Genomic DNA, 115,343 nt, shown 5'->3' on the forward strand with positions numbered 1-115,343 from the left:
CGCCGATCTGGGCCGGCTGCGCCAGGCGCACCCGGCGCTGCGCGACGGCGTGCAGGTCACCAGGTACGCGGCCGACGGGCCGGGCGTCTTCGCCGCCTCCCGGATCGCCCCGGCCGACCGCACCGAGTACGTGGTGGCTGTGAACAACGCCGACACCGCGCAGACTGTCACGGTGGACACCTGGTCGGCCGGCACCACCTTCACCGGCATCTACGGCGGCTCGGGCGGCGAACAGGCCGGCGACGACGGTGAGCTGACCCTCAGCGTGCCGCCACTGTCGGCGGCGGTGTACCGGGCCGGCAAACCCATCGCGCCGCCGGCCGACAAGCCGACCATCACCATCACCAGCCCGGCTCCGGGCGCGCCGGTCGCCACCCGGGCCGCGGTCACCGCCCGGGTGACAGGTGACCCACTGGCCACCGTCACCGTCGCGGCCCGGGTGGCCGGCGGCCGGTGGACGCTGCTGGGCAGCGCCGACCACGGCCCGTACACCGTGCAGCACGACCTGACCGGCCTGGCCGGCGGCACCCCTGTCGAGTACAAGGCGGTGGTCAGCGACGGCCGGGGCCGTACCGCCACCGCCCGGTCCACAGCAGTCGTGGGCACCCCGGCGCAGGGCAGCTCCCGGGAGTGGGCTGTCGTGCACTACCAGCGCCCCGCCGGGGGGTACGACGACTGGGGGCTGTACGCCTGGGGGGACATCGACACGGCGTACGTCACCGAGTGGCCGCAGGGGCAACCGTTCGCCGGGGAGGACTCCTACGGCCGGTTCGCCTGGGTGAAACTCAAGCCGGGCGCGACGTCGGTGAACTTCCTGGTTGTCGACAAGGCTGGTACGAAGGACGTCGCCCAGGACCGCAGCATCGACGTCACCCGGACCGGCGAGATCTGGCTCAAGCAGGGCGACCCGGCGATCTACCCGAGCCGGCAGGCGGCCGCCGGCGAGCCGGACCCACCGGTCGAGGAGGGCACCGCCGTGCTGCACTATCGGCGGGCCGACGGCAACTACGACGGCTGGGGCCTGCACGTGTGGGACGGCGCGGCCAACCCGACCGAGTGGTCCGCGCCGCTGAAGCCCACCAGGACTGACGCGTTCGGGGCGGTGTTCCGGGTGCCGCTGGCGGCCGGCGCCACCGGCCTGAACTACATCATCCACCAGGGCGACACCAAGGACCTGCCCGACGACCAGCGGCTCGACTTCGCCAGCGCCGGCCGGGAGGTGTGGCTGCTCGCCGCCACACCGGGCCGTCTGCTGCCGTCGACGGCCACCACCGCCAGCGGGGACACCGACATCAGCAAGCAGAAGGCGCACTGGATCGACAGGTCCACAGTTGCGTGGCAGACACCCCCGACGGACGGCAGGACGTACGCGCTGGTCGCCGCGCCCGCCGGCGGGGTCGGCGTGGTCGACGGGGAGCTGACCGGGACGTACACCACGTTGCCGCTGCGGGCGCAGCGCAACGGGCTCACCGAGGCCCAACGCGACAGGTTCCCGCACCTGTGGTCGTACCGTAGCTTCGCCCTGGACGAGGCCGACCTGGCCAAGGTCCCGGCGGCGCTGCGGGGGCAGTTGCTGGTCACCGAGCGCGACGCCGAGGGTGCGCTGCTCGCCGCGACCGGCGTGCAGATCCCCGGCGTGCTCGACGACGTGTACTCCCGGGCGGCCGACGCCACCCTCGGGCCCACGTTCGTGGGCCGGACGCCGAGCCTCGCGCTGTGGGCGCCGACCGCCCGGAGCGTGCGCCTGCACCTGTTCGACTCGCCCACCGCCGCCCCGAAGGCGGTGCCGATGCGCCGCGACGACCGCACCGGCGTCTGGTCGGTGCGCGGTGACCACACCTGGACCGGGAAGTTCTACAGGTACGAGGTGCGGGCCTGGCAGCCGGCGGCGCAGAAGGTGGTCACCGCATCGGTCACCGATCCGTACTCGGTGGCCCTCGCCGCGGACTCCACACACAGCCAGCTCGTCGACCTGAACGACGCGGCGCTGGCCCCGACGGGCTGGCGCACGGTGCGCAAACCGGCACCGGTGCCGCCCGCGAAGGCGCAGATCACCGAGCTGTCCGTGCGGGACTTCTCCATCGCCGACGACACCGTGCCGGCCGAGCGGCGGGGGACGTTCCTCGCGTTCACCGATCCGGGAACCGCCGGGATGACCCACCTGCGGGCACTCGGCGACGCCGGGGTCACCCACCTGCACCTACTGCCGGCGTTCGACTTCGCGACGATCCCCGAGAAGCGGGCCGACCAGCGCCAGCCGGCCTGCGACCTGGCGGCGCTGCCGCCAGACTCGGCCGAGCAGCAGAAGTGCGTGGCGGCGGTCGCCGAAACCGACGGCTACAACTGGGGGTACGACCCGCTGCACTACACAGTGCCGGAGGGCGGCTACGCCGTCGACCCGGTCGGCGCGGCGCGGACCACCGAGTTCCGGCGGATGGTCGCCGGGGTGAACGACGCCGGGCTGCGGGTGGTCATGGACGTGGTCTACAACCACACGTCGGCTGCCGGCACCGACCCGAAGTCGGTGCTCGACCAGATCGTGCCCGGCTACTACCACCGGCTGCTGGAGGACGGCACTGTGGCCGACTCCACCTGCTGCGCCAACACCGCTCCCGAGCACGCCATGATGGGCAAGCTGGTGGTCGACTCGCTGGTCACCTGGGCCCGGCAGTACAAGGTGGACGGCTTCCGCTTCGACCTGATGGGTCACCACCCGAAGGCGAACATCCTGGCCGTCCGCGCGGCACTGGACCGGTTGACCGTCGCCCGCGACGGCGTGGACGGCCGGTCGATCCTGCTCTACGGCGAGGGCTGGAACTTCGGCGAGGTCGCCAACGACGCCCGTTTCGTCCAGGCCACCCAGGCCAACATGGCCGGCACCGGCATCGGCACCTTCAACGACCGGCTGCGCGACGCCGTACGCGGTGGCGGACCGTTCGACGCCAACCCGCGGGTGCAGGGTTTCGCCTCCGGGCTCTACACCGACCCGAACGGCGACGCGGTCAACGGGTCACCGGCCGAGCAGAAGGCCCGGCTGCTGCACGCCCACGACCTGATCAAGGTGGGGCTCACCGGCAACCTGCGCGGCTACCGGTTCACCGACACCGCCGGACGGCAGGTCACCGGGGAGCAGGTGGACTACAACGGCTCCCCGGCCGGCTACACCGCCGCGCCCGGGGAGGCCGTCACCTACGCCGACGCGCACGACAACGAGATCCTGTACGACGCGTTGGCGTACAAACTGCCGCAGGCCACCACGGCGGCCGACCGCTCCCGGATGCAGGTGCTGGCGCTGGGCACTGTGGTGCTGGGACAGGGCACCGGATTCGTCACCGCCGGCACCGAACGGCTGCGGTCGAAGTCGCTGGACCGCAACTCGTACAACTCCGGTGACTGGTTCAACCAGATCCGCTGGGGTTGTGAACAGGGCAACGGGTTCGGCGCCGGTCTGCCGCCCGCGCCCGACAACGAGGACAAGTGGTCGTACGCGAAGCCGCTGCTGGCCGACCCGGCGCTGGTGCCGGACTGCGCGGCGATCAACACGACCGACGCCCGGTACGCCGAGTTGCTGCGCGTCCGGGCGTCGTCGCCGGTGTTCGGGCTGGCCACCGCCGAGCAGGTGCAGCGGAGGGTGGCGTTCCCGCTGTCCGGAGCGCAGGAGACGCCCGGCGTGCTGACCATGACACTGGACGCCAGTGGACTGGGCGGGCCGTGGAAGTCGCTGACCGTCGTCTTCAACGGCACCCCGTCGGCGGCCGAGCAGACGCTGACCGGACTGCGCGGAGCGGACGTGGCACTGCACCCGGTGCTTGTCGACTCGGCCGATCCGGTGCTGCGTACCGCCTCGTTCGACAGGGCGGCCGGCACGTTCACCGTACCGGCGCGCAGCGTGGCGGTCTTCGTGCAGAAGTGACGTGAACCGGCCCCCTTCCGCGTCTCGCGGAAGGGGGCCGGCCCGTTGTGCTGGCGCTACGTGATCGATCAGGCGAAGCAGTTGTCGATCGTGCCGCCCGGGATGGCCAGGCAGTTGGTCGGACGGTTCGCGGTGATGGCGGACTTGTCGTCCAGGTTCACGTCTCCGAAGAAGCTGAAGACGCCGCCCGGCTCGAAGGTGGAGAAGTTGTGGGCGACCTTCGTCTTCGACAGGTTGACCTCGCCGAAGATGTTGAAGATGCCGCCGCCGACTCCGATCGGGCCCACGGCCCGGTTGCCGACAACCTCGCTGTCGCGCAGCGTGGTGACGCTGCCGGCGTTGAAGAGCCCGCCGCCGAAGAAGCCGGCGGTGTTGTCCTTGATGCTGCTCTTCTCGAAGGTGGCCACGCTGTCGAAGGCGATGGCCACACCGCCACCGACACCGGCGGTGCTGTTCTTCTCGACAGTGACGTTGTGCAGGTTCAGCTGGCTGTCTGCCGCAGCGAGACCGCCACCGGCGAGAACCGCGGTGTTCGAGACGAACTTGGTCTCGTACGCCGTGGTGTTGCCCTCGATGTCGAGGTAGCCGCCACCGAAGCCGAGCGTCTCGTTGTCGGTGATCTCGGCCTTCTTCAGCTCGACCGTTCCGCCGTCGACGTCCTCGGTGAAGATCTCCGCGGCACCGTTGGAGATACCGCCACCACCGATGACGGCGGTGTTGTCCTTGATCTTCGACTCCTCGACCTTGAGCAGCCCGGCGTTGAAGACGCCGCCACCGAAGAAGAAGGCGGTGTTACGGGTGACCGTGCTGTGCCAGATCTTCGTGGTGCCGAAGTTGGCCACACCACCACCGTTGCCGCCCGACTGGTTCAGGACGACCTCGGACTCCAGGATCTCGGCGGTGCCACCCGGCTGAACCAGGATTCCGGCGCCGTCGTTCTCCTCCGGCTGCTCGACGAGCGGCGTGACGACGCCCGGCGTGGCCTTCGGGGTGACCTTCGGCGCGGCCTTCAGGCCCGCCTTCGGGTTGGCCTGCCGCGCGGTGAGCGCCTGGGCCAACGGGGTGCCCGCCTTCACCTGCGCGGCGAGCGCCTCGGAGTCCGAGTAGGCCGCCCAGACAGCGGCCGGCTCGACGCCGTTCTCCAGTTCGAGGGTCTGGCCGCCCTTGATGGTCAGGCCCTTGATGGTGAGGTGACCACCGGCGCCGACGTTGAGGATGCGGAAGTAGTCCGCGGTGGCTTCCCGAGAGATCGTGGTGTGCTCGCCCTTGAGCGTGATCCGCTCGGTGATGATCGGCAGGCCGTTGCCCTGGTAGTCGTTGCGGGTCAGGTTGTAGGTGCAGCCCTTGGCCAGCTCCAGCACACCGCCGTGCTTGTTGTTGGCGAACACGATCGCCTGAATCAGCTTGTCGGTGTCGCAGGGCACCTCCTTCCCGCGCTCGTGGTCCTTGTCCCGGTCCTTGTCCTTGTCCTTGTCCCGGTCCTTGTTCTTGTCCTCGTCCTTGTCCCAGTCGCGCGCCTCGTCACCCCGCTGGTCACCGTCCTTGCTGACCTGCGCGGTGTTCCAGTTCAAGCCGACCGCACCGGCGCTGCCCGCGACGCCAACCGCCGCGAGACTGATCACGCCCGTCAAACCGGCCACGCCACTGGCGAGCCAGAGCTTGCGGCGGCTCTTGGCCGTCGCCCGCCCGGAGGCTTCGTTGTTCGTTAGGTAGTTGGACATCGGAGCTCTCTGCCCTCTCCTCGTACCAGACAGGGTCGCCGCCGTCAGACGGGTGTCCCCTGCTACAAATCGGTTGTAGCTCCCAAAACCACCGTATGAGAAGGTTCCTCGCCTCGCGGGCTTATCCGAGAGAAGCCCACATTCGGTTCATGTTGCCCCCAGCGGGGCCTGGACCGACACACCGCCGCCCAAGCCGGCCTGCACGCGCCTGACCTGCCCAAATTGGTACGCCCCTCCGAGCCGACACGGCTCGAAGGGGCGCGCCCTCTATGTGGTTCAGCCACCCGTTCCGGTCAGAAGCACCCGGGAACGTTCAGGCAGTTGGTAGGGCGGTTGGCGGACACCACGGACTCGTCGTCCAGCCGCACGAAGCTGAAGAGGCCGTTGGAGATCCCGCCGGGCGGCAACGTGGCGAAGTTGTGCGTCACCTTCGTCCGGTGGAGGCTGATCTCGCCACCATCGGTGTTGTAGATGCCACCGCCGCTGCCGAACGGGCCGACGGCCCGGTTGCCCGTCACCTCGCTCTCGCGCAGCGTGGTGACGCTGTCCTCGTTGTAGAGGCCGGCACCGAAGAAGCCTGCGGTGTTGTCAGTGATCCTGCTGTTCTCGATCGTCGCGACGCTGTCGGAGGTCACGGCCACGCCGCCACCCACGCCAGCGGTGCTGTTCTTGACCACCGTGGCGTCCTTGAGGGTGAGCTGGCTGTCGGCCACCGCGATGCCACCACCGGCGAGGAGCGCGGTGTTGTCACTGACCGTCGTCTGGTGCAGCGTCGTGGTGCCCTCGACATCCAGGACGCCGCCGCCGAAGCCGAGCGTCTCGTTGTCGGTGATCTCGCTCTTGTAGACCCAGACCGAGCCGCCGTTGACGTCCTCGGTGAAGATGTCGGCAGCGCCGTTGGAGATGCCACCGCCGCCGATGATCCCGGTGTTGTCCTTGATCTTCGACTCGTCGACCTGGAGTACGCCGGCGTTGAAGACGCCACCGCCGAAGAAGAAGGCGGTGTTGTGCGCGACGGTCGTCTTGCTGAGCCTGGTGCTGCCGAAGTTGGCTAGCCCGCCACCGTTGCCGCCGGACTGGTTGTAGAGCAACTCGCTGTCCAGGATCTCCGCGCGACCACCGGGCTGCACCAGCACCCCGGCGCCGTCGGTGAACCCAGGCTGCTCCACCAGCGGCGCCACCGCCGTACCGGCACCCACCGGCTTCGCCGCCGCGGCTACCGGCTTGGCAGTGGTGGCCTTGGTTGCTGCCGTTACGGGCTTGGCCGGCGCTGCTTTCGCAGCCGGCTTGCCGGCAGCCTTGGCTGGCGCTGCCGTGGCCTTGACAGGCGCTGCCTTCGCTGCCGGCTTGGCGGCGGTTGCTGCCGACTTTGCTGCCGCTGCCGCTGCTGGCTTGGCGCTGGGCGCGGCAGTGGTAGCCGACTTGGCGGCGGGCGCCGCCGCGGCCGGCGGCTGGGCCGCGGTCGAGCGGACCTGGGCCGAGTACGGCGCCCAGACCGTCGCCGGGTCGGCGGTCATCGGGGACTGAAGGGTCTGGCCACCCCTGATGCTCAGGCCCTTGAGAGTGAGGTGCCCGCCAGCGCCGACGTTGAGGATGCGGAAGTAGTCGGCAGTGGCCTCGCGGCCGATGGTGGTGTGCTCACCCTTGAGGGTGATGTGCTCGGTGATCACCGGCAGGCCGTTGCCGTCCTGGTTGCGAGTCAGGGTGTAGGTGCAGCCCCTGGCCAGCTCCAGCACGCCGCCGTCCTCGTTGTTGGCGAACGTGATCGCCTGGATCAGCTTGTCGGAGTCGCACGGGACCTGCTTGGTGCGGTCCTTCTCGTCGTGCTCGCCGTCCTTGCCGTCCTCGCGGTCCTTGCCATTCTTGCCGGACCGGTCGTCGAAGCCGCTCCAGTCGTCGCCGCTCCACTCGTCGTCCTGACCGCCGTCGTCCTTGGCGCCGCCCTTGTCCGCGCCGCCGTCGTCGCTGACGCTCTGCCGGTTCGTCGACGGCTGCGCGTCCGACACCTGGTCGGCCTTTGGCTTGTCGTCCCGAGCGGCGACGCCGCCGAGGGCCGCCAGGCCGACCACGCCGGTCAGCCCGGCCACACCGGCGACCCAGAGCGCCCGCCTTCGCCGTGTTGGCGGAGCTGTCGAGGCCCCGCCGTCGGTACTCGTTACGTCGTTGGACATCAGAGCCTTCCGCCCTTTCCTGCTACCAGACGGGATCGCACCGCCCGAGGCGCCACGACCAGCTACAAATGGGTTGTAGCCTCTGATCCCCACCGTATGAGAACGATCTTCGCGATGCCGACTTATCTGAGATAACCACGCATTAGACGCATCTCAGGTGACGGCGGGCGACCGGTGCCGGGCTGTCAGAAAGGGCCCGAGCAGCACAAACACCGACGAACGGGGTCGCTGGGCAGGCCGAATGCCGCCGCCCGGTCACCGTCGCTGCGGCCGTCGGGGTGTGCGGATGCCGAACGTTGTTCGCCGTCGGGCGTGATCCACTCGGTTTTGCTGATAACGCGGTATCCGAGCGACAGGGATGCCGCGACTTCAAGGAACCCGAGTGGATCACGGCTGGGGCCCCTGGTTGCGAGCCCTGGGGGAGGGCCAGGTCACCCTAGGCCGGAGAGGGCTAGGCCCCAGATGGCCGGGCCGGAGAGGGAGGGACCGGGCGTGGGGGCGGCGCATCTCCCGCTGTCGCGGAAACGGGCCGTCGGGGTGTGCGGCTACCGCACATCACTCACCCCAGGGACGTGATCCACTCGGTTTCGCTGATAACGCGGCATCCGAGCGACATGGATGGCACGACTTCACGGAAACCGAGTGGATCACGGGCGGGGCTTAACCGGCCCGGCCGGGCGGGCCAGGCGCAGGCGGGTCAGCTGGGCAGGCGGGGGCCGGCTTCGCGCTGCTCGGCCAGCCAGGTCTCCACCTCGTCGGAGGTGCGGGGCAGGCCGGCTGACAGGTTGACCGCGCCGGTCGCGGTGACCAGCACGTCGTCCTCGATCCGGATGCCCACACCGCGCAGCTCGGCGGGGACCAGTTCGTCCTCCGGCTGGAAGTACAGGCCGGGCTCGACGGTGAGCACGTAGCCCTCGCCCAGGGCGCCGTCGCGGTACGTCTCCTTGCGGGCGTTCGAGCAGTCGTGCACGTCGATGCCGAGCATGTGGCCGAAGCCGTGCAGCGTCCACCGCCGGTAGACCGTCGACTTCTCGTCCATCGCCTCGTCCACGCTCACCGGCAGCAGACCCAGCTCGGACAGGCCCTCGGCGAGCACCCGCATGCAGGTCAGGTGGACGTCCTTGAACTTCACCCCGGGGCGGATGGCCTCGATGCCGGCCTGCTGCGAGGCGTACACGATGTCGTAGACCTGGCGCTGCAGCGCGGTGAACCGGCCGCTCACCGGCAGGACCCGGGTGACGTCGGCGGTGTAGAGGTTGCGGCCCTCGACACCCATGTCCATCAGCAGCAGGTCACCCGGTCGGGTGGCGCCGTGGTTGTGCACCCAGTGCAGGATCGTGGCGTGTTCGCCGGCACCGACGATCGAGCTGTACCCGACGTCGTTGCCGTCGTGGCGGGCCCGCAGCGCGAAGACGCCCTCCAGGAGCCGTTCGGAGACCGCCCGGTCGGCCGGCAGGATCCGGGCCACGTCCTCGAAGCCGCGCACTGTGGCGTCGATCGCGTCCTGGAGTTGGCCGATCTCCCACTCGTCCTTGACCAGCTTCATCTCCGAGATGGCGATCGCCAGCTCCCGGTCCCGGGCGGGCTGGCCCTCGGCGCGCGGCCCGTCGTACTGGCGGACGGCCGCGTCCACCTGGGCGTCGAAACCGCGCAACACCCGGGTACGCCCCGGAGCCAGGTCGGCGAGCGTCGCGTCCAGGCCGGTCAGGTCGGCGGTGGGCAGGCCCAGCTCGGTCGACTTCTCGCCGAGGGTGTGCCGCCGGCCCACCCACAGCTCGCCGTTGCGGCTGCGGAAGAACTCGTCGGTCTCCCGGGAGGACCGGGGCCGCATGTACAGCATCGCGTCGTGCCCCGAGCCGTTCGGGCGCAGCACCAGCACGCTGTCGGCGTCGTGGTCGCCGGTCAGGTAGGCGAAGTCGCTGCCCGGCCGGAACGGGTAGTCGGTGTCGTTGGCCCGGACCTTCTCGGTGCCGGTGGGGATCACCAGCGTCTCGCCGGGGAAGGCCGCCGAGAGGGCGGCCCGTCGCTTGGCGTAGTTGGGCGTCTCCGGGCGGGGCGTCACGGGGAGCGCCGTGTCGCGCCAGCCCTGCCGCATGAAGGACAGGAACGCCTCCGGGAAGTCCGGATCGTGCGATTCCGTACCGTCCGTCGGCGTACCGTCGGTGCGTCCCTCGGTCATTGCGCCGCTCCCTCCGCTTCGTTGCTGGTCCCGACGGTACCGCGCGCCCGGTTGGCGGTAACGCCCCCTGGGAGTCGGGCGGATCGACGGACGGCTGCAAGGGCCGACAGGGCGCGTGGAAAGATGGCCACCATGTGCGGACTTCTGGCCTTCTTCAGCGCGAACGGCAACGCCGCCGCCCATCGCGACCACATCGCCGGAGCGTTGGAATGCCTGCACCACCGCGGCCCCGACGAGACCGGGGTCGAGGTGGTCGGCGACGCCTCCGGCCGGTACGCGGACGGCGTGTTCGCCCACAAGCGGCTGGCCATCATCGACGTCGCGTCGAGCCACGAGCCACTGCCCTACGCGAACGGCCGTTACCTGCTGACCTTCAACGGCGAGATCTACAACTACATCGAGCTGCGCGAGGAGTTGATCAGGAACTTCGGCGCCCAGTTCGCCACCGCCGGTGACGGTGAGGTGATCGTCGCCGGCTACCACTTCTGGGGTGAGCAGGTGCTCACCCGGCTGCGGGGCATGTTCGCCTTCGTCATCTGGGACCGGCAGGAGCGCCGGGCTTTCGGTGCCCGCGACTACTTCGGCATCAAGCCGATGCACTACCTGGAGACCGCCGACGGCCTCTACCTGGCCTCGGAGAAGAAGGCGCTGCTGCCGTTCGCGCACAGCAACTACCAGGGCGACGCGGGCGTCGACACGGCCAACCTGAGTCACTACCTGACCCTGCAGTACGTTCCCGAGCCCGGCACCCTGCACAAGGGCATCAGCCGGATCGGCTCGGGGGAGTACCTGAACTGGACGCCGGGTGGCCGGATCGACGTACGCCGGTGGTACCGGCCGGTGTTCCGGCCGGCGCCTGTCGACGACGAGCAGAAGCTCTACCACGAGATCCGCGAGACGCTGCGGGAGAGCGTGCGCATGCACATGCGCTCCGACGTGCCGGTCGGCTCGTTCCTGTCCAGTGGCATCGACTCCACGGCGGTGGTGGCGCTGGCGCGGGAATTCAACCCGAACATCCTCACCTTCACCGTCGGTTACGACGTGCCGGGTTACTCGGAGATCGACGTCGCCCAGGAGTCGGCCCGGCACCTCGACGTCACGACGATCCCCACCAAGATCGGTCCGCAGGACATGATCGACGCGCTGCCGAAGATCGTCTGGCACCTGGACGACCCGGTGGCCGACCCGGCGCTGGTGCCGCTCTACTTCGTTGCCAAGAAGGCCGCCGAGCACGTCACCGTGGTGCTCTCCGGTGAGGGCGCGGACGAGTTCTTCGGCGGTTACACGATCTACCGGGAGCCGCTGTCGCTGGGCACCGTCAACGGCCTGCCCGGCGGTGTGCAGAAGGGGCTGCGCGCGGTCTCCAAGGCGATCCCGCAGGGGGTCAAGGGCAAGAGCTTCCTGGAGCGCGGCACCACCCCGATCGAGGAGCGTTACTACGGCAACGCCCGGATGTTCACCGAGGAGGAGAAGCAGCACCTGATGCGCCGCTACGACCCCTCGGTGCGTTACACGGATGTCACCGCCCCGATCTACGCCGAGTGCACGGAGCTCGACGACGTCACCAAGATGCAGTACGTCGACCTCTACACCTGGCTGCGCGGCGACATCCTGGTCAAGGCCGACCGGATCTCGATGTCGCACTCGCTGGAGGTGCGGGTGCCGTTCCTCGACCGTGAGGTCTTCGATGTCGCGGCGAAGATCCCGGTCGACCTGAAGCTGCCGCCGCGCTCCGACGCCACCAAGTACGCGATGCGTCAGGCGTTGCAGGGTGTCGTGCCGCCGGCCATCGTCAACCGCAAGAAGCTGGGCTTCCCGACCCCCACCCGGGTCTGGCTGCGCGGCGAGATGTACGAGTGGGCCCGGCACGTGCTCAGCACCTCGGGTGCGGGCGACCTGCTCGACCTGTCGTACGCGCTGCGGCTGCTCGACGAGCACAAGCGGGAGGAGGCCGACCACTCCCGCAAGGTGTGGACGGTGCTGATCTTCTGCATCTGGCACGCGATCTTCGTGGCCAAGACCCTCGACCCGGGTATCCAGCGCAACCAGTCGGCACTGCTCACGAAGCCGGTCGTCGGCTCCATGGTCCGCTGACCCTGCCCCACCCTGTTGATCAAGAGGTTTGCGTCATCCGGAGCGGTTCCGGTGACGCAAACCTCTTGATCATTTCAGTGTGGTGGTGGTTAGCGGCGGGCGCAGGTGACTGTGGGGAGCCCGTTGGTTCCTGTGGAACTCGCCAGGAAGCCGAACGTCGTGGTGCCATTCGGTGCGACGGTGCCGTTGTAACCGACGTTCGTCGCCGTCACCGTCGAGCCGGACGACGACTGTGTGGCGCCCCAGATCTGACTGATCGCCTGCCCGTTGGGCCAGGTCCAGCTCGCTGTCCAACCGGAGAACGGCGAACTGCCGTGATTCATGATCGTGACCTCGCCCTGGAAACCGCCCTGCCAGGTGCTGGACACCTTGTAGGTGGCCATGCAGTCACCGCCGGACGGCGGCGGGGTGGTCGGGTCGGTCGGCGGATCCGTCGGGTCGGTCGGCGGATCGGTCGGGTCGGTCGGCGGGTCGGTGGGGTCGGTCGGCGTACCACCCGGACCCACGCCGGTGACCTGGCCGCTGCCGCCGTCGAAGGTCACGTCGGAGCAGCCGAAGAAGTTCTCCTGCGAGTCCGAGCGGACCCAGCGGGAGTAGATGATGTGCCGGCCACTCTTGCCCGACGGCAGGTTGCCGCTGAAGTAGTAGTGGCCGTCGTTGCTGCCGACCGACCCGCGCTGCGGCGGGTTGGTCACCGTGAGGAACGGCTCCTCCAGGTCACTCCAGGCCAGGGCCCGGGTCGGGCTCCAGCTGTTCTTCGTCACGTAGAAGTAGAACGTGCCCGGGTGGTGCGCCCAGTTGCTGTACTTGAAGTCCAACCGCGCCCCGGCGGTCAGGTGGGTCAACGGCCAGTCGGTGCGCGGCAGGTCGTAGCCGCGGAAACCGGTTGCGCCGCCGCTGCACAGTTGCCCGTCCGGGATGAAGCCGGTGGTCCGGCCGCCAGCGTCGGAACGCAGCACGCTGAACCAGTTGTACAGCGAGTTCGCCCCGCTCTGCGCCACGGCGGCGGAACACGCGGGGTTGTTCGGCTTGATCTCACCGGTCTGGCTGCGGCCGTCCTGCCAGCACAGGTAGGTGCGGCTGCCCGGCGTCATCGCCGCGCCGTGCGCGGCGGCCGGCTGCGGATTGGCCGCCAGGGCGACAGCGCCCAGCGCGAGGGTCACGGCCGCAGTGAGCAATGTGGCCATACGGGAACGGTTCACGGGTTCTCCTGACTCGCGAGGGGCGCTGGCTGAGCCGCCCCGCCGCAATCGGGTGGGATGTGGCGTGATCGCCCCGCTGTCGTGAGCGGTGCGACGATCACGGCGACGTGCCCCGGCGGAAACAGCCAGCGGACGTGCGCCGTCGACGGTCCAGTCCTGGACCGGTGCCCTCGCGTCTAACCAACCCGGCAACCGGCGGCGCCGCAGCCCTCGCACCGCCCGGTACGCGTCATCCCACCACGCCCCACGGGCCGAGCGCAATAGGCATTGCTCGATGCACGAGAAGACCCGCCGGTCGCCGCTGGACGCCATATCCTGCCTACGGGGAGCGGGAACGGAGAGGCGGCAGCCGGTGCCGGACGTGTTCGACGAGGTGCACCGCCGCTGCCGCGACGGCGAGTCGGTCGCGCTGGCCACAGTCGTGGCGACCTGGCACTCCGCCCCGCAGCCGCCCGGCGCCGCAATGGTGGTCGCGACCGACGGCACGGTCATCGGCAGCGTCTCCGGCGGCTGCGTCGAGGCGGATCTCTACGAACGGGCCCGTCCTGTGCTCGACACCGGCCAACCCGAGCTGCACCGCTACGGGATCAGCGACGACGACGCGTACACCGTGGGCCTGACGTGCGGCGGCATCCTCGACGTGTTCGTGGAGCGCGTCGACGCGAGCGCCCTGCCGGCACTGGACGCGGTCGCCGCCGCCCGCCGCGGCGGCCACCCGGCGGCAATCGTCACCTGCGTATCCGCCGACGCCAGCGACCCAACCTCCGGCGCCGGTGTTCCGCCGGATGCCGGGCCGAGCGACCCGGCTCGGCGGCTTGGCCGGCGGCTGGTGCTGACCGGTGAGCGGTCCATCGGTTCGCTCGGCGACGACCGGCTCGACGACGCCGCCCGCGACGACGCCCTCGGGCTGCTCGCCGCCGGGCGCAGCGGGATGCTCCGGTACGGGTACCACGGGCAGCGCCGCGGTGGCGGGCTCAGCCTCTTCGTGACCGCGTACGCAACCCCACCCCGGATGATCGTCTTCGGGGCTATCGACTTCGCCGCCGCGGTGGCCCGGATCGGCGCGTTCCTCGGCTACCGGGTCACCGTCTGCGACGCCCGGCCGGTCTTCGCCACCGCGCAGCGCTTTCCCGAGGCGGACGAGGTGGTGGCGCAGTGGCCGCACCGCTACCTGCGTACGGAGTTGGCGGCGGGTCGGCTCGACGAGCGGACGGTGGTGTGCGTGCTCACCCACGATCCGAAGTTCGACGTGCCGCTGCTGGAGTTGGCGCTGCGCCACCGGTTGGCGTTCGTCGGCGCGATGGGCTCACGGCGCACCCACGACGAGCGACACAAGCTGCTGAGCGAGGCGGGGCTCAGCCCGGACCAGCTCGCCCGGCTCGCCTCCCCGATCGGGTTGGATCTCGGTGGTCGTACCCCGGAGGAGACCGCGGTGAGTGTGGCCGCGCAGATCGTCGCGGCCCGGTGGGGTGGTACCGGCGGCCCCCTCGCGGCGCTCGACGGGCCGATCCACCGACCGGGGTAGCGCGCGCGGCAGTGCGTGGCCTTCGGCGTCCATCGGGCCGCGCGTTGTGCCAGCCTGGTGCCACGGCGATCGGCTCGGCGAGCAGCGGTCGGTGGCGACGACGAGAGGATCGGCATGGGATACGCGGTGGTGCTCGGCGAAGCGCTCGTCGACCTGCTCGACGGCGAGCTCGACGGGGAGCGGGTCTATCGGCAGGCCATCGGCGGCGGGCCGCTCAACGTCGCCGTCGGGGTGGCCCGACTCGGTGGCGCGGCGCAGTTCGTCGGCTCGCTCGGTGACGACGCGCTGGGCGGCCGGATCCGCGCGTTCCTCACCGCAGCCGACGTCGGGGTGGCCGGTGCGATCACGGCGCCGGCGCCGACCACGCTCGCGGTGGTCACGTACACCGGGCCGGAGCCGGACTTCCGTTTCTACGGCGAGCCGCCCTCCTACGGACTGCTCGGCCCCGACGATCTGGACCTGGCGCTGCTGGAGGGTGCCGACGTGCTCTACTGCGGCTCGATCGTGCTGCTCCAACCCGACACGCTGGCCGCCGCCCGACGTGCCTGGTCGCTCGCCGCCGGCCTGCGGGTCTTCGACCCGAACGTGCGCGCCCGGCTACTGAACGGACCGGCCGCGCTGGAGGGGCTGCGCGAGGTGGTGGCCGAGTTCGCCGCCAGCGCCAACCTGGTCAAGCTGAGCGCCGCCGACGCGGTGCTGCTCTATCCCGGTGAGCCGGTCGAGGGGGTGGCGGCGTACCTGCGTGAGCTGGGGGCCGGCACGGTGGTGGTGACGATCGGCGCGGCCGGGGCGGTGCTGGCCGCCGCCGAGGCCGACCCGGTCCGGGTGCCGGCGCCCAAGGTCAACGCGATCGACGCCACCGGCGCGGGTGACTCGGTGATGGCCGCGTTGATCGCCGACCTGCTCCTCGACGGCGAGCCGGAGGGCCCGTCGGGCTGGGCCGACCGGGTGGCCTTCGCCCTGCGGGTAGCCGGCCTGGTCTGCGAATCCCCGGGCGGCGCCACCGCCATGCCCACCCGCGCCGCCGTGCAGAACCGCTTCAACACCTGAGCCCGGCCGACCCGCGCCGATCTTGCACTTTCGGTCGTCGGTTGGTCCGCTTTGCTCATTTTTGGCCCCGCAGAAAGTGCAAGATCGCGGCAGGAGCGAGGGGTTGACCTCGGGGATTTGTGAGCGTTAACATCGACGACGCACGATGGAAACGTGGGCGTCGTCGGGGAGGCTCTGATGCGTGTGGCTCTGGTACCTGTGGCGTTCCGCCGCGTCGCGGCCCTGCTGGTGATGCTTCTCGTGGCTGCCGGGATAGTCGTCGCCGACCCGCCGGAGCGGGCGCTCGCGTGGGACAACGGGGTGGCCGACACCCCGCCGATGGGGTGGAACAGCTACGACTCGTTCAACTGGAGCGTCACCGAGGCCGACGTCCGGGCCAACGCCGACTACATGGGCACCAACCTGCGGCAGTTCGGCTGGGAGTACGTGGTGATCGACTGGGCCTGGTACTACCCCGGTCGGCACAACAACAGCCCCAACCAGGACGCGAACCTGCAACCCCGGCTCCGGATGGACGCCAACGGGCGGCTGCTGCCGGACACCAGCCGGTTCCCGTCCGCCGCCGGTGACAACGGGTTCAAGCCCCTCGCTGACTACGTCCACGGGCAGGGGCTGAAGTTCGGCGTCCACCTGATGCGTGGCATTCCCCGCCAGGCGGTCGCCGACAACGTCCCGATCCTCGGCACCACCTGCCGCGCCAACCAGATCAACAACACCACCACCGCGAACTGGCTCAACCTGATGTGGGGCCTGAACATGTCCAACCCCTGCGCGCAGACCTACCTGGACTCGATGTTCCAGCTGCTGGCCTCCTGGGGGGTCGACTACGTGAAGGTGGACGACATCGCCGCCCCGACGTACCGGCAGTCGGAGATCGAGGGGTACCGAACGGCCATCCAGCGGAGCGGCCGTCCGATGGTGCTGAGCCTTTCACCCGGCCCGACCTCGGTGGCCAACGGCGCACACGTCCAGGCCAACGCGCACATGTGGCGGATCGTCAACGACCTGTGGGACAACTGGTCGTCAGTGGACGCGCTCTTCGACCAACTGCGCAACTGGACCCCGTACCGCACCACCGGCGCCTGGCCCGACGCCGACATGATTCCGATCGGCCGGCTCTCCAAGTACGGGCCGGTCGGGTCGCCGCGCTACTCCAACCTGACCTCCGACGAGCAGCGGACCCTGATGTCACTCTGGGCGATCAACCGGGCGCCGCTGATGTGGGGCGGCAACCTGGTCGAGAACCGCGCCGCGGAGCTGGCCCTGATGACCAACGCCGCCGTCATCGGGGTCAACCAGAACAGCGCGAACAACCGTCAGCTCTACGGTGGCAGCCAGCAGGTGTGGGCCGCCGACGTGCCGGGCAGCAACGATCGGTACGTCGCACTGTTCAACCGCAACAGCAGCGCGGCGCAGGTGTCGGTGAACCTCGCCGACCTCGGGATCGGGGCGGCGGCCGTGACCGACCTGTGGTCCGGCGCGGCCCTCGGCACGGTGACCGGCACCCTCACCCGGTCGCTCCCCGCCCACGGGTCCGGGCTGTACCGGCTGGCCCCGGACACCACAGTGCCGGTGCCGACCACGTACACCCTCGCCGCGCGGCACAGCGGCAAGCTGCTGGACGTCTACAACAACGCCACCACCGACGGCGCCGAGATGGTGCAGTGGGCCGCGAACGGTCAGCCCAACCAGCGCTGGCGGTTCCAGGACGCGGGTGGGGGTTACCAGACGGTGGTCAGCGTGCACAGCGGCAAGTGCCTCGACGTCAGCGGCGGCGCGACCGCCACCGCCGACGGTGCCCGCGTGATCCAGTGGAGCTGCAACGGCGGCACCAACCAGCAGTGGCGCGTACAGGACCTCGGCACCGGGTACGTGCAGCTCGTCGCCCGGCACAGCGGCAAGTGCCTCGAGGTGCTCAACGCCGCCACCACCGACGGTGCCCGTCTCGCCCAGTGGACGTGCGGCACCGGCACCCACCAGCAGTGGCGGCGCACCCAGGCGTAGCCGCGCCGGTGGTGGGAGGGGCTAGAGGTCGCCGTTCAGTTGGTCGTAGGCGCGGTGGGCGGCGACCAGGGCGGGTCGGGCGCCGAAGGGCGCCTCGGCGGCCACCCGCTCCGGCGGGGCGCTGCCGGTGTGCCCGGCCCGGATCAGCCAGGCCAGCTTCGCCAGCTCCGCGTGCTGGGCCCGGACGAAGTCGACGTCCACCGGGTCGCCGTGGCCCGGGATGACCACCGTGCGCGCGGTGGTCAGACGCAGCAGGTCCGCGACCGCGTCCGGCCACTGCAAGGGGTACGAGTCCTCGAAGGCGGGCGGGCCGCTCTGCTCCACCAGGTCCCCGGCGACCAACACGTCGGCGTCCGGCACGTGCACCACCAGGTCGGCCTCGGTGTGCCCCCGCCCGGGGTGTCGCAGCAGCACCCGTCGACCGCCCAGGTCGAGGACCGTTTCGACGTGCACGATGTGCGTCGGGGCGAGCAGCGGGGTGTCGGCCAGCTCGGCGGCGAGCGCCGGGTGCTCCGTGCGCAACTCCTCGTACGCCTCCCGGCGCAGCCGCTCCGGCTCCTCGCGCAGGGCGGCGGCGGCCAGTTCGTGCGCGTACACCGGACGGGGTGGGTCGCCGGCCAGGACGGCGTTGCCGAAGCAGTGGTCGTAGTGGTGGTGGGTGTTCACGAGCGTCAACGGACGGTCGGTGACCGCCCGGACGGCCGCGGCCAGCTCGGTGGCCTGAGCGGCCGACGAGAGCGTGTCCACCAGTAGCGCCTCGTCGTCGCCGACGACAAGTGTGACGTTGACCCGCAGCAGCGGCTCGGCCAGCACGTGCACCCGGTCGGCGACCTCGACGAAGCCGGCGTTCACGACACCCGCCCGGCCCGCTCGACGAAGCGTCCCCGGTCGACCAGGATGCGGTCCACCCGGCCCCGGGCCACCGTCTGGTCGCCGTCGCTGACCGTGACCTCGAACGACAGCCGTCGACCGTCGACCGTCGCCAGCAGCGCCTGCGCGCGGACCGTCCGGCCGACCACTGTCGGCGCCAGGTGCTCCAACTCGACCCGGGTGCCCACTGTCGTCGAACCGGGCGGCATCCCGGTCGCCGTCGCCGCGACGGTGGCCGCCTCGGCCAGCGCCAGCACCCGCGGAGTGCCCAGCACCGGTACGTCCCCGGAACCGACCGCCTGGGCGGTGTCCGCGTCGGTGACCGTCAACTCGACCTGGGCGGTCAGACCCGGCGCGAAGGCCGGCTCGGGCTGCTCCTGCATGGTCGTCAGCCTAGGGGCTTGCTGGACGCGTCGAGCACGCGCCCGACGATCCGGGCGCACCCGGCCCCGACGGCCAACGGGTGGTCCCCGTCGGTCGATGCCGTCCCCGTCGTTAACCTTGACCCCGATGGCCGTCGTGACTGACCCCCAGCCCCCCGCCCGGACCGACCCGCCCGCGTCCCCGGACGGGGGTCGTCGGCGCGTCGTCGCCATGACCGTCTGGGCGGTCGCCTTCGTCGGCGCGTGGCTGGGCATCGGGCTGCCCACCGACCCGGCGTACGCCTTCGTCTGGATCTGGCTCGCGACCATCGCCTGGAACAGCGAACGGCCCTGGCGCAGTCACCTGCGCTTCGCCCGGGACTGGGTGCCGGTGGTGCTGCTCTTCGTGGTGTACAACCTCTCGCGCGGGTTCGCCGACAACGGGGCCACGCCGCACGCCATGGAGCTGATCGTCGCCGACCGGTTCATGTTCGGCTGGGCCACCGGCGGTGAGGTGCCCACCGTCTGGTTGCAGCAGCACCTCTACCGCCCGCAGGTGCACTGGTGGGACGTCGCGGCGAGCTGGGTGTACTTCTCGCACTTCGTGGTGGCGCTGACCGCCGCCGCGGTGCTCTGGCTGCGCGACCGGCACCGCTGGGCGGCGTACATGCGGCGCTGGGGTTTCCTCTGCGCGGCCGGTCTGGTCACCTACTTCATCTACCCGGCCGCCCCGCCCTGGTGGGCGGCGCAGAACGGCCTGCTCACCGAGGTCGCCCGGATCTCCACCCGGGGTTGGAAGGCGTTCGGCATGCACGGCGCCGGCAACGTCCTCAACGCCGGCCAGATCGCCTCCAACCCGGTCGCCGCGATGCCGTCGCTGCACACCGCGTGGGCGCTGTTCGTGGTGCTGTTCTTCCTGACCGCCACCCGTCGTCGCTGGTGGCCACTGCTGCTCGCGTACCCGCTGGCGATGACCTTCACCCTGGTCTACTCCGGCGAGCACTACGTGATCGACGTGCTGGTCGGCTGGGCGTACGTGGGGCTGACCTTCCTGGTGGTCGGTCTGGCCGAGCGCGGCTGGGCGGCCTGGCGAGCCCGCCACCCAAGCACCAAGACGCAACGCCCCACCAACCCCACCACCGACCCCACACCCGGCCACCCCGAGCCCCCAACAGCACGGGAACCAGACACCACCACCCCGCACCCCCCAATCCCCGCCGACCACTAACCCGGCCCCACCCCCAGTCCGGCCCAGCCCGGCCGGGCCCGCCCGGCCCAGCGGTGATCATGAAGTTATTGCCCCGACACGCCGCGCGGGAGGGCAATAACTTCATGATCAACGCGGGAGGGCTGGGGGCGGGAGGCCGGGGAGGGGTGGGGCGGGGCGGGGTGGGAGCCGGTTAGGGTTGGGTTCGGGCGTTTTGGGCTCTTGTGGTCAGGTCGGCTGCCAGGGCCCAGGCCTCGGCCAGGTCGCGGTCCTGGGCGGTGGCGCCGGAGCCGCCCGCGGTGTCCACGTGCACGGTGGCCAACCCCAGACGGCGCTGGATGGGCCCCTGGACCACGCGCACGCTCTGGATCCGGGCGTACGGCACGATCACCAACTGCCGGGTGAGCCGGCCGGACCGGGTGGCGAACACCCGCTCGAACAGCCCCGCGCCGAACGCGGCACGGCCCAGGGGATGCAGCCAACGGGTTCGGCGCGGCGGCGGGCTCAGCGTGAGCGCGTCGAGGCGTACCCCTGGGAGCACCTCGGCGACGATCATCGTCGCCGTCGGTAGGTCGCCGACCGGCAGCAGCCGGTCGGGCCGGTTGCGGTCGTCGGCCTCCGCTACGGAGTAACCGGCCACCTCCAGTCGCAGCCGCAGCCAGCCCTTCATCCGCCACAGCAACGGCCAGGTGGCCCGCACGGTCTGCACCCGTTCCAGCGGCACTGTCTGCGCCCGAGTCTCCAGCAGGCCGTTGTGTACGCGCAGCGTGCCGCCGTCGCGGGCCAGCCGGAAGTTCCAGTCGTCGAGGACCCGGCGGATCGGTTGCAGCAGCACACCCGCCATCGCGGTCAGGGTGCTCGCCACCGCGACGAACGACCACGACCCGGCGGTGAGGAACTGCACCACAACGAAGGCCACACCGAGCGGGAGCAGGAACGCCTGCGGGGTGAGCAGTTGGCTGATCAGCAGGTTCTGGTTGCGTACCGCGTGCAGTGGCCGGCCCGGCACGGCCGCCGGCGGCGCCGTCGCACCCGGGGCCACCGGGGCCGCCGCGTCGCCGGGTGCGGGCAACTGCGCCACCCGCCCGGCCAGCGCCAGCAGACGCTCGCGCAGCACTGCCGCGTCGGCCACCCCGAGGTACGCCAGCGGCGCCTCGGTCTTGCCTCCGCCGACCACCTCCAGGCGCAGCTCGGCCAGGCCGGTGAGCTGGGCGAGCAGGGGTCGGACCACCTCCACGGCCTGCAACCGTTCCAACGGGATGGCCCGGGTACGCCGCCAGAGCAGCCCTTCGTACACCCGTAGTTCCCGGCCCACGACGTGGTAGCCGGTGTTGTACCAGCTGATCACCGACAGCACTGTCGCGCCGAGCGCCAGCACCGCCACCATTGCGGCGAACCAGCCGAAGCCCACCCGGGACAGCGTCGACCAGGACAGCCCGGCGATCACCACGACCAGGGACTTGGCGCCGTGCAGCACCGGGCTGAGCGGATGCAGTCGCTGCCGGGGTTCGGCCTCGCCGCCGACCGGTGGTGCCGCCCACGGCGCGGGCGCTCCCGGCGGCACCGGCCCGGACGGCACCGGCCCAGGCGGCACCGCGCCGGTAGGTGGCGTGCCGGCGGGCAGCACCGGACCCGGTGGTGTCGGGCCGGTGGGTGGCACGGTGCTCGGCTCGGCGGGCCCGTCGCTCATCGGAGCGGCCCTCGACGCGGTCGACGGCTGCCCGCGCGGGCGCTCACAGGGTCGCTTTTCGTTCGCGACTGCGGGGCTCGCAACCCCGGCTCACTCCTCGCGCTCACAGGGTCGCTTTTCGTTCGCGACTGCGGGACTCGCAACCCCGGCTCACTCCTCGCGCTCACAGGGTCGCTTTTCGTTCGCGACTGCGGGGCTCGCAACCCCGGCTCACTCCTCGCGCTCACAGGCCCTCCACCCGGTCCTCGCCGAGCGCGGTGAGTCGATCGCGCAGCCGGGACGCCTCCGCCGGACGCAGCCCGGGCACCCGGGCGTCGCTCGCCGCCGCGGCGGTGTGCAACTGCACGGTGGCCAGGTCGAAGGCGCGCTCCAACGGCCCGGCGCTCACGTCGACGAACTGCATCCGCGAGTACGGCACGATGGAGAGCCGGCGGACCAGCAGCCCGTGGCGGACCAGCAGGTCGTTCTCCCGCTCGGCGTATCCCCAGGCTCGGACCGCGCGGACGATCGCGAAGGCCCGCCACGCGCCGAGCACCAGTACGACGGCGACGGCGAGCCCGAACAGCCAGTGGCCGCTGAACGCCCAGCCGACCGCTGTCACCGCCAGCCCGATGGCGACCACGATCGCCAGCCGGATCAGCTCCACCCAGATCAGGTCGGTGGAGATCGGCTGCCAGGTGACCGTGTCCGGCCAGGGTTCCAGCGGGCCCCGACCACCCGGCGCGGCCGTCAACAAGGCGCCGGCGTCGGACCCCCCAGGGCCGGGGTCGGGCGGTAGGAGGCCGGGGGCCGGCAGGTCGGGTGCGCGCTGGTCGGCGGCGGGTGCCGGCCGGTGACCGGGCGGCAGCGCGCCCGGTGGCAGCGGCGCGGGCGTGGAGACGTCCGGCGCGGCGGGCTCCGGGCCGAGCGTGCCGGGGGCTGGGAACGCCCCGGGTGGCGGCTCGACGCCGGGTGGTGGGGTGGCCGGGGTGGGCGGCCAGGACGGGGAGGTGGGGCCGGGGGAAGCCGGAGGGTCGCCGCTCACAGGTCGAGCGTAGGCGATCCGGGCACCGGAGTGACGGCACGCAGGAAGCCTCGAGCGTCCAGGAAGTCACCGAGGCTGCCCCGGTGCTCGGCGCAGGCCAACCAGGTCTTGCGCCGATCGGCGTCGTGCAGGCGGGGATTGTTCCACTCCAGCACCCAGACGGCGGCAGACCGGCAGCCCCGGGCCGAACAGACCAGGGCCTCGTCGGCTAGAGAGTCGGCGGGAGAGGGGATGCTCATCCCGGCCAGTCTAGGGCGGCGGGACGGAGAGTTTGAGCGCCGGGCGACCACGGGGGGAGCCGCCCGGCGACGGGGTGAATCGTACACGCGGCGGGCGGGTCCGTGCACTCCCGTGATGCGCGATTCGGCTGCTGGGGACGGCGCGGTCAAAATCGGCTTCTCCCCACCTCGACACTCAGCAAGGCGTGCGAGTCTTGATACCGCACGAGCCGCGACCGACAAACGCTGTGGAGGACCGGTGGCCCAGCCGACCATGCCCGACGCCCCGACGCCGAACGGAGCGGCACCTGCGCCGGTGACCACACCCGCGCAGGACGCCACCCTGCTGGAGAAGGGCCTGTTCGAGATCAAACGCGTGATCGTCGGGCAGGACCGAATGGTGGAGCGGATGTTCGTCGCGCTGCTCGCCCGCGGTCACTGCCTGATCGAGGGCGTGCCCGGGGTGGCCAAGACGCTGGCGGTGGAGACCCTCGCCAAGGTCGTCGGCGGGTCCTTCGCCCGGGTGCAGTTCACCCCGGATCTGGTGCCGGCCGACATCATGGGCACCCGGATCTACCGGCAGTCGAGCGAGAAGTTCGACGTCGAGCTGGGCCCGGTGTTCGTCAACTTCCTGCTCGCCGACGAGATCAACCGGGCGCCGGCGAAGGTGCAGTCCGCGCTGCTGGAGGTGATGAGCGAGCGGCAGGTGTCGATCGGCGGGGAGAGTCACCGGGTGCCCGACCCGTTCCTGGTGATGGCCACCCAGAACCCGATCGAGCAGGAGGGCGTCTACCCGCTGCCGGAGGCGCAGCGGGACCGGTTCCTCATGAAGATCGTGGTGGGCTACCCGACCGACGCGGAGGAACGGGAGATCGTCTACCGGATGGGCGTGGCCGCGCCCGAGCCGACCGCGGTGTTCGACACCCCGGAGCTGATCGCCCTGCAACGCAAGGCGGACCAGGTCTTCGTCCACAACGCCCTGGTCGACTACGCGGTCCGGTTGGTGCTGGCCACCCGCGCCCCGGCCGAGCACGGCATGCCCGACGTCGCGCAACTGATCCAGTACGGGGCCAGCCCGCGCGCCTCGCTGGGTCTGGTCCGGGCGACCCGCGCCCTGGCGCTGCTGCGCGGGCGTGACTACGCGCTGCCGCAGGACGTGCAGGACATCGCCCCGGACATCCTGCGGCACCGGTTGGTGCTCAGCTACGACGCGCTCGCCGACGACGTACCCGCCGACCACATCGTGCAGCGGGTGATGTCGACGATCCCGCTCCCGGCGGTCGCGCCCCGGCAGCAGGCCACCCCGCCGTCGATCGCGCCGCCGCCGGGCGCTGGCTGGCCCGGGCAGCGCCCGTGACCTCACCCACCCCTCGTCCGGCCCCCCTCGGCGACCGTAGCGAGGCCGTGCTGTCCCGGCTTCAGTTGCTCGTCACCCGCAAGCTCGACGGTCTGCTCCAGGGCGACTACGCCGGCCTGTTGCCCGGACCGGGCAGTGAGGCGGGCGAGTCCCGGGAGTACCGCCCCGGTGACGACGTGCGCCGGATGGACTGGCCGGTCACGGCACGGACCACCACACCGCACGTGCGGCGTACGGTCGCCGACCGGGAGCTGGAGACCTGGCTCGCGCTGGACCTGTCCGCCAGCCTGGACTTCGGTACCGGGCAGTGGCTCAAGCGGGAGGTGGTGGTGGCCGCCGCGGCCGCCATCACCCACCTGACCGTGCGCGGAGGTAACCGGATCGGCGCCGTGATCGGCACCGGCGGCGGGGTGTCCGCGCCGGCCCGACGCTGGCGCGGCGCAGCACCGCCGGCCGGGCCCGGGGTGCTCACCCGACTGCCGGCCCGCTCCGGTCGCAAGGAGGCACAGGGCCTGCTGCGTGCCGTCGCCGGCACCGCCATCCAGCCCGGCCGAGGTGATCTGGGCGCCCTGATCGAGATGCTCAACCGTCCGCCCCGCCGTCGCGGGGTGGCAGTGGTGGTCTCGGACTTCCTCGCGCCGGCCGAGCAGTGGGCGCGGCCGATGCGCAAGCTGCGCGTCCGCCACGACGTGCTGGCGATCGAGGTGGTCGACCCGCGCGAGCTGGAGCTGCCCGACGTGGGTGTGTTGCCGGTGGTCGACCCGGAGAGCGGCGAACTGCACGAGGTGCAGACTGCCGACCCGCGGCTGCGGCAGCGCTACGCGGACGCCGCCACCGCCCAACGGGCCACGATCGCCGCCGCCCTGCGCGGCGCCGGCGCGGCCCACCTGCGTCTGCGTACGGACCGAGACTGGCTGCTGGACATGGTGCGATTCGTGGCCGCGCAGCGGCACGCGCGTACCCGGGGGACGACACGATGATCCGTTTTCTGCAACCGTGGTGGCTGCTGGCTGTGCTGCCGGTGTTCGCCCTCGCCGCGTTCTACGTGTGGCGGCAGCTGCACCGCCGGGCGTACGCGATGCGGTTCACCAATGTGGACCTGCTGCGGACGGTGGCGCCGAAGGGCCTGGGCTGGCGTCGGCACGTCCCGGCGACCGCGTTCCTGCTCTGCCTGCTGGTGCTGGCCACCGCGCTGGCCCGGCCCGCGGTGGACACCAGGGAGCCGTTGGAGCGGGCCACAGTGATGCTCGCCATCGACGTGTCGCTGTCGATGCAGGCCGACGACGTGGCGCCGAACCGGTTGGAGGCGGCCCAGGAGGCGGCCAAGCAGTTCGTCAGTGAGCTGCCGGAGAGCTACAACCTGGGCCTGGTGTCGTTCGCCAAGGCGGCCAACGTGCTGGTGCCGCCGGGCAAGGACCGGGACGCGGTGACCAGCGCCATCGACGGGCTGGTGCTGGCCGAGGCGACAGCGACCGGCGAGGCGGTGTTCACCTGCCTGGAGGCGATCCGGTCGGTGCCGGCCGACGGCGCGGCGGGCATTCCGCCGGCACGGATCGTGCTGCTCTCCGACGGTTTCCGGACCTCCGGTCGGGCGGTGGAGGAGGCGGCGGCGGCCGCGCAGGCCGCCAACGTTCCGGTCTCCACCATCGCCTTCGGCACCGACACCGGCCAGGTCGACATCGGCGGGCAGTTGCAGCGGGTGCCGGTGGACCGGTCGGCCCTCGCCGAGCTGGCCGAGACCACCGAGGGGTACTTCTACGAGGCGGCCTCGGTGAGCGAGCTGAAGCAGGTCTATCAGGACATGGGCAGCTCGATCGGGTTCCGCACCGAGCCGCGTGAGGTGACCCAGTGGTACGCCGGGGTGGCGTTGCTGCTGGCGCTCTGCGCGGGCGCGTTCAGTCTGCTCTGGTCGTCCCGGATGCTGTGAACGCGTCCCGGATGCTGTGAACCGCTGCGCCGGCGGCGGTCAGTGGCCGCCGCCGGCGAGCACGAAGACGATTGCCACCCAGACGGCGGCGAGGGTGAAGCCCAGCGGGGCGACGTAGCGGCTCATGGACGGCTCCGGGTGGCGGCTGGACGGTCCGCGTGCGGGGGCGGACCGCAGGGGGTGGGGACGCGCACACGAAGTCGTGACCGGGCGGCTCCCGGCGACCGCCCGGGATCGGGCGGCGCGGCACACTCACCTCGGCAGGTGCCGAGGTGGTGGGGAGCGGAGCGGGGTCAGCTCACCAGACTGAGTCGTGGCTCAGCGGGGCTGACCATCGGCCCGGCCACGACTGGGAGGATCGCTATCTCGCACAGCGATCACCTCCTGCAAGTCGGGCGGGCCGGAACGTCGATGATCGTACACCTGCGGTGTCGACGGAACGCACTCGGCCGACCGGTCGGCGACCCCTCCACCGCCCGGTTGGAGTCGCGCGACAGGCCGGCCCGTCCGGACGATCGTGACCAGCACCGCGGCGAGTAGCGGCAGCCAGCAGAGGCGTGCCAGCACCCATCCGGGACCGTCCGGGGTGGTGTGCAACCCGGGCAGGGTCAGCCCGCTGTGGGCGGTGAGCGCGGTCACCGCAACAAGTACCGGCTGGTGCCACAGGTAGATCCGGACCGCGGACCGGTTCACAGCGGTCACCGCCCGGTCCGGCAGCGGCCGGGTCAGCAGCCGGTGCAGCGCCGGCCGCGCCAACAGCCCCAGCCCGACCTGGGTGACCGCCAGCGCCACGATCAGCAGCGACGGCGGGTTCAGGTTGGACACCCCGGCCCCGGGCACGCCGACCGCGCTCACCGGGTAGCCCAGCGCCAGCAGCGCCGCCAGCGCGACCGCCCCACCGGCCGCCAACGCGCCACCCGCCCGCCGGCCGTCCAGTCGTCCGTCGGCGTGCGCCACCCCCAGCAGGTACGGCACCGCCCAGGCCGCCAGCACGGTGACCGGGGGTAGGTCGGTGCCGGCCGGCAGCAGCCGGACGGCAAGGTCGGCCACGGCGACCACGGCCACCGCCGGTGTCCCGCACCGTGCCACCCCCCACCGGCGTACGGCGGCGCGCAGCGGGCCGGTCACCGCGACGAGGATCACCAGCGGGAGCAGGAACCACAGCGGGCTGACGGCGAGCCGCAGCGCGACGGCGAGCGTGTCGTCCGAGGTGCCGACGACTGTGGCGGCGAGCAGTACGGCGGCCCCCACTCCGAGCAGCGCCACCATGGGCAGCAGCAGCCGACGCAGCCGACCGGCCAGCCAACCGCCGGCACCGCCGCGGTAGCGGGCCAGCGACCGGGTCGAGCCGAACCCGGCGGAGAAGAAGAACAACCCGAGCGTCTGCAACACCCAGGTCACCGGGGCCAGGTCGGGCAGGGCGGTCAGCGGACTGGCCTGGTGCAGCCCACCGTCGCCGTTCAGTACCAATCCGGTGACCAGCCAGTGCCCCAGCACCACCCCGCCGATGGCGTACGCCCGCAGCGCGTCGACCGCGCGGTCCCGGTTCACCGGACGTCCCCGATCCGGCCGGCGTCGACGCTGCCCAGCACGACAGCCGCCACCGCGACCAGCGCGGCGCTGCCCGGCGCGAGGTAGCCGTCGTGCCCCGCCACCCCACCCACCGGCAGGGGGCGGGCGCCGAACGCCGGGTCGCCGGGTCGCCGGCCGAAGCCCAGGCCGGGCAGCCGCACCGGGGGCACCCGACGGATCCAGTCGGTCGGCGCCTCGGCGGCCCAGAACCGCCGCCCGCCGGTCAAATCGTCGGCGCGCTGTACTCCAGCGCCGACGCCGCCGAGGCTGACCACGTCGGTGACCTGGGCCGGGGCCTCCGCCGCCGCCAGTGCCACCACCAGCGCCCCGTAGCTGTGCCCGACGAGCGTGATCGTCGCCGCCGGACGCCGCCCGGCCAGCTCCCGCAGCAGGGTGACAAGCCCGGCCGCGCCGCGCCGGGCGCTGACACCACCGGCGGCGGTCAACACCCCGTCGGGCGGGTCGTAGCCGAGCCAGGCCAGCACCGCGACCCGCGCCGCCGGGTCGGACGCCCGCAGCTCCCGGTAGAGCTGCCCGGCCTGCACCGCCGGCGCCCGCCGGGCCACCCCGCCCAACCCCCTGTCGAAGTCGGCGAGCGTGCTGCCGACGCCCGGCACCAGCACCGCGATCCGGTCCGCGTCGGCAAGGTCGCCGAGCACCTCGACCGCGCGACCGTCACCGCGCTCGTCGAACAGCAGGAACCGGCGTCCGTCGGCCGCCCAGTCCGCGTACGGGGGGCCGGCCGCGCGCATCGCCGCCGCCGTCACCGGGTACGCCTCGACGAACCCCGCCGCCGTGGCCGGCTCGGGTCGGGTCGGCAGGACCAGGTTCACGCCGAGCAGCGCGGCCATCGCCACCCGGCTGGCACCTCGTCGTCGCATCACGTTCTCCCTCCGGAATGTCGTCCGGAGGGAGAGTGCGCCCAGGGGCGGGGCTCGGTCGTCGTCCCGCAGAGCCGTTTCCGGGCTGGCTCCACGGAGCTACTCGCCGGCGGCCACCAGACCCGTCTCGTACGCCAGCACCACGGCCTGGGCCCGGTCACGCAGACCCAGCTTGGCCAGGATCCGCCCGACGTGCGTCTTCACTGTCTGCTCGGCCACCACCAGGTCGCCCGCGATCTCCGCGTTGTTGCGGCCCCGGGCGATCAACCGCAGCACCTCGGTCTCGCGTGGAGTGAGCCCGGCCAGGTCGGTGGGGCGCGGGCGGCGGCGGTCCGGACGGGCCGCGAACTCGGCGATCAGCCGGCGGGTGACGGCCGGGGCGAGTAGCGCATCCCCGGCCGCCACCACACGCACCGCCTGCACCAGATCGGCCGCCGGGGCGTCCTTGAGCAGGAACCCGCTCGCCCCGGCGCGCAGCGCCTCGTACACGTAGTCGTCCAGGTCGAAGGTGGTGAGGATGAGCACCCGGGGTCGCTGCGCCGACCGGTCGCCGAGCAGCTTGCGGGTGGCCTCCAGCCCGTCCATGACCGGCATCCGCACGTCCATCAGCACCACGTCCGGGTCGAGGTGGCGGGCGGCGGCCAGGGCCTGCGCCCCGTCGGCGGCGTCTCCCACCACCAGCAGATCCGGTTGGGCGGCGAGCAGGGCGCCGAAGCCCTGCCGGACCATCGCCTGGTCGTCGGCGATCAGCACCCGGATCATCGGACCCCGCCCTCCGCGTCGTACGGCAACTCGGCCGCCACCGCGTAACCCCCGTCGGGCAGCGGCCCGGCGGTGAACGTACCGCCCAGCGAGGTGGCCCGCTCCCGCATGCCGGTCAGCCCGTGCCCGGAGCCGCCGTCGGCGGTCGGTCGGACGTCGGCCGGGGAGTTTTCGACGCGTACCCGTAGACCGGACGGACCGGCGCGGACGGTGACCCGCACCGCGGCGCCGGCCGCGTGGCGGGCCGCGTTGGCCAGGCTCTCCTGCACGATGCGGTACGCGGCCAGCCCGACCGGCGCGGGCACCCGGCCGTCGTCCATCGGCTCGTCGTCCACTGTCACCGGCAGCCCGGCTCGGCGTGCCGCGTCCACCATTGCGCCCAGGTCGGCCAGGTCCGGCTGCGGCGTGGTCTGCGGCCCGGTCGTCTCGCTGCGCAGCACCCCCAACAGCCGCCGCATGTCGGTCAGCGCGTCGCGGGCCGACGCGGCGATGGCGACGAACTCCGCGGCTGCCGGGGCCGGCACGTCCGTCAGCCGGTACGGGGCGGTCTCCGCCTGCACCGCGATCAGCGACATGTGGTGGGCCACCACGTCGTGCAGCTCCCGGGCGATGCGTGTGCGTTCTTCCAGCACCGCGCGGCGTTCCTGCTCCCGCTCGCTCAGTTCGGCCTGCGCCGCGAGGGCGTGCCGGGACAGCCGGTTGCGGCGGATCAGGTCGCCGACGATCGCCAGCGCGCCGAGCAGCAGCAGGACCGGAACCCGGTTGTCGGGGTGGACGAGGGTGAGCACCGGCACCGTGCTGATCGTCACCACCCAGGCCAGCACCGGCCGGTCGACCCGTGCGACGACCACCGCCAGCACCGCGATCGACCCGAGCGCCAGCGGCGGGGTCCACGGCCAGGCCTGGTCGGCTGGCGCGTTGAACGTGCAGATCAGCAGGGCCAGTACCGTCAGTCGCCAGGCCAGCAGCGGACGCCGGGGCAGCGCCAGCAGCGGCGCCACCGTCATCGCCGCGAAGAGCATCGCGATCGGTGTCGGCAGCCCCCATTCGCTCTCCACGGTCAGGGTGATCAGGAAGAGACCCAGCGCGGCGAGCAGGCCGACCGGAGCGGCGTAGCGGGCCGGCCCGGGCCAACGGGCCAGCAGCGCCCGGTCGGGCCGGGCGTCCGGGCCCAGCAGGGTCTGTCGCAGGGCCCGCAGGGCCACGGCGATCGGTTGCCGGTTCACCACCCGGAGGCTACGGGCCGACCCCGCCACGAGGCGTGCCACCAGGGGTTGATCCCGGTGTCGTACCCCAGTGTGATGCGAGTCCCGTTAGCGCTTACTTGCGGGTAACGCCTAGGCTCCGACGCGTCCGTGCTGACCATTCGCAAGGGGGAACCGTGGCCCGTACCGTGCTGGTGACCGGGGGCAACCGGGGGATCGGCCTGGCCATCGCGCAGGCCTTCGCCAAGCAGGGCGACCGGGTGGCGGTCACCCATCGCAGCGGCGAGGCACCCGACGGGCTGTTCGGCGTACGCGCCGACGTCACCGACGCCGCCTCGATCGACGCCGCGTTCACCGCCGTCGAGGCCGAGCTGGGACCGGTCGAGGTGCTGGTCGCCAACGCCGGCATGACCGCCGACACGCTGCTGCTGCGCATGTCCGAGGAGCAGTTCACCGATGTGGTGGACACCAACCTCACCGGCGCGTTCCGGGTCGCGAAGCGGGCCTCCGGCAAGATGCTGCGCGCCAAGTGGGGCCGCATGATCTTCATCTCCTCGGTGGTCGGCCTGGCCGGCGGCGCCGGCCAGGTCAACTACGCCGCCAGCAAGGCCGGCCTCGTCGGCGTCGCCCGCTCGATCACCCGGGAGCTGGGCAGCCGCAACATCACCGCGAACGTGGTGGCGCCCGGCTTCATCGACACGGACATGACCGCCGGTCTCTCCGGCGACCGCAAGGCGGAGATCGTCAAGTCCATCCCGGCCGGCCGGATGGCCAGCCCGGACGAGGTCGCCGCCGTGGTCACCTGGCTGGCCTCCGACAGCGCCGGGTACGTCTCCGGCGCCGTCATCCCGGTCGACGGCGGCCTCGGCATGGGCCACTAACCCTTTTGACTACGGAGGAAATCTGCGATGTCCGGACTGCTCGCCGGTAAGCGGCTGCTCGTCACCGGTGTCATCACCGACGCCTCGATCGCCTTCTCGGTGGCGAAGCTCGCCCAGGAGAACGGCGCGCAGGTCGTGCTCACCGGCTACGGCCGGCTCTCCCTGGTCGAGCGGATCGCCAAGCGGCTGCCCGAGCCGGCGCCGGTCATCGAGGTGGACGTCACCAACACCGAGCACCTGGCCGGCCTCGCCGACCGGGTACGCGAGCACGTCGACGGCCTCGACGGTGTCGTGCACTCGATCGGCTTCGCCCCGCAGAGCTGCCTGGGCGGCGGCTTCCTCGACGCGCCCTGGGAGGACGTGGCGACCGCCCTGCACGTCTCCACCTTCTCGTACAAGTCGCTGGCCATGGCGGCGCTGCCGCTGATGTCGCCCGGCGGCGCGGTGGTCGGCCTGACCTTCGACGCGACGAAGGCGTGGCCGGTCTACGACTGGATGGGCGTGGCCAAGGCCGGCCTGGAGTCCACGTCCCGCTACCTGGCGATGCACCTGGGCAAGCAGGGCATCCGCAGCAACCTGGTCGCCGCCGGGCCGCTGCGCACCATCGCCGCGAAGTCGATCCCCGGCTTCGACCAGTTCGAAACTGCCTGGGCCGAGCGTGCCCCGCTGGGCTGGAGCCTCACCGACCAGGAGCCCGCCGCGCGGGCCTGCCTGGCGCTGCTCTCCGACTGGTTCCCGGCCACCACCGGCGAGATCGTCCACGTCGACGGCGGCTACCACGCCATCGGTTCCTGACGCTGCACCGCGACGCCTCCCTGGTCGCCGTTCGCGTGATCCACGCGTCCGGACCAGGGGGCGTCGCCGGGACGTCCCGGCCGAGGGGCAAGAATGACAGCATGTCGTACGACGCGGTGGTGCTGGTGTCCTTCGGCGGGCCCGAACGGCCCGAGGACGTGATGCCGTTCCTGCAGAACGTGACCCGAGGCCGGGGTGTGCCGCCCGAGCGGTTGGTCGAGGTCGCCGAGCACTACCAGCACTTCGGTGGAGTGTCCCCGATCAACCAGCAGTGCCGGGACCTGCTGGCCGCCGTCCGCGCCGACTTCGCCGCGCACGGTGTCGACCTGCCCGTCTACTGGGGCAACCGCAACTGGGACCCGATGCTCGCCGACACCGTGACCCAGATGCGCGACGACGGGGTCACCCGGGCGTTGGCCTTCGTCACCAGCGCGTACGGCGGCTACTCGTCCTGCCGGCAGTACCAGGAGGACATCGCCGCCGCCCGTGCCGCCGTCGGTTCGGACGCCCCGGTGATCGAGAAGCTGCGCCAGTTCTGGGACCACCCCGGTTTCGTCGAGCCGCACGTCGACGCGGTCCGGGCGGCCCTGGACCAGCTCGACCAGGCGAAGCGGGACACCACCCGGCTGGTCTTCACCGCCCACTCCATCCCCAGCTCGATGGCGGCCAACGCCGGCCCGCACGGCGGCCGGTACGAGGCGCAGCTGCACGAGACCGCCCGGCTCGTCGCCGCGGCCGCCGCACCCGACCTGGCGTACGACCTGGTCTGGCAGAGCCGCTCCGGCCCGCCGCAGGTGCCGTGGCTGGAACCGGACATCAACGACCACCTGGCCACCCTCGCGCAGGGCGGCACCACAGGTGTGGTGGTCAGCCCGATCGGGTTCGTCTCCGACCACCTGGAGGTCGTGTGGGACCTGGACACCGAAGCGTTGGAGACGGCGAAGCAGCTCGGCCTGGACTTCGTCCGGGCCGGCACGCCGGGCACCGACCCCCGCTTCGTGACCATGGTGCGTGAGCTGGTCACCGAGCGGACCGACCCGGACGGCGCGCAGCTGCGCCGTTGCCTGGGTGAGCTGCCCAGGTGGGACACCTGCCCGACCGTCTGTTGCGTGCCGACCCGTCGCCCCTGACCTCTGAGGATCATCATGCATGACCGCAAGCCCGTGCAGAGTTGGCTGACCGACATGGACGGCGTGCTGGTGCACGAGGGCCAGCCGGTGCCCGGCGCGCCCGAGTTCATCAACCGGCTGCGCTCCTCCGGCAAGCCGTTCCTGGTGCTGACCAACAACTCGATCTACACCCCGCGCGACCTGACGGCTCGACTCAGCCGGATGGGGCTGGACGTGCCGGAGGAGTCGATCTGGTCCTCCGCCCTGGCCACCGGCCAGTTCCTCGCCGACCAGCGGCCGGGTGGCACCGCGTACGTCATCGGTGAGGCCGGGCTGACCACGGCGCTGCACGCCGTCGGCTACGTGCTGACCGACTTCGCGCCCGACTACGTGGTGCTCGGGGAAACCCGCACCTACAGCTTCGAGGCGATCACCAAGGCCGTCCGCCTGATCAACGACGGTGCCCGGTTCATCTGCACCAACCCTGACGTGACCGGCCCGTCCGTGGAGGGCGCGCTACCCGCCGCCGGCTCGGTCGCCGCCATGATCTCCAAGGCGACCGGGGTCGAGCCGTACTTCGTCGGCAAGCCCAACCCGATGATGATGCGCTCGGCGCTCAACACCATCAACGCGCACTCGGAGAGCACCGCGATGATCGGCGACCGGATGGACACCGACATCCTGTGCGGCCTGGAGGCTGGGCTGGAGACCATCCTGGTGCTCACCGGGATCAGCAGCCGCACCGAGGCGGAGCGTTACCCGTACCGCCCCTCCCGGATCATCAACTCGGTCGCGGACCTGCTCGACGAGATCTGACCAGGCCCGGTGGCGGGGCGGTCTGGTCAGGGGCGCAGGGGGGCGTTGCAGGCGGCCACCAGGGCCTGACGGCAGGCTGCGGTGAGCGGTCGCAGCGCCGCGTCCCGTTGCTGCGCCTCGTGGTTGTTGATCGCGCCGCCCGGGGCGGCGTGCCCGGCCAACGCGAGCACCCGGTCGAGCACCGCGGCCCGGGCGAAGAGCCGGCGGGATCGCGGGTCGAAGCCCGGTGGCAGATCGGTGGTGCCGTCCGGGCGACGCAGCGCGGCCAACGCGCCGGCCAGCTCGGGCCGCCACTGGGCCACGTCGAGGCGGGTCAGCACGGCTGTCGTCTCGGCCAGCGCGGCGGCCAACTCGGCCTCCGCCTCGGCGGCGCCAGGCAATGAGAGTGACGCGGCGGCGGCGTTGGCCGGCAGCGGGTAGACCCGCCAGAGCACCGTCTCGAAACAGTCCCCGGAGCCGGAGGTGTGCAGGCGCACCTGGGGAATCAACCCGAGCCCGCCGGCGACCACCGCCTCGCCCGTGACCAGCGCCGCACCGGCGAAGTCGCCGGGGCCCGGCAGACCCCTCGGGTCACCCGGCGCGGGCAGCACCAGGCGGATCTCGTCCGGGGACAGCTTGGCCAGGGTGGGCAGCGCGGCGCCCAGCGGGACGTCGGTCCAGGTGCCGGGGGCGTCCGCCACGAGGTGCTCCTCGTCGCCGGCGATGGCGTCGGCGACCTCGTCGTACGGCACCAAGCCGGCGCGCCACGCGCGCACCCAGGCAACGAACCGGCTGGACCGGCGCGGCGCGAGTGTGGCCGCGCCCGTTGCGGGGGTGGACATGCCGAAAGGGTACGTGGTCACGACCGGCCCTGTCTCGGCTGCCGCTCCGGTCGCCCGGCCTGCCCCCAACTGCCCTGTTCGCCCAAATCCCCGCCCCCTGGCACGGCTGTGCGGTCGGCGGTCCGAGCACGGGGCGGTGTGTCGGAGGTGGGGTGGGCGGCGGCCGGGGTTAGCGTGATCGACATGGCGGGGCGATACGGCGAGGACGTGTTGGCGGGCGACTGGCGGCGGCGCAAGGTCACCCCCGAGGTGGACGCCGAAGCGGATCTCGTGGTCGAGGACGCCGACTCCGGGTTCTGCGGAGCGGTGGTGGGCTTCGAGGCCGGCGCTGTGGTGTTGGAGGACCGGCACGGTAAACGGCGCAACTTCCCGCTGCTGCCGGCGGCGTTCCTGCTCGACGGCCTCCCGGTGACGCTGCGCCGACCGACCCGCGCGTCGGTGCCGGCGGCCCGCCGGCGGACCGCCTCCGGCTCGGTCGCCGTGGACAACGTCCGGGCCCAGGTGGCGAAGGCCAGCCGAATCTGGGTGGAGGGCATCCACGACGCCGCGCTGGTCGAGCGGATCTGGGGCGACGACCTACGGATCGAGGGCGTGGTGGTCGAGCCGTTGGACGGCATCGACGCTCTCGACGCCGAGGTACGCGACTTCGGCCCCGGCCCGACCCGACGACTCGGAGTGCTCGTCGACCACCTGGTGCCGGGCAGCAAGGAGAGCCGGATCGTCGCCCGCGTGAACTCGCCGCACGTGTTGGTGACCGGGCACCCCTACGTGGACGTGTGGCAGGCGGTCAAGCCGTCGGCGTTGGGCATCGCGGCCTGGCCGGTGGTGCCGCCGGGGCGGCCGTGGAAGGAGGGGGTCTGCGCGGCCCTCGGGGTGGCCGAGCCGGCCGACATGTGGCGGCACATCCTGTCCCGGGTGAACAGCTTCGCCGAGGTGGAGACACCGCTGATCAACGCCATGGAACGCCTCATCGACTTCGTCACCGAGCCAGCCTGACCGCCTGGTCCGTCAGATCCGCCCGGCGGCGGTTCAGGGAACCTCGTCCGGGCTGCGGGTGAAGACGAACGTGGCGATGTCGACCGCCACCGCCCGTCCGCTGTCGTCGCGCAGCACCGACAGGACCTCACCGTTCTCCGGGCCGGAACGTCCCCGCCAGCGGTCCGTCCCCTCGGCGGCGAACCGGCTGACCCTCTCACCGCGGACATGGGCCACCAGCTCACCCGCGTCCCAGCGCAAGTCCAGCGGAACGCCCATCCACCACCAGCGACCGATCAGCTCGGCCACCTCGGTAGCCGGCGCGGCGGTGGCCGGCCGCCACGGCCGTGGGAGCGCCGGCTCGGCGTCCAGCACTGTGGTCAGCAGCCGGCGGCCGAGCCCGGTGATCGGGAACCCGTACGAGTTGGCGAAGCCGACCACTGCGGTACGGGTGGGCCGGTGCACCACGAGAGCGGCCACGTACCCGGGCATCGAGCCGCCGTGCCCGACGTACACGCGCTCGCCGTCCCGGTAGAGCTCCAGCCCCAGGCCGTGCCCGCCGGTCCAGGATTCGTCGCTGATTACCACGGGGGAGCACATCTCGGTCAGGGTCTCGGCGGCCAGCACCGACGGGTCGGGGTCGGCCAGGAACGCGGCCCAACGACCCAGGTCCTCGATCGTCGACCAGAGCTGCCCGGCGGGGGCCATGGCGCCGGTTTCGGTACGGGGTTCCTCGCGCAGGGTCCCGTGCCAGGGGTGGACGACGTAGCCGGGGGCGTACGGCTCGGTGGCCGCGTAGGTGGTGCGGCGCAGACCCAGCGGGGTGAGGATCCGTTCGTCGAGCAGGTCGGCCCAGGGTGTCCCGGTGAGCCGTTCGAGCAGGCCGCCGAGCAGCCCGTACGCCAGGTTGGAGTAGTGGTACGTGCGGTGCGGCGGGTAAGCGATCTTGTCGGCGTCGACGGTGGTGAGCAGGGTGGTCAGATCGACGCCCGCCGCCCGTTCCCACCAGTCGCCCTCGGGTTCGCGTTGGATGCCGCTGGCGTGGCTGAGCAGTTGGCGCACTGTGAGCGCGCCCACTCCGGTGCCCGGCAGGTGCTGCTCCAACTGGTCGTCGAGGGCCAGTCGGCCGGCGTCGCGCAACTGCATGATCAGGGTGGCGGTCATCGTCTTGCTGATCGAGCCCAACCGGTACTGCAGGTCGACATCCGGGCGGGGGTGTTCGCCGGCGACGGCCAGGTGCGCCAGCGTGCCGTCGCGGACCACGCCCAGCACCAGCGACGGGGCGTGACCGTCGGCCTGCGCCTGGGCGACCCGGGTGTCGATCTGTCGGACGGTCTCGGGTAGCAGGGTCAACGGGATCTCCTCGGGGTCGGGCCGCCGATTCATGGTGTTTTGGGGGGTCGGAAGGGGTCTCGCCGAGCTTACTGATCTTCGTGGGGAGGCCGCGCGTGCATTTGCGTGTCACGATCGGGGTGTGGACGCCGTGGTGTGGATCGTTTTGGGTGTGCTGCTGGCCGTCGCGGAGATTTTCACGACGACGCTATTTCTGATCATGTTCGGTGCCGGGGCGTTCGCCGCCGCCGGTGCGGCCGCCCTGGGCGCGCCGGTCGCCGTGCAGGCGCTGGTCTTCGCTGTGGTGTCGGCGTTGAGCCTGGTGGTGGTGCGACCGGTCATCCGGCGGCACAGCCGCTCCGCGCTGGAGAGCGGCGAGCAGCCGTTCGGTGTGGAGGCGATCGAGGGCTCCACGGCGCTGGTGCTGGAACGGGTGGACGCCGAGCACGGTCTCGTCAAGATCGACGGCGAGTTGTGGACCGCCCGCTCCTACGACACGACGCAGGTTTACGACCCCGGTCAACGGGTTCGGGTGATAAAGGTCCGGGGCGCGACAGCCCTGGTGTGGCAGGACGATGTTTCTTCCGCCGGCGAGCTGCCGGAATCGAGAGGGTGAACGGGATGACCTTAATCGGGGTGGTGGTGATCGCGGTGGCGTTGATCGCCGTGATAACGCTGGCCAAGGCGGTGCGGATCGTGCCGCAGCAACGCCAGGACGTGGTGGAACGGCTCGGCAAGTACAAGCGCACCCTCAGCCCCGGCCTCAACCTGCTGGTGCCGTTCGTCGACGCGGTCCGTACCAAGGTCGACATGCGGGAGCAGGTGGTCAGCTTCCCGCCGCAGCCGGTGATCACCTCGGACAACCTGGTGGTCTCGATCGACACGGTTCTCTACTTCAAGGTGGTCGACTCGGTCCGGGCGACCTACGAGATCTCCAGCTTCCTCCAGGCCATCGAGCAGCTGACCGTCACCACGTTGCGTAACGTGATCGGCTCGCTCGATCTGGAGCGGGCGCTGACCAGCCGCGACGAGATCAACCGGCACCTCTCGGGTGTGCTGGACGAGACCACCGGCCGCTGGGGCATCAAGGTGACGCGGGTCGAGATCAAGGCGATCGAGCCGCCGGCCAGCATCCGCGACTCGATGGAGAAGCAGATGCGCGCCGAGCGGGACCGTCGCGCGGCGATCCTGACCGCCGAGGGGCACAAGCAGTCGGTGATCCTCACCGCAGAGGGTGACAAGCAGTCGGCGGTGCTGCGGGCCGACGGTGACCGGCAGGCCCGGATCCTGCAGGCCGAGGGTCAGGCGAAGGCGATCCGGACGGTCTTCGACGCGATCCACCAGGCCAACCCGAGCCAGAAGGTGCTCGCCTACCAGTACCTGCAGGCTCTGCCGCAGATCGCCCAGGGCAGCGCCAACAAGGTCTGGATCATCCCGGCGGAGCTGACCAAGGCCCTGGAGGGGATGGGTGGCGCGCTCGGCGGGCTGAGCCAGATGGTGGGGGATCTGCCCGCGCCGGAGGCGGCCGAACACGCGAGCCAGGTCGAGCGCGAGGCCGCCGAGGCGGCGCAGGCCGCGGCGGACGCCGCCCAGCAGATCCACGACGAGGTACGCGTCGCCGAGGCGCAGGCCACCGGCGGCAAGGGCCCGAAGGGGCTGCCCGCGCCGGAGCCGGTGTCGCCGACCAGCCTCGTGGAGGACCCGGCCGACCAGCGAGAACGCGGCTGATCACGCCTTAATACGAGAAAGACTCATGGGGCGCTCCGACGCCTGCCACGATCGGTCCTAGGACGGGTGGTGACCAGGCAATCGGGGCGCCCCGGCGCGTCGGTGCACCGCTCGACGACGAGCGAGGTGACGCATGAAGGATCCGGCGAATCGGATGTGGTCCTCGGCCCCGGTGCCCGGCGCGCACGACCCGGTCGCCCCGCTGGGCTCCCGGCGCAGCGGTGGCGGGTTCGGCGTACTGCCCTTCGTCGGCGAGCCGACCCCGGGCGCTCCCGCCACGAACGCCAGTTGGGCCTGGTCGGTGCGTCGGTTCGCGCGGGCGGCGGTCTGGCTGCTGCCCGCGTACGCCATCCTCTACGGCGCGGTGGCGATGGCCAGCGACGGAGGGGTGGGCAACGACCCCTATCCGGCCAACGGCCGGGCGGTGTACCTGATCGGTTGGGTGGCAGCGGTCTGGCTCGGCCTGCTCGCGCTGCTGGCCCTCACCGGGCTGCTGGCCGCGACCCGCAGCCGCCGGGTGGCCGCCGCCGGGCTGCTGGTCAGCATCGCCGGCACCGTGCTCATGCTGCCGTTCGCCGGGCTTGAGGAGCAGACGCCGGTCTTCGGCGCCACCGCGCGGTCGCTGGTCCTGCTCGGGGCGACGTTCTACAGCGCGGGCTGGTTCCTCACCGGGTGGGCGGTGGCCCGCTCGGGCACCTTCAGCCTCGGCGACGGCGTCATGCTGATCATCGCCGCGCCGCTGCTCGGCCTCGGTGGTGCCCTGATCGGCTCGTTGCAGACGTTCGGCGCGATCTTCGTACTGATCGCCGGCATCGGCATCGGCTACCGCTCCGGCCGCCTGATGCCCCGCGAAACCGCGAGAGACGCCGCCAGCGCGAGCCTCAGTACCCCCAACCCCTGAGCCCTCGCGTCCCTCGCCCAGCTCCGATGATCATGAGGTTGACGGGCGATTCCGTGATCAAACCTCCCGCTAACCCCATGATCACCGGGGCGGGGGGAGGGGTGAAGTTGGTGACAATTGCCGGGTGGGGGTGGTCGACTGGCGGCTTTCGTGGCAATCCTGGGGAGCATGGCCGCCCCCCGCTCGCCGCTGTCGCGGCTGCTCACCGTGCTGCTCGCCGGCGTGCTGGCCGGGCTTGTCCTGGCCGTCGCCGCGCTGCCGGGCAACCTGCTGCTCGGGCTCACCGCCCGCTCCGCGCTCGGGTCGTACGCCGCGTTGCCGGCGTCGCTGAAGACCCCGGCCACGCCGCAGCGTTCGTACCTCTACGCCAACGACGGCAAGACGCTGATCACCACGTTCTACGACGTGAACCGCACCGACGTCCCGCTGTCGGAGGTCGCCCCGGTGATGCGGCAGGCGATCGTGGCGGCCGAGGACCGGCGCTTCTACGACCACGGTGGCGCGGACCTGCGCGGCCTGGCCCGGGCGGTGGTGGCCAACGTCAAGGGCGGTGGCACCGAGCAGGGCGGCTCGACGCTGACCATGCAGTACGTCCGTAACGTGCTCAAGACCGACCCCACCCGCACCGCCGAGGAGCGGGCCGCGGCGACCGACCCCACCGTCGGTCGCAAGATCCAGGAGATCCGGTACGCGAGTGCGCTGGACAAGAGCCTCGGCAAGGACGAGATCCTCGACCGGTACCTGAACATCGCCTACTTCGGCTCCGGCGCGTACGGGATCGCGGCGGCCAGCCAGCGGTACTTCGGCAAGCCCCCGGCCAAGCTGACCCTCGCCGAGTCGGCCCTGCTGGCCGGCCTGGTGCAGTCCCCGGACGCGTACAGCCCGATCAGCGGTGACAAGGACGAGGCGCTGGTCCGCCGGTCGTACGTGCTGGACTCGATGGTCGCCACCAACGCGATCACCGCCGCGCAGGCCGCCCAGGCCAAGGCCGAGCCGCTGGCCCTGCACCCCACCGCCCAGCCCAACGGCTGCACCGCCGTCTCCCAGGGCCACGACGACTGGGGTTACTTCTGCGACTACCTGCGCCAGTGGTGGCTGACCCAGCCGGCCTTCGGGGCCACCGTCGCCGAGCGCGAGCAGGCGCTTCGCTCCGGGGGCTACACCGTGGTCACCTCGCTGGACCCGAAGATCCAGGCCACCGCGCAGCAGCAGGCCACCAAGGTCTACTCCTACGACAACAAGCGCGCCCTGCCGATCGCGGCGGTCCAGCCGGGCACCGGGCGGGTGTTGGCGATGGCTGTCAACCGGCACTACAGCCTGGCCGACAACCCGGCCGGGCAGGCGAACTACCCGAACACCGTCAACCCGTTGATCTCCGGCGGGGCCAGCGTCGACGGGTACCAGGCGGGTTCGACGTTCAAGCTGTTCACCATGCTCGCCGCGCTCGAGTCGGGCCGTACCCTCTCCACCGGTTTCGACGCGCCCGCCAAGCTGCCCACCCGGTACGCCGCCGAGGGGCCGGGCAGCTGTGACGGCCACTGGTGCCCGGCGAACGCCAACCCGGACTGGATGGACGGCTACCGGATGATGTGGGACGGCTTCGGCCGTTCGGTGAACACCTACTTCGTCTGGCTGGCCGAGCAGGTCGGCCAGGACAAGGTGGTCCAGATGGCGCAGCGACTCGGCATCACGTTCCGCGCCGACTCGGACGCCACCTTTGCCAAGAACAACGCCGCGAACTGGGGTTCGTTCACCCTCGGTGTGGCGGCCACCACCCCGTTGGACCTGGCCAACGCGTACGCCACGGTGGCCGCCGAGGGCACCTACTGCACGCCGGTGCCGGTGGTCTCGGTGACCGGCGCGGACGGCACGAAGGTGCCGGTCGGGCAGCCCTCCTGTAAGCGGGTTCTCGACGCCGACGTCGCCCGCGCCGCCACCGACGCGGCGCGCTGCCCGGTGGGCCAGCAGTCGGCGTTCGGGCAGTGCAACGGCGGCACCGCCACCGGTGTGAACGACATCCTCGACGGCCGACCGGTCGCCGGTAAGACGGGTAGCTCGGAGGAGAACTCCACAGAGACGTTCGTCGGCTTCACCCCGCAGGTCGCGGTCGCCGGTATCGCCGCCAACCCGGACGACCCGGCCGACTCGGTGGGGTCGGCGGTGCAGACCAAGGTGATCGACGCGGTCGCCCGGGTCATCGCCACCGCGGTGAAGGGCCAGCCGGAGAAGGCGTTCGCCGCACCGAGCCACGAGCTGGCCGGCGACCCGCACCGCCCGGTGGAGCGCCCGACGGTCCCGAACCGTCGACAGGACCCCACCACCGACGACGACCCCCGCTCGGCCCTCCAACGCTGGCTCGACCGCCGAGGCTGACCATCCACCCCCACCCCCGCACGCCGACCCGTCCCGCCCTTTGACAGTGTCCGGGTAATGCCGATGAGCGCCCACCTGATCTTGCTCGGCTCGCACCGACCAGGTGCGTGCCGGCTGACCGCAGCTCATTCATCCGAGAACCTGATCTCGATGTCGAGACCACCGGAGGTCCGGGTCCGGGCGTCGAGGGTCGCCCCGTGCGCCTTGGCGATCGTGCGGACGATGGCCAGACCGAGTCCGTGCCCGTGTCCGTCTGGGTGCCTGGTCCGGCGGTTGCCGACCTGCCGGAACGGCTGGAACAGCGCGTCGAGTTCACCGGGCGGCACCACCGGGCCGGAGTTGCTGACCCGGATGGCGCTGCCGGTCGCGGTGGTCATCGTGCTGATCTCGACCCACCCGCCCGGCGCGTTGTGCCTCACGGCGTTGTCGACCAGGTTGACAATCAGGCGCTCGATCAGGTCGGGGTCGCCGGTTGCCGGTGCCTGTTCGAGGGAGGTGTGTATCCGGATGCCCCGCCTTGCGGCGTCCTGATGGCAGGCGGCGGTTACCTCGGCGGCGGTGTCGGCGACGTCGAGTGGGGTGCGCAGTTGGAGGCCCTGTTCGCCGTGCGCCAGGGTGAGCAGCGCCTCGATGAGGCGTTCCTGTTGGTCGCTGAGCGTGAGGACCTCGTGGCACGCTGACCGTAGCGTCTCGGTGGTGGCGTCGGGGTCGGCGAGCGCCACCTGGAGCACCGTCCGTTCGGCGGTGAGCGGGGTACGCAGTTCGTGCGAGGCGTTGGCGACGAAGTGCCGCTGCGACTCGAACGCGGCCTGCAGCCGCTGGAACAGGTCGTCGAGCGTCTCGGCCAGGTCGGTGAATTCGTCGTGGAGTCCGGTTCGGCCGAGCCGGCGGTGCAGGTCGCTGGCGGAGATCTCCCGGGCGGTGGCGGTGATGGTGCGCAGCGGCCGCAAGAACCGGCCGGCGACGAACCAGCCGAGCAGGAGGGAGACCACCACCATGCCGGCTATGGCCCACGCCGATGTGGTGAACTGTCGGTCCAGGCGACCGCCGTCGTTCGTAACGACGGCCGGGTCCGCGATCAGGCCCGCCGGGGTGGCCTGCCTGTTGCCGAGCAGCGGGATCGCGAGCAGCACGACGCCTGAGATCAGGAAGGGCACGGCGTAGAGCAGCGTGAGCTGAGCATGCAGGCTCCGCCGGGGGATCCGGACGCGCATCACGGTTCGCCGATCCGGTAGCCGCCCTCGCGAACGGTGTGGATGATGGCGGGGTCGCCCAGTTTGGTCCGCAGGCGGCGGATGGTGGTCTTCACCGCCGTGGTGAACGGGTCCGCCGCCTCGTCCCAGACCCGTTCGAGTAGATCCTCCGCCGATACGAGCCGGCCGTCTGCGGCGAGCAGGCATTCCAGGACGGCGAATTCCTTCGGGCTCAGCTCCAGCCGGCGTCCTTCGCGGGTCGCGACCCGCCGGCCCGGGTCGAGCGTGAGTTCCCGGTACTCCAGGATGGGCGGCATGGCCGGACCCGCCCGCCGGCCGAGCGCCCGCACCCGCGCGACCAGCTCCGCGAAGTCGAACGGTTTGGCGAGGTAGTCGTCGGCGCCGAGGTCCAGGCCGTCGACCCGCTGTTTCACCGTCGAGGCGGCAGTAAGCATCAGTACCCGGGTCGCCGAGTGCTTTTCCACGATCCGGCGGCACACCTCGTCGCCCGGCACGCCCGGTAGGTCGCGGTCGAGCACCACCACGTCGTAGCGGGTCACGGCCAGGTGATCGAGGGCCGCGTTGCCGTCGAGGACCACGTCTACCGCCATGCCCTCACGACGCAACCCGACACCCACCGTACGGGCCAGCACCTCGAAATCCTCGACCACCAGTACGCGCATGATCCCCACCCTGCCACTGCGTGGGTGTCAGAACGGTGTCACCCGGCGGCACCGTGATGACACCGGCGTCTGCGTAGAACTGAAACCTGCACACCGCGTGAGCAGGACGGAAGGGTTACGGATGGATATCGTTCTCGAAACTGAACAGCTCGGAAAGAGGTACGGCAAGGCCTGGGCGTTGCAGGACTGCTCGCTGCGCCTGCCGGCCGGGAGGGTGGCCGCCCTGGTCGGCCCCAACGGAGCGGGCAAGAGCACCCTGTTGCACTTGGCGGTCGGTCTGCTGCGGCCGGACGCCGGCACCGTACGGGTCTTCGGCCGGATGCCGTACGACAACGTCGCCGTCCTGTCCGAGGTCGGCTTCGTGGCCCAGGACACCCCGCTGTACCGGGACTTCACGGCGGACGAGCTGTTCACCATGGGAGCCAAGCTGAACCGGCGCTTCGATACGGCACTAGCGCACCGCCGGCTGGCGCAGATCGGCATCCCGCGCGACAAGCCGGTCGGCAAGCTGTCCGGCGGTCAGCGGGCCCAGGTTGCCCTCGCCCTGGCGATGGCCAAGCGCCCACGGCTGCTACTGCTCGACGAACCGGTCGCCAGCATCGACCCGCTGGCCCGGCGCGAGTTCCTCCAGACGCTGATGGGCGTCGTCGCCGAGACAGGCACCACGGTGCTGCTGTCCTCGCACATCCTGGCGGACCTCGAACGCACCTGCGACCACCTCATCGTGTTGCATGCCTCAAAGGTGAAGCTCACCGGCGACGTCAGTGCCCTGCTCGCCGAACATCGGCAGCTCGTCGGCCCCCGAGACGACCGCCCGCTGCCCGCCGGGATCGCGCAGGTGATACGGGCCGAGCACACCGACCGGCAGTCCACGCTGCTGGTCCGCACGAACGCAACGCTGCGCGATTCGGCATGGGAGGCGTACGACGTCACTTTGGAGGACCTCATCCTCGCCTACCTCGGCGATGGCACCTCTCAGCCGAACACCGAATGGGAGGTGCCGGCATGATTTGGCTCGCCTGGCGGCAACACCGCAAGCAGGCACTGTTCACCGCGATCGGCCTCGCGTTGCTCGCCGTGTTCATGGTCCCCACCGGTCTGGCCATGCGGCACACCTTTGCCGACCTGGGCCTGGACGACTGCGTCAGCGCGCTGGGTACCGCCTCGATGATCCCGGCCGACGCCGACACCTGCGGCAAGGCGTCCGTCCAGTTCAACGGCCAGTACGGCGTGATGACCATGATCGGTGTGCTCTTCCTCGTCCTGCCGCTGCTGGTCGGGCTGTTCTGGGGTGCGCCGCTTGTCGCCCGCGAGATCGAGCAGAGCACCCACCGCGTGGTCTGGACCCAGGGCGTCAGCCGAGGACACTGGGCCCTGGTCAAGTTCGGGGTCGCCGGCGCGGTCGCGCTCGTCGCCTCGGTGGTCTATGGGTTGGGCGTCTCGTGGTGGCTGACCCCGATGAGTCAGGCCGGGCAGCACGGCCGCTTCAACGTCTTCTTCTTCGACATGCAGGGCACTGCCCCGATCGGCTACACGATCTTCGCGGTCGCGCTCGGCATCTTCGCCGGCACCATCTGGCCCAAGGTGCTGCCGGCGATGTCCGCCACGCTCTTCGGGTTCCTCGGGTTGCGCATCGTCCTGACGACACTCGCCCGGCCGCACTACCTGCCCGCCCGCGTGGTGACATTCCCCCTCCAGGACGCCGTCGAGCAGACCAACCCGGCCGCCGGCGACTGGATCCTGTCCTACGGTATCCGCGACGCCTCCGGCAAGATGGTCACGGCCAACGCGCAGATCGCCTGCGCCCCCGAGGCTGCCGGACCGGGAGGCGCGTGCGGCGCCGACCTCGGCATCACCTCGGGCGCCTACAACTGGCAGCTCTACCAACCCGGAACCCGGTTCTGGCTGTTCCAGGGCATCGAGACCGGCATCTTCGTCGCCGTCGCCGCCCTGCTGCTCTACCTCGCAGTCCGCCGCGTCCGCCGCCTCGCGTGACCACGAAGCCGTCCATAGGAGGCCTCATGCGCAAGCTCACCTACATCGCCGCCGTGGCCCTGGCGGCCGGTGCCGCCCTGCTGGCCGCCATGCCGTCCGAGTCATCACCGGGCGCCGCCTCCGGCGCCCGCCCCCAGGATGCCCAGGAGGCCATCCTCGCCGCGTTCGACCGCTACGACGTCGTGGCCGGAGCCAGTCCGAACGACATCTTCCTCGACCTGATCCGCAATCCCGCTTTCCCGAGCAAGGCCGACGTCATCGCCGTCGAGTGCGGTAATTCGCTCTACCAGCCACTTCTGGACCGCTACATCGCGGGCGAGGACGTGCCGCTGGGCGACGTACGCCAGGTGTGGCGCAACACCACCCAGCCGAGCTGCGGCTTCTCGGTCTTCTACGAGCGGCTCTTCCCGCTCGTGCGCGAGGTCAACAGGGGTTTGCTGCCGGCGGAGAAACTGCGCGTGGTGGCCTGTGATCCGCCCATCGACTGGAGCAAGGTGACCAGCCCTGAAGGCCTCGCGCCCTTCGAGGAACGGGACCGCACCATCGCCGCGCTGATGAAAAGTGAGGTGCTCTCCAAAGACCGCAAGGCACTTATGCTCTTCGGGATCAGCCACCTGCTGCACGGCGCCGGCAGCGCGGTCGCGATGTACGAGCAAGAGTTCCCTGGCGTCACGTACACCGTCGCCCCGCACTTCGGCTTCCAGAAGGACAACAAGAAGCTGGAAAAGCGGATGGCCGGCTGGCCGGTGCCGTCGGTCGTCCCGTTCGCAGGAACCTGGCTGGGCCAACTCGACGCGTCCTACTTCGAGTCCCGGCCCGGGCAGCCGCCCGCGGCCAACGGCTACCCCGGCGCAGACGCCTACCTCTACACCGGCCCCCGAGCCCTCATCCTGCGGCAACAGATCGCCGCCTCCACCGTCCTGGACACGAAGTACATCACGGAACTCCGGCGACGAGCCACCGCCGTAGCGGATCCCCCCGGCGGCCTCATGCACCCAGAAACGTTCTTCCGACGCGAACTCGAGTCAGGCGCATTGGAATTCGGGACCTGACACGCCGGGGCGAGGAGATGGGACTCCGACGCGTTGCCCAGTGTCGTGTGTCGGAGTTCTTTCGACGGTGGGTTTCGGTGAGGATCTGGTCGGCGGTCTTGGTTCAGAGGAACGGTTCGCAGCGCTGGTTGTAGGCGTCGATGAAGGTGCGGATGGCACCGAGCAGGTCGAGCACGGCCGGGTGGACGGAGGCGAGGTCGGTGACTACGTCGCTCGAGATGACCTTGAGCATCCGGTGGGCAATTGTGGAGAACCGTCGAGCTACCGCGGAGCTGGAGCAACCGATCGAGGATCGGTCCCTCCGGCTGCGGGCCATCGGGGTGCTCGTCGGCTGGCATAGAACTTCCGCTGTGGCCTCGGTTCTGCGCCGGGGCCACAGCTCTTGGCTGGCTGGCCAGAGAAGTCGCCCTAGTGACGGGGATGGGGCCGGTGTTCTCCGGCCCCGGTGATCAGCAGTCGAGCCTGGGTGTCGATGGGTGTGGTGCTGCCGGCCTCGTAGTTGCAGAGGTTCACGTAGACGTACCCGTTGGCGGGGTACCACTCCAGGGCGGTCGAGATGCCCATGGTGGTGCCGCCCTTGTGGCCGAGGCCCCAGTGGTCGTTGACCAGAACCGCGCTGAGGCCGTAGCACTCGAACAGGGACTGCGCGGGTAGGCCGGGCTTGGGCGGCAGCGGCGGCGCCGGGAACTTGGGGGTGGTCGCCAGCCAGGTGTACGCGGTGTCGAGCAACTTGCCGCCGGTCAGCGCGGTGACGAACGCGGTCAGGTCGGGGGTTGTGGAGAAGGCGCCGCTGGCCCCGTGGCCGATGTACGTGTCGAGCAGGTGGTTGTCGACGCGCGCGCCGCCGGACGGCGGCGGGGCGTACGGGTGGGCGATGCGGCGGTTGGTGTCCCACTGATCGCGGTTGTAGAAGTCGGAGCTGATCATCCCGGCCGGCCGGAAGATGTGCTTGCGGACGTAGTCGTAGAAGCTCTGGCCGGAGACGGCGGCGACGATGTAGGCCAGGGTGATGTAGCCGTTGTTGCTGTATGTGTAGCCGGTGCCGGGCGGAAACAGCAACGGTGCCGCCTGGACGAGCTTCAACAGCTCGCGGGTCACCTCTGCCTCGCTGGTCCAGGACCTGAGGACGTCGCCGCTATCGCGTGCCACGTCCGCCAGGCCCGAGGTGTGCGTCAGCAGTTGATGCACGGTCACCGTGTCGCCGATTGCCGCAGGGAAGCCGGTCAGGTAGGCGCTCAGCTTCTCGTGGTAGGCGACCTTGCCCTGCTGTACGAGCTGGCCGATCGCGATACCGGTGAAGATCTTGGTGATCGAGCCGAGCGCGAAGATGGTGTCCGGCCGGTTGGGGATGGACTGCTCCTTGTCGGCCATGCCGTACGTGCGCGACAGCACCGGGCGACCGTTGTGCAGCAACAACAACGTGCCGGAGTACCGGTCGGTGGCGGCGGACTGGGCGATGAGCTGATCCAGCGCTCCGCCGGGCCGCAGGTCCGCCGGCACGGGATCGGACCCGCGGTGGTCGGACTCGGCACCGGCGTGGGCGGAGGCGGGTACCGCCAGCAGCCCGCCGGTGGCCAGCGGCACTGCTCCGAGCAGGCCCAGCACGGAGCGTCGAGAGGGTCGCAGTGTGGTCATGCCACCAGCCTCCGGTCCCGGCTGCGCTACCCGCATCCGGCCGGAGTCGTCATCGCGTTCTGTCGCGCGAGGGATGTGCGCCACGCCGGGGTCCGTCGTACGACAGACGCGGCGGCCCGGCGGCGGACCGTAGGCTTGCCCGGTGGCAGGACAGGTCCTCACCGCGGCACGCCGGTTGGCCGGTCGGGCGGCGCTACGCGACGCCTCGCTCGCGGCCGGCCTGCTCGCCGCGGTCGCGCTGCTGGGCCCCCCGCACCAGCGCGCCGTGGTGCTCTGGTGGATCGCGACCGGCGTCGCCGTGATCGCGGTGGGGCTGCGCAACCGCTGGCCGCTCGCGATGCTGGTGGTCAGCACGGTATGCGTCGCGGCACACGTGGCGCAGGGCTCGCTCATCGGCGGGTCCGACGCCGCCGTGCTGATCCTCGTGTACACGGTCGCCGCCCGCCGATCGCCGGCGACGTCCCTGGCCACGCTCGCCGGCGTCCTGCTGGTCCTGCTCTGCTGGAACGGATACTTCGCCCTGCGCGGACGGTCGGCACCGGGCATTCCATCGATGGCCTTCCAGGTCAACAACGTCGAACAGGGCGCGGGCCCGGCGTTCGAACGTACCGAGTTGATCGCCGGCGACAACACCGGCGGGACGGCCCGGTGGAGTGGCCCGGCCGTGCTGGGCGGCGCGCTGGTCGCGGCGTGGGCGATCGGCTCCGGCAGCCGCAGCCGCCGCGCCTACCTCGACCAGCTCGCCGCCCGGGCACGGGACCTGCAGCGCGAACAGGACCAGCGGGCCGCCCTCGCCATGGCCGCCGAGCGCGACCGGATCAGCCGGGAGCTGCACGACGTCGTCGCGCACGGCCTGTCCCTCATCGTGATCCAGGCGCAGGGCGGCGCGGCGGCCCTGGACGACCAGCCGGCTGAGACCCGGGTCGCGCTCGATGCGATCGTGCGCACCGGCCGCGCGTCCCTCACCGACATGCGCCGGGTCCTCGACGCACTGGGCGAGGGCGAGGACGCGTGGCACCCGCCACCCGGACTGGCGCAGCTGCCCACCCTGGTCGACCAGGTACGCCGTGCCGGCACCGGGGTACGGCTGCGCATCGATGGCGTGGCCGCGCCGCTGCCCGCGCCGCTGGACCTGTCGGCGTACCGCATCGTGCAGGAAGCGCTGACCAACGTGATGAAGCACGCCGGCGCGGGTTCGTCCGCTGACATCGTTCTGTGCTACCGGGAGACCGAGCTCGACATCGAGATCCGCAACGGTACCGTCGGAGGCGGGGCCGATGGCGGCGGCAAAGGAGGTGGCGTGGTGGTGGCCGACGGCAACGGCCTGTCCGGCATGCGGGAACGGGTCCACCTCTTGGGGGGACGGTTCACCGCCGGCCCCCGGCCCGACGGCGGGTTCCAGGTGTGGGCCAACCTGCCGATCGGAAACAGGCGAGCATGATCCGAGTGCTGCTCGCCGACGACCAGGCACTGGTCCGTACCGGATTCCGGCTGATCCTGACGCAGGCGCCCGACATGGCGGTGGTCGGCGAGGCCGCCGACGGGGAGCAGGCCGCCGCCATGGCTCGCGAGTTGCGGCCGGACGTCGTGCTGATGGACGTCCGGATGCCATCCGTCGACGGGGTCGAGGCCACCCGCCTGATCCGGGCCGGCGGGGCGGGCCCGACCCGGGTCCTGATCCTGACCACCTTCGACCTCGACGAGTACGTCTACGCCGCGCTGCGGGCCGGCGCCAGCGGCTTCCTCCTCAAGGACACCCTCGCCGCCGACCTGCTCTCCGCGATCCGCGTCGTGGCCACCGGCGACGCGGTAGTGGCGCCCAGCGCGACCCGCCGGCTGCTCGAACGATACGTACCGGCGGGAGCACCGCAGGCCGCCGTCACCGACCCCGGTGTGCTGACCGAGCGGGAACGCGAGGTGCTCACGCGCGTCGCCCGGGGCCTGTCCAACGTCGAGATCGCCGACCGGCTCCACCTGTCCGAGGGCACCGTGAAGACCCATGTCAGTCGCGTGCTGGCCAAGCTCAACCTGCGCGACCGGGTCCAGGCCGTGGTGTACGCGTACGAATCCGGCGTCGTCCGCGCGGGAGCCGCCGACCATTGAGCGGCCAGCGGTCCTGGAGCGCACGTTCGACCAGCTCGCCGAGGCGATCCGCGCCGAATAGCCGTCCAGCCCAGGCCCGTGGGCTCCAGCCGGATGGACTTTCACAACGCGCGCGCGCGAGCAGCAAGCGGCAGCCACCCGCAAGATCAGGTGCACTGTATTCGGCAGAAGCGGGCAGGTGACCGAGGTGGCGCTCGGCGTCTATCAACTACCCTGAGTGACGCCGCGCTTGAGATTGTGACCATGAGGTGGGGCCGCCTATGGCCGTCAGAATCAAGCGGCTGTTGAGGTAGGCGGTCCAGTCGGCTGCATCACCACCGTCATCCCCGGGCCCAACGATCAGATTGCCAACGGGAAGCGGCGAGGACGACGTAGCGGCCGACCGCCGACCTTCGATCCCGCCGCCGATAAGCGCCGCAACCAGGTCGAGCGCGGCTTCAACCGACGCAACACTGGCGCGACCTCGCCACCCGTTACGACAAGCTCGGCTCTCACCTCCAGGCCACCCTTGACCTGGTCGAAACCCTTGACCGGCTACGCGCCGTCCCCGACCACCAAGATCTACGAGACAGAACCTAGCGGTCTCGGCGGCGGGGGCGGTAGCTGGCCACTGTGGCGGGGAGGCCGCGGCGGATGATCCCGGCCCAGTCGGTGTCGCCGCGCAGCACCGCCGCGGCGGTCTTGCGGGCCTGCTCGGCGGTGAAGTGCGGTGGCAGCATCAGCTCGGCCGGGTCGACCAGGGCGTTGATCACCACCGGCCGGTCGGCGGTGAGCGCCCGGTCCCAGACGTCCCGCACCTGATCCGGCGAGTCGATCAACTCGCCGTGCAGCCCGAGCACCTCCGCCCACTTGTGGTACGCGATGTCCGGCAACTGCTGGCTGTCGGGGAACATCGGCGTTCCCTCGCTGGAACGTTGTTCCCAGCTGACGAACGCCAGATCCCGGTTGTTGAGCACCAGCACCACGAAGCGCGGGTCGGCCCAGCTGCGCCAGTACTTCGCCACGGTGATCAGCTCGTTGACGCCGTTCATCTGCATGGCGCCGTCGCCGATCAGTGCGACCAGCGGCCGGTCCGGGTGGGCGAACTTGGCGCTCAGCGCGTACGGCATGGCGCCACCCATGGACAGCAGCGTGCCGGACAGGCTGGCCAGCATCCCGGGGCGTACCTGGATGTGTCGGGCGTACCAGGCGGTGGCGGTGCCGCAGTCGACGGCGATCAGCACGTCGTCGGGCAGTCGTTCGTTCAGGGTGTGGAAGAGCAACTGGGGGTTGACCGGGTCGGCGGTCTGCTCGGCCAGGTCGCGTTGCACGCGGCGCCACGCCGAGGTGGCCTCGGTGACCTCCGCCCGCCAGGCGGTCGGCCCGGGGCCGGGGCCCAGCTCGTTCAGCAGTGCCCGCAGCGTGGGGCGGGCGTCGCCGGTCAGGTTCACCTCGGTCGGGTACCGCAGCCCGAGCTGGGTGCCGTCCAGGTCGATCTGCACCGCGCGGGCCTGCCCGGGCGTCGGGTAGAACTCCGAGTACGGCATGTTGCTGCCCACGATCAGCAGCCGGTCGCAGCCGCTCATCAGCTGCCAACTGGGTCGGGTGCCGAGCAGCCCGATCGCGCCGGTCACCCACGGTTCGCGGTGGTCGACGGCGGTGAAGCCGAGCAGCGCGGTGGCCACGCCGGCCCCGAGCCGATCGGCGATCTCGCGGACCTCGTCGCGCGCGCCGAGGGCGCCCTGGCCGACCAGCATGGCCACCCGCTGCCCGCCGCGCAGCACCTCGGCCGCCCGGCGCACGTCGGCCTCCGGCGGCACCGTCGGCGTGCTGCTCGGCGCGTTGCTGGTCTGGTAGTAGCCGTGCGCGTGCGGCGGGTTCGGCACGGCCGGCTCGTCCTGGATGTCCAGGGGCAGGATCAGTGCGGTGACGGTACGCCGGGCCAGCGCCGTCCGGCATGCCCGGTCGACCAGGTGGCGTACCTGCGCCGGGTTGTCGAGCTGGGCCAGGAACGCCGCGGCCACGTCCTTGTAGAGGGCGAGCAGGTCGACCTCCTGGTAATAGCCGCCGCCCTCGGCGGTGGTCGCGGTGTGCCCGACCAGGGCGATCACGGGTTGGTGGTCGAGCTTGGCGTCGTACAGGCCGTTGAGCAGGTGGATGGCGCCCGGCCCGCTGGTGACCAGCGCGCAGCCCAGCGGCCCGCCGCCGTACTTGACGTGCGCGGAGGCGGCGAAGCCGGCGGTCTCCTCGTGGCGGACCTGGATGAACTGGGCCCGCCCGTTGGTGCGTTGCAGCGCGGAGGTGAGGCCGTTGATGCCGTCACCGGGATAGCCGAAGTAGCGGTGTACGCCCCAGCTGAACAGTCGCGACACGATGTGGTCCGCGACGGTCGGACGACGGGGCAGAGTGCCCGCTTCGCCCGGCGTGGTGTCGTCTGCGCTCACCTGGCTGGTCCTTCCCGTCGAGTCCGATGCCCGCCGGTCATTCCCCTTCTTCTCTGGACAAAACACCCCGTCGGGCGGGCGTCGAAGCGCGATGCCCCGCGTCCGGCAGAATCGTCGGATGCCCGTTCACCAGATCACCGACCCCGACGACGACCGGATCGCCGACTACCGGGCGCTCACCGACGTCGAGCTGCGCACCCGCTGGGAGCCGCCGCACGGCCTGTTCATCGCCGAGGGGGAGTTGGTGCTGCGCCGGGCGCTGCGCGCGGGCTACCCGGCCCGGTCGTACCTGGTCGACGCCAAGCGGGTCGACCAGCTCGCCGACCTGGACACCGGCGACGCGCCGGTCTACGCCGCGACCCAGGACGTGCTGCAACGGGCCACCGGTTTCCACGTACACCGGGGGGTGTTGGCGTCGTTCCACCGCCGGCCGCTGCCGACGGCGGCCGAGGTGCTCACCGCCGCGCGACGGGTCGTGCTCCTGGAGGACGTGAACAACCACACCAACCTCGGTGCGGTCTTCCGAGGTGCCGCCGCGCTCGGCATCGACGCGGTGCTGCTGTCGCCGTCCTGCGCCGATCCGCTGTACCGGCGCAGTGTCCGGGTCAGCATGGGTGAGGTCTTCGCGATGCCGTACGCGAAGCTCGACCGCTGGCCCGAGGGCCTGGACCAGGTACGGGAGGCGGGCTTCATGGTGCTGGCCATGACGCCCGCGCCGGACGCCGTACCGATCCAGCGGTTGACCCCGGCGCAGCGCGAGCGGGCGGCGCTGCTGCTCGGAGCCGAGGGGCCCGGCCTCACCGCGGCGGCCCAGGCCGCCAGCGACGTGCGGGTGGTCCTGCCGATGAGGCGTGGCGTCGACTCGTTGAACGTCGCCGCCGCGGCGGCGGTGGCGTTCTGGGAGCTGGGCCGCGACGATCCGCCGTTCGGCGGCGAGTAGATCGCTTCGGCTTGCATGGCCATGCGTTCTATTGCATAATTTTCCCCGTGTCCAAGGTTCTCACCTCCCTGCCCACCGGCGAACGTGTCGGCATCGCCTTCTCCGGCGGCCTCGACACCTCGGTCGCGGTCGCGTGGATGCGCGACAAGGGCGCGATTCCCTGCGCCTACACCGCCGACATCGGCCAGTACGACGAGCCCGACATCGCCTCGGTGCCCGGTCGCGCGCTCAGCTACGGTGCCGAGGTCGCCCGCCTGGTCGACTGCCGCGCCGCCCTGGTCGAAGAGGGCCTCGCCGCGTTGACCTGCGGCGCCTTCCACATCCGCACCGGCGGGCGGGCGTACTTCAACACCACCCCGCTGGGCCGCGCCGTGACCGGCACCCTGCTGGTGCGGGCGATGGTCGCCGACGACGTCCAGATCTGGGGCGACGGCTCGACCTTCAAGGGCAACGACATCGAGCGGTTCTACAGGTACGGCCTGCTGGCCAACCCGATGCTGCGGATCTACAAGCCGTGGCTCGACACCGCCTTCGTCACCGAGCTCGGTGGGCGCAAGGAAATGTCGGAGTGGCTACTCGAACGCGATCTGCCCTACCGGGACAGCACCGAGAAGGCGTACTCGACCGACGCCAACATCTGGGGCGCCACGCACGAGGCGAAGACCCTGGAACACCTCGACACCGGCATCGAGACGGTCAACCCGATCATGGGCGTCCGGTTCTGGGACCCGTCGGTGGAGATCCCGACCGAGGACGTCACCGTCGGCTTCGACCAGGGCCGGCCGGTCACGATCAACGGCAAGGAGTTCGGCAGCGCTGTCGACCTGGTGCTGGAGGCCAACGCCATCGGCGGCCGGCACGGCCTGGGCATGTCGGACCAGATCGAGAACCGCATCATCGAGGCCAAGAGCCGCGGCATCTACGAGGCGCCCGGGATGGCGCTGCTGCACGCCGCGTACGAGCGGCTGGTCAACGCCATCCACAACGAGGACACTCTGGCGAACTACCACAGCGAGGGTCGCCGCCTCGGTCGACTGATGTACGAGGGCCGCTGGCTGGACCCGCAGGCGCTGATGCTGCGCGAGTCGTTGCAGCGGTGGGTCGGCACGGCGGTCACCGGTGAGGTGACGTTGCGGCTGCGCCGGGGCGAGGACTACTCGATCCTGGACACCACCGGCCCGTCGTTCAGCTACCACCCGGACAAGCTGTCGATGGAGCGCACCGAGGACTCGGCGTTCGGCCCGTCGGACCGGATCGGCCAGCTCACCATGCGCAACCTGGACATCGCCGACTCGCGGTCGAAGCTGGAGCAGTACGCCTCCCTCGGCCTGGTCGGCGGCGGGAACCCGCAGCGGATGATCGGGGCCGCGCAGGCCGCCTCGACCGGGCTGATCGGCGCGATGCCCCAGGGCGGCGCGGAAGCCATCGCCTCCCGGGGCGTCGCCTCCGCGGAGGACGAGGCACTCGACCGCGCCGCCATGGAGTTCGGCGTCGACTGAGCCCCGCTGACCCTCGGCTGCCGGTGGCAAGTCGAGTTCCGGCGTCACGGACGGTAGCGTGTCGGCCGTGTTCCCTACCGTCCGTGAGGTCCTCGCCCTGGACCCGGTCCGCCACGGCGCGCCGCGCGTGGTCGCCGGCGACGACGGGCTGGACCGACCCGTCCGTTGGGTGCACGTCGCCGAGGTGCCGGACATCGCCACCCTGCTCGGCGGCGGCGAACTGGTCCTCACCACCGGCATCGGCCTGCCCGGCGACGACGCCGGGTTGCGCGCGTTCATCGGCGACCTCGCCGACGTCGGAGTCTCCGGACTCGTCGTCGAGCTGGGCCGCCGGTACGTCAGCGGAGTGCCCCGGGTGATGGCCGCCGCCGCCGAGCGGCGCGGGTTGCCCCTGGTGGAGCTGCGCCGGGCCACCCCGTTCGTCCGGATCACCGAGGCGGTGCACGCGCTGATCGTCGACGCGCAGCTCACCGAACTGCGCGCCACCGAGGAGATCCACCAACGGTTCAACGACCTCTCCGTCGAGGGCGCCGACGCCGCCGAGGTGATCCGACAGGCCGCCGAACTGTCCGGTTGCCCGGTGGTGCTGGAGAACCTGTCCCGGCAGGTGCTCGGGTACGACCCGGCGGGCGAGAGCGCCGAGCTGCTGCTCGACGGCTGGGAGCAGCACTCCCGGCGGATCCGTCCGGCCGGGCGGACCGCGTACGACCCGGACAGCGGCTGGCTCGTGACCACCGTCGGCGCCCGGGGGCAGGACTGGGGTCGGCTGCTGCTGCGCTGGCCGGCCAGCGGGGACGTGCCCAGCGCCCGGGCCATCGAACCGACAGCTGGCTCGCCCACCCGGCTCACCATCCTGATCGAGCGGGCCGCGTCCACCCTCGCGCTGGGCCGACTGATCCGCCGCGACGCCGAGGGCCTGGAACGGCAGATCCACCGGACCCTGCTCACCGCGCTGCTCGACCACTCCCGCCCGGTGGACGAGATTGGGCTACGGGCCAAGGCGCTCGGCGTGGTGCTCGACCGGCGGCACCTGGTCGGCGTGATGGTCCGGCACCGCGCCGACGACCCCGCCGGGGAGGTCGGCCCCGAGGTCGGCCAGGCCCGACTACGGGATCTCTCCGAGGCGGTCGGCCAGGCCCTGCGGGAGGCGAAACTGACCGCGCTGACCAGCGCCGTCGACGACAACTCGGTGGGCGCGCTACTGGCCCTACCCGACCCGGCCGCCGAGGACCGCGCGCTGTCCGCGTTCGCCAGCGCACTTCGTCGGGTACGCCTCGACGCCGGCGCCGGCCGGCCGGGGCCCGGTGTCGAACCGGCTCGGGTCGCCTCCGACGCTTCCCGTGCGGCGTTGGGCGCCGAGCCCCCTCGCGCGGGGTTCGGGGTCGAGGCCGCTCGGGCCGGTGGCGATGTTCCCGGGGGACCTGGCCCGGGTGCCGTGATCGTTGCCGCCGGGTCCGGGGTGAGCACCCTGCGGGAGGCCCGCCGGTCGCTGGTCGAGGCGCGGCAGATCGCCGAGGCGGCCCGGCGGGACCGGCGCGACCTACCGATCTTCCGGCTGCCGCACGTCGGCCTGGCCGGGCTGCTGCACCTGCTGCGCGACGAACCCCGCCTGCAGACGTTCGTGGAACGCGAACTCGGCGCGCTACTGGAGTACGACGCTCGGCACCCCCGGGAACAGCTGCTCGACACCCTGCGCGCGTACCTGGAGCAGGGCCGCAACAAGTCCGCCGGTGCCGCCGCCGCCCACCTGTCCCGGCCGGCCTTCTACGAACGCCTGGCCCGCATCGCCCGCATCCTCGACGTGGACCTGGACTCGGTAGAGGCCAGCCTGTCCCTACACGTGGCCCTACTAGCCCTGGAAGCAGTCCGAACCCCCTAACCCCGCCCCCGCCCCGCCTCCGCCCCGCCCGCGTCGATCAAGGAGTTGTGGCGGGGTGCAGAACTCGCGAAAACGTCTGTTGCGCCCACCACATCGCCATGATCGAGACGGGCGGGGTCGGCCTGGCACAGGGGTTCGGCACAGGGGTCCGGCACGCTATCGAGTTGATGCCATGAACGAATCGCTCGGCTCGGCTCGGCTCGGCTCGGCTCGGCTCGGGTCAACCAGGCCCTGATTCGTTTACGACATCAGCTCCAAAGGAGCAGGCAGGGACACACTCCCCAGGGGCGGGGCCACAGGATGCCCGGTAGGCCGTCCAGGCCGACGACGACCAGGGCGACCTCCCAGCCGACCGGGACGGGGCGGGGGTTAGGTGAGGGTGGCCAGGGCCTTTGCGTAGGTCGGGGGGATGTGGTTGGGGCCACCGGGGGTGAAGACGTCGGACGTGGCCACTGCTGACCAGGCCGTCTCCGGGACGGCGTCGACCAGGGCCTGGATCACCGGGGCGTCGCGCCACTGGTCCTGCTCGGCGAGGATGCCGAGGGCCACCACCGACTCCTCGACCTCGCCCACGCACTCGAACGGCTTGTGCCCGTCCACGCCCAGCAGTTCTCGGTAGCCGGGGATCTGCGACTCGTCGGCCAGCAGGTCGCCGCCGAAGATGCCGACCACCCGTTCCCGGGGCATGAACGGCGCCATGGCCAGGAACACGAACCGGCACTTCGGGCAGTCACGGCACCAGCGCTCACTCGCGTCGCGCAGCTTGAACGCCTGGTTGCAGCTGGTCACCACGTCGTCGTACCTGGTGAACTCGGCGAACAGCCGGGCGATGTGCAGCTCGGACAGCGAACGCAGCAGGGAGAAGTACGGGTCGGTCAGGCCGGCGTGCTCGCCCAGCGACGCCCGCAGCTGTCCCTCCGCCTCGACGCCCTTGGACCACTGGTGGTTGATCTCGTGGCCGTTCCAGACCAGGTTCGGGTCGGACGCCGAACGCTCGTTGGACATCACCACCGGGCCCAGCCCGTGCAGGACGGCGGTGGCCACCGCGATCAGGGAGTTGATGGCGGTGACCGGGATGTGCCCGTTCAGCGCGCCGGCGGCGTTCAGGTCGAACAGCACCGGGTCGATGCGCCGCCGGGCGGCCAGCGGGACCAGCCCGGACGCCTCGTTGACGGCGACGATCACGTGGTTCGGGTTGACCGAGAACGGCACCGGGTCCAGCTCGGCGCGGCGCAGCGCCTCCAGGCTGACGATCGAGTCCTTACCGCCGCCGACCGCCGAGAGCGGCCGACGGTCCGAGTCGTCGTACACGCGCGGGGGCTCCGGCGAGCCGGCCGGCACCTCCGGGCGCAGTTGGAGCACGTGCGGCAGCTGGTTGCGGTACGCGTACTCCGCGAGGCCCTTGGTGTAGACGGCCGTGACGTAGTCGACGGTGGCCGCGCCCAGCGGCGCCGGCAGCACGAGTCGGGGCGGCGCGGCGGCCTTGTAGTAGCTGACCCCGGCGACGAGGTGCAGCACCTCCAGCACCCGGTTGAGGGTCGCCACCGTCTCGTCCGAGGGTGGCTCCGCCGGCAGCGGCAGTGTGATCACCTCGGTGAACCGCTGCTCACCGGCCGGGCCGGTCAGGGCGTAGTCGAACAACACCTCGCCGGTGGCGAAGTCGATCGAGTAGGACGGGAAGGTGAAGGCGTCCATCCGCCGGAGCTGCTCGTTGGGCACACGCCATACTAGGCCCTGGTTCGTCCGGCCGTGTCCGGACCGGGCCCGCCCTGCCGCCGCCGTGACCCACGAGGAGAGCCCCGTGCGCCTTTCTGACCTGCGCGGACGTACCGTCGCCGTCTGGGGCACCGGTCGGGAGGGCCGGGCCGCTGTGACCGCCATCGCCGCGCACGGCCCGGCCGAGCTGGTCGCCGTCGACGACAGCGCGAACTTCCTGTCGCTGCCCTGGGACGGCCCCCTGGCCGAGGCGGCGCCGCTGGTCACCGGTGAGGCGGGCTTCGAACGGCTGGCCGCCGCGGACGTGGTGGTCCGTTCCCCGGGCGTGCCGCAGACCCACCCGTGGCTGGTCGAGCTGCGCCGCCGCGGGATCATGGTGACCCAGGGCACCGCCTTGTGGATGGCCGACCACGCCGCGCGCACTGTCGGGGTCACCGGCAGCAAGGGCAAGAGCACCACCTCCAGCCTGATCAGTCACCTGCTCACCGCGATGGGCCGGCCGAACGTCTTCGGCGGCAACATCGGGGTGCCGACCCTGGACCTGCCGGAGGCGGAGCTGTACGTGCTGGAGCTGTCCAGCTACCAGTGCAGCGACCTCGCCGACTCGCCCCGGGTGGCCGTGGTCACCGCGCTCTTTCCCGAGCACCTGGACGCGCACGGCGGGGAACGGGAGTACTACCGGGACAAGCTCAACCTGCTCGCCCACGACCCGCAGACGATCGTGGTCAACGGGGGCGACCCCCGGCTCGCGGCGGAGCTGGGTGAGCTGCCGGCGGTCCGGGCCGGCCGCCCCGACACCACCCACGTCGCCACCGGCGTCGACGGCACGCAGTGGTTCCACGTCGGTGACCAGCCGCTCTTCCCCCGCGCCGTGCTGCCGCTCGTCGGCCGGCACAACGAGGGCAACCTCTGCGTCGCGCTCACCGTCCTCGACGCGCTCGGCGTGGACGTGCTGGCCAACAAGGACCACCTCGCCGTCGCGGTCGCCGAGTTCCAGGGGCTGGCCCACCGACTCACCGAGATCACCGACCCGTCCGGGTTGACGTTCGTCGACGACACCCTGGCCACCAGCCCGTACGCGGCCATGCACGCCATCGACGCGTACGACGGGCGGCCGCTGACGGTGATCGTCGGGGGTAACGACCGGGGTCTGGACTACACGCCGTTGGCCGAGCACCTGGCCGAGCGTGAGTTGACCGTGATCGGGATTCCGGACAGCGGGGCCCGCATCGTCGAGGTGCTCACCGGCCTGCCGAAGGTGCGTACCGAACTGGTCGACGACCTGGTGGACGCGGTCCGGCTGTCCCGTGAGGTGACCCCGGCCGGTGGGGTGGTGCTGCTGTCCCCGGCAGCGCCCAGCTACGGCCGGTTCCGCAACTTCGAGCACCGCTCCGAGGTCTTCGCCCAGGCCGTCGCCGACACCGCCGGGTGAAGCCCGGCGTGCAGGGCGCGCATCGAGCGGATCGCCGAGCGGATCTCCTGGAGGTAGCGCCCCGGCGTGAGCGTCTGCTCGGGCAGCACCGCCAGGTCGGCAAGCGTCGGGTCCACGCCGACCGTGTCGATGGCACACCCGTAGGGCAGGGCCAGCGTGCGCAGCGCGTCGCAGTGCTGGAACGGCACGTAGATCGGCGCGGTGACCATCAGAACCTCGTCGCCCGGGGCGAGCCGGACGTGCCCGGCCCAGAACCGCTGGGTGTCGGCGGTGTGCGCACGCCGCTGGTCCGGTTCGCTGGACGGCGCGGCCAGCACCCGGATCGGCGGCAGCCCGTCCGGCCGGTAGGTCCGCGACGACCAGGAGTGGTGCGGGTGGCCGGCGTCGACACCCGCCTGCTCGGTCGGGGCAGCCACCCCGAACACCCGGCGGACGGCCGTGTCCAGCACGTCCACCTCGGTCTCGTCGGCCGGCAGACCCGCGTCGGCCAGCGTGCGGCGTTCCCAGTCCGACAGCGGCCGAAAGCTGCCCAGGACGGCGACCTCGCCGCTCACCGGTAGGCCGGTGCGGAGCAGGTGCGCGGCGTAGCCGAGGCGGCGTACGCAGGCGTGCGCCAGGCCGCCGAGCACCACCAGATGGGCGTACGCCGGCCGGGCCGGTGGCACCGGCTGGATCAGCCCGAGCGCGGCGGCCGCGTCGAGCACCAGTTTCTCGGTGGCCGGGTCGAGGTCGGGCTCCCGGGCGTCGGGTCGTTCCCGGCCGTCCCGGAAGTCCCAGTGGCGGGCGGAGAAGTCGTCGAGGTAACCGAGCACCTCGCTGAGGTCACCGTCGGGCCAGGTGCCGCCGAAGTGGGCGACCAGGCCGCGGAGCGGGGTGGAGCAGACCCAGGCCCGATTCTCCGCCGTGATCCGCTCGTCGTCCGTCCCGGTCGACGGCGCCGCGTCCGCTCTGTGCACCTGCCGGATGCTACCGCCCGGCGCGGTGGGGCCGGTGGTTGTGGTTGCTGTCTACGCTGGCGGGAGCGGTTGATTGGGGGATGTCGATGACCCGTGACGTGGCCCGGCAAAGGGTGCGGGACAGCGGCAGCTCCACCGCGGGCTTCGTCCGCCTGGTGGCGCACACCGACCCGGTGGCGTTGGTCGGCATCACGTTGTCGATCACCCTCAGCCTCGCGCTCGACCTCACCAACGCCGCCTCCGGGGTGGAGTCGCTGTTGGCCGGCCTGATGGGCGTCACCATCTCGCTGTTGGTCGACTCACTGGCCCGCGCGGAGCGCCGCTTTCACCTGCGTACCCTGCTGGACGGCCCGCCCTGGCTGGTCCGCACGACCACGGAGCTGGCCGGGGCCATGCGGGAGGCGGCCGAGCAGCACGCGGGCACCCGGGTCGCGGTGGAGGCGCAGCGGCGGTACGAGCAGTTCCGGCTGGAGGCCGAGCAGCTCGCGGACGGTCGGATCATCCGGCGCGGCGACGAGGACGAGGACCTGGTCGGCGCGACCCGCACCTGCGTGCGCCGGTTGGACGCGTTGACAAACGTGATGCCCCGGGTGAGCGGGGAGCTGAGCTGGTGGCGCAGCGAGATCGGCCGGCGCTACTGGGAGGCCAACCAGGAGGCCCTGCAACGGGGTGTTCAGATCACCCGGGTCTTCGTCTACGCCACGCTGACCGACGAGCTGTCCGCATTGGTGCAACGGCAGCGCGCGGCCGGGGCGCGGGTGGGTCTGCTGCCTCTCGGTGTGGTCAGTCCGAACCTGCACGTCAACCTGACACTGTGGGACGGGTCGAGCTGTTGGGAGGCCCACATGACCGCGCACGGCGAGATCGGCGAGAATCAGTTCTCGGTCAACAGCACGGACGTCGCCCGGCTCACCCGTGTGTTCGACATCTGCGTGAACGCCGCGACCTTCCAGGACTGACGGCCCCCATCGGGGCGGGGACGGGAGAGCCATGACGTGGAGCGCGGTCCTGCTGGTGACGGCAGTGGTCTGGGCGGTCAGCGTGATCCGCTCCGTCCGGCTCCGCGCGCTGGTCTACAGTCTGCCGCTGCCGATGACGCTGGCCCTGGTCAGCACGGACTATCCGGTGGGCGGCGCGCAGGTGCTCGGCGTGGTCGGGCTCAACCTCTTCTTCGTCACCGTGGCGGTCACCCACCAGCTGTGGCGTTGGCCGATCCTGCTCGCCGACGTCGCGGGGATCGCCGTGTACGTGGCGCTGAGCGCCGGCCTGTTGGCCGTCGACATCCCGTTCGAGGTGGCCCTCGCCGGCACTCTCGCGCTCTGGTTGGCGACCATCCTGCTGCTACGCCGTCGCGCCAGCGCCAGTGACAGTCCGCGCGGCACTTCCGCTGTGGAGGCGGCCGGTGTGGCGGAGGCTCGCCCGGACGGGCTGCCGCCGTTGCTCAAGCTGGTGGTGATCTTCGTTGGGGCGATCCTCACCGCGCTGCTCGGCGCCGTGCTGCGCGGCATGGTGGTGACGTTCCCGTACTCGGGGGTGCTTGTCGCCGTCGAGGCCCGCCGGCAGTTGGCCGAGTTCAGTCGGCACTTCGCCCGCAACAGCCTCGCGTTGGTCGGCTTCCTGACCGGTTACCACTACCTTCAGGACGTCTCGTCGGGCGTGGCGCTGGGCGCCGGCTGGGCGGTGTTCGCGGTGGTCGCCGCCGTCCTGCACCTGCCGTTGCGTCCCCGCCGGGTCGCGCAGGCGCGGGCGGCGAGCCGCCCGCCGGGGGCGTTGCGGCGGGCGACCGAGCCACAGGCACCTACCGGCCTGCCCTGACCAGCTCGGCGATCCGGGTGAGCGGTTCGGCGTACGCGGGCCAGTCGAGGCCGTCAACGCTGAGCGTGGGGCGGCGACGTACACCGTCGACCGCGCCGGCGCGCACGATCGCGGTCAGCAGGTCGTACGACCAGGCGGGCTCCAGGAGCGTACGCAGCTCGGGCACCTCGGGGCGGAGCAGCGACAGCGCGCCGACGAGGGCGGCGGCGGCCCAGTTGGACGTGCCGCCGACGAGCAGCGCGTCCGCGCCGACCACGCACCGGATCCGCTCGCCCGAGGCGACCACCCGTCCGATCAGGTCCGCCGGTAGGCGGCCCATGCCGAGTTCGTTGCCACCGTCGCCGATGCCGATCCGGTACGCCGACCCGGAGGTGTAGAGCCGGTCGAGGGGTGCCGTGTGCGCGCCGATGTCGTCGCCGCGCATGTTGCGCGGTCGACCGTCCATCCCGGGCCCGACGCGTTCGCAGGCGATGAGGTGGGTCAGCCGGTCGTACTCGGGGAGGAGCGCGGCGACCCACTCGTCGTAACCCCGCAGTGGCGCGACGTCGACCGGCAGGCCCGGCGCGGCGGCGGCGACGGCCGCCTCGACCACCGGGGCGCAGGGTTCGTCGGTGACGAGCCGGCACCGGCCACCGAGCTGGCGCAGCGCGGCGGCGATCTGGACCGCGCCGATCGGGCCGTCGGTCTCCGCGGCGGGTGGCTCGGCGCCGGGGATGAAGAACCCGGTGAACACCGCGGCGTCCGGCGCCCCGGCGGCGAGCGACCGGGCGGCGGCCAACAGTCCGCCGGCCGCGGGTTCGGCCAGCGCCTCGCTGCCCCGGCCCACCTCGCGCGCGGCGACGCGCTCCAGTTCGGCGATCGTCACTTCGATGCGCACCGTGTGGCCTCCCCGGCGACAGTGGACCGACCCAGGGTAGCGGCGGGTAACCAGACTGCGGATCCAGTGGGCTTTTCCCATCAGTACTACGGAAATCATGGGTCAAGGCCAACCCTTGCCGTGGAAACCGTTGACGTGCTGTCAGGTCGGGACTCCCATGCGCTACACGCTGACAGTTGTTCGCATCGACCGGCGGTGGGAGCGTGCGGTATCCACGAACGCCGCTGAAGGGTTGCCACGATGACCGACGACCTGCTGGCCCGGCACCGGGCCGTGCTCCCGTCCTGGATGCCGTTGTACTACGCCGAGCCGATCGAGCTGGTGTCCGGCTCGGGCCGCCGGGTGACCGACGCGCAGGGTCGCAGCTACCTGGACTTCTTCGGCGGCGTGCTGACCAACATGATCGGGTACGACATCCCGGAGATCCGGGAGGCCGTCGAGCGGCAGTTGGCCACCGGCATCGTGCACACCTCGACGCTCTACCTGATCCGCCAACAGGTGGAGCTGGCCGAGAAGATCGCCCACCACTCCGGCATCCCGGACGCCCGGGTTTTCTTCACCAACTCCGGCACCGAGGCGAACGAGGCCGCGCTGCTGGTCGCCACCAACCACCGCCGCTCGCACCAGATCCTGGCCGTGCGCAACAGTTACCACGGCCGGTCGTACGCGGCGATGGGCGTCACCGGCAACCGCAACTGGTCGGCCAGCGGCCTCAACCCGCTCCAGGTGGCCTGGCTGCACTCCGGTGACCGGGTGCGCGGCCTGCTGGCCCGGCTCAGCGCTGACGAGCAGGTCGACGCGGCGGTGGAGGACCTGCGCGAGGTGTTGGCCACCCAGACCGCCGGTGACGTGGCCGCGCTGATCGCCGAGCCGATCCAGGGCGTGGGCGGTTTCGTGCACCCGCCGGACGGGCTCTTCGCCGCCTGGAGGAAGGTCCTCGACGAACACGGCATCCTGTTCATCGCCGACGAGGTGCAGACCGGGTGGGGGCGTACCGGGGAGCACTTCTGGGGTTACCAGGCGCACGGCGTCACCCCGGACCTGCTCACCTTCGCCAAGGGCATCGGCAACGGGTTCGTCCTGGCCGGGGTGGTCGGCCGGGCCGGGGTGCTGGAGTCGGTGCCGGCCATCAGCTTCTCCACCTTCGGCGGCAACCCGATCTCCACGGCGGCCGGCAACGCGGTGCTCGACTACCTGCTCGCGCACGACCTCCAGGCCAACGCGGCACGCGTCGGCGCGATCCTCGCCGACGGCCTGCGGTCCGCCGTGGGCGGGCTCGACTGCGTCGCCGAGGTACGCGGAAAGGGGCTGATGCTCGGCGTCGAGTTCGTCCGACCGGGCAGCAGCGAGCCGGACCCGGCGCTGACCAACCGGGTCTTCGAAGCCGCCCGCGAAGGCGGTCTGCTGACCGGCAAGGGCGGCCTGCACGGCAACGTGCTGCGGATGGGTCCACCGTTGACGCTGACCGAGGAGGAGGCCCGTGAGGGCCTGGCGATCCTCGTCGACGCGATCCGTTCGGCTGCGGGGGTGGCGGCATGAGCATCGGTCACTTCATCGACGGCAAGCGCGTCGGCGGCACGTCCGAGCGCCGCGGCGACGTGTTCGACCCGGCGACCGGTCGGCGTACCGCCGAGGTCGAGCTGGCCTCGACCGCGGACGTCGACGTCGCGGTGCGGGCCGCCGCCCGCGCGGCGCGCGCCTGGCGGGACGCGTCGCTGGCGCGGCGGTCCGCTGTGCTGTTCGCCTTCCGCGAGTTGGTGCACGCCCGCCGCGACCGGCTCGCCGAGGTGATCACCGCCGAGCACGGCAAGGTGCTCGCCGACGCCGCCGGCGAGGTGCAGCGCGGCCTGGAGGTCATCGAGTACGCGTGCGGGCTGCCGTCGGCGCTGCGCGGAGCGTTCAGCGAGAACGTGTCCACCGAGGTCGACTCGTACACCATCCGGCAGCCGCTCGGGGTGGTCGCGGTGATCTCCCCGTTCAACTTCCCGGTGATGGTGCCGCTGTGGTTCGTGCCGGTGGCGGTGGCCTGCGGCAACGCGGTGGTGCTCAAGCCGAGCGAGAAGGACCCGAGCGCGGCGCTGCTGCTGGCCGAGTGGTTCGCCGAGGCCGGCCTGCCCGACGGGGTGCTCAACGTGGTCAACGGCGACAAGGAGGCGGTCGACGCGTTGCTGGAGCACCCGGAGGTGCGGGCGGTGTCGTTCGTCGGCTCCACCCCGATCGCCCGGTACGTCTACCAACGCGGCACGGCCGCCGGTAAGCGGGTGCAGGCGCTCGGCGGGGCGAAGAACCACATGGTGGTGCTCCCGGACGCCGACCTGGACCTGGCCGCCGACGCGGCGGTCAACGCCGGGTTCGGCTCGGCGGGGGAGCGGTGCATGGCCATCTCGGTGCTGGTGGCGGTGGAGCCGGTGGCCGACGCGCTGGTCGAGCGGATCGCCGCGCGGGTGACCGGTCTGCGCACCGGCGACGGCCGACGGGGCTGCGACATGGGCCCGCTGGTCACCGCCGCGCACGAGGCGAAGGTCCGCTCCTACGTGGACGCCGGTGTCGCCGACGGCGCGGTGCCGGTGGTGGACGGGCGGGACGTGACACCGGACGGCGACCCGGATGGTTTCTGGCTCGGCCCGACCCTGTTCGACCGGGTGACCCCGGACATGTCGATCTACACCGACGAGATCTTCGGGCCGGTGCTGAGCGTGGTCCGGGTCGGCTCGTACGACGAGGCGGTGAACTTGGTCAACGCCAGCCCGTACGGCAACGGCACGGCGATCTTCACAAACGACGGCGGTGCGGCCCGGCGCTACCAGCACGAGGTGGAGGTGGGCATGGTCGGCATCAACGTGCCCATCCCGGTGCCGATGGCGTACCACTCGTTCGGCGGTTGGAAGTCGTCGCTCTTCGGTGACCTGCACGCCCACGGCGAGGACGGGGTGCGCTTCTTCACCCGCGGCAAGGTCGTCACCAGCCGCTGGTTGGATCCGCGCCACGGCGGGGTCAACCTCGGATTCCCCACCCAGATCTGAGCAGTCGCAGCACGCCCGCCCCGGCCAGGTACGCCACCAGCGCCGGGACGGGCGTGCCGAACGGCTCCGGGGCCTGCTGCGGTGTCGTGCTGTTGATCAGCAGCGCGGCCACCACGGCGGCGTACGCGGCCACCGCCCACGTCGCCCGGGCCCGGGTGCCCCGATTGGTCCGGCGTCCGCGGTGCCGGCCGCTACGTGCCTCCACCGGCCCGAAGATGGCGACCAGCACCACCAGGACGGCGCTGAGCAGCAGCAACCAGGGCACCCGCCAGGCCCACCAGGCGGCGGTGTCGACCGCCAGGGTGGGCAGCGTCCCGACCGCGTCGAGGAACCCGATCAGCAGGATCGCGGCGGTCAGGTGCCAGAGGAAGACGGTCAGCACCACCAGGTTGACCCCGATCACGAGCTGCCACGGCCCGGTGCGGCGCAGCAGCCGCTCCGCCGGGCCGCGTAGCAGCAGGATCACCCCGAGCTGGCCGGCGGCGACGGCCAGCAACGCGAGACTGGGCGGCGCGGCGTTGTCGAGCCGCTCGTCGGGCACCTTGAGCATGGCCACCGGCCAGGGGCCGAGCACGGTGAGCAGCAGCACCGCGCCCAGCCCGCCGGCCAGGAAGACCAGGCCGGCCCGGCGGGAGGTGGGCAGCCGCCGTCGGCGTACCCCCGCACGGTCGGGAGTCGACGGCCCGGCAGCGTCGGTCTCCGCGGGTGGTGGCGCGGTCTGAGCGGTGGTATCGGTCTGCGTCTGCGGTGGCGCGGTCTGACCGGCGGGTGGCGGCACGGCGCGGGTGTCGTGCCAGGCGAAGCCGAGCTGGTGGACGGCCAGCCAACCGAACAGGTAGTTGCCGTAGCTCAGCCCCTCCGGCCCGCTCAGCCGGCCGAGGTCGCCGAGGCCGACCAGGACGACAAGTCCCAGCGGTACGGCCAGGCCGAAGCGGCGGTGCAGCGCGTACATCGGTGGGGTGAGCGCGACCGCCGCCAGGTAGGCGACCAGGAACCAGAGCGGAATGGTGGCGAACCAGAACACCTCGCGGATCCGGGTCGGGTCGGCGCCGCGCAGCCAGGCGACCGCCGCCGAGGCGGTGAGCACCAGCAGCAGCGTGCTGGTGGGGCGGACCAGGCGGGCACTGCGGTCGACCAGCCAGCTGGCGGCGTCCCCGCCGCGGGCCCGCAGCCGGGTCAGCGAGGCCGCGTTGGCGTAGCCCCCGACCAGGAAGAAGACGGGCATCACCTGGGCCAGCCAGGTCAGCGGGTACGCCCAGCGCAGGTTGCCGAGCGCGGAGTGCCCGGTGGCCTGCCCGGCGTCGTCCCGCTCGATCACCGTGACGGCCCAGTGTCCGAGAACGACCATGGTGATGGCGAGCGCGCGGAGCAGGTCGACATACCGCTCCCGCCCAGCCGGGGTGCGCTCGGCCAGCTGGCGCAGACGGCGCATCGCCCCAGGTTAGGCGACCCGACGGCGGCTGGTGGTGATAACGGTTCGACCGTCAGGACTTGAAGTCCGGGCCCGGCTGTCGTAGAAATCCTTCAGCAACAGAGCATGAACTGAAGAGAATCACCGAGCCTCGCGCGGTGGACGCCTCCCCCTCACACCGGCGATCCGCCCGACCCGACCCGAGGAGAACCCATGAACAGGCGTGACATCCTGCGGCGCAGCGCCGCCGCCGGCCTCCTGGCCACCCCCGCCGCCGGTCTGCTCTCCGGCTGCGCCACCAGCGGTGGCGGTGACAAGAACGATGCCGAGACGTACCAGGGCACCAAGAGCGCGCAGAACCCGCTCGGCGTGAAGGAGGACGCCCCACTCGAGGTGGTGATCTTCGGCGGCGGGTTCGGCGAGGAGTACGCCAAGGCCCACGAGGCCATGTACACCGAGAAGTACCCGAAGGCGAAGATCAAGCACTCCTCCACCCAGGAGATCAGCAAGACGCTCCAGCCGCGCTTCGTCGACGGCACCCCGCCGGACGTGGTCAACAACTCCGGCTCCAGCCAGATCGACTTCAACGGCCTGGTCAGCCAGAACGCCCTCGCCGGCCTCGATGAGCTGCTGGCCGCCCCGAGCCTCGACATCCCCGGCAAGACGGTCAAGGACACCCTGCTGCCCGGCGCGGTCGAGGTCGGCTCCTACGACGGCAAGTTCCTGGTGCTCAACTACACCTACACCGCCTACGGCATCTGGCACTCCGCCAAGCTCTTCGCCGACCGGGGCTGGTCGTACGCGAAGACCTGGGACGAGCACATCGCGCTCTGCAAGCAGATCAAGGCCGCCGGCATCGCCCCCTGGACGTACGCCGGCCTGCACCCGCGCTACATGAGCTGGCCGCTGATCTCCACGGCGATCAAGTTCGGCGGCCCGTCGGTGGCGACCGCCATCGACAACCTGGAGCCGAGCGCCTGGAAGTCCGACTCGATGCGCGCCGCCGCCGACGCCTGGCACCAGATCGTCAAGGACAAGTACATCCTGGACGGCTCGTCCGGCCTCGACCACAAGCAGTCGCAGACCGCCTGGTGCCAGGGCAAGGCCGCCTTCATCTCCTGCGGCTCCTGGCTGGAGAGCGAGCAGAAGGACGTCACCCCGGCCGGGTTCAACATGACCATCGCACCGACGCCGAGCCTGGGCAGCGGCGACAAGCTGCCGTTCGAGGCGATCCGGGGCACCGCCGGGGAACCGTTCATGGTGCCCGCCAAGGCCCGCAACGTCGCCGGCGGCCTGGAGTACTTCCGGACCATGCTCTCCAAGAAGGGCGCCCAGGACTTCACGAAGAAGGTCGCCAGCCTCACCGTGGTCGCCGGCGCCACCGAAGGCGTCGAGCTGCCGTACGGGCTGAGCACCGTGGTCAAGGCCCTCGACGCGTCCGGCGCCAACGGCTTCAACTGGGTCTACAACAGCTTCTACCGCAAGTTGGAGCGCAACCTCGTCGACGCCGCGTGCGGCGAGTTCTTCAGCGGCCGGATCGGCCCCGCCGAGTTCCTCCAACAGTGCCAGAAGGGCGCCGACTCGATCGCCCAGGACAGCTCGGTCAAGAAGTACAAGCGAGCGGCCTGACCGCCCGGCCGGTGGGGGAGCGGTCCGCCCCCACCGGCCGTACCCCAACGGAAGAGGTCCCTCTCGTGAAACATGGCAAGTGGCCGCTGATCGTCACGTTCCTGGTGCCGCCGGTGCTGCTGTACGTGTTCTTCGTCGTCTCGCCGTACCTGCAGGCGTTCCAGATCTCCACCACCGACTGGCTCGGCTACTCGGCGGACGCCAACCCGGTCGGCCTGGCCAACTTCAAGACCCTCTGGCACGACGACTACGTGTGGAACGCGCTGAAGAACAACGCGATCCTGCTGGGTCTGGTGCCGGTGCTGACCATCGTGCTCGGGCTCTTCTTCGCCACCATGCTCGCCATGGGTGGGCGCAAGGGCAGTGCCGGCGTGACCGGCGTACGCGGCGGCGCGCTCTACCGCACTGTCTACTTCTTCCCCCAGGTGCTCTCTGTGGTGATCATCGCGCTGCTCTGGAAAGAGGTGTACCACCCCAACCAGGGGCTGCTCACCAGCGCCGTACACGCGGTCGGCCTGCCCGCGCCGACCTGGCTCGGCGACCCGGCGACCGCCTTCTGGTGCGTACTGGCGGTGATGGTCTGGAGCAACGTCGGCTTCTACGTGGTGCTGTTCGGCGCGGCGATGTCGGCCGTACCGAAGGAGATCTACGAGGCGGTGCTGCTCGACGGCGCGTCCCGGTTCACCACCCTGCGCCGGGTCACCCTGCCGCTGCTCTGGGACACCGTCCAGGTCGCCTGGGTCTACCTGGCCATCTTCGCCCTGGACGGGTTCATCCTCGTACAGCTGATGACCAACGGCGGGCCGAACTTCTCCACCGACGTGATCGGCGTACGGATGTACGACACCGCCTTCGGCAGCGAGACCAAGTTCGGCTACGCCTCGGCGATCGGCGTGGTGATGTTCTTCCTGACCCTCTCGGTGGCGGTGTTGTCGCTGCGGGTCGGCCGGCGCGAACGGATCGAGTACTCGTGACCACTCTGGACCAGCCCACCGCGATCGTCCCGACCCCGGTCACCAGCGGGGACCGCCCGGTACGTCGGGAACTCGGCGTGGCCAACGCCCTCTCGCACGGCTTCCTGCTGTTCTGGGGCCTGCTCACCGTACTGCCACTGCTGTGGATGTTCGTCAGCTCGTTCAAGACCAACGGTGAGATCCTCGCCGACCCGTGGGGGCTCCCCGGCGCGCTGCACCTGGACAACTGGGCGCGGGCCTGGACCGGCGCGCACATCGGCCGGTACTTCCTCAACAGCCTGGTGGTGGTGACCGGCTCGGTCAGCCTCACCATGCTGATGGGCGCCACCGCCGCGTACGTCTTCGCCCGGTACGAGTTCCGCGGCCGCCAGGTCGTCTACTACCTGTTCGTCGGCGGCCTGATGTTCCCGGTGTTCCTCGCCCTGGTGCCGCTCTTCTTCGTGGTCCGCAACGCCGGCCTCTTCAACACCTGGCTCGGGCTGATCCTCGTGTACGCGGCCTACTCGCTGCCCTTCACGGTGTTCTTCCTGACCGCGTTCTTCCGGACCCTGCCGACCTCGGTGGCGGAGGCCGCACTGGTCGACGGCTGCGGTCACTTCCGGCTCTTCTTCCGGGTGATGCTGCCGATGGCGCGTCCGGGACTGATCAGTGTGGCGCTCTTCAACTTCCTCAGCCACTGGAACCAGTTCCTGCTGCCGCAGGTGCTGTTGCAGGGCGACGAGTCCAAGTGGATGCTGGCGCAGGGGCTGTTCGCGCTCTCGGTCAGCCAGGGCTACGCCGGCGACTACGCCCGGCTCTTCGCCGGACTGAGCATCGCGGTGCTCCCGGTGCTCGCGGTCTACGTGGCCTTCCAGCGGCAGGTGCAGGCGGGCCTCACCGCAGGGCAGCTCAAGTAACACCCACCCACCCCTGACCGATAACGATTGCCATCCTCCTTGATCGTGCTCGATCCTGGATGTCGTCCCCTCCTCGCGGGGTGAGGCCACTACATCCTGGTTCGAGCACGATCTTGTCCGGGCGCGATCAGGCGCGGCGTCGGGCGCTGCGGGGGGTCAGGGGGTGGGGAAGAGGCGGGCGTGCAGGGCGGCCGCGTCGGTCACCTCGGGTAGGCCGCGGGCGGCGAGCCAGGCTGCGGCGGCGGCCCCGTCTCCGGCGGTACGCAGTGGCGCGTCCGACCAGTGCCGCGTGATTTCGGCCCGGACGGCGGCGGCGAGCGGGGTGTCCGCGGTGAGGAGGCCACCGCCGAGCACGACAGGTGTCACCGCCCCGGGGGTGCGGATGCGGCTCACGCTCTCGGTGAGGTGCGCGGCGGCTTCGGTGATCAGCGCGGTGGCGACCGGGTCGCCGTGGGTGGCGGCGTCGACGACCAGCGGTGCGAGCCGGGCCAGTTCGATGGGGGGTCGACGGGTCACCGTCTGGATGGCGGCGTCGACGGTGTCCCGGGGGCGGGCGGCGATGTCGGCGCTGCCCAGGAGTTCGGTGAGCACGGTAGTGGTCAGCGCGCCAAGACCACGTCCGGCGTCGAGGTCGGCGAGCAGTCGGCGCACCGCCTCGCGACCGAGCCAGAAGCCGGAGCCGGCGTCGCCGAGGAGCCAGCCGTGACCGTCGGCGATCCGGTCGAGTCGCAGCTCGTGGACCTGGGCGGTGATCGCCCCGGTGCCGGCGATGAGGATGGTTCCGTCCGGGGCGGCGGTGCCGGAGGCGTAGGCGACCAGGGCGTCGCCGTGCACCTCGTACGGGCAACGCAGGCCGGCGTCGTGCCAGGCACTGTCGAAGGCGGCCCGGCCGGCCGGGTCGGCGAGCAGCCGGCCGGCTCCGGCGAGCCCGATGGTGCCGGCGGCCACCCGTGTCGGGTCGACGTCGGCGAGCGCCTCGCGCAGCGCGGTCAGCAGTTCGGCGGCGGCGCGTTCGGCGCCGTGACTTGTGGGGTTGCCGCCGCCGGCGCGGCCGGCGCCGACGCGTTGCCCGGTGAGGGTGAGGACGGTCGCCCGGGTGGACGTACCGCCGACATCGAGACCCACCACGACGGTGTCGGACATCGGCACGGGTCTCCTTGCGTGAAGCGGCGATCTGGCGTGTTCATGCTGGTCGGCGGCGTCGTGCGGGGCAAGTTGGGCCGGGCGCGAGGGGCTGTGCAGCAGGTAACAGTTTGAAAACTTCGCCCACAGTCTTGACACAGAGGGCCGTTCAGTAAGAACTTTTACCACTAACAGTTAACAGTCTTTTCGGAAAGCTGAGGCGACCCATGGTTGATCACGAGGTGGACACCGCCGCGGGGACCGCGGTGGTCGACGCCGACCTGATCGACCGGCGGACGGCCTCCGACGGAGTGCTGGCTCGGGTCCGCAACGGGCTCAGCGAGTTGACAGGCGCCCTGCGCCGGGTCGCCGAGCACGTGCTCAGCGACCCGGAGGCCGCCGCCCGCTCGACAATCGTCGAGCTGGCCGAGCGCAGCGGCACCTCACCGGCGACCATCACCCGCTTCTGCCGGGCGATGGGCTTCGAGGGGTACGCCGACCTGCGGCTGGGCATCGCCTCCGAAACCGGCCGCGCGCGCTCGGCCGGTTGGACCATCGACATCGGACGGGAGATCCAGCCGAGCGACCCGCTCGCCCGGGTGCTCGACCAGATCATGGCCGCCGACACCCGGGCCATGCACGACACCGCAACCCTGCTCGACCTCACCGAGGTGGAGCGGGCCGCGGTGGCGATCGCCGGCGCCAACCGGGTCAACATCTTCGGCGCCAGCGGCAGCGCCCTGGTCGGCGAGGAGATGCAGTTCAGCCTGCATCGCATCGGTGTGGCGGCGTGGGCGTGGAACGACGTGCACGAGGGCCTGGCCAGCGCCGCGTTGCTGCGATCGGGGGACGTGGCGCTCGGCATCTCGCACACCGGGCAGACCCGGGAGACGATCGAGATGCTCGCCGAGGCGGGCAGCCGGGGCGCCACCACGCTCGCGCTCACCGGCTTCCCCCGCTCACCGCTGGCCGAGCTGGCCGACATCGTGCTGCTCACGGCCAGCCAGGCGACCACCTTCCGGCCGGACGCGCTCTCCGCCCGGCACCCCCAGCTGGTGGTGCTCGACCTGCTCTACATCGCCGTCGCCCAACGCACGCACGACCGCGCGCACGCGGCCTTCCGGCGGACCGCGCAGGCCGTCGACGGGCACAAGGCAGCGAAAGGGGTCCCTTCATGATCAGCGCCCAGGGGTACGCGGACGCGGTCCGCCCGGTGCTCGACCGGCTGCTCGACTCGGAGGCCGACGGGATCACCCGGGCCGCCGACCTGATCGCCGACAGCCTGCGCGACGGCGGGGTGCTCCAGGCGTTCGGCGCCGGGCACTCGGAGGCGTTCGCCGCCGAACTGGTCGCCCGGGCCGGCGGGTTGGTGCCCACCAACCGGCTCTCGGTACGGGACCTGGTGATGCACGGTGACGCCCCGCGCGACGTGCTCTCCGACCCCAAGCTGGAACGTGATCCCTCCATCGCCCACCAGATCTACGCGCTCGCGGCGCCCCAGCCGCGCGACGTGTTCGTGGTGGCGTCCCAATCCGGCATCAACGGCTCGGTGGTCGAGCTGGCGGCGCTGGTCACCGAGCGCGGTCACCCGTTGATCGCGGTCACCTCGGTCGAGCACACCGCACGGGTGGCTACACGGCACCCGTCCGGGCATCGGCTCGCCGACCTCGCCGACGTCGTGCTGGACAATGGCGCGCCGTACGGCGATGCACTGCTGCCGCTCGAGGGCGGCGGCGCGGTCTGTGCGGTCTCCTCGGTCACCACGGCGCTGCTGGCGCAGCTGCTGACCGCGGAGGTCGTACGACGGTTCCACCAGGCCGGGGAGGTACCCCCTATCTACCTCTCCGCCAACGTCCCCGGCGGGGACGAGCACAACCTCGCCCTCGAGTCGCGGTACGCCGGACGTCTCCGGCGTACCGCATGACCCGAATTTCACAAGGAGAGACGACGATGTCGATTACCCCCGAACACCCGGCCGCACTCGACCGTCGCACGGTGCTTCGTCGTGCCGCCGCCGTGGGCATGCTCGCCACTCCGGCCATCGGCCTGCTCGGCGCCTGCGCCACCAGCGGCAGCGACGGTGACAACGAGCAGGTCGCCGGCGGCACCAAGAGCGAGAAGAACCCGCTGGGCGTCAAGGAGGACGCCGCGATCGAGGTGGTCATCTTCAACGGTGGCTACGGCGAGAAGTACGCCACCGACGTGCACGAGCCGCTGTACAAGACGGCGTTCCCCAAGGCAGAGGTCAAGCACCAGGCCACCCAGGCCGTCTCCACCGTGCTCCAGCCGCGGTTCGCCTCCGGTAACCCGCCGGAGTTCGTGAACAACTCGGGCGAGAAGCTGATGGACTTCGGCGCGCTCGTCGCCGACGGTCAGCTCCAGGACCTCACCGAGCTGTGGGACGCGCCGTCGGTCGACGACCCGGCCAAGAAGGTCCGCGACACCGTGGTGCCGGGCACCATCGAGGCCGGTTCGTTCAACGGCAAGCCGTTCGTCCTGTACTACGTCTCCACGGTCTTCGGCATCTGGTACTCGGGCAAGCTGTTCAAGGACAACGGCTGGGCGCCGGCGAAGAGCTGGGACGAGTTCATCACCCTGCTCACGAACATCAAGGCCAAGGGCATCACCCCGTACGGCTACGCCGGTGCGAACGCGGCCTACTACCAGTGGAACGTGATCCTCACCCAGGCCGCCAAGATCGGCGGCACGGACGTGCTGAAGAACATCGACAACCTGGAGGACGGCGCCTGGAAGCAGGACGCCGTGAAGCAGGCCGCCGCCGCGTGGGCCGAGGTCGGGGCGAAGTTCAGCGACAAGAGCTTCGAGGGCCTCAAGCACACCGACGTGCAGCTGCGGCAGAACCAGTACAAGGTGGCCCTGTACCCCAGCGGTGACTGGCTGGAGGGCGAGCAGAAGAAGGACACCCCGGCCGGCTTCGACTACCAGCTCATGCCGGTGCCGGGCCTGACCGCCTCGGACAAGCTGCCGGCCACCGCGCTGCGCGCCACCGCCGGTGAGGGCTACTTTGTCTCGGCAAAGAGCAAGAACCCCAAGGGCGGGCTGGAGTACATGCGTCAGATGCTGTCGAAGGCGGGCGCGAAGGGCTTCACCGAGGTGGTCAAGGCCCCGACCGTGGTCACCGCCGGTTCGGAGGGCTTCGCCTTCCCGCCGGGTGTGGCCAGCTCGCAGGCCGCGCTCAAGGCGGCCGGTCAGGACGTGTTCAACCTGTACTTCGACGGCTGGTACAAGGAGCTCGACACGGAGGCGCGTACCGCCACCAACGAGCTGATGTTCGGCCGGATCAACGCGGACGCCTTCGTGGAGCGGATCCAGAAGCGCGCCGACGCCATCAAGAAGGACAGCTCCGTCACCAAGTTCAAGCGCTGATCGATCGGAGCTAGGGTCATGCGGCACGGCAAGTATCCATTCGTGATCGGGTTCCTGTTCGCCCCGGTCGCGCTGTACGTGACATTCGTGATCTGGCCGTACGCGCAGGCGTTCCAGATCTCGATGACCAACTGGCGGGGGCTGTCCGCCCCGCAGTGGGTGGGCTTCGACAACTACCGGAGGCTGCTCGACGACGGCGCCTTCTGGAAGGCGGTCCAGCACCACGGCGTACTGCTGCTTGCCCTGCCGCTGATCACCATTGCCATCGCCCTGTTCTTCGCCTTCCTGCTCAACGTGGGCGGCAAGAGCAGCGGCGGGCAACGCCAGGGGGTCTGGGGGGCGAAGTTCTACCGGGTGGTGTTCTTCTTCCCCCAGGTCCTGGCGGTGGCCATCATCGCGGTGTTGTTCCAGATGGTGTACCGGCCGAACGAGTCCGGCCTGATCAACGGCGTGCTGATGAAGTTCGGCCTGGAGCCGGTCCTCTTCCTGGTGAAGCCGAACCTGGCCCTGTGGTCGATCATCGCGGTGCTGGTCTGGCAGGCGGTCGGCTTCTACGTGGTGCTCTTCTCGGCCGGGATGGCCTCCATCCCCGGTGAGATCTACGAGGCCGCCGAGATGGACGGGGCGACGAAGGTGACCCTGTTCTTCCGGGTCACCCTGCCGCTGCTGTGGGACACCCTCCAGGTGGCCTGGGTGTACCTCGGGATCGCGGCGTTCGACGCGTTCGCCATCGTGGCGGTGCTCTCGGTGGACGGTGGCGGCCCGGACGGCGCCACCACAGTGCTGGCCATGGAGATCTACCGCAACGCGTTCGTCTACTCGAAGTACGGCTACGCCTCGGCGATGGGCGTGGCGCTGTTCTTCCTCACCCTCACGTTCGCGGCGCTGACGCTGCGGCTCACCAAGCGGGAAAGCGTGGAGTACTGATGAATCCGCAGTCGACGCTGCCGCCGACCCCGGCGGCGCTTCCGCCGAAGACCGGTGACCCGTCCGCTCCCGCCGGGCCGGGAAGCAAGGGCCCCCGCTCGGAGGTAAAGCTCTTCTCCGGCCTGGGGCACGTCGCGCTCGCCGTGTGGGCGGTGATCGTGATCGTGCCGATCCTCTGGACCTTCCTCGCCGCGTTCAAGAACACCAGCGAGATCTTCAGCAGCCCGTGGACGCTCCCAGCCGAGCTGCGCTGGGAGAACTTCGGGCGGGCCTGGACCAAGGCGCACGTCGGGCGGTACTTCCTCAACAGCGTGATCGTCGTGTCGTGCAGCACCTTCCTCACCATGCTGCTCGGCTCGATGGCCGCGTACGTGCTGGCCCGTTACAAGTTCTGGGGCAACCGGGCGGTCTACTTCCTCTTCGTCTCGGGGTTGGCCTTCCCGGTCTTCCTGGCTCTGGTGCCGCTCTTCTTCGTGGTGAAGAACCTGGGTCTGTTGGACACCCACACCGGCGTGGTGCTGGTCTACACCGCGTACTCCCTGCCGTTCACCGTGTTCTTCCTGGCCGCGTTCTTCAAGACGCTGCCGTCGTCGGTGGCCGAGGCGGGGATGATCGACGGCTGCGGGCACAGCCGGCTGTTCTTCCAGGTGATGATGCCGATGGCGAAGCCGGGCCTGATCAGCGTCGCGATTTTCAACATCATCGGTCAGTGGGCGCAGTACCAGCTCCCGTTGGTGCTGCTCTCCAACGCCAAGGACAAGTGGGTGCTCACCCAGGGCATCGCCGACATCTCGGTCAACGCTGGCTACGAGGCGGACTGGTCCGGGTTGTTCGCGGCGCTGACCATCGCCATCCTCCCGATGATCATCGTGTACGCGGTCTTCCAGCGTCAGATCCAGGCCGGCCTCACCTCCGGCGCGGTGAAGTAGGGCGCCTCACCGCTCGTCGACGCGGGTGTGCCAGGAGCGCCACAGGGCGGCGTAAGCGCCACCGGCAGCGACCAGCTCGTCATGGCTGCCGATCTCGGTGATCCGGCCGTCCGCGAGCACGGCGACCCGGTCGGCGTCGTGCGCGGTGTTGAGCCGGTGCGCGATCGCGATGACGGTCCGCCCGACCAGCACGGCGGCCAGCGCGCGTTCGGTCCGTCGGGCGGTGGACGGATCGAGCGCGGCGGTCGCCTCGTCCAGGATCAGCGTGTGCGGGTCGGCGAGCACCAACCGGGCCAACGCCAGCTGCTGGGCCTCGGCCGCACCGAGCTGACGGGCCCCGTCGCCGAGCTGGGTGTCCAGGTCGTCGGGCAGCTCGGCGAACCACTCGGCGCCCACGGTGAGCAGCGCGGCGCGCATCTGTGCGTCGGAGGCGTCGGGCGCGGCGAAGGAGAGGTTGTCGCGGACCGAGCCGATGAAGACGTGGTGCTCCTGGGTGACCAGGGCGATCCGGCGGCGTCGCTCGGCCGGGTCGAGGTCGGTGACCGGGCAGCCGCCGATGCTGACGACGCCGTGCCGAGGCGCGTCGATCCCGGCCAGCAGTCGGGCCAGTGTGGACTTGCCGGCGCCGGACGGACCGACGATGGCCAGCCGCTCACCGGGCTGCACCTGCAGGTCGATGCCGTGCAGCACGTCCGGCCCGTCGTCGGAGTAGGAGAAGCGCGCCCCACTGACGACGAGCCGCTCACCGTGTGACGAGGCCGTCGTGCCGGGCGGTTCCGGTGGGACCATGCCGACGCCGAGCACCCGGGCGTACGACGCGAAGCCGCGTTGCGCCTGCTCCGTCCACTGCAACAGCCGGTCCAACGGGTCGATCGCCTGTTGCAGGTAGAGCGCGGCGGCGACCACCGCGCCGAGTGACACCATGTCTCGGGAGAGCAGGTAGCCACCGACGAGCAGGACCACGGCGACCGGCAGCGGATAGCTGGCCTCGACGACCGAGAAGAACACGGTACGCAGCGCGAGGGTCGCCCGACGGGCCCGCCACACCAGTGTGATGCGGCTGGTGCCGTGCCGGATCCGGTCGTCGGCCAGGCGCAGCGCCTCGACCGTGCGGGCGCCCTCGGCGGTGGTGGTCAGCGTCTCGGTCAGCTCGGCCGCAGCCGCACCCTCGGTGAGGTACGCGGAGCTGGCCCGGCGCAGGTACCAGCGGGTCACCGCCACGATCGACGGGAGCCCGGCCAGCGCGGCCAGCCCGAGCAGTGGGTGCAGCAGGAAGACCGCCCCGAACAGCAACGTCAACTGCACAGTGGCGATGACGATGGTGGGCACCACGTCCCGGACGGTGGTGCCGACCGTCGACACGTCGACCGAACTGCGGGTGGCCAGGTCACCGGAGCCGGCCCGTTCGACGACCGAGACGGGCAGCCCGAGGGTCCGGGAGACGAACTGCTCGCGCAGCTCGGCGACGGCGCGTTCGCCGAAGCGGTGGCCGGCGTACTGGGCGTATCGGGAGAGCAGGGCACTGACCAGGACACAGCCGGCGATGGCCAGCGCCAGCCGGTCCACGGTGGCCACGCCCGCGCCGGCGGTGACCCGGTCGACGATGGTGCCCAGCAGCCACGGCGGGGCGAGCCCGGCGACCGCGGCGGCGCTGTGCAACGCCAGCACGACCCCGACGGCGCGCCGGTGCCGGCTGATCATGTCGCGCAGGGCCCGGCGTACGGTGCCGCGGTCGGCCACCGGTAGTCGGCTCACCGGTACGCCTCCTCGGTGTCGGCGGACTGCGTCGGATCGGGGTCCTCGCTGCCGCGGGCCACCAGGTGCCGGTAGGCCGCTTCGCGGTCGAGCAGGTCGGCGTGGTCGCCGGTGGCGGTGATCCGGCCGGCGCTCAGGTGCGCGACCAGGTCGGCTCGGCCGAGCAGCAGCGGTGACGTGGCGATCACCACTGTGGTCCGCCCGGCCCGCGCGGCCCGCAACCGCTCGGCGATCCGCGCCTCGGTGTGCGCGTCCACCGCCGATGTCGGGTCGACGAGGATCAGCACCTCCGGCTCGCTGCGTAGGGCCCGGCCCAGGCGGACCCGTTGGCGCTGACCGCCGGAGAGCGTCCGGGCTCGGGCGTCGATCGGGGTGTCCAGCCCGGCGGGCAGGGCGTCGACGATGTCCTGCGCCGAGGCGGTCCGCAGGGCCTCTCCGAGGCGCTCGTCATCGTCGTCGGCCCCGGCGCGCAGGATGTCGCGCAGCGTGCCGGCGAAGAGGTACGAGTCGTGGTCGGCGACGAGGATCCGCGCGCGGACCTCGTCCAGGGCGACCTCGCGCAGCGGCACGCCGCCCCAGGTGACGCCGCTGACGACGTACCGGCCGAGCCGGTCGGCCAACGCCACGGCCGCCGCCGGATCGTCTGCCGCCACGCCGGTCAGCCGGCCGGCGCGCACGGTCAGGCCGGTCACCGGGTCGTGCAGGTCGGCCGGGCCGTCCGGCGCGCCCGGGCCATCCGGCCGGCGTGCCTCCGGCACGGAGCCGAGCCGGCGTGCCTCCGGCACGGCATCCGGCCACCGGCGACCCGGGCCACCGACGTCGTCAGGTGTCACGGTGAGCAGGTCGGCGATCCGCCGGGCGGCGACCCGACCCCGGATGAGCTGGTGGCTGCCCTCCAGCAGAAACCAGACCGGCACGATCAGGGTCGCCACGTAGCCGTAGACGGCGACCAACTCGCCGATCGTGACGTCACCGGTCACCGCCATCCGGGCCGTCAACCAGACCACCGCTGCCAGGAACAACCCGGGGATGGCGACCGTCGCGGCGTCGATCCAGCTGTTGACCGCCCCGACCCGGTAGCCCTCGGCGCGCAGATCCTGGGACCGGGCGGCGTACCGCCGGGCGAACAGGTCCCGGCCGCCCACCCCGGCGAGCACCCGCAGCCCGGCCACGATGTCACCGGATCGGGCGGTGAGCGCGCCCTGTTGCCGGCGGTAGACCGATTCGGCCCGCTCCAGGCGGCGCAGCAGCGGCCCCACGACCAGACCGACCACCGGCACCCCCACCAGCACGCAGAGCGCCAGCATCGGGGAGATCGACCAGAGCACCACGGCGATCACCCCGTACGCGATGATCGCGCCGACGCCCGGCCCGGTCAGCGTCAGCACCTGCGCCGTCCAGTCGATGTCGGAGCCACCGATGGTGGACACCTCGCCCGCCCCGACCCGGCGGGGCAGCACCGCGCCGATCCGGGACAGGTGACGCAGCAGGACCTCCGCCGAGCGGGCCTTGGCGTCCTCCCGGATGAAGGTCATCGTCCGGTGCCGCATGATGCCCAGGTAGGACAGGGCCACGCCCGCGACGACGATCGCCGCGACCCATTGCGCCAGGGCGTGGGTGTCGCCGGCGCGCAGCCCGTCGTCGACGGCACGGTAGATCAGGTAGGGCCGGGCCGAGAGCCCGATCATCCAGGCCGTGCCGATCAGGCTGCCGCGCAGCACCCGCCAGGGCTGGCAGCGGACCAGCCACCAGAGGTAACGCATCGGACCGCGGGTGTCGGGGGTGCCAGGATCGGGATGCGGGATCTGCGGAGGCACCTGGTCACGCTACCGACCGGCCCCGACACCCTGCCGACCCGATCATGGTGAGGTGTGCCTCCGTTTCTGTCGCAGGGAAGAGGCAGAATCACGTTCGTGCTGGTGGCGGTGGTGTCCGACGAGCGGGGCGGGGGAGTGCTGTGCCCGCTCGACGCCGCCGGCCGGCCGACCGGCCCGCCCGAGGTCGTCACCGACCTGGTCGCCGCGGTCGCCGCGCGCGAGGCCGCCGGGCACCCGCGCTGGGTCTGGTCGACCGCTCCGGCGGTCTACCCGACGCTGCTGCGCGCGGGCGTCCGGGTCGATCGCTGTCACGACGTGGAGTTGACCGAGGCGTTGCTGCTCGGGCACGCGGGCCGCTGGGGCGAGCCCCGCTCGCTGGCCGCCGCCTGGGCCCGGCTGACCGGCTCGGCGGTGCCGCCCGACCCACCGCCGCGCGCCGCCGCGCCGCCCGGGCACGGCCAGGGCGCGCTCTTCGACACCCTGCCCGGTCCGCCGGGCCCGGGCATCGAGGCACTGACCCGGGTGTACGCCGACCAGCTCGCCCGCATCACAGCGACCGAGCACCCCGGTCGGTTCCGGTTGCTGGTGGCCGCCGAGTCGGCCGGCGCGCTGATCGCTGTGGAGATGGGCGTCGTCGGGCTGCCCTGGCGTGCCGACGTGCACAACGAGATCCTGCACGAGCTGCTCGGTGAGGCGTCCCCGGTCGGTGGGCCGCCACGCCGACTTGCCGAGTTGGCCGCCCGGATCGCCGACGCGCTCGGCGTACGCCGCCTGCACACCGACTCCCCGGCGGAGCTGCTGAAGGCGTTCGCCCGGGTCGGGGTGGAGCTGCCCAACACCCGGGCCTGGGTGCTGCGCGGGGTGGACCATCCGGCGGTGCCGCTGGTGCTGGAATACAAGGAGCTCTACCGGATCTGGACGGCGCACGGCTGGGCCTGGCTCGATCAGTGGGCGCGGGGTGGCCGGTTCCAACCGGAGTACGTGCCGGGTGGTGTCGTCTCCGGCCGGTGGGCCACCCGGGGCGGTGGCGCGTTGCAGATCCCCAAGGTGATCCGGCGGGCGGTGGTGGCCGATCCGGGCTGGCGGTTGGTGGTCGCCGACGCCGGCCAGTTGGAGCCTCGGGTGCTGGCCGCGGTGTCCGGCGACGCGCGGCTGGCGGAGGCGGGCGGTGCCGGTGACCTCTACGCCGCGCTGGCCCGGGACTCGTTCGGCGGTGACCGGGCCAAGGCCAAGGTGGCCCTACTCGGCGCGATGTACGGGCAGACCGGTGGGGCTGCGGTGCCCGCGTTGGCGGTGCTGAAGCGCAGCTACCCGACGGCGTTCGGTTACGTCGAGGCGGCCGCGCGTACCGGCGAGACGGGTGGCTTGGTGCGGTCCTGGCTGGGGCGGACGTGCCCGCCCGGCTCGGCCGGGTTCGGTGATCTCGACGACGAGCCCTCCGACCCGGAGGGGGTGGCCGACCCGCACAGTCCGCGGGCACGGGCCGCGCGGTCCCGGGGGCGCTTCACCCGCAACTTCGTCATCCAGGCCACCGCCGCGGAGTGGGCGTCAACGCTGCTGGCCACGCTGCGGACGGAGTTGTCTGGCACCGATGCCGAGCTGGTCTTCTTCCAACACGACGAGGTGGTCGTGCACGCGCCCGCCGCTCAGGCTGACGCGGTCGCCGAGGCTGTCAACCGGTCCGGCGAGCGAGCCTCCGCGCTGCTCTTCGGTGCGACGCCGGTCCGGTTTCCGCTGGACCTGTCCATCGTCGACTGCTACGCCGACGCGGCCTGACCGACGGAAGGTCCCGTGTCGGAAGATGCCGGCCGTGTAACGGTTGTGCTATTTCTCCTTTTCGCCCCGCCACCCTCGGCTGGCCGTCCTCGTTGCAGTGTCCGTAGGAGGGGACGGATCGGTCACGGTCCGTCCCGTGCTGGAGGGGGCGCAGCTGAACCGGATCGCAGGAATGATCATCGCCGCAGGCGGGGGACGACGGATCGGTGGTCCGGAGGCGCTGCTGCACCAGGGAGACAAGCCCCTGGTCAATCAGATGATCGACACGATGACCGAGGCGGGCTGCGAGCAGATCGTGGTCGTACTGGGTGCCGCCGCCGATCAGGTCCAGAAGACCGCCGACCTGGGCAAGGCCATAGTCGTGATCAACAAGGCGTGGGGCACCGGCGTCGGCTCGTCGATCCGGGCCGGCCTGGCCGCCATGGACGACGAGGGGATCGAGGCGGTGGTGGTGGTCCCGGTCGACATGCCGGGCCTGAGCGCCACGGCGGTCAGCCGGGTGGCCGCGCTGCCGTACCCGGACGTGCTGGTCTGCGCCACCTACGACGGGCTGCGCGGCTACCCGATGCTGTTCGGCCGCCGGCACTGGCCCGGCATCGCCACCCTGGCCAGCGCCGACGTGGGCGCCCGGCCGTACCTGCTGGCGCACAAGGACCAGATCGTCGACATCGCCTGCGACTCGGTCGCTGACGGCAGCCGGATCGACACCCCGGAGCTGATGGAGCTCTACGGGCTCACCGTGCCCCCGCAGCGGGTCGGGGTCTGAGGGGCCCGTCCTGCCAGGCTCCCCGATGTGGGTGATGCCGGTGAGTCAACATGATGACCCACCGGCAGCACGCTCTTCGTCAGTCCTGTGCCTGGTCCAGCTCGCCGGTGGCGGCGAGGCGCTGGTACCAGTGGGCGCTGTCCTTCCAGGTGCGTACCTGGGTGTCGTAGTCGACCCGGATGATCCCGAAGCGACGGTCGTAGCCGTAGCCCCACTCGAAGTTGTCCAGCAGTGACCAGACGAAGTAGCCGCGCACGTCCGCGCCCTGCGCGCGGGCGTCGGCCATCGCGCCGATGTGCCGACGCAGGTAGTCGATCCGCCGCTCGTCGTGGATGCGGCCGTCGGCCGACACCACGTCGTCGAACGCCGCGCCGTTCTCGGTGATCATCATGGGCTGGCTGGGGTATTCGCGCTGGAGGCGCAGCAGCAGCTCGGTCAGCGCCGGCGGGTCGATGTTCCAACCCATCGCCGTGTACGGGCCGGGCTGCGGCAGGAAGTCGACGTTGTCAGCAGCGACCCACGGCGTGGAGGTCGACGCGCCGTGCCCGTCGGCGTCGGAGCGGGCCGACACCCCGTCCCAGGCCCGGACCAGGGTGCTGGAGTAGTAGTTGACCCCGAGCACGTCCAGCGGCACCGCGATCAGCTTCTCGTCGCCCTCGTGGACGAACGACCAGTCGGTGACGGAGGCGGTGTCGGCCAGCAGGTCGGCCGGGTATTCCCCGTCCAGCATCGGGCCGAGGAACGCCCGGTTCGCCAACGCGTCGATCCGCCGGACCGCGTCCTGGTCGGCAGCCGAGTCGGACGCGCCCCGGATGACGTGCAGGTTCAACGTCACTGACAGCTCGGCGGACGGGGCCAGCTCCCGGACCACCCGGCCGGCCAGGCCGTGCGCGAGGTTGAGGTGGTGCACCGCGGCCAGCGCCGCCGCCGGCTCGGTCCGGCCCGGCGCGTGCACCCCGGAGGCGTAACCCAGGTACGCGGAGCACCACGGCTCGTTGAGCGTCGTCCAGGTGTGCACCCGGTCGCCCAGCGCGCCCACGATGCCCGCCGCGTACTCCTGGAAGCGCAACGCGGTCTCCCGCGCCGCCCATCCGCCGGCGTCCTCCAACTCCTGCGGCAGGTCCCAGTGGTACATGGTGGCCACCGGGCGGACGCCCCGCTCCAGCAGCCCGTCCACCAGCCGCGAGTAGAAGTCGATGCCCGCCTGGTTGAACCGGCCCGAGCCGCCCGGCTGCACCCGGGGCCAGGAGATGGAGAACCGGTACGCGCCGAGCCCGAGGTCGGCGATGTGCCCGAGGTCGTCGGCCCACCGGTGGTAGTGGTCGGCGGCCACGTCACCGGTGTCACCGTTGAGGGTCCGACCGGGGGTGTGGCTGTAGGTGTCCCAGATGGACGGTCCGCGCCCGTCCTCGGTCGCCGCGCCCTCGATCTGGTACGCGGCCGTCGCCGACCCCCAGACGAAGCTCTCCGGGAAGTGGTGTTGCGTCATCGTTCCGTCCCCTGGATCTCGCAGATGTAGCCCGTCGAGGTGCCGGCGACCAGTTCGGCACTGGCCGTCCCGCCCTCGTAGCGCACGTCGAACTCGGCGCCCGGCCCGTTGCCGGGTGACGGTACCCGTACCCGGGTGCGCTGCCCCTCGGTCGGTGCGTACACCCGCAGCCGCACATCGTCGGCCCACTCGTAGTCCGGTCGGTCGGTGCGGGAGCCGAACGGGATGACCGCGCCCGGTCGGGCCAGCACCGGCAGGCTGTCGAAGCCGTGCTTCTCGGTCCGCCAGGCCGGGCCGGTGACCTGCGCACCGGTGACCAGGTGCGTCCAGGTACCGGCGGGTACGTAGTACGTGACGTCGCCGTCGGCGCTGAGCACCGGGGCGACAAGCACGTCCGGGCCGAGCATGTACTGCCGGTCCAGGTGTGCCGTCGCCGGGTCGTCCGGGAACTCCACGAACATCGGCCGCATCACAGGTGTCCCGTCGCGGTGTGCCTCCTGGGCGGCGGCCGCCAGGTACGGCATCAGGCCGAGCTTGAGGTGGGTGAAGTGCCGCAGCACGTCCACGGCCTCCTCGTCGTACGCCCACGGCACCCGGTACGAGCCGGACCCGTGCAGCCGGGAGTGCGAGGAGAGCAGCCCGAAGGCGACCCACCGCTTGAACACCGCCGGGTCGGGAGTGCCCTCGAAGCCGCCGATGTCGTGGCTCCAGTAGCCGAAGCCGGACGCCGCCAGGGACAACCCGCCGCGCAGCGACTCGGCCATCGCGACGAACGTCGACTCGCAGTCGCCGCCCCAGTGCACCGGGAACTGCTGCCCGCCCGCTGTGGCCGAGCGGGCGAACAGCACCGCCTCGCCCTCGCCGCGCTCGGTCTCCAGCAGCTCGAAGACCGCCTTGTTGTAGAGGTACGAGTAGTAGTTGTGCATCCGCTGCGGGTCCGAGCCGTCGTGCCACACCACGTCGGTCGGGATGCGCTCGCCGAAGTCAGTCTTGAAGCAGTCGACGCCCATGTCCAGCAGCGCCTTGAGTTTGCCGGTGAACCAGCGAACCGCGTCCGGGTTGGTGAAGTCGACAAGCGCCATGCCGGCCTGCCACTTGTCCCACTGCCAGACCGAGCCGTCCGGGTTGCGCACCAGGTAACCGGCCTCGCGGCCCTCCTCGAAGAGGTACGAGCGCTGCGCGATGTACGGGTTGATCCAGACGCACACCTTCAGGTCGCGTTCGTGCAGCCGGCGCAGCATCCCCTCCGGGTCGGGGAAGGTCGCCGGGTCCCAGACGAAGTCGACCCAGTGGAACTGACGCATCCAGAAGCAGTCGAAGTGGAACACCGACAGCGGCAGCCCGCGCTCGGCCATCCCGTCGACGAACTCGGTCACTGTCTTCTCGTCGTACGAGGTGGTGAACGAGGTGGACAGCCAGAGGCCGTACGACCAGGCGGGGATCCGGGCCGGCCGGCCGGTGAGCGCGGTGTACCGGCGCAGCACGTCCTTCGGCTGGGGCCCGTCGATGACGTAGTAGGTGAGCGACTGTCCCTCGACGCTGAACTGGGTCTGCGTGACGACCTCGGAGCCGACCTCGAACGACACGTGCTCCGGGTGGTCCACGAAGACCCCGTAGCCGGCGCTGCTGAGATAGAACGGCACGTTCTTGTACGCCTGCTCGCTGGCGGTGCCCCCGTCGGCGTTCCAGATGTCGACCGTCTGCCCGTTCTTGACGAACGGGCCGAAGCGCTCGCCCAGCCCGTACACCGTCTCACCGACGCCCAGCGCGAGCCGTTCGTGCACGTGCCGGCGGCCCTCGGCGTCGGTGACGACGCCGATGCTGCGGGCGGTGGACGCGGTGACCAGCCGGTCGCCGTGCAGGAAGTCGACCCGCCACCCGTCAATGAGCGCGACCCGCGCGGTCAGCTCGCCGGTGGTCAGCGTCGCGCTGAGCCCGGTGACGTCGACGGTGACCGGGTGCGTCTCGTCGGTGCTCAGCCCGAAGTGCGGCTCGCGGGGCAGCCCTCCGGTGTGGTGGGCGATGGTCACCCCGATGACGCCGGGGGCGGGGGAGAAGAACCGGACGGTGACCAGGGGCCGGTTGAGGGTGTCGCCGCGTCCGGTGATCTGACCGGTCGGTGCGAAGACGGTGAAGCCACGCTCGTCCGGTTCGACCGACTCCACGGTGCCGGGGCGCAGGACGCTGACGCCGGCGCGCAGCTGCCAGTACCCGTCGGTGAACTTCACTTCTCGGCTCCTGCCGTGATGCCGCGCGCCAGAGTGCGCTGGAAGATGAGGAAGAAGAGGATGGCCGGCACCAGGCTGATCAGCGCGCCGGCATTTGTGGTCGGCGCGTCCATCAGCCGGTCGCCCTGCAACGACGCGAGCGCGACCGGAATGGTCTGCGTCTGGTTGTCGATCAGCATGACCAGCGGGATGAGGAACTCGTTCCACGTCCAGATGAAGAAGAAGATGAGCAGCACCGCGAGGGTGGGCCGCAGGTTGGGGAAGACCACCCGCCACAGCACCGTCCACTTGCCGGCGCCGTCCAGGGCGGCGGCCTCCAGCAGCGAGCGCGGGAACGTGCCCATCACCGAGGCGAGCAGGTAGGTGCCGAACGCGCTCTGGATCACGGTGAAGATGATGATCACCGCGAGTCGGGTGTTGTAGAGCCCGACCTCCTTGGCCACGTAGTACAGCGGGTAGATCAGCGCCTCCTGCGGCAGCATGTTGGCCAGCAGGAAGAGCCCGACGATCCACAGCCGGCCACGGACCCGCCCGATGCCCAGCGCGTACGCGTTGAGCAGTGAGACGGCGACGCCGAGCACGGCCACCGAGCCGGCGATGACCGCCGAGTTCCAGAACTTGAGCGGGAAGTTCACCTCGGTCCAGTACGTGCGCAGACCCTTTGTGTAGAACTCCGTCGGCCAGCTCAGTGGGCCGCCCGACGAGTAGTCGCCGGGCGACTTGAACGCGTTGAGCAGCATGAACGCGAACGGCACCAGCATGACGAGCGCGCCGAGGATGACCAGGGCGAGTACCACCCAGCGGCTGACGCCGCGGTGGTGTCGATCGCGGACGAGCCGGGCCGGCGTCACCGGCGCGGTGCTCGGTGTGAGCGTGACGGCCATGTCAGAACCCCCGGTCCCGGCGCTCGCTGCGGGCCTGCATCCAGATGAAGACGCCGGCCACCACCACGATGATCAGTGTCAGCACCGTGGAGATCGCGGAGCCGTAACCGACCTGCAGCTTCTTGAAGAACGTGTAGTAGGCGAAGTACGACGGCACGTTCGTGGCGTTGTCCGGGCCGCCCCGGGTCAGGGCGAAGATCGGCCCGAACACTTTCAACGCGGCGATGGTGCAGGTCAGGGCCACCACGAAGGTCTCCGGCCGGATCTGCGGAAGGGTGATCGCCCGGAACCGGTGCAGCCAGTTCGCGCCGTCGACCTCGGCCGCCTCGTACAGCTCGGGGTCGACCCGCTGCAACGCCGCCATGAAGACGACCACCGGGTAGCCGATCTGCACCCAGATCATCACGGCCATCACGGCCGGCAGGGCGGTGCCCGGGTCGCCGAGCCAGTCGTGGCGTAGCGCGCCGAGACCGACCGCGTCGAGGAGGCTGTTGAACGCGCCGTCGGGGCGGAGGATCCAGCCCCAGACGATGCCGGCCACCACGACGGGCAGCACCTGCGGGAGGTAGAACGCGGCCCGCAGCGCGGCGGCCGTACGGGGCTTGAACCGGCGGCCGATGACGTCGAAGAGCACCGCGGCGAGCAGCAGCCCGAGCACTGTGGGCACCACCACCATCGCGACGAGCATCCAGACCGTGTTGCGGAACGACGCCCAGAACACGTCGTCCTGCAGCAACTGCTGGTAGTTGTCCAGGCCGACCCACCGGGGGTCGCCGACGCCTGACCACTTGGTCAACGACAGGTAGAGGGTGCCGACCAGCGGCGCGCCGATGACCAGGAGGAAGAGCACCGCTCCGGGGAGCAGGTAGAGCCAGTACGCCGCGTTGCGGCCGCGGCGTCTGCGGCTGGGCGCGGGCGGGGTGGGGGTCGCGGCCGGCGGTGTGGCGGCGACCGTCTCGGAGACTGCCATGGAAGATCCTTCCCGGCGGGGCGGGCGGGCGCGCCGGTCGTGCCGGTCGCGCCCGCCGCTCGCCGTGTCACTTGCCGGTGATCTCCTTGACGCCATCGGCGTACGGCTTGGCGATCGTGTCGAGGACCTGGTCGGGCGACTTCGAGCCGTTGATCAGACCCTGGAAGCCGGAGACCAGCACGTCGTAGTAGCCGGGGACCGGCCAGTCCGGGTAGAAGGCGAGCCCGTCGGACTTGCTGACCGTGTTGAAGTCCTCGATCAGCTTGCGGTCCTTCGGGTCGCTGATCTTCGACGCGTCGGCGGCGACCGGAACACCACCGTTGTTGCCGATCAGGTCCTGGATCTCCGGACGCAGGGTGATGTCGATGAAGTCGTACGCCAGGCTCTTGGCCTTGCTGTTCTCCGGGACCACCCAGAGGTTGCCGGAGGAGCCGGCCTGCAGGGTGTTGCCGGGGAAGAGGAAGGTGTCCCAGTTGGCCTTCATCTCGGTCTTGAAGCGGCCGTACCACCAGCTACCCGAGACGATCATCGGAACCTTGCCGCCGATGAAGGCGGTGCCCATGTCCTCGGCCTTGAGGCTGGCCGAGTTCTTCGCGACGTAGCCCTTCTGCACCCACTGGGCGAAGGTGTCCGCGCCGTACTTGAGCGGGTCGGCCTTGAAGTCGACAGGGTTCTTGTAGAGCTGGTAGTTGTCGACGAACTGCCGGTCGCCCTTGGACAGGGCGAGCTGGTAGAAGAGCTGCCCGGCAGGGTACTCGGCGCCGGCCATGCCCAGCGGGGTGACGCCCTTGCCGACGAAGGTGTCCATCGCGGCGGTCATCTCGGCCATGGTGGTCGGGACCTTGACGCCGTTGCTCTGGAACAGGTCCTTGTTGTAGTAGACCGTGACGTACTCGCCGTAGTTCGGCACACCGAACCACTTGCCGGAGCCCATCACGCCCTTGTCGCTGTACCGGGCGGTGGTCTGCAGGCTGGGGCTGAGCTTGCCGGCCCAGCCGCGCTTGTCTGCCTCGCTGCTCAGGTCGGCCAGCAGGCCCTGGGAGGAGAGCAGCCCGGCGGTCGCGTTGCCCTTGTTGTACTCCATGATGTCCGGGCCCTCGGACGAATTGATGATCATGCCCGCGTTCTGCTGGATCTGCTCGAACGCCTTGCGCTCGAAGCGCACCTCGACGCCCGGGTGCTCGGACTTGAAGAGCTCGATAGCCCGGTTCCAGCCGACCCCCATGGCGCTGTTCTCGCTCTCGTAGTGCCAGAGCTTGAGAACCTTGGCGTCGTTGCTGTCCCCGTTGTCACCACCGCCACAGGCGGCCACGGTGGTCGTCGCGGTCGCTGCCAGGGCGATCGCGGCGACGAGCCGGCGGAATCGCTGCATTACTATCCTCCTCGTTGAGTACTAGCCGGTACTTCACGGGGCCCGTCGTCGCGTTGCAGCGCGATGGCGGGCCGTTTTCGCTGGTCAGCCGCCGTCGTTCGACGACGGACCAGAGGTGGCCAGTGCCGCCCGCCGGGGTGCGGCGGTCGACCCGCGGATCTCCAGCGCGCACGGCAGCAGTTGCTGGTGACGCTGGTCTGCGGGGCCATCCAGGTGGCGCGTCAGCGCCTCGATCGCGATCCGGCCGAGCGCCGAACCGGGTGACGTCATCGCGGTCAGCGCCGGGGTGGCCAGTTCGGCGACCTGCGGCGAGGTGACCATCGAGACGACGGATACGTCGTCGGGCACCGACAACCCGCGGCCGGTCAGCTCGCCGAGGATGCCGAAGATCGCCGTCTCGTTCATGGCCAACACCGCGGTCAGCTCCGGGGCCCGCGCGAACGCGGCGGCCAGGGCGGCCCGCCCGCCGGCGGCGCTGTCCTCGGCCGCGATCATCACCGGCTCCAGGCCGTGCCCGGTCATCGCCGCGGTGAAGGCGTCACGGGTACGCAGCGCGGGCCCGTAGCCGCTGGCCAGCGTGGCGGCCGAGTGGTTGACGTAGACGATCCGCCGGTGCCCGAGGCCGACCAGGTGCGCGACGGCCTCCCGGACGGTCTGGTCGAAGTCGATGTCGACGTAGGAGAGCGTGCTGGTGTCGCCGGTACGGCCGATCAGCACCAGCGGCACCCCGGCCTCCTGGAGTACTGTGACCCGCTCGTCGGCCAGCTGGACCTCCATCAGCACGACACCGTCGAGCATCCGCTGGCTGGCCAACCGACGCAGGTCGTCGAGGTTGCCCCCGCCGACCGGCGAGAGCACCAGGTGGTAGCCGGCGACGCTGGCCGCGGCGGCGGCGCCGGTGACGAAGGCGGTCTCGGTGGCGCCGAGGCCGCGTTCGTCCATCGGCATCAGCAGGCCGAGGATCCGGCTGCGGCGACTGGCCAGCCCTCGGGCCATAGCGTTGGGCTGGTAGTCGAGCTGGGCCATCGCGGCGAGCACCTTGTTGCGGGTGGCCTGGGAGATTGGCCGGGTGCCGGTGAGCACGTACGAGACGGTGCTGACCGAGACCTGTGCGAGGCGGGCGACGTCGTGCATGGTGGCCACCGCGCACCTCCTCCGGCCTGGGGTGGGACCGCTCCCGAACTTCGTCGAAGCGTTTCGACGAAGCGGTTCGACAGGACGCTAGGCCACCTGTTACGGCGACGTCAATAGCCGATGTCGAAAAGAATTCAACAGAGTCGCGCAACGAGCAGACCGCGCCGATCTTGCAGTTCCTGTTGCCGACATGGCTGGATATGCACCTTGTGTCGGGACAGAAAGTGCAAGATCGCGGAGCCGATGGGGCGGCGGTCCTGGGTCAGGGCAGGTCGAAGAGGGCGGCGGCGTTGTTCCAGCAGACCGCGCGTAGCCAGTCGTCGCCCAGGTCCAGTCGGGCCAGCCCGGTCACCTGCTCGGCGTACGGGTACGGGATGTTCGGGAAGTCGCTGCCCAGCAGCACCTTGCCGGCCAGCCCCAACTCGCGCAACCGGGGCAACTCGTCGGCGGGGAAGGGGACGAACTGATCGAAGAAGGGCGTGAACGCCATTGTGGTGTCCAGCCGGACCCGCTCGTACGTCTCGGCGAGGTCCAGGAAGGCCCGGTAGTCCGGGGCGCCCATGTGCGCGACCACGGCGGTCAGCCGAGGGTGGCGGGCGAGCAGGGCGGCGAACGGATCCGGCCCGGTGTGGGCGGTCCCCACCGGGGCGTGCCCGGCGTGCACCACCACCGGCGTCCCCGCGTCCGACAGCATCCCCCACACCTGGTCCAGCGCCGGATCGGTCGGCGCGAAGCCGCCGACCTGCAGGTGCAGCTTGAACACTCGGGCACCTTCGGCGAGGGCCGACTCGACGTACCCGGGGGCCTCCGGCTCGGGGTAGAACGTGGCCGAGGCCAGGCACCCCGGGGTGTCGCGGGCGAAATCCAGCGTCCAGCGGTTGAGGTCCGCCGCCATGCCCGGCCGGTGCGCGTACGCCAACGCGCTGAACGCCCGCACACCGAGCCGGCGCAGGTGCGCGACCCGGTCGGCGTCGCTCCACCGGTAGAGGATCGGCCACTCGGTGCCGACCAGCGGCCCGGCGGCGTCGAAGTAGGCCCACACCCGACGCAGCAGTCGCGGCGGCAGGAAGTGCACGTGCACGTCGGCGAGGCCGGGCAGCCCCAGCGCGCGGCAGAACTCCGGTACGCGCTCGTCCGCGACCGGCGGGACTGCCGGCGCCGGATCGGTCATATGTCGATGTCGAATCGGCTCAGCACCGAGGGCGCGATCAGGCCGACGGTCGCGAGCGCCGAGACGACTGTCAGTGCGATGCGCATCCCCACCACTTCGGCCTTGCTGCCGACGCGCAGGGCGATGCTGTTCGGCAGGCCGATCATCATCCACATGCGGCGCTTGATCGGGATCGGCCAGAGGATCGGCACGCCGGCTCGGGTGATCATGTCGCCGAGGATGTGCACGAAGCAGCCGACGCCCAGTGCGGTGCCGATCAGCGGATAGCCGCGTCCGCCCGGCAGGTTGGCGAAGGTGAACCAGGCCGCCCCGGCCGACGCGAGAGTGATGATCACCCACCCGGCCCGCTCGGCCCAGTCGTCGAACAGCCCGCGCAACGCCAGGCCGAACATGAAGAAGAGGATGGTGATGACCGCCCACTTGCCGTACGCGGCGCAGAGCGCGGTGGTGCCCCAACCGACAAGCACTGTGAACGGCAGCGTGTGGGTCAGCGTCCGGTGCCCGTTGTTGCGCCGCGGGTCCTTGCTGAGCTTGGTGGCGTAGTAGACCCCGAGGGAGATCTTCTCCATCACCTCGGCGGCGAAGAGTGAGAAGACCCCGAAGGTACGGGCCACGGTGGCCCCACCCTGGTTCTTGGTCACCTTGCCCGACATGTCGAGGTCGGGAAAAAGCGCGCCACCGGCGCACACAGCGGTGCCCACCGCCAACGCGAGCGGCGACTGGTGGTAGTCGGCGAACTGCTCCAGTGCCCAGGAGCCAGCCAGCCACACCGCCGCGCCGGACAGCGCGTGTTGCGGTCCCATCATCTCGGCTCACCCTCCCCAGGGATCTTGAGCGCCCAAAACTACGCCACTGTAGTCAGCGTCGGCGCCGCAGGGGCATCACCCGGAAGGTCCACATCGGACCGTGTCACAGGGTGGGGGTGAAGCTCTGCCGGATCATCGGCAAGTATGCCGCGTTGACCTGCCAGTCGAACTCTTCTGTCAACCACGAGACGGTGTGGGAGCGGTCGGCCGAGGTGTTGGCCAGCAGCCGGAAGCTGTGCACCGGAACGCCGAGGGCGTTCTGCCAGCCGCACTCCCACACCGCGCCACCCTCGAAGATGTCCATCGCGGAGATGTCCACCTTGCGATAGTCCGGTAGCGCCTCACTCGCGGTCAGTCGAGCCTCCTCGGCCTTCCAGTGCGCCACCGGGTCCGCGCGGGCCGGCCCGGCCTCCACGCTGAGCACCCGGGACCCACCGGATTTCCGGAAGCAGGTCACCGGGCCCTCGGTCCAGCGTGCCCAACCCACCGGCGCGGCGATCCGGAACCCGGTCGGATCGTCGTACCAGGTCCAACCCTCGCGCAACCCGTACTTCGCGTCGGCCGGGGGTGACACCGCCACCACCGGGGTCGCCGACGATGGCGGGAGCGACGCGCAGGCGAACGCCGCCGGCCGGGAGGTCGGCGCGCCACCACCAGAGCCGGACGGTGGCGTCCGCTCATCGTGCCGGTTGACCAGGGCCAGCGTGACGCCTCCCGCGACGAGCAGGGCCGTGGCCGCGCCACCGAGCGCGATCAGGCGCCGACGCCGGCGCTGCGGGCGCGGGATCGGCGTCGCCGGCTCGTCCGACGGGGCCACTGGTTCGACCGGGTGGGACGCGATGGCGCGGCCGGCGCTGCGGACCGCCGCGACCGCCGAGGACCGACCCGACCCGGCGGGCTCGTCGTGGCTCGCCGCGGCGCTGCGCAGCAGCGGCTCCGCCTCGACGGCGGTCAACCGCCGCCAGGGGTCGCGCTGCAACAGGCCGGTGAGGACGGGGCGCAGCGGGCCGGCCCGCCGCATCGGATCCGGTGGTTCGGTGGCCAGCGCGCTGAGCGTCGCCATCGCGCTGGAGCGTGCGTACGGTGACTTTCCCTCGACCGTCGCAAAGAGCGTCGCGCCCAGCGACCACATGTCGGTACGCGCGTCGGACACCCCTTCGCGGGCCCGCTCGGGGGCGACGAACTGCGGTGAGCCGAGCACCGTGCCGGGCCCGGTCATCGCACCGTCGCCGCCGTCGAAGGTGGCCAACCCGAAGTCGGTGAGCACCACCCGCCCGTCGTCGGCCACCAGCACGTTGTGCGGCTTCACATCGCGGTGCAGCACTCCGGCGGTGTGCGCGGCGCGCAACGCGGCGAGCACCGCCAGCCCGATCCGGGCGGTGCGCTGCGGGCTCAGTGGTCCCTCGGCGCTGATGATCTGCTGCACCGACCGGGACGGCACGTACTCCATCACGATCCACGGGCTGTCCCGGTCGTGGACCACGTCGTAGAGGCGGACCACGTTGGGATGGTTGAGCCGGGCGGCGGTGCGTGCCTCACGCAGGGTTCGTCGCCGCAACTCCTCGCGCTCGGTCTCGGCCAGCCAGGACGGCGGCACGACCTCCTTCAGCGCCACGTCGCGATGCAACATCTCGTCGCGAGCAAGCCACACCCGGCCCATTCCGCCGGTGCCGACCAGGTCGAGCAGCCGGTACCGACCCGCGATCAGCAACTGATGCACGGTCGCTCCCCCTCGGTCACCCCGGGATCCACGATAGCCACCAATGTCGGCTTCCTCATCCACTGAGCGGCCTCGATCCACGCCGGACGGTGGTCCCGATCATGGCCATACGGTGCAGGTCAGCGGGGTGGTCGGAAACTCTTTCGCACCAGATCCCAGTCGGCGGCGGCCCCGGCCCAGTCCTCGTCCCGGGTGATCCAACCCAACGTCCAGCGGTTGGCGCCGAGGATCTGTTGTCGGGCGCGCAGCCACGGCCCGTGCGGTGTCTGCCAGCGGAGCTCCCACTCGGCTCCACCATCGCCCGCGGCGAGCCGGATCTCGTCGTACCCCGGCAGGGCGCCGGCCCCGGCTGCCGCCTCGCGGGCGGTCCGCAGCCGCTCCAGGGGATCGACGGCGCCGCCCTCGGCGACGCTGAAGGCCCGGCCGGTCGCCGGGTCCTGGAAGCACGCCACAGTGCCGTCGCGGGAGGTCACCCATCTCGCCGGTACGGAGACCCGGAAGCCGGCGGTGTCGGCGTGCCACACCCAGCCGGGCGGTGGCCGGAACTCTTCGCCCGAGTTCGGTGTGCCGGCCTGGACGGCTGTACCGGCGATGTCCGGACGGACACAGGCGAACGGGGGCGGGGGGACGTCCCGCCCGTTCGGCGGCGGGCCGGGCGGCGGGCCGGGGCCGAACGGCCCGCCGTTGGGCGGACGGTTCGGCGGCGGGGAGGACCAGCCGGTGGTGTCACTGGGCTTGTCACCAGTGACTGTCAGCGCGGTGCCGACGCCGGCCACGACGGCGACCAGCAGCGCCACGGCGACCACCGCCACCCGACGCGCGGTACGCCCGGCGGCTGCCGGATCCGGGGCCGGCGTGGGGGAGGCGCCGCCGGCTGCGGCCGGGGCGTCCGGGTCGGGCAGCGGAACGGTGGGATCCTGGTCGTCGGGGTCGTCGGCCGCAACGGGCTGGCCAACCGGTCCTGGGGCCGGCCCGTCGGCCGAGGACCGGTCGGTCGCCGACGCCCCGTCGGCACGGCCGGTCGCGGCCGTTCTGAGCAACCGACGGGCCGTGTCGTGGTCGAGGCGGTCGCGCGGGTCGCGGCGCAGCAGCCCGTTGAGCACCGGCGCGAGCGCCCCGGCGTGCGGGGCCGGATCCGGTGGGCCGGCGGCCAGCGCGCTCAGGGTGGCCATCGCGGTGCTGCGGGCGTACGGGGACTGCCCCTCCACGGCGGCATGCAGGGTCGCGCCGAGCGACCACAGATCGGCGGCCACAGTGGACACCCCTTCGGCGGCCCGCTCCGGGGCCACGTACTGCGGGGAGCCGAGGACCATGCCGGGCCGGGTCATCGCGCCGTCGCCACCGTCGAAGGTGGCCAGCCCGAAGTCGGTGAGCATCACCCGCCCGTCGTGCGCCACGAGCACGTTCTGCGGTTTGATGTCGCGGTGCAGCACCCCGGCGGTGTGCGCGGCCTGCAGCGCGTCGAGCACGGCCAGGCCGATCCGGGCCGCGCGGGCCGGCTCCAGGGGCCCCTCGGCGTCCACGACGTCCTGGAGGGTGCGGGACGGGACGTACTCCATGACGATCCATGGGCTGCCGTCGACCGCGACGACGTCGTAGAGCCGGACCACCGCGGGGTGGTTGAGGCGGGCCGCGGCGCGCGCCTCCCGCATGGTGCGCGAGCGCACCTCGGCCCGTTCGCGATCGTCCAACCAACTCGGTGGGACGATCTCCTTGACTGCTACCTCGCGGTGCAGCATCTCGTCGCGGGCGCGCCACACCCGACCCATGCCCCCGCGACCCACCAGGTCGAGCAGTCGGTACCGACCGGCGATCAGCACCTGTGCACGCTCCTCCTCAGCCGCTGTCCGGGCTACACCCTAACCAGCGGATCGGAAGTCACCTATCGGTCGTCCGACTCAGCTCAGCATGCGGCGTGCTCGGCGGCGGCGGCGAACAGGTTCCCCTCCGGGATGGCGATCCTGGTCCGTCCGCCGGCCAGTCGGGCGGCGGCGCGGCGGGCCTGCACGGGGCCGTGTTCGCGTCGGGCGGTGGCGTAGCTGGCGGCGGTGCGGGCCGCGATGGTGGCCCAGCCGTACCGCTCGCCGACCATCGTGCGGGCCCGGCGGGCCAGCCGCCGGGCGAAGACCTCGTCGCCGAGCAGTTGACCGACCGCGCCGGCGAGCGCGTCCGGGTCGCTGTGCGGGAACGTCACCCCGGTCACGCCGGACTCGACGATCTCGGCGAGGCCGCCGGTACGGGCCACCGCCAGTGGCGCTCCGGCGGCCGCCGCCTCCAGTGCCACCATGCCGAACGGCTCGTAGAGGCTGGGGACCACTGTCGCGTCGGTGGCGCCGAGCATCGCCGGCAGTTGGGTGGAGTCGAGGAACCCGGTGAACCGGACTGTCGAGCTGAGCGCCAGCCGGCGGGCCTCGGCCTCCAACTCGGTGCGGTACGGGCCGTCTCCGGCGATCACCACGCGCAGCCCGGGGTGCCGTTCGCGGAGCCGGGGTACGGCGTGCACCAGGTGCTGGACGCCCTTCTCGTAGACCAGCCGCCCTGCGTACCCGACCAACGGGCCGTCCCCGGCGAACCGTGCCCGGGCTGACGCGACAGCTCGCGGACGGGCCCGCCAGGCCCGGTCGTCGACCCCGTTGGGCACCACGTCGACCTGGGTGGCCGGTACGTCGAACAGTGCGGTCACCTGGTCGCGCATGTATCCGGAGCAGGCGATCACCCGAATGGAGGAACTGCTGAGCCAGTGTTCGACGCCGTGGATGGTGCGGTTCATCTCCTCCGGCAGCCAGCCCTGGTGCCGACCGGCCTCGGTGGCGTGCATGGTGGTGACCAGGGGAAGGTCCAGGTGCTCGGCGAGCGTGACGGCCGTGTGGGCGACGAGCCAGTCGTGGGCGTGGATGACGTCGTAGGCGCCGGCCTGGGTGGCGCGCAGGGCGGTGCGGGTGAGGGTGTGGTTGAAGGCCATGGTCCAGGCCAGCAGTGAGCCGGTGGCGAGGGGGAAGGCGACCGGGTCTTCGGGGGCGCGCAGGATGCGGACGCCGTCGGCGTATTCCTCGAGGGGTGCGCCTTCGCAGTGGCGGGTGACGACGGTGACCTCGTGGCCGGCGGCGGCGAGGGCGACGGAGAGGGCGTGCACGTGTCGACCGAGACCGCCGACGAGCACCGGCGGGTACTCCCAGGAGAGCATCAGCACCCGCAGCTGCCGGGCGGGGTTGATGTCGATCACGTGGGCGTCGAGTGCCATGCGGCCCCCTTTGAGTTGTCCCCGGGCGCGCGCCGACCGACACCGGAATCGATGTCGCCGTCGCGTCTGGATCGGGGCCAATCCTGCCGGGATCGCGATAACCAGCGGCGACACCACCGTTGCGGTCGTGTAAAGCGCTACTGGCTCTTTCGCCGCACCCGCAGCAGCTCGGCCACCGACCATGCCTGGAACGGGCAGCCGGTAGCGGTGTGCGGCGCGAGGCCATCGGCCGTCTCGCTCACCGAGCCTAACCCATATTCCATCAAATGGGACTCAATGCCGACGAATGCGTCATCGACGGACATCTTTCCACGACGCGCGGCGTCCACGTACGGGCCGAGCAGCCACGGCCAGACCGTGCCCTGGTGATAGCCCCCATCGCGGTCGGCCGGACCACCCCGGTGCCGGCCCACGAACTCGGTGGAGTCCGGGGCGAGACTGCGTGGCCCGAGCGGGGTGAGCAGCCCGTCCGCGATCCGCCGCAGCGTCGCCTCGTCCGGCTCCAACGGCGCGTACGGCAGCGACCAGGCCAACAGCTGGTTGGGGCGCAACGCGTCGTCGTCGTGCAGGGCGGCGCCACCCAGCGGGTACGCCGGCGCAGGCGCGTCCAGCACGTCGTGCAGCCAGCCCGTCGGGGCCGGGAACCGCCCCCGGAACGAGGCGGTGGCCTGCCCGTGGCGTCGCCACAGCTCGTCCGCGTCCTGCCCGGCCAGCTCGGCCAGCTCCGCGAGCCCGGCCAGCCCGTTGATCCACAGCGCGTTGACCTCGACCGGCTTGCCGGTACGCGGGGTGACCGGCACCCCGTACACCCGGGCGTCCATCCAGGTCAGCGCCGTGCCGGCGGCGCCCTGGGTGAGCAGCCCGTCGGCCGGGTCGACGCGGATCCCGTACCGGGTGCCGGCCACGTGGGCGTCGATCACGGCACGCAGCGCGGGCAGCAGCTCGTCGCCGAGGTCGGTGTCGCCGGTGACGGTGACGTGCCGGCTCACCGCGTGCAGGAACCACAGCGTGCCGTCGACTGTGTTGTACTCCACCCGACCGGTGTCGGCCGTGTTGGCGAGCATCCCCTCGGACAGCGTCGCCGCGTACGCCCGCAGCAGCTCCCGCCCCTCGTCGGCGCGAGCCGTGCAGAGGAACAACCCCTCGTACGAGATCATCGTGTCCCGCGACCAGGCCCCGAACCACGGGTACCCGGCCACCACGTCCACCGCCGCCTGGTCGGTGCGCACCACGAACGCGTCGGCGGCCAGCGTCAGGGTGGCGTCCACGTCGTCGGCCGGCTTCGCCGCCGCCACCACCCGCCGGTTGCGTCGTCGCGCCGCCGCCACGATCTCCGTTGCCGGCGGCGGCTCCTCGTCGAGTCGACCGGCCCAGGCCCGCACCGACACCGTGTCGCCGGGGCGTTCCAACTCGCCGGCGAAGCGGCCCGCGTACCAGAGGTCCTCGTCCGGGTGCAGCCCTCGGTTGGCCTCCTCGCGGTGGTGCACGCCCAGCCACCACTGCCCCTCGGGCGCCCAGCCCGGCCCGGCGAGCCGGTACGCGCCCTCGACGACCGCGCCATCGGCCACCGCCTCGACCTGCGGAATCGGGCCGTCGGCCCGCCGCTCACCGTGTGCGTCCCGCCAGGTGCAGGCGGCCGACAGCTCCAGTCGGACGGGACCACCGGCGACCAGCCGGTGCACCACAGCGACGCAGGAGCGGCCGGGCAGCATGGCCAACTCCCGTTCGATCACCACAGCGCCGATCCGCCACCGCCACCGGGGCAGCCCGTCGACCAGGTCGAAGCGCTCCAACAGCTCGAACCCGCGCGGGTCCACGTCGCCGGAGGCCCACTCGTGCGCGCCGAGGCGCACCCGCGCGCCGGACGGCAGGGTGACCGCCGGATCGAGACTGGCCAGTCCCACCTGCCGGGACGCCGGCGTTTCGCCGGGGACCACCAACAGACCGTGGTACCGACGTGTCCGCAGCCCTCCGACAGTGCCCATCGCATAGCCGCCGAGGCCGTCGGGCACCAGCCACTCCCGGCCGGCCGCGCTGGTCAGGTCGCCGCAGACCTGCGGACCGAAGTGAATGTCGATCAATTTTCCTCCAGCGGCGGCGGGGTGTAACACGCCACGACGAGAATGGCCGCTGTGGTCAAGTACCGCGGCGACGTCAAAGATGTGCACGTGATCACTGACCGATCGTCCTCCGACGCCTCGCCACCCGACGCTGAGCGGCTCCGGCTCGCCCAGGCCGACTCGGGGGAGCAGGACTGGCGTGCATGGGGTCCCTATCTGTCCGAACGGGCGTGGGGGACGGTACGGGAGGACTACAGCGAGCACGGTACGGCCTGGGACTACTTCCCGCATGACCACGCGCGGTCCAGAGCCTACCGGTGGAATGAAGACGGGATGGCCGGCGTCTGCGACGAACGACAGACCTTCGCGTTCGCCCTGGCCCTCTGGAACGGCAAGGACCCGATCCTCAAGGAGCGGATGTTCGGCCTCGGCGGCGACGGCGGCAACCACGGCGAGGACGTCAAGGAGTACTGGTGGTACGAGGACTCCACGCCCACCCACTCCTGGATGCGCTGGCGCTACCACTACCCGCAGGCCGCCTTCCCGTACGACGAACTCGTCGCGGTGAACGCGTTGCGCGGCCGCGACGACACCGAGTACGAGTTGGTGGACACCGGGATCTTCGACGACGACAGGTACTGGGCGGTGACAGTCGACTACGCCAAGGCGTCCCCGACCGACCTCTGCATGGTGGTGACCGTCGCCAACCGCGGCGACCGGGCGGCGACGCTGCATGTGCTGCCCACCCTGTGGTTCCGTAACACCTGGTCCTGGGGCCTGCCCGGTGGTGACCGGATCCCGAAGCTGACCGGCCAGGGCACCCGGCTCGTCGGCGAGCACCGGGTGTTCGGCCAACTACTGCTGGAGGGCGACGGTGGGCCGGTGCCGCTGCTCTGCGACAACGACACGAACGCCGAACGGCTCTGGGGCCTGCCCGGCCGCTCGCCGTACCCGAAGGACGGCATCAACGACCACGTCGTCAACGGCGCGGCCACTGTCAACCCGGCCCGGGAGGGCACCAAGGGCGCGTTGCACTACGTGCTCGACGTGCCCGCCGGCGGGCAGCGCCAGATCCGGCTGCGGCTCACCCGTACCGCGTCGCCGCCGGCAGCCGCGCCGCCGCCCCCGGCCGACCTCAGCGACGGCTTCGAGGCCGTGGTCTGGGCGCGACGGGCCGAGGCGAACCGGTTCTTCGCCGGAGTGATCCCGCCGGCCGCCACACCCGACGAGGCGCTGGTCGCCCGGCAGGCCATCGCCGGGCTGATGTGGGGCAAGCAGTTCTACCACTTCGACGTCAAACGTTGGCTCGAAGGCGACCCGGGTTCGACACCACCGCCGGCCGGGCGTCGGCACGGGCGCAACAGCGCCTGGTGGCACATGACCAGCTTCGACGTCATCTCCATGCCAGACCCGTGGGAATACCCCTGGTACGCGGCCTGGGACCTGGCCTTCCACTGCGTGAGCATCGCCCGGGTCGACCCGGGCTTCGCCAAGGAGCAACTGCTGCTCCTGCTCCGCGAGTGGTACCTGCACCCCAACGGGCAGATCCCGGCGTACGAGTGGGCGTTCGGTGACGTGAACCCGCCGGTGCACGCGTGGGCGGCGCTGAAGGTGTTCGAGATCGACGGCGGTCGGGACTACGAGTTCCTGGCCCGGGTGATGCACAAGCTGCTGCTCAACTTCACCTGGTGGGTCAACCGCAAGGACACCGGCGGCAACAACGTCTTCGAGGGCGGCTTCCTCGGGCTGGACAACGTCGGGCCGTTCGACCGCTCGGCGGCGCTGCCGGTCGCCGGTGTGCTGGAGCAGTCCGACGGCACCGGCTGGATGGGCATGTACGCGCTCAACCTGCTGGACATGGCGATCGTGCTCGCCGAACACGACAGGACCTGGGTGGACACCGCCACCAAGTTCTTCGAGCACTTCGCCTACATCGCCGCCGCCGCGTACGAGCAGGGTTTGTGGGACGAGGAGGACGCCTTCTTCTACGACGTACTGCGCCTCGCCGACGGCACGAAGGTGCCGCTGAAGGTCCGCTCCGTCGTCGGGCTGCTGCCGTTGGCGGCCACCACCCGGCTCACCGCGAGGACCCTGCACCACCTACCGGAGTTGGGCGCCCGCCTGCGCTGGTTCCTGACCAACCGCCCGGAGTACGCCCAGGTGATCGGCACCCGCCGCCTCGGCCCCGACGGTCGGCAGCAGCGACTGCTGTCCATGGTCGGCCCGGAGCAGGTCGTCCGTCTGCTCGCCCGGATGCTCGACCCGGACGAGTTCCTCTCCGACTTCGGCCTCCGTACGCTGTCGCGCGCGCACCTGGACAAGCCGTTCTCGGTGACCCTCGGCGGGCAGGAGTTCTCCGTCGGCTACGAGCCGGCCGAGTCGACCAGCGGGCTGTTCGGGGGCAACTCGAACTGGCGCGGTCCGATCTGGATGCCCACGAACTTCCTGCTGATCAGCGCGCTGCGTGACTACGCGGCGTTCTTCGGCGACGACCTCCAGGTGGAGTACCCGACCCGCTCCGGGGTGAAGCACACCCTGGACGAGATCGCCGACGACCTCTCGGCCCGGCTGATCGCGCTCTTCACCCAGGACGACTGGGGTCGACGCCCGATCTACGGCGCGTGCCAGCTCTTCCAGACCCACCCGGACTGGCGCGACCTGGTCGCCTTCCCCGAGTACTTCCACGGCGACAACGGTGCCGGCCTGGGCGCCTGGCACCAGACCGGCTGGACGGCCCTGGTCGCCGACCTGATCCTCACCCTCCGCCGCTGACCCCGCCCGCCCCGCGCCTCGCCCGCAACTTCCCTGATGTTGTTGTCTCGGGGCCGTCGGAGGCAGCACCATCAGGGGAAGTGCGCGGATCTTGCGGGCCGTGGTCAGGTCCTGCCGTCGTACCCTCGTTCACTATCGTGAATGCCCATGCGGAAGTCAGCGCAACCGGTGGGGGAACTCGTCGTCCTCGGGCAGTCCCGGGTCTGGCCCACCATTGCGCTACCCGGCGTGGTCGTGATCCTGGTGGCCGTCGTCGGGGTGCTCCTCGATTACGTCGTCTGGAGCGCTGTGCTGTTTGGCCTGGCCTCGATCATCATCGCGGTGACACGCCGGCAAGGCGCGGTCTTCGCGGACGACCTCGGACTGCTCGTCCGCGATCGTGGGGGCCTGCGGCGTTCGTACGCCTGGGACGAGATCGAACGCATGGGCTGGGCTGATGCGGGGATGATGTGGGGAAGTTCCGTGGCGGTCTACCCCCGGGGCGGCCCCTACGACGTCCCGGGGCCCAACGCGTCCGTCAACGTGGGGCACGTCTGGGGTTCGGGCCGTCGACGCTCCGCGGACCCCATACCCGAGCTGCTCAAGGCCCACGGCATCAAGGGATTGTTCGATAAGTGAGCCGTTGACGAGGGCCCACTGTTCCAGACCCTGCGCCCGCTCGCCGCTGGCCACGGCATGATCGTGCTCGATCCATGTTGTAGTGGTGTCGCCGACGCCGGGAGGCCACTCGATCCTGGATCGAGCACGATCATGTGGGCGGCAGCCCCGGGTGAAATGTCGGAAATGGCATAACTTGCACCCTTCTGCCTCGTTCGCTCGTTGACGGGTGCCAACACGCCGAGCAGGCCCGTCAGTCGAACTGAACGGGGGAATCGGTGAGTTCTGTCCTGCGAAGAATCACGACCGCATCCACGGCGATGCTGGTCGCCGGCCTGGCGACCCTGGGAGCGGGGACGCCGGCTCGGGCGGCACCGGGTGACGCGAACGCCAGAGGTGTCGTCGTCGACCTGTCGGCGGAGGTGCTCGGCACGGCTGTGATCACCGCCGACGCCACGATCGGCACGGCCACCGCGCCGGCCGCCGGCGGCACCGACACCGAGACGCTGCTGGCCATCTCGACGCCCGGGGCGCTCGGGGTGACAGCCGGCGGCACCGTCGAGGAGGTCACCGCCACCCGGGCGGCGGCCTCGTCGTCGGCGTCCGCCAGCGTCGACGGCTTCAACCTGACCGTGCTCGGCGTCGACGTGCTGGACGCCACCGAGGTCACCGCCGCCGCGACCTGCCCGCAGGTCGGCGCGACCAACGCCGCCACCACGCTCGTCGGGCTGGAGCTCTTCGGCTCGCCGGTGACGCTGACGGCGAATGACCCCGCCGTCGTGGGCAGCGCGGCCGTGGTCGTACCGGGTCTGGTGGGGGCGAGCCTGAACGCCTCGTTGACCCGGACCGAGACGACCACCGCCACCGGTGCCACAGCGGTCACCGTGCGAGCCGTCCTCACCCTGTCGGGCACCATCCTCGGCGTGCCGACGACCATCCCGGTCGGCACCGTGATCGTGGCCGAGGCCAACTGCGAGCGTCCGCCGGCGGCGCCCACCGCCGCGACGATCAGCCCGGATGAGGGCCCGCAGTCGGGCGGCCAGACGGTGACGATCACCGGTACGGGCTTCATTCCGGGCGGCACCACTGTCACGTTCGACGGCGTACCGGCGACCGGGGTCACGGTGGCGCCCGCTGGCACCTCGTTGACGGCGGTCACGCCGGCCGGCGCGGTCGGCCCCGCATCGGTCCTGGTCAGTACGGTGAACGGGACGGCACCACCGCTGGGCTACACGTACCTGGCCGACGGCAGCGCGGCCGTGATCACCGGTCTCACGCCTCCGTCCGGGCCGACCGCAGGCGGTACGACGGTGACGATCACCGGCACCGGCTTCAACGGTGTGGCAGCGGTTGACTTCAATGGCCTGCCCAGCACCGGATTCACAGTCGACCCGGCCGGCACCACGATCAGTGTGGTCGCCCCGCCGAACCCCGCCGGGCCGGCGCTGGTCGAGCTCGTGTTCCCGGCGGGCAGGGTGACCGCGCCGACGTTCACGTACATTGCGCCGACGATCACCTCGATCGTGCCGAACACCGGCCCGAACACCGGTGGTACGACGGTGACGATCACCGGGACCGGCCTCACCGGGGCGACCGGCGTGAACTTCGGCGACAACCCGGGGACCAACCTCGTCGTGGACCCGAGCGGCACGTCGCTGACAGTGGTCACCCCGCCCGGCCTGCCTGGCCCGGTGGACGTGACGGTGCTGATCCCGGGCGCGGACGCGACCGCGCCGGACGGGTTCACCTATGTGTCGGCGGCTCCGGTCGCCGCATCGATCACACCGGACGAGGGTCCGGAGTCGGGTGGTCAGACGGTGACGATCACCGGCGCTGGCTTCGTCCCCGGTGGCACGACCGTCACCTTCGACGGGGCGCCCGCCACCGACGTCACGGTCAACGCGGGGGGCACGTCGTTGACGGCGGTGACCCCGGCCGGCGCGATCGGCCCCGCGGTGGTGGTGGTGACCACCGGAAGTGGTTCGGCGGCGCCACTGGACTACACGTACCTGGCCGACGGCAGTGACGCCGACGTGACCGGGCTGACCCCGACGTCCGGGCCGACCTCCGGTGGCACCACTGTCACCATCACCGGGACCGGCTTCACCGGGGCGACCGGAGTGACAGTCGACGGGGTGTCCGGCACCGGGTTCACCGTGAACCCGGCCGGCACCACCATCACCGTCGTGACTCCGCCGAACACCGCCGGATCAGCGGTGGTGCGACTGGTCTTCCCCGCCGGCACCGCCGCCGCACCACAGTTCACGTACCTCGCACCGACGATCACCTCGATCGTGCCGAACACCGGCCCGAACACCGGTGGTACGACGGTGACCATCACCGGGACCGGCCTCACCGGCGCGACCGGCGTGAACTTCGGCAACACGCCGGGGACCAACCTCGTCGTGGACCCGAGCGGCACCTCGCTGACAGTGGTCACCCCGCCCGGCCTGCCTGGCCCGGTGGACGTGACGGTGCAACTGCCCGGTGACGACGTCGTCGAGTCGGACGGGTTCGCCTACCGGGTCGCCCCGCCGGTGATCGACGAGCTGACCCCGGGTCAGGGGCCGACCGGTGGCGGCACGACCGTGACGGTCGGTGGTTCCGGCTTCGTTCCAGGTCGGACCGTGGTCACCATCTGCGGCCAGACCATCGCGGCGAGCCTGGTCACCGTGGCGTCGGACGGGCGTTCGTTGACCTTCCGCACGCCGGCCTGCGCGGCCGGAAACACCACTGTCGTCGTGAGCACCGACGGGGGAGCCTCCAACGAGCTCACTTTCCGCTACGTGCCGCGAATCCTGCCGGTGACGGGTGACACCGTTGCCGCGCCGCTGGGCGTCGGCGCGATGCTGGCTCTCCTCGGCATCGTCCTGGTGCTGCTGGGCCAGCGCCGGCGACGTGCCGGCGGCATCGGCTGACCAGCTGTCCCGGCCAGGGCCCGACCCGGGCCCTGGCCGGGGCGATCAACGCGGCGAGCGCCCGTTCAGCCGGCCAAGAACACGGTGAGCGCCGCCAGCGCTCACTGATAGCCGATGTGGACGAGCAGCTTGCCCTCTTTGGGGTCGGCCCCCACGTAGACAGACGCGGGGTCGAAGAGGGTCGGCGGCAGACTCAGGTCCTCGGAGAGACCCATCTGGCGTGCCAGGTCCTCCGGGGACTGCCCCGCAGCGGGCACCACGGTGATCGTTCGCCAGCATCCACCGGAGGCGCACTCCATGCTCTCGTCGGCGATCGTCGCTCCGGACGGCACCTCCGGCATCCGCGACTTCGGCGGCAACGATCCCTCGGTCTTGAACACCTGCAACCACAGGAACGACAGGACCCACAGGCACGACAGCAAGCCCAGCGTGACGGACACGGCCACGAGAACGTGCTTCGTGCGTCTCCTCAGCGGGGTCCGTGACGTCATCGCGCGAGGATAGCGGGGCACCGTCGGCCAGCCGGGGCCGGAGTGGGCCCAGGTCAGCCGGTGAAGGGTTCGGGCCCGAGGCGGCCCCAGGCCACGAACGCGGCCACCGCGAGGTAGAGCAGATTCAGCCCGATGAACTTCGCCTCGCCGTGGCGCAGGTGGGTGATCATCGCGCCGACCATCAGCAGGACCCAGCAAATGGCGGTCACCGGCACCAGCACCGGTGCGATGTCCAGCACGGCGGGCAGGATGAGACCGACCGCGGCCAGGAGTTCGAGGACACCGAGGGTCTTGACGAAGCCGACGCTGGCGCCGTCGGTCCACCCGCCGCCGTTGGCCGCGGCCAACTTCTCCTTGGGTACGAATGTCTTGGTGATGCCGCCGGCCAGGGCGAGTGCGGCCAGCAGCCCGGCCGCGATCCACAGTGCCAGGTTCATGAGTCTTTCCTTTCGTGTCGGGGTCGCCCACCAGACACCGCCGGCCCGCTCGCCGTGACGCCTCGGCACACGTGACACGCCGCACGGGGCCGGAGCGTCACAGAAGTCGGGGGAGTGGTGTCCTGTGGGCGACGCGGACGAGACCGACGAGACTGGAGAACGCATGGACGCTGGGGCGGACACCGCTGTCGACGCATTCGTCACCCACCGGAACCTGCTCTTCACCGTCGCGTACGAGATGCTCGGCTCGGCCGCCGACGCTGAGGACGTACTCCAGGAGACCTGGCTGCGGTGGGCGGACGCGGATCTCTCGACGGTGCGGGACAAGCGTGCGTACCTGGTCCGGATCACCACCCGCCAGTCGCTCAACCGGCTGCGTGCGGTTGGCCGGCGAAGGGAGTCCTACGTCGGCTCCTGGTTACCCGAGCCGCTGTTGACCGCACCGGACGTCGCCGACGACGTCGAACTCGCCGAGAGCGTCTCGATGGCGATGCTGCTGGTGCTGGAGACGCTGGCGCCGACCGAGCGGGCGGTGTTCGTACTCCGGGAGGTCTTCGACCTTGGGTACGACGAGATCGGCGAGGCGGTCGACAAAAGTTCGGCAGCGGTCCGTCAGATCGCGCACCGTGCGCGGGCGCACGTAGCCGCGCGCCGGCCCAGGGGGACGGTCTCACCGGCGGACACCCGACGGGCCTTGGACGCGTTCCGGCTGGCGGTCGAGACCGGCGACGTGCAGGGCCTGCTCGACGTCCTCGCGCCGGATGTCGTGCTCCTCGGCGATGGCGGCGGGATCAAGCAGGCCGTGCTGCGGCCTGTCGCCGGGGCCGACAAGGTGGCCCGCCTGCTGTGCAGCACACATGCCAGGGTCGCGACCATGTCGCTGCACCCCGCCCAGGTCAACGGTCACCCGGCGCTGGTTCTGCGGCTCGACGGCGCGGTCGACACGGTCCTCGCGCTGCGGGTCGACGACGGTCTCATCAGCGGGGTCTACGCCGTGCGAAACCCGGAGAAGTTGTCGCACATGCGGAGCGAGACGGCGCTGCGCCGCTGATCGACCGCCTGGATTCGCCCGGGTCCGCTCTCAGGGGTAGGCCCGGGTGTTCCCGGATATGTCCGTCCCGCCCGCTGGTTCAGGCTCGATCTCGACGAACTGTTCCCAGGGGGGTCGGGATGAAGCGAGTGCATCGGGCGTTGGTAGCTGTGACGACGGCTCTGGCGGTGATCGGGGTGCCGGCCGTTGCCGGCGCCGCATCGAAGGAGGCGGATCGCGGCGCACTGCAGAAGCGGCTGGACGAGGTCGTGGCCGCCGGGGCGGTGGGTGCGTTGGCGGAGGTGCGTGACGAGCATGGCCTCTGGCGAGGCGCCAGCGGTGTCGCCGAACTGGGCGAGCCACGGCCGGTCCCGCTGGGGGGCCGATTCCGGGTGGGCAGCACCACGAAGACGTTCCTCGCCACCGTCGTCCTGCAACTCGTCGACGAGGGGTCGTTGCGGCTGGACGACACTGTCGACCGATGGCTGCCCGGAGTCGTACCGGACGGTCACCGCATCACAGTGCGCCAGCTGCTCAACCACACCAGCGGCCTGTACGACTATCTGCGTACGCTGCCGCTGCCGCCGAAACCGGAGTTCCTGAACAACCGGTGGCGGACCTGGAGCCCGGCCGAGCTTGTTCAGCGGGCGGTGGCCAACCCGCCGGTCTTCGACCCGCCGGGTTCGGCTTTCGCCTACTCGAACACCGCCTACCTCCTGCTCGGCCAGATCGTCGAGGAGGTCACCGGCCAGTCGTACGGCGAGGAGATCAAGCGCCGAGTCATCAAACCGTTGCGGCTGTGCGACACCTCGGTGCCGGGGGCATCGTCGCGGATCGCCGGCCCGCATCCGCACGGCTACGTGCCGATACTGCAGAACGGCGAGACGAGCCTTGTCGACTACACGAGGATGAACCCGTCGGTGATGGGCGCAGGTGGCGAGATGATCTCCACGACGGGCGACCTCAACCGGTTCTTCGCCGCACTGCTGGGTGGGCGCCTCCTGCCGGATCACCTGCTCAAGGAGATGAAGACACCGGGCGTCGAGGGCGGCAGGTACGGGCTGGGGCTGGCCTGGTGGCGGGACACCTCCTGCGGGGTCCGCGTGTACGGCAACGACGGCGACGCTCTGGCGTACCAGTCCTGGTCCTACCTGACCGAAGACCGGCGCCGCCAGGTCACGGTCGTGCTCACGCCCGACTTCGATGGCGACCCGGACGACGCTGTCGACGCGTTCCTGAACAAGGCCTTCTGCGGCTGACCAGCGCTTCGACACAGGCCTTAGTACGGGGGCGTGGGCGTCTCCGGCGACCGGTGGCGAGATCGCCGCGCGTCCGCTGTGGCGACGCCGAGCAGCACCACGGCGGCGACTGCGCCGGCGGTGAGCGGCTGGAGGTGCAGTGCCGCCGGGATCAGCAGGCCGAAGGCCAGCAGGCCGGCCAGCCGGGACCGGGAGACCCGACCGAAGACCTGGTATTCGAGCGCCGATCGTCCGGCGAGGAAGAGCACCGGGCCGCCGAAGATGGCGATGAGCCAGGCCGCCGGGAGGTGCCCGAGCGGCTCGGCGATGAACAGCTCGAAGCCGACGCCGGTCAGCACGATCCCCGCGATCATGACCATGTGAGCGAACGCCATGTCGGTCGCGAGTCGGGCCGGGTTACGGGAACGGTCGACGGCGGAGCTCAGCATCCCTCCCGCCACGTGGAAGTAGATCCGCCAGAGCAGGACGGTGCTCGCCAGCGCCAGGACGAACCCACCCGTCTGGTCGGTGCGGAACTCGCTGCCGCTGAAGGCGAGGCCGATGACGAAGATCGCCTCGCCGAGAGCGATGAGGAGGAACTGTTGGTACCGCTCGGCCAGGTGCTCAGCCGCGATCATCTGGACGCCGAGCCGTTGCGCGCCGAGTCGGGGGGTCGGCCAGCCGAGGAACAACCCGGCGTAGTCGGTCAGCACGGCGAGGGTCCAGAGTGCCCCTCGAACCGTGCCGTCGTTTACCAGCCCGCCGACGACCCAGAGCGGTGCGCTCAAGCCGAACCAGAACAGGATCCGGATCGACTGTTGGGGGTCCGGCCGGCCGTGCCCGGCGACGTGGAAGAACACCACTCGACCGATCTGGAGGGTCACCAGGGTGATGGCGAAGAGGGAGGCCCGTGTGCCGAAGCCCTGTGGCACGGCGACGGCCATCGTCATGGCGCCGACCAACGTCATGATGATGACGGTCTGGACGATCGGGGCGTCCGGGTCCAGCCAACTTGTCGACCAGACCGTCACCGACCAGACCGCCCACAGCGCCAGGAACAGCAGCAGAGCCTGGCCGAGGCCCGTGTACACCCCGCGCTGGCCGTCGGTGAAGTCGGCGATCAGCCGCGCCGAGATCCTGGTGAGGGCGAAGACGAAGACCAGGTCGAGGAAGAGTTCCAGAAAGGTGGCCCGCTGGCGGGTGGCTTCGCTGCGCAACAGTCTGTCGGGGGTGCTCCTCATCGGCTCGCCGCGCGCCGGTGTCGCCGAACCACGTGCCCTCCCGTCGTGGTGATCTCCTCGCCTAACGAGCCAGGGGGTGGCTGTGGCACGTGGAGCTAAGGGGCCGGCGACCCACAACAGTCACCAATCTGTCACCCGACCGCTACGGCAGGTGTACGCCCTTACGCTCGTGGACGTGCCCGGACCTGCCGAGAAGGCCACTGAACAGGACCGGCGTGACCTTATCGTCACGGTCGCGCGAGAGTTGGCCGAGACGGAGGGCTGGGCGGGTGTGACCACCCGGCGGCTCGCCGAACGGACCGAGATCGACATGTGCGACATCTATCGGCACTTCGCCGATCTGGATGCGCTGATCGCCGCGGTCGCGGTGTGCGCCTTCGCCGATCTGGCCGCCGACCTCGCCGAGGCGCACGCGGAGACCGCCGGGAGCCCCGAGGGGGTCTGGCCGGCGGTCGCGACCGCGTACCTCGACTTCGCGTACACCAATCCGGAGGTCTATGACGCGATGCTCGCGCTGACCCCCGACCTGGCCCTCGGCGTGGATGGTGTGCCGGCCGCGCCGCGGGCGGTCTTCGCCGAGCTGCGGGCGGCCCTGACCCCGCTGGCCGAGGGCCGGGACCCGGACACCCTCGCCGAGGTGGGTTGGAGCCTGCTGCACGGCGTGGTGATGCTCACCCGTGGCGGCCGGCTCCGACCCGAGGGGCAGGAGGACCGCGAAGCGTTGATCGCGCAACGGCTGCTGCGGTGGCCGTGACCAGGCCGCCGCCGACGTTTCGGCAGTGGTCAGTTGATGGGCTTGCGGTCGGCCGGGCCCTTGTCGGTGAACCGGAACGTGGTGTTCAGCTTCGAGTTGCCCAACTCCTTGAGGACCAGGCCGTTGCCGGGAAGGTGCTGGAGGAAGCGGGTCTCGCTGCCGATCGCGTACGTGCCGTTGCCCTTGGCGATGATGGTGAACCGCTGGATCGGGTCGTCCGGGTCGCAGACGACGCCGCCGATCGTCAGTTCGGGCTCGATGTCCAGGCCGTTCACCTGCCAGCAGGACGGGTCGTCGTTGGCGGGGTGGTCGTCCTTCGGGCCGAATGCCTTGATCACGTACCTGTCGCCGCCGATCGGTGTCGGCACGAACAGGAGGCGACCGCCGGTGTCGCCGCCCTCCTCGATCCGTCCGCCGAGTTCCAGCGCCTTCCCCGAACCCTGCACCCGGGTGATCGTGACCTCGCGCTTGCCGGACAGCAGCGGATCGGTCGCCGCCGCCGATGAGGTGGCTGGCGCCGCTGCCGTCGGCGTGCTTGTCACGGCGCCCGACGGCGTCGGCGTGCCCGCCGCGGTGCGCGGCGCCTTGTCCGCGCCACCCTGGCACCCCACCAGCGCGCTGGCGCAGGCCAGCATCGCCACGCCGGTGACCCACTTCATGGTGAACATGCCGCACTCCTCAAGAGCCGTCCCGAAGCTGTCGAGCGGAAAAATCATGGGAATCGCCGTTTGTCTGCCGCCTATCCTGTCCCTCGGCCCATCGGGCGGTGGGCGCGGGGAGGGAATGGCATGACGGTCGGCGTGGCGGCGCGACGGCAGGCACAAGTGTTGATCTTCGACGCGGACGACACGTTGTGGGAGAACAACGTCGTCTTCGAGCGGGTGATCGACGACTTCCTTAAATGGCTGGACCACCCCACCCTGGACCGGGCCGAGCTGCGGGCCGTCCTCGACGACATCGAGCGGGCCAACGCGGTGGCGCACGGATACGGCAGCAAGGTCTTCCTGCGCAGCCTGGGGGAGTGCCTGGAGCGGCTGCGCGAGCGGCCGGCCACCGACTCCGAACGCCAGGAGATCGACCGGCTGGCGCTGGCCCTCGTCGAGCACCAGGTGGAGTTGATGCCCGGGGTGGCCGACGCGCTCGACGAGCTGGCCGGCCGGCACGAGCTGCTGCTGCTGACCAAGGGCGACCAGGAGGAGCAGCAGCGCAAGCTGGACGCCTGCGGCCTGCTGCACCACTTCGGGGCCGCGCACATCGTCGCCGAGAAGAACGTCGACACGTACCGGTGGCTCACTCGGGAGCACGGCTTCGCGCCGGCCGGCGCGTGGATGATCGGCAACTCCCCGAAGTCCGACATCGTGCCGGCGCGGGCGGCCGGGCTGAACGCGGTGTTCATCCCGAACGCGAACACGTGGGTGCTGGAGGACGACGAGCTGGACCCGACCGACGACGGGGTGTTGCGGCTCGCCGCGTTCCGGGACCTGCTGCGGCACTTCTGACCGCACGGAAGCCAAA

The 115,343-nt window shown here is 71.2% G+C and carries 91 protein-coding genes (1 of these 91 cut by a window edge); 48 read left to right on the top strand and 43 right to left on the bottom strand.

The window, feature by feature from the left end; genetic code table 11:
• Positions 1-3,913: the 3' portion of a pullulanase-type alpha-1,6-glucosidase gene (gene pulA, locus IW248_RS02950; protein WP_196925535.1), read on the top strand. 1,583 nt of this gene lie to the left of the window's left edge; the window shows 3,913 of its 5,496 coding nt (coding positions 1,584-5,496); its start codon lies off the left edge, out of view; it ends in the stop codon at positions 3,911-3,913.
• A 68-nt stretch (positions 3,914-3,981) separates the two neighbouring features.
• Here the strand turns inward: pulA and IW248_RS02955 are convergent, their stop codons facing one another.
• From IW248_RS02955 to IW248_RS02965, 3 genes are all read right to left on the bottom strand, one after another.
• Complete coding sequence (locus IW248_RS02955) at positions 3,982-5,634, bottom strand: hypothetical protein (RefSeq protein ID WP_196925536.1); 1,653 nt, start codon at positions 5,632-5,634, stop codon at positions 3,982-3,984.
• Positions 5,635-5,927: 293 nt separating this feature from the next.
• A complete protein-coding gene (locus IW248_RS02960) occupies positions 5,928-7,805 on the bottom strand; it encodes a right-handed parallel beta-helix repeat-containing protein (RefSeq protein WP_196925537.1) in 1,878 nt (625 codons plus the stop codon).
• A gap of 697 nt (positions 7,806-8,502) precedes the next feature.
• The gene (locus tag IW248_RS02965) at positions 8,503-9,984 is read right to left on the bottom strand and encodes an aminopeptidase P family protein (RefSeq protein WP_196925538.1); all 1,482 of its coding nucleotides are present in this window, start codon (positions 9,982-9,984) and stop codon (positions 8,503-8,505) included.
• A gap of 132 nt (positions 9,985-10,116) precedes the next feature.
• Between IW248_RS02965 and asnB the strand changes: the two genes are divergently transcribed.
• Positions 10,117-12,078, top strand: a complete 1,962-nt coding sequence (gene asnB, locus IW248_RS02970) for an asparagine synthase (glutamine-hydrolyzing) (RefSeq protein WP_088951893.1) — start codon at positions 10,117-10,119, stop codon at positions 12,076-12,078.
• Between the two features lie 89 nt (positions 12,079-12,167).
• On the opposite strand, the gene IW248_RS02975 is transcribed toward asnB, so the two are convergent.
• A complete protein-coding gene (locus IW248_RS02975) occupies positions 12,168-13,265 on the bottom strand; it encodes a lytic polysaccharide monooxygenase (RefSeq protein ID WP_196930012.1) in 1,098 nt (365 codons plus the stop codon).
• Positions 13,266-13,632: 367 nt separating this feature from the next.
• Here IW248_RS02975 and IW248_RS02980 point away from each other — a divergent pair, with 367 nt between their 5' ends.
• The 3 genes from IW248_RS02980 to IW248_RS02990 all read left to right on the top strand — a co-directional run bounded on the left by IW248_RS02980 (position 13,633) and on the right by IW248_RS02990 (position 17,859).
• Positions 13,633-14,805, top strand: coding sequence for an XdhC family protein (locus IW248_RS02980; RefSeq protein ID WP_307787664.1), 1,173 nt, complete (start codon positions 13,633-13,635; stop codon positions 14,803-14,805).
• A 114-nt stretch (positions 14,806-14,919) separates the two neighbouring features.
• Positions 14,920-15,855 carry a carbohydrate kinase family protein gene (locus tag IW248_RS02985; RefSeq protein ID WP_196925540.1) on the top strand — a complete coding sequence of 312 codons (936 nt, stop codon included), beginning with the start codon at positions 14,920-14,922 and terminating at the stop codon, positions 15,853-15,855.
• 177 nt (positions 15,856-16,032) lie between these two features.
• Positions 16,033-17,859: an alpha-galactosidase gene (locus IW248_RS02990; protein ID WP_196925541.1), complete on the top strand. Its 1,827-nt coding sequence runs from the start codon at positions 16,033-16,035 to the stop codon at positions 17,857-17,859.
• 21 nt (positions 17,860-17,880) lie between these two features.
• Here IW248_RS02990 and IW248_RS02995 read toward each other — a convergent pair whose 3' ends face one another.
• Positions 17,881-18,711: an MBL fold metallo-hydrolase gene (locus IW248_RS02995; RefSeq protein WP_196925542.1), complete on the bottom strand. Its 831-nt coding sequence runs from the start codon at positions 18,709-18,711 to the stop codon at positions 17,881-17,883.
• Positions 18,708-19,112: a thioesterase family protein gene (locus IW248_RS03000; RefSeq protein ID WP_124820573.1), complete on the bottom strand. Its 405-nt coding sequence runs from the start codon at positions 19,110-19,112 to the stop codon at positions 18,708-18,710. The genes IW248_RS02995 and IW248_RS03000 overlap by 4 nt, the downstream gene beginning before the upstream one ends.
• 127 nt (positions 19,113-19,239) lie before the next feature.
• On the opposite strand from IW248_RS03000, the gene IW248_RS03005 reads away from it, so the two are divergent.
• A complete protein-coding gene (locus IW248_RS03005; RefSeq protein ID WP_231396153.1) occupies positions 19,240-20,319 on the top strand; it encodes a phosphatase PAP2 family protein in 1,080 nt (359 codons plus the stop codon).
• A gap of 172 nt (positions 20,320-20,491) precedes the next feature.
• On the opposite strand, the gene IW248_RS03010 is transcribed toward IW248_RS03005, so the two are convergent.
• The 3 genes from IW248_RS03010 to IW248_RS03020 all read right to left on the bottom strand — a co-directional run bounded on the left by IW248_RS03010 (position 20,492) and on the right by IW248_RS03020 (position 23,251).
• Complete coding sequence (locus IW248_RS03010; RefSeq protein ID WP_196925543.1) at positions 20,492-21,988, bottom strand: PH domain-containing protein; 1,497 nt, start codon at positions 21,986-21,988, stop codon at positions 20,492-20,494.
• Positions 21,989-22,211: 223 nt separating this feature from the next.
• Positions 22,212-22,724: a PH domain-containing protein gene (locus IW248_RS03015; RefSeq protein WP_196930013.1), complete on the bottom strand. Its 513-nt coding sequence runs from the start codon at positions 22,722-22,724 to the stop codon at positions 22,212-22,214.
• A gap of 284 nt (positions 22,725-23,008) precedes the next feature.
• Positions 23,009-23,251, bottom strand: a complete 243-nt coding sequence (locus IW248_RS03020; RefSeq protein ID WP_196925544.1) for a hypothetical protein — start codon at positions 23,249-23,251, stop codon at positions 23,009-23,011.
• A gap of 238 nt (positions 23,252-23,489) precedes the next feature.
• Between IW248_RS03020 and IW248_RS03025 the strand changes: the two genes are divergently transcribed.
• Genes IW248_RS03025 through IW248_RS03035 form a run of 3 tightly spaced genes read left to right on the top strand, consistent with a single transcriptional unit; the run spans position 23,490 to position 26,514 of the window.
• Complete coding sequence (locus tag IW248_RS03025) at positions 23,490-24,587, top strand: AAA family ATPase (protein WP_124815299.1); 1,098 nt, start codon at positions 23,490-23,492, stop codon at positions 24,585-24,587.
• Complete coding sequence (locus tag IW248_RS03030) at positions 24,566-25,567, top strand: DUF58 domain-containing protein (protein WP_196930014.1); 1,002 nt, start codon at positions 24,566-24,568, stop codon at positions 25,565-25,567. The genes IW248_RS03025 and IW248_RS03030 overlap by 22 nt, the downstream gene beginning before the upstream one ends.
• The gene (locus IW248_RS03035; RefSeq protein ID WP_124815303.1) at positions 25,564-26,514 is read left to right on the top strand and encodes a VWA domain-containing protein; all 951 of its coding nucleotides are present in this window, start codon (positions 25,564-25,566) and stop codon (positions 26,512-26,514) included. The genes IW248_RS03030 and IW248_RS03035 overlap by 4 nt, the downstream gene beginning before the upstream one ends.
• Positions 26,515-26,832: 318 nt before the next feature.
• Here IW248_RS03035 and IW248_RS03040 read toward each other — a convergent pair whose 3' ends face one another.
• From IW248_RS03040 to IW248_RS33380, 4 genes are all read right to left on the bottom strand, one after another.
• Positions 26,833-28,065, bottom strand: a complete 1,233-nt coding sequence (locus IW248_RS03040) for an acyltransferase family protein (protein ID WP_196925545.1) — start codon at positions 28,063-28,065, stop codon at positions 26,833-26,835.
• Positions 28,062-28,967 carry an alpha/beta hydrolase gene (locus IW248_RS03045; RefSeq protein WP_196925546.1) on the bottom strand — a complete coding sequence of 302 codons (906 nt, stop codon included), beginning with the start codon at positions 28,965-28,967 and terminating at the stop codon, positions 28,062-28,064. The genes IW248_RS03040 and IW248_RS03045 overlap by 4 nt, the downstream gene beginning before the upstream one ends.
• Positions 28,968-29,066: 99 nt before the next feature.
• The gene (locus IW248_RS03050; RefSeq protein ID WP_124823312.1) at positions 29,067-29,729 is read right to left on the bottom strand and encodes a response regulator; all 663 of its coding nucleotides are present in this window, start codon (positions 29,727-29,729) and stop codon (positions 29,067-29,069) included.
• The gene (locus IW248_RS33380; RefSeq protein WP_196925547.1) at positions 29,726-30,955 is read right to left on the bottom strand and encodes a sensor histidine kinase; all 1,230 of its coding nucleotides are present in this window, start codon (positions 30,953-30,955) and stop codon (positions 29,726-29,728) included. Before IW248_RS33380 ends, IW248_RS03050 begins: the two co-directional genes overlap by 4 nt.
• Positions 30,956-31,110: 155 nt before the next feature.
• Between IW248_RS33380 and fabG the strand changes: the two genes are divergently transcribed.
• From fabG to IW248_RS03075, 4 genes are all read left to right on the top strand, one after another.
• A complete protein-coding gene (gene fabG / locus IW248_RS03060) occupies positions 31,111-31,815 on the top strand; it encodes a 3-oxoacyl-ACP reductase FabG (RefSeq protein ID WP_196925548.1) in 705 nt (234 codons plus the stop codon).
• Between the two features lie 27 nt (positions 31,816-31,842).
• A complete protein-coding gene (gene fabI, locus IW248_RS03065; protein WP_196925549.1) occupies positions 31,843-32,610 on the top strand; it encodes an enoyl-ACP reductase FabI in 768 nt (255 codons plus the stop codon).
• Between the two features lie 101 nt (positions 32,611-32,711).
• Positions 32,712-33,740 (top strand): ferrochelatase, encoded by a 1,029-nt coding sequence (locus tag IW248_RS03070; protein WP_196925550.1) that lies wholly within the window; start codon positions 32,712-32,714, stop codon positions 33,738-33,740.
• Positions 33,741-33,755: 15 nt separating this feature from the next.
• Positions 33,756-34,535 carry an HAD-IIA family hydrolase gene (locus IW248_RS03075; protein ID WP_124823317.1) on the top strand — a complete coding sequence of 260 codons (780 nt, stop codon included), beginning with the start codon at positions 33,756-33,758 and terminating at the stop codon, positions 34,533-34,535.
• Positions 34,536-34,561: 26 nt separating this feature from the next.
• Here the strand turns inward: IW248_RS03075 and IW248_RS03080 are convergent, their stop codons facing one another.
• Positions 34,562-35,356 (bottom strand): Rv1486c family protein, encoded by a 795-nt coding sequence (locus tag IW248_RS03080; RefSeq protein ID WP_196925551.1) that lies wholly within the window; start codon positions 35,354-35,356, stop codon positions 34,562-34,564.
• Between the two features lie 183 nt (positions 35,357-35,539).
• On the opposite strand from IW248_RS03080, the gene IW248_RS03085 reads away from it, so the two are divergent.
• Positions 35,540-36,352 carry a DUF3097 domain-containing protein gene (locus tag IW248_RS03085; RefSeq protein WP_196925552.1) on the top strand — a complete coding sequence of 271 codons (813 nt, stop codon included), beginning with the start codon at positions 35,540-35,542 and terminating at the stop codon, positions 36,350-36,352.
• A gap of 33 nt (positions 36,353-36,385) precedes the next feature.
• Here the strand turns inward: IW248_RS03085 and IW248_RS03090 are convergent, their stop codons facing one another.
• On the bottom strand, positions 36,386-37,684 hold the full coding sequence (locus IW248_RS03090; RefSeq protein ID WP_196925553.1) for a serine hydrolase domain-containing protein: 1,299 nt from the start codon (positions 37,682-37,684) through the stop codon (positions 36,386-36,388).
• A 121-nt stretch (positions 37,685-37,805) separates the two neighbouring features.
• Here IW248_RS03090 and IW248_RS03095 point away from each other — a divergent pair, with 121 nt between their 5' ends.
• The 4 genes from IW248_RS03095 to IW248_RS03110 all read left to right on the top strand — a co-directional run bounded on the left by IW248_RS03095 (position 37,806) and on the right by IW248_RS03110 (position 42,665).
• Entirely contained in the window at positions 37,806-38,279 is a 474-nt protein-coding gene (locus IW248_RS03095) for an NfeD family protein (RefSeq protein ID WP_196925554.1), read from the top strand.
• A 5-nt stretch (positions 38,280-38,284) separates the two neighbouring features.
• The gene (locus tag IW248_RS03100; RefSeq protein ID WP_196925555.1) at positions 38,285-39,391 is read left to right on the top strand and encodes an SPFH domain-containing protein; all 1,107 of its coding nucleotides are present in this window, start codon (positions 38,285-38,287) and stop codon (positions 39,389-39,391) included.
• Between the two features lie 133 nt (positions 39,392-39,524).
• The gene (locus IW248_RS03105) at positions 39,525-40,292 is read left to right on the top strand and encodes a hypothetical protein (protein ID WP_196925556.1); all 768 of its coding nucleotides are present in this window, start codon (positions 39,525-39,527) and stop codon (positions 40,290-40,292) included.
• 168 nt (positions 40,293-40,460) lie between these two features.
• On the top strand, positions 40,461-42,665 hold the full coding sequence (locus IW248_RS03110) for a transglycosylase domain-containing protein (protein WP_231396155.1): 2,205 nt from the start codon (positions 40,461-40,463) through the stop codon (positions 42,663-42,665).
• A gap of 125 nt (positions 42,666-42,790) precedes the next feature.
• Here IW248_RS03110 and IW248_RS03115 read toward each other — a convergent pair whose 3' ends face one another.
• Complete coding sequence (locus IW248_RS03115) at positions 42,791-43,879, bottom strand: sensor histidine kinase (protein ID WP_231396156.1); 1,089 nt, start codon at positions 43,877-43,879, stop codon at positions 42,791-42,793.
• The gene (locus tag IW248_RS03120) at positions 43,879-44,541 is read right to left on the bottom strand and encodes a response regulator transcription factor (RefSeq protein WP_196925558.1); all 663 of its coding nucleotides are present in this window, start codon (positions 44,539-44,541) and stop codon (positions 43,879-43,881) included. Before IW248_RS03120 ends, IW248_RS03115 begins: the two co-directional genes overlap by 1 nt.
• Positions 44,542-44,662: 121 nt before the next feature.
• Between IW248_RS03120 and IW248_RS03125 the strand changes: the two genes are divergently transcribed.
• From IW248_RS03125 to IW248_RS03135, 3 genes are read left to right on the top strand one after another with little or no spacing between them, the layout of a single operon-like run.
• Complete coding sequence (locus IW248_RS03125; protein ID WP_196925559.1) at positions 44,663-45,550, top strand: ABC transporter ATP-binding protein; 888 nt, start codon at positions 44,663-44,665, stop codon at positions 45,548-45,550.
• Positions 45,547-46,536, top strand: a complete 990-nt coding sequence (locus tag IW248_RS03130) for an ABC-2 membrane transporter-related protein (protein WP_196925560.1) — start codon at positions 45,547-45,549, stop codon at positions 46,534-46,536. Before IW248_RS03125 ends, IW248_RS03130 begins: the two co-directional genes overlap by 4 nt.
• Before the next feature lie 26 nt (positions 46,537-46,562).
• On the top strand, positions 46,563-47,588 hold the full coding sequence (locus IW248_RS03135; RefSeq protein ID WP_196925561.1) for a hypothetical protein: 1,026 nt from the start codon (positions 46,563-46,565) through the stop codon (positions 47,586-47,588).
• Between the two features lie 103 nt (positions 47,589-47,691).
• Here IW248_RS03135 and IW248_RS33385 read toward each other — a convergent pair whose 3' ends face one another.
• On the bottom strand, positions 47,692-47,820 hold the full coding sequence (locus IW248_RS33385) for a hypothetical protein (RefSeq protein WP_269155052.1): 129 nt from the start codon (positions 47,818-47,820) through the stop codon (positions 47,692-47,694).
• 176 nt (positions 47,821-47,996) lie between these two features.
• The gene (locus tag IW248_RS03140; RefSeq protein WP_196925562.1) at positions 47,997-49,223 is read right to left on the bottom strand and encodes a serine hydrolase domain-containing protein; all 1,227 of its coding nucleotides are present in this window, start codon (positions 49,221-49,223) and stop codon (positions 47,997-47,999) included.
• A 142-nt stretch (positions 49,224-49,365) separates the two neighbouring features.
• On the opposite strand from IW248_RS03140, the gene IW248_RS33610 reads away from it, so the two are divergent.
• Together IW248_RS33610 and IW248_RS03150 are read left to right on the top strand one after the other, a co-directional pair.
• Positions 49,366-50,664, top strand: a complete 1,299-nt coding sequence (locus IW248_RS33610) for a sensor histidine kinase (protein WP_196925563.1) — start codon at positions 49,366-49,368, stop codon at positions 50,662-50,664.
• Positions 50,661-51,326: a response regulator gene (locus IW248_RS03150; protein ID WP_196925564.1), complete on the top strand. Its 666-nt coding sequence runs from the start codon at positions 50,661-50,663 to the stop codon at positions 51,324-51,326. The genes IW248_RS33610 and IW248_RS03150 overlap by 4 nt, the downstream gene beginning before the upstream one ends.
• 575 nt (positions 51,327-51,901) lie before the next feature.
• Here IW248_RS03150 and IW248_RS03155 read toward each other — a convergent pair.
• Entirely contained in the window at positions 51,902-53,749 is a 1,848-nt protein-coding gene (locus IW248_RS03155) for a thiamine pyrophosphate-requiring protein (RefSeq protein WP_196925565.1), read from the bottom strand.
• A gap of 91 nt (positions 53,750-53,840) precedes the next feature.
• Here IW248_RS03155 and IW248_RS03160 point away from each other — a divergent pair, with 91 nt between their 5' ends.
• The 3 genes from IW248_RS03160 to IW248_RS03170 all read left to right on the top strand — a co-directional run bounded on the left by IW248_RS03160 (position 53,841) and on the right by IW248_RS03170 (position 58,067).
• A complete protein-coding gene (locus IW248_RS03160; protein ID WP_231396157.1) occupies positions 53,841-54,689 on the top strand; it encodes a TrmH family RNA methyltransferase in 849 nt (282 codons plus the stop codon).
• A gap of 47 nt (positions 54,690-54,736) precedes the next feature.
• Entirely contained in the window at positions 54,737-56,188 is a 1,452-nt protein-coding gene (argG, locus tag IW248_RS03165; protein ID WP_124815557.1) for an argininosuccinate synthase, read from the top strand.
• 67 nt (positions 56,189-56,255) lie between these two features.
• The gene (locus IW248_RS03170) at positions 56,256-58,067 is read left to right on the top strand and encodes a PucR family transcriptional regulator (RefSeq protein ID WP_443673275.1); all 1,812 of its coding nucleotides are present in this window, start codon (positions 56,256-56,258) and stop codon (positions 58,065-58,067) included.
• A gap of 369 nt (positions 58,068-58,436) precedes the next feature.
• Here the strand turns inward: IW248_RS03170 and IW248_RS03175 are convergent, their stop codons facing one another.
• Positions 58,437-59,786 (bottom strand): MurL-like N-terminal domain-containing, encoded by a 1,350-nt coding sequence (locus IW248_RS03175; RefSeq protein WP_196925568.1) that lies wholly within the window; start codon positions 59,784-59,786, stop codon positions 58,437-58,439.
• An 82-nt stretch (positions 59,787-59,868) separates the two neighbouring features.
• On the opposite strand from IW248_RS03175, the gene murD reads away from it, so the two are divergent.
• Positions 59,869-61,215, top strand: coding sequence for a UDP-N-acetylmuramoyl-L-alanine--D-glutamate ligase (gene murD / locus IW248_RS03180; RefSeq protein ID WP_196925569.1), 1,347 nt, complete (start codon positions 59,869-59,871; stop codon positions 61,213-61,215).
• Here murD and IW248_RS03185 read toward each other — a convergent pair.
• Positions 61,143-62,171: a hypothetical protein gene (locus tag IW248_RS03185; RefSeq protein ID WP_231396159.1), complete on the bottom strand. Its 1,029-nt coding sequence runs from the start codon at positions 62,169-62,171 to the stop codon at positions 61,143-61,145. The two genes, murD and IW248_RS03185, sit on opposite strands and share 73 nt — an antisense overlap.
• An 86-nt stretch (positions 62,172-62,257) precedes the next feature.
• On the opposite strand from IW248_RS03185, the gene IW248_RS03190 reads away from it, so the two are divergent.
• Entirely contained in the window at positions 62,258-63,130 is an 873-nt protein-coding gene (locus IW248_RS03190) for a hypothetical protein (protein ID WP_196925570.1), read from the top strand.
• Between the two features lie 31 nt (positions 63,131-63,161).
• Positions 63,162-63,986, top strand: coding sequence for a hypothetical protein (locus IW248_RS03195; RefSeq protein ID WP_196925571.1), 825 nt, complete (start codon positions 63,162-63,164; stop codon positions 63,984-63,986).
• Here IW248_RS03195 and IW248_RS03200 read toward each other — a convergent pair.
• Positions 63,970-64,863 (bottom strand): glutamate cyclase domain-containing protein, encoded by an 894-nt coding sequence (locus tag IW248_RS03200; RefSeq protein WP_196925572.1) that lies wholly within the window; start codon positions 64,861-64,863, stop codon positions 63,970-63,972. The genes IW248_RS03195 and IW248_RS03200 overlap by 17 nt on opposite strands.
• Positions 64,864-65,103: 240 nt before the next feature.
• On the opposite strand from IW248_RS03200, the gene IW248_RS03205 reads away from it, so the two are divergent.
• Together IW248_RS03205 and IW248_RS03210 are read left to right on the top strand one after the other, a co-directional pair.
• Complete coding sequence (locus IW248_RS03205) at positions 65,104-66,402, top strand: aspartate aminotransferase family protein (protein ID WP_196925573.1); 1,299 nt, start codon at positions 65,104-65,106, stop codon at positions 66,400-66,402.
• Positions 66,399-67,886 (top strand): CoA-acylating methylmalonate-semialdehyde dehydrogenase, encoded by a 1,488-nt coding sequence (locus tag IW248_RS03210; RefSeq protein ID WP_196925574.1) that lies wholly within the window; start codon positions 66,399-66,401, stop codon positions 67,884-67,886. The genes IW248_RS03205 and IW248_RS03210 overlap by 4 nt, the downstream gene beginning before the upstream one ends.
• On the opposite strand, the gene IW248_RS03215 is transcribed toward IW248_RS03210, so the two are convergent.
• A complete protein-coding gene (locus IW248_RS03215) occupies positions 67,858-69,318 on the bottom strand; it encodes an acyltransferase family protein (protein WP_196925575.1) in 1,461 nt (486 codons plus the stop codon). The genes IW248_RS03210 and IW248_RS03215 overlap by 29 nt on opposite strands.
• A 192-nt stretch (positions 69,319-69,510) precedes the next feature.
• Here IW248_RS03215 and ngcE (IW248_RS03220) point away from each other — a divergent pair, with 192 nt between their 5' ends.
• The 3 genes from ngcE (IW248_RS03220) (at position 69,511) to IW248_RS03230 (ending at position 72,796) form a co-directional block, all read left to right on the top strand.
• On the top strand, positions 69,511-70,926 hold the full coding sequence (gene ngcE, locus IW248_RS03220; protein WP_196925576.1) for an N-acetylglucosamine/diacetylchitobiose ABC transporter substrate-binding protein: 1,416 nt from the start codon (positions 69,511-69,513) through the stop codon (positions 70,924-70,926).
• 65 nt (positions 70,927-70,991) lie between these two features.
• On the top strand, positions 70,992-71,900 hold the full coding sequence (locus IW248_RS03225) for a carbohydrate ABC transporter permease (RefSeq protein ID WP_196925577.1): 909 nt from the start codon (positions 70,992-70,994) through the stop codon (positions 71,898-71,900).
• Entirely contained in the window at positions 71,897-72,796 is a 900-nt protein-coding gene (locus IW248_RS03230) for a carbohydrate ABC transporter permease (protein ID WP_307787679.1), read from the top strand. Before IW248_RS03225 ends, IW248_RS03230 begins: the two co-directional genes overlap by 4 nt.
• A 156-nt stretch (positions 72,797-72,952) precedes the next feature.
• Here the strand turns inward: IW248_RS03230 and IW248_RS03235 are convergent, their stop codons facing one another.
• A complete protein-coding gene (locus IW248_RS03235) occupies positions 72,953-73,939 on the bottom strand; it encodes an N-acetylglucosamine kinase (protein WP_196925578.1) in 987 nt (328 codons plus the stop codon).
• 206 nt (positions 73,940-74,145) lie between these two features.
• On the opposite strand from IW248_RS03235, the gene IW248_RS03240 reads away from it, so the two are divergent.
• Genes IW248_RS03240 through IW248_RS03260 form a run of 5 tightly spaced genes read left to right on the top strand, consistent with a single transcriptional unit; the run spans position 74,146 to position 79,161 of the window.
• Positions 74,146-75,096 (top strand): MurR/RpiR family transcriptional regulator, encoded by a 951-nt coding sequence (locus IW248_RS03240; protein WP_196925579.1) that lies wholly within the window; start codon positions 74,146-74,148, stop codon positions 75,094-75,096.
• Positions 75,093-75,842 carry a sugar isomerase domain-containing protein gene (locus IW248_RS03245; protein ID WP_196925580.1) on the top strand — a complete coding sequence of 250 codons (750 nt, stop codon included), beginning with the start codon at positions 75,093-75,095 and terminating at the stop codon, positions 75,840-75,842. Before IW248_RS03240 ends, IW248_RS03245 begins: the two co-directional genes overlap by 4 nt.
• 26 nt (positions 75,843-75,868) lie before the next feature.
• A complete protein-coding gene (gene ngcE / locus IW248_RS03250; RefSeq protein WP_196925581.1) occupies positions 75,869-77,305 on the top strand; it encodes an N-acetylglucosamine/diacetylchitobiose ABC transporter substrate-binding protein in 1,437 nt (478 codons plus the stop codon).
• Between the two features lie 18 nt (positions 77,306-77,323).
• Entirely contained in the window at positions 77,324-78,232 is a 909-nt protein-coding gene (locus IW248_RS03255; protein WP_124821807.1) for a carbohydrate ABC transporter permease, read from the top strand.
• A complete protein-coding gene (locus tag IW248_RS03260) occupies positions 78,232-79,161 on the top strand; it encodes a carbohydrate ABC transporter permease (protein WP_196925582.1) in 930 nt (309 codons plus the stop codon). Before IW248_RS03255 ends, IW248_RS03260 begins: the two co-directional genes overlap by 1 nt.
• Before the next feature lie 6 nt (positions 79,162-79,167).
• Here IW248_RS03260 and IW248_RS03265 read toward each other — a convergent pair whose 3' ends face one another.
• Complete coding sequence (locus IW248_RS03265) at positions 79,168-80,862, bottom strand: ABC transporter ATP-binding protein (RefSeq protein ID WP_231396680.1); 1,695 nt, start codon at positions 80,860-80,862, stop codon at positions 79,168-79,170.
• Between the two features lie 50 nt (positions 80,863-80,912).
• Positions 80,913-82,679 (bottom strand): ABC transporter transmembrane domain-containing protein, encoded by a 1,767-nt coding sequence (locus IW248_RS03270; protein ID WP_231396681.1) that lies wholly within the window; start codon positions 82,677-82,679, stop codon positions 80,913-80,915.
• Between the two features lie 120 nt (positions 82,680-82,799).
• On the opposite strand from IW248_RS03270, the gene IW248_RS03275 reads away from it, so the two are divergent.
• On the top strand, positions 82,800-84,509 hold the full coding sequence (locus IW248_RS03275) for a bifunctional 3'-5' exonuclease/DNA polymerase (RefSeq protein WP_196930018.1): 1,710 nt from the start codon (positions 82,800-82,802) through the stop codon (positions 84,507-84,509).
• A gap of 172 nt (positions 84,510-84,681) precedes the next feature.
• The gene (locus IW248_RS03280; protein ID WP_196930019.1) at positions 84,682-85,275 is read left to right on the top strand and encodes a nucleotidyltransferase family protein; all 594 of its coding nucleotides are present in this window, start codon (positions 84,682-84,684) and stop codon (positions 85,273-85,275) included.
• A 79-nt stretch (positions 85,276-85,354) separates the two neighbouring features.
• On the opposite strand, the gene IW248_RS03285 is transcribed toward IW248_RS03280, so the two are convergent.
• The 12 genes from IW248_RS03285 to IW248_RS03340 all read right to left on the bottom strand — a co-directional run bounded on the left by IW248_RS03285 (position 85,355) and on the right by IW248_RS03340 (position 102,371).
• A complete protein-coding gene (locus IW248_RS03285; protein ID WP_196925584.1) occupies positions 85,355-86,764 on the bottom strand; it encodes a GH1 family beta-glucosidase in 1,410 nt (469 codons plus the stop codon).
• Entirely contained in the window at positions 86,761-88,992 is a 2,232-nt protein-coding gene (yicI, locus tag IW248_RS03290; protein WP_196925585.1) for an alpha-xylosidase, read from the bottom strand. Before yicI ends, IW248_RS03285 begins: the two co-directional genes overlap by 4 nt.
• The gene (locus tag IW248_RS03295; protein WP_196925586.1) at positions 88,989-89,876 is read right to left on the bottom strand and encodes a carbohydrate ABC transporter permease; all 888 of its coding nucleotides are present in this window, start codon (positions 89,874-89,876) and stop codon (positions 88,989-88,991) included. The genes yicI and IW248_RS03295 overlap by 4 nt, the downstream gene beginning before the upstream one ends.
• 1 nt (position 89,877) lies before the next feature.
• On the bottom strand, positions 89,878-90,846 hold the full coding sequence (locus tag IW248_RS03300) for a carbohydrate ABC transporter permease (RefSeq protein WP_196925587.1): 969 nt from the start codon (positions 90,844-90,846) through the stop codon (positions 89,878-89,880).
• A 67-nt stretch (positions 90,847-90,913) separates the two neighbouring features.
• On the bottom strand, positions 90,914-92,218 hold the full coding sequence (locus IW248_RS03305; RefSeq protein WP_196925588.1) for an ABC transporter substrate-binding protein: 1,305 nt from the start codon (positions 92,216-92,218) through the stop codon (positions 90,914-90,916).
• An 84-nt stretch (positions 92,219-92,302) separates the two neighbouring features.
• The gene (locus IW248_RS03310; RefSeq protein WP_231396683.1) at positions 92,303-93,352 is read right to left on the bottom strand and encodes a LacI family DNA-binding transcriptional regulator; all 1,050 of its coding nucleotides are present in this window, start codon (positions 93,350-93,352) and stop codon (positions 92,303-92,305) included.
• A 262-nt stretch (positions 93,353-93,614) separates the two neighbouring features.
• Positions 93,615-94,523, bottom strand: a complete 909-nt coding sequence (locus IW248_RS03315; RefSeq protein ID WP_196925590.1) for an amidohydrolase family protein — start codon at positions 94,521-94,523, stop codon at positions 93,615-93,617.
• Positions 94,520-95,329: a metal-dependent hydrolase gene (locus IW248_RS03320; protein WP_196925591.1), complete on the bottom strand. Its 810-nt coding sequence runs from the start codon at positions 95,327-95,329 to the stop codon at positions 94,520-94,522. The genes IW248_RS03315 and IW248_RS03320 overlap by 4 nt, the downstream gene beginning before the upstream one ends.
• A 103-nt stretch (positions 95,330-95,432) precedes the next feature.
• The gene (locus IW248_RS03325; RefSeq protein ID WP_231396684.1) at positions 95,433-96,989 is read right to left on the bottom strand and encodes a serine/threonine-protein kinase; all 1,557 of its coding nucleotides are present in this window, start codon (positions 96,987-96,989) and stop codon (positions 95,433-95,435) included.
• 179 nt (positions 96,990-97,168) lie between these two features.
• Entirely contained in the window at positions 97,169-98,869 is a 1,701-nt protein-coding gene (locus IW248_RS03330) for a serine/threonine-protein kinase (RefSeq protein WP_307787682.1), read from the bottom strand.
• Positions 98,870-98,952: 83 nt separating this feature from the next.
• Positions 98,953-100,290, bottom strand: a complete 1,338-nt coding sequence (locus IW248_RS03335; RefSeq protein ID WP_196925592.1) for a glycosyltransferase family 4 protein — start codon at positions 100,288-100,290, stop codon at positions 98,953-98,955.
• A 137-nt stretch (positions 100,291-100,427) separates the two neighbouring features.
• Complete coding sequence (locus tag IW248_RS03340) at positions 100,428-102,371, bottom strand: amylo-alpha-1,6-glucosidase (RefSeq protein ID WP_196925593.1); 1,944 nt, start codon at positions 102,369-102,371, stop codon at positions 100,428-100,430.
• 42 nt (positions 102,372-102,413) lie between these two features.
• Between IW248_RS03340 and IW248_RS03345 the strand changes: the two genes are divergently transcribed.
• The 3 genes from IW248_RS03345 to IW248_RS03355 all read left to right on the top strand — a co-directional run bounded on the left by IW248_RS03345 (position 102,414) and on the right by IW248_RS03355 (position 108,637).
• Entirely contained in the window at positions 102,414-105,122 is a 2,709-nt protein-coding gene (locus IW248_RS03345) for an MGH1-like glycoside hydrolase domain-containing protein (RefSeq protein ID WP_124816248.1), read from the top strand.
• A gap of 147 nt (positions 105,123-105,269) precedes the next feature.
• Positions 105,270-105,740, top strand: a complete 471-nt coding sequence (locus IW248_RS03350; protein ID WP_196925594.1) for a hypothetical protein — start codon at positions 105,270-105,272, stop codon at positions 105,738-105,740.
• A gap of 299 nt (positions 105,741-106,039) precedes the next feature.
• Positions 106,040-108,637: an IPT/TIG domain-containing protein gene (locus tag IW248_RS03355; protein WP_196925595.1), complete on the top strand. Its 2,598-nt coding sequence runs from the start codon at positions 106,040-106,042 to the stop codon at positions 108,635-108,637.
• A gap of 101 nt (positions 108,638-108,738) precedes the next feature.
• On the opposite strand, the gene IW248_RS03360 is transcribed toward IW248_RS03355, so the two are convergent.
• The gene (locus IW248_RS03360; RefSeq protein ID WP_196925596.1) at positions 108,739-109,128 is read right to left on the bottom strand and encodes a hypothetical protein; all 390 of its coding nucleotides are present in this window, start codon (positions 109,126-109,128) and stop codon (positions 108,739-108,741) included.
• A 53-nt stretch (positions 109,129-109,181) separates the two neighbouring features.
• Positions 109,182-109,565, bottom strand: coding sequence for a DoxX family protein (locus IW248_RS03365; RefSeq protein WP_196925597.1), 384 nt, complete (start codon positions 109,563-109,565; stop codon positions 109,182-109,184).
• 163 nt (positions 109,566-109,728) lie between these two features.
• Here IW248_RS03365 and IW248_RS03370 point away from each other — a divergent pair, with 163 nt between their 5' ends.
• Positions 109,729-110,616 (top strand): RNA polymerase sigma-70 factor, encoded by an 888-nt coding sequence (locus IW248_RS03370; protein WP_196925598.1) that lies wholly within the window; start codon positions 109,729-109,731, stop codon positions 110,614-110,616.
• Positions 110,617-110,735: 119 nt separating this feature from the next.
• A complete protein-coding gene (locus IW248_RS03375) occupies positions 110,736-111,854 on the top strand; it encodes a serine hydrolase domain-containing protein (RefSeq protein ID WP_196925599.1) in 1,119 nt (372 codons plus the stop codon).
• A 20-nt stretch (positions 111,855-111,874) separates the two neighbouring features.
• Here the strand turns inward: IW248_RS03375 and IW248_RS03380 are convergent, their stop codons facing one another.
• On the bottom strand, positions 111,875-113,074 hold the full coding sequence (locus IW248_RS03380) for a low temperature requirement protein A (RefSeq protein WP_196925600.1): 1,200 nt from the start codon (positions 113,072-113,074) through the stop codon (positions 111,875-111,877).
• 175 nt (positions 113,075-113,249) lie between these two features.
• Between IW248_RS03380 and IW248_RS33615 the strand changes: the two genes are divergently transcribed.
• Positions 113,250-113,828 carry a TetR/AcrR family transcriptional regulator gene (locus tag IW248_RS33615; RefSeq protein ID WP_307787683.1) on the top strand — a complete coding sequence of 193 codons (579 nt, stop codon included), beginning with the start codon at positions 113,250-113,252 and terminating at the stop codon, positions 113,826-113,828.
• 29 nt (positions 113,829-113,857) lie between these two features.
• Here the strand turns inward: IW248_RS33615 and IW248_RS03390 are convergent, their stop codons facing one another.
• Positions 113,858-114,496: a hypothetical protein gene (locus tag IW248_RS03390; protein WP_196925602.1), complete on the bottom strand. Its 639-nt coding sequence runs from the start codon at positions 114,494-114,496 to the stop codon at positions 113,858-113,860.
• A 120-nt stretch (positions 114,497-114,616) separates the two neighbouring features.
• On the opposite strand from IW248_RS03390, the gene IW248_RS03395 reads away from it, so the two are divergent.
• The gene (locus tag IW248_RS03395) at positions 114,617-115,327 is read left to right on the top strand and encodes an HAD family hydrolase (RefSeq protein ID WP_196925603.1); all 711 of its coding nucleotides are present in this window, start codon (positions 114,617-114,619) and stop codon (positions 115,325-115,327) included.
• The last annotated feature ends 16 nt before the right edge of the window (positions 115,328-115,343 follow it).

The organism is Micromonospora ureilytica (assembly GCF_015751765.1).
Classification (GTDB): Bacteria; Actinomycetota; Actinomycetes; order Mycobacteriales; family Micromonosporaceae; genus Micromonospora; species Micromonospora ureilytica.

Coding starts and splice junctions, on each gene's coding strand:
- IW248_RS03160 (WP_231396157.1), top strand. CDS start 53,841: ATGCCCCGCGTCCGGCAGAATCGTCGGATGCCCGTTCACCAGATCACC.
- IW248_RS03100 (WP_196925555.1), top strand. CDS start 38,285: ATGACCTTAATCGGGGTGGTGGTGATCGCGGTGGCGTTGATCGCCGTG.
- IW248_RS02965 (WP_196925538.1), bottom strand. CDS start 9,984: ATGACCGAGGGACGCACCGACGGTACGCCGACGGACGGTACGGAATCG.
- IW248_RS03265 (WP_231396680.1), bottom strand. CDS start 80,862: ATGATCAGCCGGCACCGGCGCGCCGTCGGGGTCGTGCTGGCGTTGCAC.
- IW248_RS03310 (WP_231396683.1), bottom strand. CDS start 93,352: ATGCACGACGTCGCCCGCCTCGCACAGGTCTCGGTCAGCACCGTCTCG.
- IW248_RS33385 (WP_269155052.1), bottom strand. CDS start 47,820: ATGCTCAAGGTCATCTCGAGCGACGTAGTCACCGACCTCGCCTCCGTC.
- IW248_RS03345 (WP_124816248.1), top strand. CDS start 102,414: ATGGCCGCTGTGGTCAAGTACCGCGGCGACGTCAAAGATGTGCACGTG.
- IW248_RS03115 (WP_231396156.1), bottom strand. CDS start 43,879: ATGCGCGTCCGGATCCCCCGGCGGAGCCTGCATGCTCAGCTCACGCTG.
- IW248_RS02985 (WP_196925540.1), top strand. CDS start 14,920: ATGGGATACGCGGTGGTGCTCGGCGAAGCGCTCGTCGACCTGCTCGAC.
- IW248_RS02960 (WP_196925537.1), bottom strand. CDS start 7,805: ATGTCCAACGACGTAACGAGTACCGACGGCGGGGCCTCGACAGCTCCG.
- IW248_RS03280 (WP_196930019.1), top strand. CDS start 84,682: ATGATCATCGCCGCAGGCGGGGGACGACGGATCGGTGGTCCGGAGGCG.
- IW248_RS03190 (WP_196925570.1), top strand. CDS start 62,258: ATGACCCGTGACGTGGCCCGGCAAAGGGTGCGGGACAGCGGCAGCTCC.
- IW248_RS03085 (WP_196925552.1), top strand. CDS start 35,540: ATGGCGGGGCGATACGGCGAGGACGTGTTGGCGGGCGACTGGCGGCGG.
- IW248_RS03335 (WP_196925592.1), bottom strand. CDS start 100,290: ATGGCACTCGACGCCCACGTGATCGACATCAACCCCGCCCGGCAGCTG.
- IW248_RS03375 (WP_196925599.1), top strand. CDS start 110,736: ATGAAGCGAGTGCATCGGGCGTTGGTAGCTGTGACGACGGCTCTGGCG.
- IW248_RS03195 (WP_196925571.1), top strand. CDS start 63,162: ATGACGTGGAGCGCGGTCCTGCTGGTGACGGCAGTGGTCTGGGCGGTC.
- IW248_RS03300 (WP_196925587.1), bottom strand. CDS start 90,846: ATGGCAGTCTCCGAGACGGTCGCCGCCACACCGCCGGCCGCGACCCCC.
- IW248_RS03355 (WP_196925595.1), top strand. CDS start 106,040: ATGCTGGTCGCCGGCCTGGCGACCCTGGGAGCGGGGACGCCGGCTCGG.
- IW248_RS03075 (WP_124823317.1), top strand. CDS start 33,756: ATGCATGACCGCAAGCCCGTGCAGAGTTGGCTGACCGACATGGACGGC.
- IW248_RS03125 (WP_196925559.1), top strand. CDS start 44,663: ATGGATATCGTTCTCGAAACTGAACAGCTCGGAAAGAGGTACGGCAAG.
- IW248_RS03235 (WP_196925578.1), bottom strand. CDS start 73,939: ATGTCCGACACCGTCGTGGTGGGTCTCGATGTCGGCGGTACGTCCACC.
- ngcE (WP_196925576.1), top strand. CDS start 69,511: ATGAACAGGCGTGACATCCTGCGGCGCAGCGCCGCCGCCGGCCTCCTG.
- IW248_RS03315 (WP_196925590.1), bottom strand. CDS start 94,523: ATGACCGATCCGGCGCCGGCAGTCCCGCCGGTCGCGGACGAGCGCGTA.
- IW248_RS03325 (WP_231396684.1), bottom strand. CDS start 96,989: ATGGGCCGGGTGTGGCTTGCTCGCGACGAGATGTTGCATCGCGACGTG.
- IW248_RS03260 (WP_196925582.1), top strand. CDS start 78,232: ATGAATCCGCAGTCGACGCTGCCGCCGACCCCGGCGGCGCTTCCGCCG.
- IW248_RS03370 (WP_196925598.1), top strand. CDS start 109,729: ATGGACGCTGGGGCGGACACCGCTGTCGACGCATTCGTCACCCACCGG.
- IW248_RS03285 (WP_196925584.1), bottom strand. CDS start 86,764: ATGACGCAACACCACTTCCCGGAGAGCTTCGTCTGGGGGTCGGCGACG.
- IW248_RS03105 (WP_196925556.1), top strand. CDS start 39,525: ATGAAGGATCCGGCGAATCGGATGTGGTCCTCGGCCCCGGTGCCCGGC.
- IW248_RS03320 (WP_196925591.1), bottom strand. CDS start 95,329: ATGATGGGACCGCAACACGCGCTGTCCGGCGCGGCGGTGTGGCTGGCT.
- IW248_RS03205 (WP_196925573.1), top strand. CDS start 65,104: ATGACCGACGACCTGCTGGCCCGGCACCGGGCCGTGCTCCCGTCCTGG.
- IW248_RS03005 (WP_231396153.1), top strand. CDS start 19,240: ATGGCCGTCGTGACTGACCCCCAGCCCCCCGCCCGGACCGACCCGCCC.
- IW248_RS03240 (WP_196925579.1), top strand. CDS start 74,146: ATGGTTGATCACGAGGTGGACACCGCCGCGGGGACCGCGGTGGTCGAC.
- fabI (WP_196925549.1), top strand. CDS start 31,843: ATGTCCGGACTGCTCGCCGGTAAGCGGCTGCTCGTCACCGGTGTCATC.
- IW248_RS02990 (WP_196925541.1), top strand. CDS start 16,033: ATGCGTGTGGCTCTGGTACCTGTGGCGTTCCGCCGCGTCGCGGCCCTG.
- IW248_RS03245 (WP_196925580.1), top strand. CDS start 75,093: ATGATCAGCGCCCAGGGGTACGCGGACGCGGTCCGCCCGGTGCTCGAC.
- IW248_RS03395 (WP_196925603.1), top strand. CDS start 114,617: ATGACGGTCGGCGTGGCGGCGCGACGGCAGGCACAAGTGTTGATCTTC.
- IW248_RS03110 (WP_231396155.1), top strand. CDS start 40,461: ATGGCCGCCCCCCGCTCGCCGCTGTCGCGGCTGCTCACCGTGCTGCTC.
- IW248_RS03150 (WP_196925564.1), top strand. CDS start 50,661: ATGATCCGAGTGCTGCTCGCCGACGACCAGGCACTGGTCCGTACCGGA.
- IW248_RS03380 (WP_196925600.1), bottom strand. CDS start 113,074: ATGAGGAGCACCCCCGACAGACTGTTGCGCAGCGAAGCCACCCGCCAG.
- IW248_RS03210 (WP_196925574.1), top strand. CDS start 66,399: ATGAGCATCGGTCACTTCATCGACGGCAAGCGCGTCGGCGGCACGTCC.
- IW248_RS03080 (WP_196925551.1), bottom strand. CDS start 35,356: ATGTCCACCCCCGCAACGGGCGCGGCCACACTCGCGCCGCGCCGGTCC.
- IW248_RS03035 (WP_124815303.1), top strand. CDS start 25,564: ATGATCCGTTTTCTGCAACCGTGGTGGCTGCTGGCTGTGCTGCCGGTG.
- asnB (WP_088951893.1), top strand. CDS start 10,117: ATGTGCGGACTTCTGGCCTTCTTCAGCGCGAACGGCAACGCCGCCGCC.
- IW248_RS02955 (WP_196925536.1), bottom strand. CDS start 5,634: ATGTCCAACTACCTAACGAACAACGAAGCCTCCGGGCGGGCGACGGCC.
- IW248_RS03350 (WP_196925594.1), top strand. CDS start 105,270: ATGCGGAAGTCAGCGCAACCGGTGGGGGAACTCGTCGTCCTCGGGCAG.
- IW248_RS03130 (WP_196925560.1), top strand. CDS start 45,547: ATGATTTGGCTCGCCTGGCGGCAACACCGCAAGCAGGCACTGTTCACC.
- IW248_RS02975 (WP_196930012.1), bottom strand. CDS start 13,265: ATGGCCACATTGCTCACTGCGGCCGTGACCCTCGCGCTGGGCGCTGTC.
- IW248_RS03020 (WP_196925544.1), bottom strand. CDS start 23,251: ATGAGCATCCCCTCTCCCGCCGACTCTCTAGCCGACGAGGCCCTGGTC.
- IW248_RS03390 (WP_196925602.1), bottom strand. CDS start 114,496: ATGTTCACCATGAAGTGGGTCACCGGCGTGGCGATGCTGGCCTGCGCC.
- IW248_RS03070 (WP_196925550.1), top strand. CDS start 32,712: ATGTCGTACGACGCGGTGGTGCTGGTGTCCTTCGGCGGGCCCGAACGG.
- IW248_RS03255 (WP_124821807.1), top strand. CDS start 77,324: ATGCGGCACGGCAAGTATCCATTCGTGATCGGGTTCCTGTTCGCCCCG.
- IW248_RS03045 (WP_196925546.1), bottom strand. CDS start 28,967: ATGCGACGACGAGGTGCCAGCCGGGTGGCGATGGCCGCGCTGCTCGGC.
- IW248_RS03010 (WP_196925543.1), bottom strand. CDS start 21,988: ATGAGCGACGGGCCCGCCGAGCCGAGCACCGTGCCACCCACCGGCCCG.
- IW248_RS03365 (WP_196925597.1), bottom strand. CDS start 109,565: ATGAACCTGGCACTGTGGATCGCGGCCGGGCTGCTGGCCGCACTCGCC.
- ngcE (WP_196925581.1), top strand. CDS start 75,869: ATGTCGATTACCCCCGAACACCCGGCCGCACTCGACCGTCGCACGGTG.
- IW248_RS03295 (WP_196925586.1), bottom strand. CDS start 89,876: ATGGCCGTCACGCTCACACCGAGCACCGCGCCGGTGACGCCGGCCCGG.
- IW248_RS03140 (WP_196925562.1), bottom strand. CDS start 49,223: ATGACCACACTGCGACCCTCTCGACGCTCCGTGCTGGGCCTGCTCGGA.
- IW248_RS03135 (WP_196925561.1), top strand. CDS start 46,563: ATGCGCAAGCTCACCTACATCGCCGCCGTGGCCCTGGCGGCCGGTGCC.
- IW248_RS03050 (WP_124823312.1), bottom strand. CDS start 29,729: ATGATCCGGGTGCTGATCGCCGACGACCAGGCGATGGTCCGGCAGGGC.
- IW248_RS03270 (WP_231396681.1), bottom strand. CDS start 82,679: ATGCGTTACCTCTGGTGGCTGGTCCGCTGCCAGCCCTGGCGGGTGCTG.
- IW248_RS03000 (WP_124820573.1), bottom strand. CDS start 19,112: ATGCAGGAGCAGCCCGAGCCGGCCTTCGCGCCGGGTCTGACCGCCCAG.
- IW248_RS03360 (WP_196925596.1), bottom strand. CDS start 109,128: ATGACGTCACGGACCCCGCTGAGGAGACGCACGAAGCACGTTCTCGTG.
- IW248_RS03305 (WP_196925588.1), bottom strand. CDS start 92,218: ATGCAGCGATTCCGCCGGCTCGTCGCCGCGATCGCCCTGGCAGCGACC.
- IW248_RS03120 (WP_196925558.1), bottom strand. CDS start 44,541: ATGCGCGTACTGGTGGTCGAGGATTTCGAGGTGCTGGCCCGTACGGTG.
- IW248_RS03215 (WP_196925575.1), bottom strand. CDS start 69,318: ATGCGCCGTCTGCGCCAGCTGGCCGAGCGCACCCCGGCTGGGCGGGAG.